At 56.1% G+C, this 114,875-nt stretch carries 102 protein-coding genes, 4 tRNA genes and 2 pseudogenes (1 of these 108 running past the window's edge); 52 read left to right on the top strand and 56 right to left on the bottom strand.

Going from position 1 to position 114,875, the window contains the following annotated elements; translation table 11 throughout:
- From ACFSAG_RS05625 to trxA, 7 genes are all read left to right on the top strand, one after another.
- A protein-coding gene (locus ACFSAG_RS05625) for a PAS domain-containing sensor histidine kinase (RefSeq protein WP_381512278.1) crosses the window boundary here: on the top strand, window positions 1-2,110 show its 3' portion. Its footprint begins 254 nt before the window's first position; only the last 2,110 of its 2,364 coding nucleotides appear in the window; its start codon lies beyond the left edge, outside the window; the stop codon is at window positions 2,108-2,110.
- Window positions 2,107-2,529, top strand: a complete 423-nt coding sequence (gene tsaE, locus ACFSAG_RS05620) for a tRNA (adenosine(37)-N6)-threonylcarbamoyltransferase complex ATPase subunit type 1 TsaE (RefSeq protein WP_374611246.1) — start codon at window positions 2,107-2,109, stop codon at window positions 2,527-2,529. Before ACFSAG_RS05625 ends, tsaE begins: the two co-directional genes overlap by 4 nt.
- Window positions 2,526-3,515, top strand: coding sequence for an aminoglycoside phosphotransferase family protein (locus tag ACFSAG_RS05615; protein ID WP_381512275.1), 990 nt, complete (start codon window positions 2,526-2,528; stop codon window positions 3,513-3,515). The genes tsaE and ACFSAG_RS05615 overlap by 4 nt, the downstream gene beginning before the upstream one ends.
- Window positions 3,512-4,237: a nucleotidyltransferase family protein gene (locus ACFSAG_RS05610; protein ID WP_381512272.1), complete on the top strand. Its 726-nt coding sequence runs from the start codon at window positions 3,512-3,514 to the stop codon at window positions 4,235-4,237. The genes ACFSAG_RS05615 and ACFSAG_RS05610 overlap by 4 nt, the downstream gene beginning before the upstream one ends.
- The gene (gene addB / locus ACFSAG_RS05605) at window positions 4,230-7,199 is read left to right on the top strand and encodes a double-strand break repair protein AddB (RefSeq protein WP_381512269.1); all 2,970 of its coding nucleotides are present in this window, start codon (window positions 4,230-4,232) and stop codon (window positions 7,197-7,199) included. Before ACFSAG_RS05610 ends, addB begins: the two co-directional genes overlap by 8 nt.
- A complete protein-coding gene (addA, locus tag ACFSAG_RS05600; protein WP_381512266.1) occupies window positions 7,189-10,605 on the top strand; it encodes a double-strand break repair helicase AddA in 3,417 nt (1,138 codons plus the stop codon). Before addB ends, addA begins: the two co-directional genes overlap by 11 nt.
- An 87-nt stretch (window positions 10,606-10,692) precedes the next feature.
- Window positions 10,693-11,013 (top strand): thioredoxin, encoded by a 321-nt coding sequence (gene trxA / locus ACFSAG_RS05595; protein ID WP_374611236.1) that lies wholly within the window; start codon window positions 10,693-10,695, stop codon window positions 11,011-11,013.
- Here trxA and argJ read toward each other — a convergent pair.
- The gene (gene argJ / locus ACFSAG_RS05590; RefSeq protein ID WP_374611234.1) at window positions 11,010-12,233 is read right to left on the bottom strand and encodes a bifunctional glutamate N-acetyltransferase/amino-acid acetyltransferase ArgJ; all 1,224 of its coding nucleotides are present in this window, start codon (window positions 12,231-12,233) and stop codon (window positions 11,010-11,012) included. The two genes, trxA and argJ, sit on opposite strands and share 4 nt — an antisense overlap.
- Window positions 12,234-12,329: 96 nt before the next feature.
- On the opposite strand from argJ, the gene ACFSAG_RS05585 reads away from it, so the two are divergent.
- The 3 genes from ACFSAG_RS05585 to ACFSAG_RS05575 all read left to right on the top strand — a co-directional run bounded on the left by ACFSAG_RS05585 (window position 12,330) and on the right by ACFSAG_RS05575 (window position 16,181).
- On the top strand, window positions 12,330-12,602 hold the full coding sequence (locus ACFSAG_RS05585; protein WP_381512261.1) for a hypothetical protein: 273 nt from the start codon (window positions 12,330-12,332) through the stop codon (window positions 12,600-12,602).
- 89 nt (window positions 12,603-12,691) lie between these two features.
- Window positions 12,692-15,427, top strand: coding sequence for a preprotein translocase subunit SecA (gene secA / locus ACFSAG_RS05580; protein WP_381512258.1), 2,736 nt, complete (start codon window positions 12,692-12,694; stop codon window positions 15,425-15,427).
- Between the two features lie 13 nt (window positions 15,428-15,440).
- Window positions 15,441-16,181: a sulfite exporter TauE/SafE family protein gene (locus ACFSAG_RS05575; protein ID WP_381512255.1), complete on the top strand. Its 741-nt coding sequence runs from the start codon at window positions 15,441-15,443 to the stop codon at window positions 16,179-16,181.
- Between the two features lie 15 nt (window positions 16,182-16,196).
- On the opposite strand, the gene ACFSAG_RS05570 is transcribed toward ACFSAG_RS05575, so the two are convergent.
- From ACFSAG_RS05570 to moaA, 3 genes are all read right to left on the bottom strand, one after another.
- Window positions 16,197-16,271 (bottom strand) — tRNA-Asn (locus tag ACFSAG_RS05570).
- 61 nt (window positions 16,272-16,332) lie between these two features.
- A complete protein-coding gene (locus ACFSAG_RS05565) occupies window positions 16,333-17,109 on the bottom strand; it encodes an NAD kinase (RefSeq protein ID WP_381512252.1) in 777 nt (258 codons plus the stop codon).
- On the bottom strand, window positions 17,106-18,092 hold the full coding sequence (gene moaA / locus ACFSAG_RS05560) for a GTP 3',8-cyclase MoaA (RefSeq protein WP_381512249.1): 987 nt from the start codon (window positions 18,090-18,092) through the stop codon (window positions 17,106-17,108). Before moaA ends, ACFSAG_RS05565 begins: the two co-directional genes overlap by 4 nt.
- 99 nt (window positions 18,093-18,191) lie before the next feature.
- On the opposite strand from moaA, the gene ACFSAG_RS05555 reads away from it, so the two are divergent.
- Window positions 18,192-19,445 carry a putative bifunctional diguanylate cyclase/phosphodiesterase gene (locus tag ACFSAG_RS05555; RefSeq protein ID WP_381512246.1) on the top strand — a complete coding sequence of 418 codons (1,254 nt, stop codon included), beginning with the start codon at window positions 18,192-18,194 and terminating at the stop codon, window positions 19,443-19,445.
- Here ACFSAG_RS05555 and mfd read toward each other — a convergent pair whose 3' ends face one another.
- Both mfd and ACFSAG_RS05545 read right to left on the bottom strand, forming a co-directional pair.
- Window positions 19,446-22,919, bottom strand: coding sequence for a transcription-repair coupling factor (mfd, locus tag ACFSAG_RS05550; RefSeq protein ID WP_381512242.1), 3,474 nt, complete (start codon window positions 22,917-22,919; stop codon window positions 19,446-19,448).
- A gap of 2 nt (window positions 22,920-22,921) precedes the next feature.
- Window positions 22,922-23,206, bottom strand: a complete 285-nt coding sequence (locus ACFSAG_RS05545; RefSeq protein WP_381512239.1) for an FAD assembly factor SdhE — start codon at window positions 23,204-23,206, stop codon at window positions 22,922-22,924.
- A gap of 56 nt (window positions 23,207-23,262) precedes the next feature.
- Here ACFSAG_RS05545 and recG point away from each other — a divergent pair, with 56 nt between their 5' ends.
- Complete coding sequence (gene recG, locus ACFSAG_RS05540; protein WP_381512236.1) at window positions 23,263-25,323, top strand: ATP-dependent DNA helicase RecG; 2,061 nt, start codon at window positions 23,263-23,265, stop codon at window positions 25,321-25,323.
- On the opposite strand, the gene ACFSAG_RS05535 is transcribed toward recG, so the two are convergent.
- Both ACFSAG_RS05535 and tyrS read right to left on the bottom strand, forming a co-directional pair.
- Window positions 25,320-25,643: a PilZ domain-containing protein gene (locus ACFSAG_RS05535; RefSeq protein WP_374611214.1), complete on the bottom strand. Its 324-nt coding sequence runs from the start codon at window positions 25,641-25,643 to the stop codon at window positions 25,320-25,322. The genes recG and ACFSAG_RS05535 overlap by 4 nt on opposite strands.
- A gap of 94 nt (window positions 25,644-25,737) precedes the next feature.
- Window positions 25,738-26,967, bottom strand: a complete 1,230-nt coding sequence (gene tyrS / locus ACFSAG_RS05530) for a tyrosine--tRNA ligase (RefSeq protein ID WP_374611212.1) — start codon at window positions 26,965-26,967, stop codon at window positions 25,738-25,740.
- 48 nt (window positions 26,968-27,015) lie between these two features.
- On the opposite strand from tyrS, the gene ACFSAG_RS05525 reads away from it, so the two are divergent.
- From ACFSAG_RS05525 to ACFSAG_RS05515, 3 genes are read left to right on the top strand one after another with little or no spacing between them, the layout of a single operon-like run.
- A complete protein-coding gene (locus tag ACFSAG_RS05525) occupies window positions 27,016-27,564 on the top strand; it encodes a DOMON-like domain-containing protein (RefSeq protein ID WP_381512231.1) in 549 nt (182 codons plus the stop codon).
- A complete protein-coding gene (locus ACFSAG_RS05520; protein ID WP_381512828.1) occupies window positions 27,564-28,772 on the top strand; it encodes an exo-beta-N-acetylmuramidase NamZ family protein in 1,209 nt (402 codons plus the stop codon). Before ACFSAG_RS05525 ends, ACFSAG_RS05520 begins: the two co-directional genes overlap by 1 nt.
- 14 nt (window positions 28,773-28,786) lie before the next feature.
- Complete coding sequence (locus ACFSAG_RS05515; protein WP_374611208.1) at window positions 28,787-30,076, top strand: spinster family MFS transporter; 1,290 nt, start codon at window positions 28,787-28,789, stop codon at window positions 30,074-30,076.
- 5 nt (window positions 30,077-30,081) lie between these two features.
- On the opposite strand, the gene ACFSAG_RS05510 is transcribed toward ACFSAG_RS05515, so the two are convergent.
- Window positions 30,082-31,263: a vWA domain-containing protein gene (locus ACFSAG_RS05510; RefSeq protein ID WP_374611206.1), complete on the bottom strand. Its 1,182-nt coding sequence runs from the start codon at window positions 31,261-31,263 to the stop codon at window positions 30,082-30,084.
- Window positions 31,264-31,422: 159 nt separating this feature from the next.
- On the opposite strand from ACFSAG_RS05510, the gene ACFSAG_RS05505 reads away from it, so the two are divergent.
- Window positions 31,423-32,820, top strand: a complete 1,398-nt coding sequence (locus ACFSAG_RS05505; RefSeq protein WP_381512227.1) for a methyl-accepting chemotaxis protein — start codon at window positions 31,423-31,425, stop codon at window positions 32,818-32,820.
- Between the two features lie 2 nt (window positions 32,821-32,822).
- On the opposite strand, the gene ACFSAG_RS05500 is transcribed toward ACFSAG_RS05505, so the two are convergent.
- The 5 genes from ACFSAG_RS05500 to ACFSAG_RS05480 form a co-directional block, all read right to left on the bottom strand.
- Window positions 32,823-33,668 carry an AAA family ATPase gene (locus ACFSAG_RS05500; RefSeq protein ID WP_374611202.1) on the bottom strand — a complete coding sequence of 282 codons (846 nt, stop codon included), beginning with the start codon at window positions 33,666-33,668 and terminating at the stop codon, window positions 32,823-32,825.
- 85 nt (window positions 33,669-33,753) lie between these two features.
- On the bottom strand, window positions 33,754-34,449 hold the full coding sequence (locus ACFSAG_RS05495; RefSeq protein WP_381512224.1) for a DUF6975 family protein: 696 nt from the start codon (window positions 34,447-34,449) through the stop codon (window positions 33,754-33,756).
- 112 nt (window positions 34,450-34,561) lie between these two features.
- On the bottom strand, window positions 34,562-36,571 hold the full coding sequence (gene rpoD, locus ACFSAG_RS05490) for an RNA polymerase sigma factor RpoD (protein WP_374611730.1): 2,010 nt from the start codon (window positions 36,569-36,571) through the stop codon (window positions 34,562-34,564).
- Window positions 36,572-36,610: 39 nt separating this feature from the next.
- Window positions 36,611-38,464: a DNA primase gene (gene dnaG, locus ACFSAG_RS05485; RefSeq protein WP_381512222.1), complete on the bottom strand. Its 1,854-nt coding sequence runs from the start codon at window positions 38,462-38,464 to the stop codon at window positions 36,611-36,613.
- A gap of 12 nt (window positions 38,465-38,476) precedes the next feature.
- Window positions 38,477-38,929: a GatB/YqeY domain-containing protein gene (locus ACFSAG_RS05480; protein WP_381512219.1), complete on the bottom strand. Its 453-nt coding sequence runs from the start codon at window positions 38,927-38,929 to the stop codon at window positions 38,477-38,479.
- A gap of 142 nt (window positions 38,930-39,071) precedes the next feature.
- Between ACFSAG_RS05480 and carA the strand changes: the two genes are divergently transcribed.
- From carA to ACFSAG_RS05460, 4 genes are all read left to right on the top strand, one after another.
- Window positions 39,072-40,229, top strand: coding sequence for a glutamine-hydrolyzing carbamoyl-phosphate synthase small subunit (gene carA, locus ACFSAG_RS05475; RefSeq protein WP_381512217.1), 1,158 nt, complete (start codon window positions 39,072-39,074; stop codon window positions 40,227-40,229).
- Window positions 40,230-40,232: 3 nt separating this feature from the next.
- Window positions 40,233-43,586, top strand: coding sequence for a carbamoyl-phosphate synthase large subunit (gene carB / locus ACFSAG_RS05470; RefSeq protein ID WP_381512214.1), 3,354 nt, complete (start codon window positions 40,233-40,235; stop codon window positions 43,584-43,586).
- A gap of 81 nt (window positions 43,587-43,667) precedes the next feature.
- Complete coding sequence (gene greA / locus ACFSAG_RS05465; protein WP_374611191.1) at window positions 43,668-44,144, top strand: transcription elongation factor GreA; 477 nt, start codon at window positions 43,668-43,670, stop codon at window positions 44,142-44,144.
- A gap of 26 nt (window positions 44,145-44,170) precedes the next feature.
- Window positions 44,171-44,812 (top strand): rhomboid family intramembrane serine protease, encoded by a 642-nt coding sequence (locus ACFSAG_RS05460; protein WP_381512210.1) that lies wholly within the window; start codon window positions 44,171-44,173, stop codon window positions 44,810-44,812.
- Window positions 44,813-44,828: 16 nt separating this feature from the next.
- Here the strand turns inward: ACFSAG_RS05460 and ACFSAG_RS05455 are convergent, their stop codons facing one another.
- The 5 genes from ACFSAG_RS05455 to ACFSAG_RS05435 all read right to left on the bottom strand — a co-directional run bounded on the left by ACFSAG_RS05455 (window position 44,829) and on the right by ACFSAG_RS05435 (window position 46,839).
- Window positions 44,829-45,047 (bottom strand): DUF4170 domain-containing protein, encoded by a 219-nt coding sequence (locus ACFSAG_RS05455; protein WP_298603778.1) that lies wholly within the window; start codon window positions 45,045-45,047, stop codon window positions 44,829-44,831.
- An 83-nt stretch (window positions 45,048-45,130) separates the two neighbouring features.
- Window positions 45,131-45,616 (bottom strand): hypothetical protein, encoded by a 486-nt coding sequence (locus ACFSAG_RS05450; RefSeq protein WP_381512207.1) that lies wholly within the window; start codon window positions 45,614-45,616, stop codon window positions 45,131-45,133.
- Window positions 45,613-45,924, bottom strand: a complete 312-nt coding sequence (locus tag ACFSAG_RS05445) for a hypothetical protein (RefSeq protein ID WP_381512204.1) — start codon at window positions 45,922-45,924, stop codon at window positions 45,613-45,615. Before ACFSAG_RS05445 ends, ACFSAG_RS05450 begins: the two co-directional genes overlap by 4 nt.
- On the bottom strand, window positions 45,914-46,282 hold the full coding sequence (locus tag ACFSAG_RS05440) for a phage holin family protein (protein WP_374611183.1): 369 nt from the start codon (window positions 46,280-46,282) through the stop codon (window positions 45,914-45,916). Before ACFSAG_RS05440 ends, ACFSAG_RS05445 begins: the two co-directional genes overlap by 11 nt.
- 50 nt (window positions 46,283-46,332) lie before the next feature.
- Window positions 46,333-46,839 (bottom strand): hypothetical protein, encoded by a 507-nt coding sequence (locus ACFSAG_RS05435; RefSeq protein ID WP_381512201.1) that lies wholly within the window; start codon window positions 46,837-46,839, stop codon window positions 46,333-46,335.
- Between the two features lie 186 nt (window positions 46,840-47,025).
- Here ACFSAG_RS05435 and eno point away from each other — a divergent pair, with 186 nt between their 5' ends.
- From eno to ACFSAG_RS05415, 4 genes are all read left to right on the top strand, one after another.
- Window positions 47,026-48,300, top strand: a complete 1,275-nt coding sequence (gene eno, locus ACFSAG_RS05430) for a phosphopyruvate hydratase (protein WP_381512198.1) — start codon at window positions 47,026-47,028, stop codon at window positions 48,298-48,300.
- Between the two features lie 35 nt (window positions 48,301-48,335).
- Entirely contained in the window at window positions 48,336-48,662 is a 327-nt protein-coding gene (locus ACFSAG_RS05425; RefSeq protein WP_381512195.1) for an FtsB family cell division protein, read from the top strand.
- Between the two features lie 105 nt (window positions 48,663-48,767).
- Entirely contained in the window at window positions 48,768-49,838 is a 1,071-nt protein-coding gene (gene pdhA, locus ACFSAG_RS05420) for a pyruvate dehydrogenase (acetyl-transferring) E1 component subunit alpha (protein ID WP_381512192.1), read from the top strand.
- On the top strand, window positions 49,838-51,211 hold the full coding sequence (locus ACFSAG_RS05415) for a pyruvate dehydrogenase complex E1 component subunit beta (protein ID WP_381512190.1): 1,374 nt from the start codon (window positions 49,838-49,840) through the stop codon (window positions 51,209-51,211). Before pdhA ends, ACFSAG_RS05415 begins: the two co-directional genes overlap by 1 nt.
- A 6-nt stretch (window positions 51,212-51,217) precedes the next feature.
- On the opposite strand, the gene ACFSAG_RS05410 is transcribed toward ACFSAG_RS05415, so the two are convergent.
- The 3 genes from ACFSAG_RS05410 to ACFSAG_RS05400 are packed head-to-tail and all read right to left on the bottom strand — an operon-like array spanning window position 51,218 to window position 54,504.
- Window positions 51,218-51,838: a TadE/TadG family type IV pilus assembly protein gene (locus ACFSAG_RS05410; RefSeq protein ID WP_381512187.1), complete on the bottom strand. Its 621-nt coding sequence runs from the start codon at window positions 51,836-51,838 to the stop codon at window positions 51,218-51,220.
- A 43-nt stretch (window positions 51,839-51,881) separates the two neighbouring features.
- A complete protein-coding gene (locus ACFSAG_RS05405) occupies window positions 51,882-52,496 on the bottom strand; it encodes a TadE/TadG family type IV pilus assembly protein (protein ID WP_381512184.1) in 615 nt (204 codons plus the stop codon).
- Window position 52,497: 1 nt separating this feature from the next.
- Window positions 52,498-54,504: a pilus assembly protein gene (locus ACFSAG_RS05400; RefSeq protein WP_381512181.1), complete on the bottom strand. Its 2,007-nt coding sequence runs from the start codon at window positions 54,502-54,504 to the stop codon at window positions 52,498-52,500.
- Window positions 54,505-54,727: 223 nt separating this feature from the next.
- On the opposite strand from ACFSAG_RS05400, the gene ACFSAG_RS05395 reads away from it, so the two are divergent.
- Window positions 54,728-55,336 (top strand): hypothetical protein, encoded by a 609-nt coding sequence (locus ACFSAG_RS05395; RefSeq protein ID WP_381512179.1) that lies wholly within the window; start codon window positions 54,728-54,730, stop codon window positions 55,334-55,336.
- A 50-nt stretch (window positions 55,337-55,386) separates the two neighbouring features.
- The gene (locus tag ACFSAG_RS05390; protein WP_381512177.1) at window positions 55,387-55,851 is read left to right on the top strand and encodes an EF-hand domain-containing protein; all 465 of its coding nucleotides are present in this window, start codon (window positions 55,387-55,389) and stop codon (window positions 55,849-55,851) included.
- On the opposite strand, the gene trmFO is transcribed toward ACFSAG_RS05390, so the two are convergent.
- On the bottom strand, window positions 55,835-57,175 hold the full coding sequence (gene trmFO / locus ACFSAG_RS05385; protein WP_381512175.1) for a methylenetetrahydrofolate--tRNA-(uracil(54)-C(5))-methyltransferase (FADH(2)-oxidizing) TrmFO: 1,341 nt from the start codon (window positions 57,173-57,175) through the stop codon (window positions 55,835-55,837). The genes ACFSAG_RS05390 and trmFO overlap by 17 nt on opposite strands.
- Window positions 57,176-57,236: 61 nt before the next feature.
- On the opposite strand from trmFO, the gene ACFSAG_RS05380 reads away from it, so the two are divergent.
- Both ACFSAG_RS05380 and ACFSAG_RS05375 read left to right on the top strand, forming a co-directional pair.
- Window positions 57,237-58,070: an NAD(P)H-hydrate dehydratase gene (locus ACFSAG_RS05380; RefSeq protein WP_381512172.1), complete on the top strand. Its 834-nt coding sequence runs from the start codon at window positions 57,237-57,239 to the stop codon at window positions 58,068-58,070.
- 3 nt (window positions 58,071-58,073) lie between these two features.
- Window positions 58,074-58,739 (top strand): lysoplasmalogenase family protein, encoded by a 666-nt coding sequence (locus ACFSAG_RS05375; protein WP_381512169.1) that lies wholly within the window; start codon window positions 58,074-58,076, stop codon window positions 58,737-58,739.
- 2 nt (window positions 58,740-58,741) lie between these two features.
- Here ACFSAG_RS05375 and ACFSAG_RS05370 read toward each other — a convergent pair whose 3' ends face one another.
- Window positions 58,742-59,209, bottom strand: a complete 468-nt coding sequence (locus ACFSAG_RS05370; protein WP_381512166.1) for a host attachment family protein — start codon at window positions 59,207-59,209, stop codon at window positions 58,742-58,744.
- Window positions 59,210-59,352: 143 nt separating this feature from the next.
- Here ACFSAG_RS05370 and ACFSAG_RS05365 point away from each other — a divergent pair, with 143 nt between their 5' ends.
- Complete coding sequence (locus tag ACFSAG_RS05365) at window positions 59,353-59,595, top strand: hypothetical protein (RefSeq protein WP_381512164.1); 243 nt, start codon at window positions 59,353-59,355, stop codon at window positions 59,593-59,595.
- A gap of 50 nt (window positions 59,596-59,645) precedes the next feature.
- Here the strand turns inward: ACFSAG_RS05365 and gyrA are convergent, their stop codons facing one another.
- Window positions 59,646-62,345 carry a DNA gyrase subunit A gene (gene gyrA / locus ACFSAG_RS05360; protein WP_381512161.1) on the bottom strand — a complete coding sequence of 900 codons (2,700 nt, stop codon included), beginning with the start codon at window positions 62,343-62,345 and terminating at the stop codon, window positions 59,646-59,648.
- Between the two features lie 270 nt (window positions 62,346-62,615).
- Between gyrA and ACFSAG_RS05355 the strand changes: the two genes are divergently transcribed.
- Window positions 62,616-63,908 (top strand): hypothetical protein, encoded by a 1,293-nt coding sequence (locus ACFSAG_RS05355; protein WP_381512158.1) that lies wholly within the window; start codon window positions 62,616-62,618, stop codon window positions 63,906-63,908.
- A gap of 50 nt (window positions 63,909-63,958) precedes the next feature.
- Here ACFSAG_RS05355 and ACFSAG_RS05350 read toward each other — a convergent pair whose 3' ends face one another.
- Window positions 63,959-64,432, bottom strand: coding sequence for an Lrp/AsnC family transcriptional regulator (locus ACFSAG_RS05350; protein WP_374611148.1), 474 nt, complete (start codon window positions 64,430-64,432; stop codon window positions 63,959-63,961).
- Between the two features lie 240 nt (window positions 64,433-64,672).
- Here ACFSAG_RS05350 and ACFSAG_RS05345 point away from each other — a divergent pair, with 240 nt between their 5' ends.
- The 4 genes from ACFSAG_RS05345 to ACFSAG_RS05330 all read left to right on the top strand — a co-directional run bounded on the left by ACFSAG_RS05345 (window position 64,673) and on the right by ACFSAG_RS05330 (window position 67,569).
- A complete protein-coding gene (locus ACFSAG_RS05345; protein WP_381512154.1) occupies window positions 64,673-66,310 on the top strand; it encodes a histidine kinase dimerization/phospho-acceptor domain-containing protein in 1,638 nt (545 codons plus the stop codon).
- A 29-nt stretch (window positions 66,311-66,339) separates the two neighbouring features.
- Entirely contained in the window at window positions 66,340-67,335 is a 996-nt protein-coding gene (locus tag ACFSAG_RS05340) for a polysaccharide deacetylase family protein (RefSeq protein ID WP_381512151.1), read from the top strand.
- Window positions 67,336-67,402: 67 nt separating this feature from the next.
- Window positions 67,403-67,479 (top strand) — tRNA-Ile (locus ACFSAG_RS05335).
- A 13-nt stretch (window positions 67,480-67,492) separates the two neighbouring features.
- Window positions 67,493-67,569: transfer RNA gene (locus ACFSAG_RS05330), tRNA-Pro, on the top strand.
- 40 nt (window positions 67,570-67,609) lie between these two features.
- Here the strand turns inward: ACFSAG_RS05330 and ACFSAG_RS05325 are convergent.
- The 5 genes from ACFSAG_RS05325 to ACFSAG_RS05305 are packed head-to-tail and all read right to left on the bottom strand — an operon-like array spanning window position 67,610 to window position 72,399.
- Window positions 67,610-67,999 (bottom strand): copper resistance protein CopC, encoded by a 390-nt coding sequence (locus tag ACFSAG_RS05325; RefSeq protein WP_381512149.1) that lies wholly within the window; start codon window positions 67,997-67,999, stop codon window positions 67,610-67,612.
- A gap of 21 nt (window positions 68,000-68,020) precedes the next feature.
- Complete coding sequence (locus ACFSAG_RS05320; protein ID WP_381512146.1) at window positions 68,021-68,968, bottom strand: copper resistance protein B; 948 nt, start codon at window positions 68,966-68,968, stop codon at window positions 68,021-68,023.
- Window positions 68,965-70,740: a copper resistance system multicopper oxidase gene (locus tag ACFSAG_RS05315; RefSeq protein WP_381512144.1), complete on the bottom strand. Its 1,776-nt coding sequence runs from the start codon at window positions 70,738-70,740 to the stop codon at window positions 68,965-68,967. Before ACFSAG_RS05315 ends, ACFSAG_RS05320 begins: the two co-directional genes overlap by 4 nt.
- Before the next feature lie 49 nt (window positions 70,741-70,789).
- Complete coding sequence (locus ACFSAG_RS05310; RefSeq protein WP_381512141.1) at window positions 70,790-71,026, bottom strand: hypothetical protein; 237 nt, start codon at window positions 71,024-71,026, stop codon at window positions 70,790-70,792.
- Window positions 71,023-72,399 carry a M28 family peptidase gene (locus ACFSAG_RS05305; protein ID WP_381512138.1) on the bottom strand — a complete coding sequence of 459 codons (1,377 nt, stop codon included), beginning with the start codon at window positions 72,397-72,399 and terminating at the stop codon, window positions 71,023-71,025. Before ACFSAG_RS05305 ends, ACFSAG_RS05310 begins: the two co-directional genes overlap by 4 nt.
- 117 nt (window positions 72,400-72,516) lie before the next feature.
- On the opposite strand from ACFSAG_RS05305, the gene ettA reads away from it, so the two are divergent.
- Window positions 72,517-74,196: an energy-dependent translational throttle protein EttA gene (gene ettA / locus ACFSAG_RS05300; protein ID WP_374611132.1), complete on the top strand. Its 1,680-nt coding sequence runs from the start codon at window positions 72,517-72,519 to the stop codon at window positions 74,194-74,196.
- Window positions 74,196-74,594 (top strand): metallopeptidase family protein, encoded by a 399-nt coding sequence (locus tag ACFSAG_RS05295; RefSeq protein ID WP_381512135.1) that lies wholly within the window; start codon window positions 74,196-74,198, stop codon window positions 74,592-74,594. The genes ettA and ACFSAG_RS05295 overlap by 1 nt, the downstream gene beginning before the upstream one ends.
- On the opposite strand, the gene putP is transcribed toward ACFSAG_RS05295, so the two are convergent.
- Window positions 74,591-76,012, bottom strand: a complete 1,422-nt coding sequence (gene putP, locus ACFSAG_RS05290; protein WP_381512134.1) for a sodium/proline symporter PutP — start codon at window positions 76,010-76,012, stop codon at window positions 74,591-74,593. The two genes, ACFSAG_RS05295 and putP, sit on opposite strands and share 4 nt — an antisense overlap.
- Before the next feature lie 114 nt (window positions 76,013-76,126).
- Here putP and ACFSAG_RS05285 point away from each other — a divergent pair, with 114 nt between their 5' ends.
- A complete protein-coding gene (locus ACFSAG_RS05285) occupies window positions 76,127-77,044 on the top strand; it encodes a hypothetical protein (RefSeq protein WP_381512132.1) in 918 nt (305 codons plus the stop codon).
- Here ACFSAG_RS05285 and ACFSAG_RS05280 read toward each other — a convergent pair.
- The 4 genes from ACFSAG_RS05280 to ACFSAG_RS05265 are packed head-to-tail and all read right to left on the bottom strand — an operon-like array spanning window position 77,003 to window position 79,631.
- On the bottom strand, window positions 77,003-77,623 hold the full coding sequence (locus ACFSAG_RS05280; RefSeq protein WP_381512130.1) for a pyridoxamine 5'-phosphate oxidase family protein: 621 nt from the start codon (window positions 77,621-77,623) through the stop codon (window positions 77,003-77,005). The two genes, ACFSAG_RS05285 and ACFSAG_RS05280, sit on opposite strands and share 42 nt — an antisense overlap.
- 29 nt (window positions 77,624-77,652) lie before the next feature.
- Window positions 77,653-78,276 carry a carbonic anhydrase gene (locus ACFSAG_RS05275; RefSeq protein WP_381512127.1) on the bottom strand — a complete coding sequence of 208 codons (624 nt, stop codon included), beginning with the start codon at window positions 78,274-78,276 and terminating at the stop codon, window positions 77,653-77,655.
- Window positions 78,276-78,587 carry a P-II family nitrogen regulator gene (locus tag ACFSAG_RS05270; RefSeq protein ID WP_381512125.1) on the bottom strand — a complete coding sequence of 104 codons (312 nt, stop codon included), beginning with the start codon at window positions 78,585-78,587 and terminating at the stop codon, window positions 78,276-78,278. The genes ACFSAG_RS05275 and ACFSAG_RS05270 overlap by 1 nt, the downstream gene beginning before the upstream one ends.
- Window positions 78,588-78,590: 3 nt before the next feature.
- On the bottom strand, window positions 78,591-79,631 hold the full coding sequence (locus ACFSAG_RS05265; RefSeq protein ID WP_381512122.1) for a sodium-dependent bicarbonate transport family permease: 1,041 nt from the start codon (window positions 79,629-79,631) through the stop codon (window positions 78,591-78,593).
- Between ACFSAG_RS05265 and lipA the strand changes: the two genes are divergently transcribed.
- Both lipA and ACFSAG_RS05255 read left to right on the top strand, forming a co-directional pair.
- The gene (gene lipA / locus ACFSAG_RS05260) at window positions 79,630-80,553 is read left to right on the top strand and encodes a lipoyl synthase (protein ID WP_381512120.1); all 924 of its coding nucleotides are present in this window, start codon (window positions 79,630-79,632) and stop codon (window positions 80,551-80,553) included. The genes ACFSAG_RS05265 and lipA overlap by 2 nt on opposite strands.
- Before the next feature lie 31 nt (window positions 80,554-80,584).
- Window positions 80,585-81,031, top strand: coding sequence for a type II toxin-antitoxin system RatA family toxin (locus ACFSAG_RS05255; protein ID WP_381512118.1), 447 nt, complete (start codon window positions 80,585-80,587; stop codon window positions 81,029-81,031).
- Here the strand turns inward: ACFSAG_RS05255 and ACFSAG_RS05250 are convergent.
- From ACFSAG_RS05250 to ACFSAG_RS05240, 3 genes are read right to left on the bottom strand one after another with little or no spacing between them, the layout of a single operon-like run.
- Window positions 81,004-81,507: a CinA family protein gene (locus ACFSAG_RS05250; RefSeq protein WP_374611726.1), complete on the bottom strand. Its 504-nt coding sequence runs from the start codon at window positions 81,505-81,507 to the stop codon at window positions 81,004-81,006. The genes ACFSAG_RS05255 and ACFSAG_RS05250 overlap by 28 nt on opposite strands.
- A gap of 5 nt (window positions 81,508-81,512) precedes the next feature.
- Window positions 81,513-82,091, bottom strand: coding sequence for a hypothetical protein (locus ACFSAG_RS05245; protein ID WP_381512116.1), 579 nt, complete (start codon window positions 82,089-82,091; stop codon window positions 81,513-81,515).
- 10 nt (window positions 82,092-82,101) lie between these two features.
- Window positions 82,102-83,268 (bottom strand): bifunctional 2-C-methyl-D-erythritol 4-phosphate cytidylyltransferase/2-C-methyl-D-erythritol 2,4-cyclodiphosphate synthase, encoded by a 1,167-nt coding sequence (locus tag ACFSAG_RS05240; protein WP_381512113.1) that lies wholly within the window; start codon window positions 83,266-83,268, stop codon window positions 82,102-82,104.
- A gap of 106 nt (window positions 83,269-83,374) precedes the next feature.
- Between ACFSAG_RS05240 and dusB the strand changes: the two genes are divergently transcribed.
- The 7 genes from dusB (at window position 83,375) to hflX (ending at window position 92,627) form a co-directional block, all read left to right on the top strand.
- A complete protein-coding gene (gene dusB / locus ACFSAG_RS05235; protein WP_381512110.1) occupies window positions 83,375-84,385 on the top strand; it encodes a tRNA dihydrouridine synthase DusB in 1,011 nt (336 codons plus the stop codon).
- Window positions 84,375-85,478 (top strand): two-component system sensor histidine kinase NtrB, encoded by a 1,104-nt coding sequence (locus ACFSAG_RS05230; RefSeq protein WP_381512825.1) that lies wholly within the window; start codon window positions 84,375-84,377, stop codon window positions 85,476-85,478. The genes dusB and ACFSAG_RS05230 overlap by 11 nt, the downstream gene beginning before the upstream one ends.
- A complete protein-coding gene (gene ntrC / locus ACFSAG_RS05225; RefSeq protein ID WP_381512107.1) occupies window positions 85,475-86,911 on the top strand; it encodes a nitrogen regulation protein NR(I) in 1,437 nt (478 codons plus the stop codon). The genes ACFSAG_RS05230 and ntrC overlap by 4 nt, the downstream gene beginning before the upstream one ends.
- Before the next feature lie 70 nt (window positions 86,912-86,981).
- The gene (locus tag ACFSAG_RS05220) at window positions 86,982-89,255 is read left to right on the top strand and encodes a sensor histidine kinase NtrY-like (protein ID WP_381512105.1); all 2,274 of its coding nucleotides are present in this window, start codon (window positions 86,982-86,984) and stop codon (window positions 89,253-89,255) included.
- Window positions 89,256-89,263: 8 nt separating this feature from the next.
- A complete protein-coding gene (ntrX, locus tag ACFSAG_RS05215) occupies window positions 89,264-90,661 on the top strand; it encodes a nitrogen assimilation response regulator NtrX (RefSeq protein ID WP_374611105.1) in 1,398 nt (465 codons plus the stop codon).
- A gap of 155 nt (window positions 90,662-90,816) precedes the next feature.
- Window positions 90,817-91,314: an RNA chaperone Hfq gene (gene hfq, locus ACFSAG_RS05210; RefSeq protein WP_374611103.1), complete on the top strand. Its 498-nt coding sequence runs from the start codon at window positions 90,817-90,819 to the stop codon at window positions 91,312-91,314.
- Window positions 91,311-92,627: a GTPase HflX gene (gene hflX, locus ACFSAG_RS05205; RefSeq protein ID WP_381512102.1), complete on the top strand. Its 1,317-nt coding sequence runs from the start codon at window positions 91,311-91,313 to the stop codon at window positions 92,625-92,627. The genes hfq and hflX overlap by 4 nt, the downstream gene beginning before the upstream one ends.
- Here hflX and mazG read toward each other — a convergent pair.
- The 9 genes from mazG to ACFSAG_RS05160 are packed head-to-tail and all read right to left on the bottom strand — an operon-like array spanning window position 92,624 to window position 101,176.
- Complete coding sequence (gene mazG, locus ACFSAG_RS05200; RefSeq protein ID WP_381512100.1) at window positions 92,624-93,403, bottom strand: nucleoside triphosphate pyrophosphohydrolase; 780 nt, start codon at window positions 93,401-93,403, stop codon at window positions 92,624-92,626. The genes hflX and mazG overlap by 4 nt on opposite strands.
- Before the next feature lie 60 nt (window positions 93,404-93,463).
- Window positions 93,464-94,057 carry a retropepsin-like aspartic protease family protein gene (locus ACFSAG_RS05195; RefSeq protein ID WP_381512097.1) on the bottom strand — a complete coding sequence of 198 codons (594 nt, stop codon included), beginning with the start codon at window positions 94,055-94,057 and terminating at the stop codon, window positions 93,464-93,466.
- A gap of 1 nt (window position 94,058) precedes the next feature.
- Entirely contained in the window at window positions 94,059-94,832 is a 774-nt protein-coding gene (locus ACFSAG_RS05190) for a TatD family hydrolase (protein ID WP_381512096.1), read from the bottom strand.
- A 3-nt stretch (window positions 94,833-94,835) separates the two neighbouring features.
- On the bottom strand, window positions 94,836-96,395 hold the full coding sequence (gene metG / locus ACFSAG_RS05185; RefSeq protein ID WP_381512093.1) for a methionine--tRNA ligase: 1,560 nt from the start codon (window positions 96,393-96,395) through the stop codon (window positions 94,836-94,838).
- 29 nt (window positions 96,396-96,424) lie between these two features.
- Window positions 96,425-97,381, bottom strand: coding sequence for a DNA polymerase III subunit delta' (locus ACFSAG_RS05180; RefSeq protein WP_381512091.1), 957 nt, complete (start codon window positions 97,379-97,381; stop codon window positions 96,425-96,427).
- Complete coding sequence (gene tmk, locus ACFSAG_RS05175; RefSeq protein WP_381512088.1) at window positions 97,378-98,007, bottom strand: dTMP kinase; 630 nt, start codon at window positions 98,005-98,007, stop codon at window positions 97,378-97,380. The genes ACFSAG_RS05180 and tmk overlap by 4 nt, the downstream gene beginning before the upstream one ends.
- Entirely contained in the window at window positions 98,004-99,146 is a 1,143-nt protein-coding gene (locus tag ACFSAG_RS05170) for a D-alanyl-D-alanine carboxypeptidase family protein (protein WP_381512085.1), read from the bottom strand. Before ACFSAG_RS05170 ends, tmk begins: the two co-directional genes overlap by 4 nt.
- Window positions 99,147-99,183: 37 nt before the next feature.
- Window positions 99,184-100,116 carry a septal ring lytic transglycosylase RlpA family protein gene (locus ACFSAG_RS05165; protein ID WP_381512082.1) on the bottom strand — a complete coding sequence of 311 codons (933 nt, stop codon included), beginning with the start codon at window positions 100,114-100,116 and terminating at the stop codon, window positions 99,184-99,186.
- Window positions 100,100-101,176, bottom strand: a complete 1,077-nt coding sequence (locus tag ACFSAG_RS05160) for a lytic murein transglycosylase (RefSeq protein WP_381512081.1) — start codon at window positions 101,174-101,176, stop codon at window positions 100,100-100,102. The genes ACFSAG_RS05165 and ACFSAG_RS05160 overlap by 17 nt, the downstream gene beginning before the upstream one ends.
- A gap of 175 nt (window positions 101,177-101,351) precedes the next feature.
- Between ACFSAG_RS05160 and ACFSAG_RS05155 the strand changes: the two genes are divergently transcribed.
- The 3 genes from ACFSAG_RS05155 (at window position 101,352) to ACFSAG_RS05145 (ending at window position 102,516) form a co-directional block, all read left to right on the top strand.
- A tRNA-Ser gene (locus tag ACFSAG_RS05155) sits at window positions 101,352-101,441 on the top strand.
- A 130-nt stretch (window positions 101,442-101,571) separates the two neighbouring features.
- Entirely contained in the window at window positions 101,572-102,027 is a 456-nt protein-coding gene (locus tag ACFSAG_RS05150; RefSeq protein ID WP_381512078.1) for a cupin domain-containing protein, read from the top strand.
- 318 nt (window positions 102,028-102,345) lie between these two features.
- A complete protein-coding gene (locus ACFSAG_RS05145; protein WP_381512076.1) occupies window positions 102,346-102,516 on the top strand; it encodes a hypothetical protein in 171 nt (56 codons plus the stop codon).
- Window positions 102,517-102,627: 111 nt separating this feature from the next.
- Here the strand turns inward: ACFSAG_RS05145 and ACFSAG_RS05140 are convergent, their stop codons facing one another.
- The 4 genes from ACFSAG_RS05140 to ACFSAG_RS05125 form a co-directional block, all read right to left on the bottom strand.
- Window positions 102,628-102,978, bottom strand: a complete 351-nt coding sequence (locus ACFSAG_RS05140; RefSeq protein ID WP_381512075.1) for a hypothetical protein — start codon at window positions 102,976-102,978, stop codon at window positions 102,628-102,630.
- Window positions 102,979-103,100: 122 nt separating this feature from the next.
- Window positions 103,101-104,411 carry a Xaa-Pro dipeptidase gene (locus ACFSAG_RS05135; protein ID WP_381512074.1) on the bottom strand — a complete coding sequence of 437 codons (1,311 nt, stop codon included), beginning with the start codon at window positions 104,409-104,411 and terminating at the stop codon, window positions 103,101-103,103.
- A gap of 97 nt (window positions 104,412-104,508) precedes the next feature.
- Window positions 104,509-105,903 (bottom strand): dihydrolipoyl dehydrogenase, encoded by a 1,395-nt coding sequence (gene lpdA / locus ACFSAG_RS05130; protein ID WP_381512072.1) that lies wholly within the window; start codon window positions 105,901-105,903, stop codon window positions 104,509-104,511.
- A 1-nt stretch (window position 105,904) separates the two neighbouring features.
- A complete protein-coding gene (locus tag ACFSAG_RS05125; protein WP_381512070.1) occupies window positions 105,905-107,173 on the bottom strand; it encodes a pyruvate dehydrogenase complex dihydrolipoamide acetyltransferase in 1,269 nt (422 codons plus the stop codon).
- Between the two features lie 143 nt (window positions 107,174-107,316).
- On the opposite strand from ACFSAG_RS05125, the gene ACFSAG_RS05120 reads away from it, so the two are divergent.
- Window positions 107,317-107,772 (top strand): universal stress protein, encoded by a 456-nt coding sequence (locus tag ACFSAG_RS05120; protein ID WP_374611076.1) that lies wholly within the window; start codon window positions 107,317-107,319, stop codon window positions 107,770-107,772.
- Here the strand turns inward: ACFSAG_RS05120 and ACFSAG_RS05115 are convergent.
- Genes ACFSAG_RS05115 through phaR form a run of 3 tightly spaced genes read right to left on the bottom strand, consistent with a single transcriptional unit; the run spans window position 107,769 to window position 112,193 of the window.
- On the bottom strand, window positions 107,769-110,090 hold the full coding sequence (locus tag ACFSAG_RS05115; protein WP_381512823.1) for a ribonuclease R family protein: 2,322 nt from the start codon (window positions 110,088-110,090) through the stop codon (window positions 107,769-107,771). The genes ACFSAG_RS05120 and ACFSAG_RS05115 overlap by 4 nt on opposite strands.
- Window positions 110,059-111,585, bottom strand: a complete 1,527-nt coding sequence (gene proS / locus ACFSAG_RS05110) for a proline--tRNA ligase (protein ID WP_381512068.1) — start codon at window positions 111,583-111,585, stop codon at window positions 110,059-110,061. Before proS ends, ACFSAG_RS05115 begins: the two co-directional genes overlap by 32 nt.
- Window positions 111,586-111,635: 50 nt before the next feature.
- Complete coding sequence (phaR, locus tag ACFSAG_RS05105; protein ID WP_374611070.1) at window positions 111,636-112,193, bottom strand: polyhydroxyalkanoate synthesis repressor PhaR; 558 nt, start codon at window positions 112,191-112,193, stop codon at window positions 111,636-111,638.
- 413 nt (window positions 112,194-112,606) lie between these two features.
- On the opposite strand from phaR, the gene ACFSAG_RS05100 reads away from it, so the two are divergent.
- Entirely contained in the window at window positions 112,607-113,107 is a 501-nt protein-coding gene (locus ACFSAG_RS05100) for a TonB-dependent receptor plug domain-containing protein (protein ID WP_381512064.1), read from the top strand.
- Here the strand turns inward: ACFSAG_RS05100 and ACFSAG_RS05095 are convergent.
- A pseudogene (locus tag ACFSAG_RS05095) lies at window positions 113,075-113,856 on the bottom strand (IS5 family transposase). The gene ACFSAG_RS05100 and the pseudogene ACFSAG_RS05095 sit on opposite strands and share 33 nt — an antisense overlap.
- A gap of 105 nt (window positions 113,857-113,961) precedes the next feature.
- Between ACFSAG_RS05095 and ACFSAG_RS05090 the strand changes: the two are divergent.
- A pseudogene (locus ACFSAG_RS05090) lies at window positions 113,962-114,875 on the top strand (TonB-dependent receptor); the annotation flags it as partial.

The following is a 114,875-nucleotide window of genomic DNA, read 5'->3' as shown; positions in this document are numbered from 1 at the left end:
CTCCGAACTGGTGGTCGAACTGGCGGTGGAGGAAGTCAAGGACGAGTGGCAGGAACTTGCCGAACGGGTGAGGGAGACCCAGCGCACCGGAAAGGCCCTGACGCAGCGACTGCGTGTTGCCGGTTCAGACAAGCGCTTCATGGCAAAGATTGCGTTGGCCGATTCCAAAATCTACCCCAATGGTGCATCAGTCGTCTGGCTGTTCGATCTCACTGAAACAGTTCGGGAACTGGAACGACTGGAGGGTGACGCGACCACGGCACGTAACGCATTCCATGCGCTGGCTGGATTGATCGAGGCATCGCCGTTGCCGATGTGGCACCGTGGACCCGATTTCCACCTCAGTTTCGTCAACACCGCCTATGTCGAGGCTGTCGACGGTGAAAGCGGCGAGGACGTTGTGTTCAAGGACATCGAACTCGTCGAACCAATCAACGGGGTGGATGCCAAAGCAGCGGCGGCCAAGGCGCAAGAAATTGGGAAGCCAGTTGAACGGCTTGTTTCAGCAACGATTGCGAACGAACGCCGCCAGATCAAGGTTTACGATATCCCGATGGGTGATGTCGGTGTTGGCGGAATTGCCATCGACATGCAGGAATTGATCAACGCCCGTGCCGATGCCCGCAGGCAGGCCGAGGCGCAACGCAACATGCTCGACAAGATGTCCGCTGCAGTTGCGCAATTCGCTGCCGACCGGACACTGACTTTCTGGAACCTGCCTTTCCAGCGCCAGTTTGGTATGCGTGAGGAGTGGCTTTCGGAATCGCCAGAGTTCGCCCGCGTGCTCGAACGAATGCGCGAAAGTGGCAAAATGCCCGATGTTCGCGATTTCCCCGAATGGAGGGCGGAGCGCGAAGGCTGGTTCCATTTTGCGGCCCCGGTCGAGGAAAACTGGTTGCTGCCCGATGGCACCCATTTGCGTCTGGTCGGTCAACCTACTGCGGACAACGGCCTATTGCTGATTTTCGAGGATCGCACCGAACAAGCCCAACTGGCCAGCGCGCGCGATACATTGCTTCGCGTGCGAACCGCGACATTCAACAATCTGTTCGAAGCGGTTTCGGTGTTTTCGGCCGATAGTAGGCTCAGCATCTGGAATAGTCGCTTTGAAGAGATCTGGGCGGTCGAAGAGGAAGTGCTGGCGCAGCATCCCCGTTTTGACGAACTGTTGCCACAGCTTGGGCCCCGCCTGCATAAACCCTCGCACGTATCGGTTTTGCGCGAACTTTTGCAGATGACAATCAGCACGCGTCAGCCACGCAAGAGCCGAATTGCCTTTGCCGATGGGCGCATATTCCAGCTGTCGACCGTTCCGTTGCCCGACGGCAATGCGATGCTGGCAATGCTGGACGTTACCGATAGCTTGCAGATCGAACAGGCGCTGCGTGATCGCAATGCGGCACTTTCTGAAGCGGATTCGATCAAGGGCAAGTTCCTGTCGAACATGAGCTATGAATTCCGCACGCCATTGACTTCGATCAGCGGTTTTGCCGATCTTTTGCAGCAGGGAATAGGCGGCGAACTGCCTCCTCAGGCCAAGGAATATGTCGAAGCGATTTCGAAATCGGCTGATAGACTGGGGCAGCAAATCAATGCTGTGCTCGATTTTACCCAAAGCGAGGCCGGGGCTTTGCCGGTTGCTCGCAAACCGCTCGAAATTGCCGACCTGATCAAATCGGTGGAGGCAACTGCCAGCGCTGCTGCGCTGAAGGCCGGGGCGTCGCTGGTCATCGACGTCAAGCCTAATGCCGGTTCAATCCAGGGGGATGTGGCAAGGCTGAAGCAGGCAATGGATGCGATTGTTGATAACGCATTGACCCATGGTGGTAGTGGTCTTCGTATCCTCATCCATGCATCGGGTGATCGTAATGGCGTAACGCTTGTGGTTTCCGACAATGGCCCGGGAATGGATGTTCAGGCCCAGACCATGGCGCTCGATCCGGTCCTGCGCAGCCAGAAAGCGGCGGGGCAGGGCGGCAATGGCGGGCTAGGCCTGCCGTTGGCGCGAAAGCTGGTGGAATTGCACGGCGGGCAGTTTGAGCTGGAGTCGCAACCGGGTGCTGGAACCACCGTTGCGCTCAGGCTTCCGCGTACGGCACCTACGGCATGATCCTGAAAGACGAAGCATCGATGCGTGCCTTTGGTGCGCAGCTTGCTGGGCAATTGCAGGCCGGTGAGCTGGTTACGCTTAACGGTCCTTTAGGGGCCGGCAAGACCGTGCTCGCAAAGGCGATTATCGCCAGCCTCGGCTTTGAAGGCGATGTTTCCAGCCCTACTTTTGCAATTATCCACGAATATGACGAGCCCGGCATGCGCTTGCCCGTTGTCCATGCCGACCTCTATCGGCTAAACGATCCAGAGGAATTGGAAGAACTTGGTTTGTTCGACCATGCCGACCGCGTGATGTTGGTCGAATGGCCGAGCAAGGGTGGCGCAGCTTTGCAAAAGCCAGACATTGCGATTGATATCAAACCGCAAGCTGACGGTTCCCGATGGGTTGAATATGTTGACAAGAGGAAGCGCAGTTGAGCGAGGTCCGGTTGCCCGAAGGGCTCAATGAATTTCTGGTAGCTGCCGGATGGCCGGATGCGCAGGTGGAACCGCTTGCGGGTGATGCTTCCTTTCGGCGTTATTTTCGAATTCGGAAAGCCGACGGTACGACGTCCATGCTGATGGATGCCCCGCCACCGCATGAAGACCCCCGTCCGTTCCTGCAGGTTGCGAAATATCTGGTGCGTCACGGTTTCAGGGCACCTGCAATTTATGGCGAAGATCTGGATCGTGGCTTGGTCTTGATTGAGGATTTCGGAGATGAACGCATGCGTGAGCATCTCGACGCCAAACCGGAGGACGAAGAGGCCATCTATCGCCACGCCATTAATACGCTGATCGCGCTTGAAAAGGCACCTGTTGCCGATGTGGCGCCTTATGACGAGGCTGCCTATCTGCGCGAAACGGCGCTACTCGCGGAATGGTACATGCCCGCCATGGACCTGCATTTCGATCGTGCAGAGTTCGATGCGATTTGGCACCGCGCGCTCGCGCCGCTTTTTGATGCCAAATGGCAGCAGGTGACCGTCTTGCGCGATTACCATGCCGAAAACATCATGTTGTTGCCCGACGGCGAGCAAGGTCTAATCGACTTTCAGGATGCTCTGGCAGGCCACCCCGCATATGATCTTGTCTCACTGTTGCAAGACGCGCGACGCGATGTATCTCCGCAACTGGAAGCGGCGATGCTTAGGCATTATAAAGAGCACGCCAAGCCTGATGCTGATTTCGACCTGCATTATGCATTGCTAGGTGCCCAACGGAACACCAAGATCATCGGCATTTTCACCCGGCTTTGGAAGCGCGACGGCAAAGAACGCTATCTGGGTTTCCTTCCGCGTATGTGGGGCCTATTGGAGCGCGATCTTGCTCATCCGGGATTGACCGAAGTTCGTGACTGGTTCGATCGCAACATTCCGGCTGCAACACGCGCACAATCGCCGCTGGATCGAGTTGCGCAATGAACGCAAAGATCGATACCGCCATGATCATGGCCGCCGGTTTGGGAACGCGCATGCGTCCCTTGACCGAGCACAAGCCCAAGCCGTTGGTCGAAGTGGCTGGCAAGACATTGATCGATCATGTCCTAGATAAAGCGCGAGCTGCTGGGATCAGCAACGTGGTCGTCAACGTACACTACCTTCCTGAGCAGGTAGAGGCGCATATGGAGCGTCATGCATCCGATCTTGCCGTCAAGATTTCGGATGAGCGAGAACTGCTGATGGAAACCGGTGGGGGATTGGTCCAGGCCCAGCATTTGATCGATGCCGAACCCTTTTACTGCCTGAACAGCGATGCCATCTGGACCGACGAAGGCGCACAGGATGGTCTTTCGCGCCTCGCCCATGCCTGGGACGGGGAACGGATGGATGGTTTGTTGCTGCTTGTTCCAAAGGAAAGGGCGTTCCAGCACCCAGGAAAGGGCGATTTTTTCCTCGACGATGAGCAACGCCTGGTGCGGCGGGGAGAGCGAGATAGCGCGCCCTATGTCTATACCGGTAACCAGTTGATCAGCCACCGCTTGCTGCGGGAAGCACCGCAAGAGCCATTTTCGACTAACAAATTGTGGGATCGCGCGATTTCCGAAGGCCGCCTATTCGGGCTGGTCCATATTGGCGATTGGTACGATATAGGATCGCCGCAAGCGATTGCGCCCACAGAAGCTGCATTGGCCGTGCATGGTTGAGGGCATTCGCGCCAATGTACAGACCGTACCCATCGGCGTGGATCTGTCAGGCGCGCTGTCAGAATGGTTGATAGGTATATATCGGGATGATCGTCTGGCGCTTGCCGATGTCACCCTCTTCCTGCCCAACAATCGTGCCGTAACCGCGATGACCGCGGCCTTTGTACGGTCTGCTGACCAAGGGTTGGTGTTACCACGAATGGTGGCGATCGGCGATTTGGCGCTTGATGAAAAGCTTGGTCCACTGCTCGATCCATTGTCGCAGGACGAGCATGGTCCGTTACCGGCGGCTCCCGATCTCGTCCGCCTGTTGCAGCTGGTCAGCCTGATACGCCAGCACCGCCGCGATGCGACAGCCGCCGAAGCGCTCCATCTCGCCAAGCAATTGGCAAAGACGCTGGACGAGTTGGAGATCGAGGAAAAATCGATCCGCGATATCGAACTCGATCATGATGATGCTGACCTCGCTTCGCATTGGTCTACGGCATATGACAGCCTGAAATTGTTGTGCGGCTCTTACGAGCAATGGCTTTCGGAACAACAATTGCAGGCGCCGGCGGCTCGCAGGAACGCCTTGCTGTATCGCCTGGCCGATCGCTTGAAAGCCTATCCGCCGACTGCCCCCGTTATTGCTGCCGGGATCACGACCGCTGCGCCGGCCATTGCGCGGTTGCTGAGCCGTATTGCGACTTTGCCAAATGGAATGGTGCTTTTGCCGCATGTCGACCTCGCCATGCCCGGCGCAGATTGGGAGGCATTGGGGCTTTCAGATGGAAACGGAACGGATGAAGCGCCAAAAGATGTTTCCCGCGCTCAGGAAACGCACCCGCAATATCATCTGAAGCTGTTGCTGCACCGCATGGGCATCGCTCGTGACGAGTTGCAATTATTTGTTGCAAATGACCGAGCATTGCGGCTTGGTCAGGCGGCGCAGGACATATTCTGCATTCCGGACAAAACCATGGAATGGCAGAGCCTTCCGCAAAAACGGCGCACGCTTGATCATGTTCGAGTGGTCGAAGCGGAGGACAGTGCCGAAGAAGCACGTGCCATATCCGTCCTGATACGCGGCGCGCTCGAAATTCCGGGCAAACGGATTGCCCTTGTTACGCCGGATCGCGAGATTGCACTCCGCGTGGCCGCGCAATTGCGCCGTTGGAACATTGAGGCCGATGACAGCGCCGGTTTGCCGCTCAGCGAGGAACCTGCTGGCGTACTTTTCCTGGCACTGTCGCGCATGTTGTCGAGCGAGCTTGCCCCAGTGCCTCTCCTTTCTGCGATGAAGCATCCGCTGGTTCATAGCGGTGAAGCACGCTTGGAGTGGCTTTCAAATGTCCGGGCGCTCGATTTGAAGCTGCGCGGGCCGCAAATGCGGATTGGGGCAGGCGCAATAGCACAAACGCTGGCAGACCCGGATAAAGTAGATCCCAAACTCCGCAATTGGTGGCAATCCATTGAAGCGGAAATCGAGCCGCATGCGAAAGCCGCGAAACGCAACCTGCGGGCACATATCGAGGCAGTGACCGCGCTGGCCGATATTTGGACAAAAGGCGCAATCTGGAAAGGTGCCGCCGGACGCAGATTGGCCGAATTCGTAGAGGAACTTTCGGGTAACAATCTCGGCACGCTTTCGGATACCGATCATGCAGCCTATCCGGATCTGCTATCATCGATGCTTGCTGATCTAAGCATCAGGCCTGCTTATGGTCGCCACCCGCGCGTGGCAATTTACGGCTTGCTTGAGGCTAGGCTGCAATCTGCTCATCTGGTGATCTGTGCCGGGCTCAACGAAGGGAGTTGGCCTCAACTGCCACAGCCAGATCCATGGCTTGCGCCGCACCTGAGGCGGCGGCTTCAAATGCCAGGGCTCGATCGCAATATCGGATTGTCTGCGCATGATCTTGCGAGTGCACTAGGGGCCGACGAGGTTGTCCTGACACGCGCCAAGCGCGATCGTTCCGGCCCCACCATTGCCTCGCGTTTCCTGCTGCGCCTGCAGGCACTTCTGGGTGACCGGTTGCAGGTTGACGATGGTGCCCGCCGTTTGGCGCTTACACTCGACAGCGCCGTAAAAACAGCAAATGTCTATCCACGCCCTGCGCCGGTGCCCGATATCGAGCAACGCAAAGTGGCGATTTCGATTACGCAGATGGATATGCTCAAGGCCGATCCTTATGCCTTTTACGCCCGCAATATCCTCAAACTGAACGCCTTGAAGTCGGTGGATGCCGAGCCCGACCCGGCATGGAAAGGTACATTGGTCCACGACATCATCGAAAAATGGACCGATGGTGGAGACCGTAATCCAGACAGCCTCGTCCGCTTCGCAGAGCATGCTTTTAACGACCAGTCGGTTACGCCAGCGCTTCGATTGCTATGGCAGCCACGCATCATGGCCGGGCTGCGCTGGATCGCATCAGAAATTGCGTCGAACGAAAGCCAGGGCCGATCGATCCTTGCCTATGAAGCCGAAGCCAAAGGAGAGATCGATGGCATTGTCATTCGCGGACGGATAGATCGCATAGACCGTAATGAAGATGGCAGTCTGGTGATCGTTGACTACAAGACCGGAGCACCTCCTTCCAAATCTAAGGTCAAAGCGGGCTATGCCTTGCAATTGGGGCTGGCGGGCTTGTTGGTCGAAACTGGCGGCGTGGCTGATGCCGAAGGAGAGGTTCGCGGGTTTGAATATTGGTCACTTGCCAAGAACAATGATCAGTTCGGTTATTGCGAGCCGCCTTTCGCCAAAAGTCCCAAGCCGGGCGAACTCGATGCATCGACCTTTGTCAGTTTTGCCGACGCAAAAGCTTCTGAGGCTATTGCAGAGTTGATCCTGGGCACCAAGCCATTCACCGCGAAATTGAAGCCCGATTATGCCATCTACAAGGATTACGACCAGCTGATGAGGTTGGATGAATGGATCGGTCGCGCCAGTTGGAATGGAGCAAGCGATGGCGCTTGATTCCGATCATATCGTCCACGATTTAACCGATGCGCAGCAGGGGGCGGTCGAGCCCGCCGCCAATGTTTGGCTAAGCGCGTCGGCAGGTTCGGGCAAGACGCAGGTATTGTCTGCACGCGTCATTCGGCTTTTGCTTGCAGGCGCAAAGCCGGAGGAAATCCTCTGCCTGACATTCACAAAAGCGGCGGCCGCAGAAATGGCGGAGCGCATCAACCGGAAACTGGCGTCTTGGGTGCAGATGAAAGAGCCACTACTCGCGGCTGAACTGCGCGCAATCGGTGCCGACTATTCACGCGATAATCTTCCTGCGGCGCGCAAATTATTCGCTGAAATCCTCGACGCTCCGGGTGGCGGTCTGCAGATCATGACAATTCATGCTTTCTGCCAATCCTTGCTTGGAAGCTTTCCGGAAGAAGCGGGCATCATGCCGGGTTTTGAACCCCTCGATGATCGCACCAAGGCAGAATTGCAGCGCGAAGTGCTTGCGCAGATTTCGCGCGAGGCCGATGAGACGGGTGATCGGGCTGTTGCCGAAAGCCTGCATCGTTTGGGGCTTGAGCGCGGCGAGGACGGGGCATGGGCGTTCCTCCAACGATGCGCCGCTACTGTCGAAACCATGCGGCAATTGCCCGAAGGGCAGGGGTTGCTGCAATTTGTACGCAACAATTTGGGCGTAAGTTATGAGGAACCTACCAGTGAGATACTCGCGTTTCTCGTCGCGAACGAACAAGTCGATGTTACCAGTATCAAAGCCATAATCGATCTAAACATTGAGTGGGCTACTAAAACTGGCAGCGCGCGAGCTGAAACGATAAACAACTGGTTGAGCTCTGATATCAGTGATCGAGTTAATCATATCGAGGTACTCCACAAATGCTGGACACTACAGAAGACTGGGAAACCTCATGAACTAGGTTCCAATCAAATACCTCGAGTAGAGACTTATGTCCGGATTGTGACTGAATTACACTTCTGGACTGAAGGCATAGTGCAAGCAAAAATTCTCCTAAATTACGCCGACAGGCTGGCCAGCGCATTGTTTGCGGGCAAGGCATTTGCGTTGCGATATGAGGCACTGAAACGTTCGCGCGGCCTGGTTGATTTTGATGACCTGATCGCCAAAGCCGCTGATTTGTTGACGACTAGCGGCATGAATGCCTGGGTCCGCTACAAGCTCGATCGCCGTATCGACCATGTGTTGGTTGATGAAGCGCAGGACACTAACGCCAAGCAGTGGAATATCATCAAGGCGCTTACCGAAGATTTCTTCGCAGGTGAGGGTGCGAAAGAAGGCAAATCGCGCACCATTTTCGCGGTCGGGGATTTCAAACAAGCCATTTACGGATTCCAGGGAACCGATCCTGCACGCTATCGTGAAGCGGGCGAATATTATGCCGCGCGTCTTGAGGAGCAGGAGGGTAATCTCCAGTTCCTGACCTTGTCGCAGTCCTTCCGTTCAACCCAGCCCATTCTGCAACTGGTCAACGCCGTGGTGGCGCAATTGGGGCATGAACGCTTTGGCCTTGCCGAGAGTATCGACGACCATGTTAGCCAAAAGCTTGATATCGGTTCGATTGAATTGCTGGAGCCGGTGACGGCGGAATCCGCAGTCGAAAATGGCGATAGTGAAGGCGATGAGGAAAAATGGCTCGGCCCTGAAAAACGCGAATTGGCCGCAGTGCTCGCACAGAAAATCAAGGATCTAATCGACGAGCAACCCGTGCTTGCCAGCACCAACAAACCGCTGACCCCGGGCGACATCATGGTGCTGTTTCGCAAACGCACCGAGGTCACCAGCTTGCTGGTCGCGCGGCTGCACGCCTTGGGTGTGCCGGTTGCCGGGATCGACCGGATGCAGATTGGCGAGCAGCTTGCCGTACAAGACCTTGCCTCCGCGATCCGCTTTGTTTTGCAACCGCAAGACGATCTTAGCCTTGCATGCTTGCTGGTTTCACCGCTGATCGGTTGGTCGCAGGAAGACTTGTTGCGCCACGGTTATCGATCAGAGCGGGTGTCCTTGTGGCATCATATCCGCAATAACAAAGACATCGCTGCAGATTTACAGCCGCTGCACGACATGCTGGCGGTCGCAGATTTCACCACACCTTATCGTTTTCTCGAAGAAATCTTGTCCGGCGCGACTGCGGGGCGAAAGAAATTTGCTATCCGGCTTGGCGCTGAAGTGCTCGTTCCTATTGAGGAGTTCCTGAACCTTGCGATTGAATTTGAACAATCGAGGGGAGGGACGTTACAGCAGTTTCTCGACTGGTTTGAACGCAACTCCAGCGAGATCAAACGTGAACGCCTGACCGGCAGCAACGAAGTGCAAATCATGACTGTGCATGGCGCAAAAGGGCTTCAGGCGCCGGTGGTGATCCTCGCGGATATGACGGTGGATCCAGGCCAATCGGGCAAAGACCCGAATTCCAGCCTGCCATTGGAAGATGGTGGTGCCCTACCGCTCCTTAGGATCGACAAGGAAAGCCGGGTTGGCTGCCTCGACGATCTGGAATCTGCGCGCGAGGCAAAGGAGCTCAACGAGCATTACCGCCTCCTCTATGTCGCGCTCACGCGCGCGGAGGAGCGCCTGATCATGGCAGGCAGCCTTGGAGCGAAGAAGGCTGCGAAACCGGAATGTTGGTATGCGGCGGTTGAACAGGCAATGGATGCGCTGGGCTGCACGACCGTAAACGATCCCAAAGGGCGGTTGGTGCGCATCGTTGAGGGGCAGGCCGGCACTTCGGTGGCAGGTGACCGGAAACCGCAAACTGCATCAACCGGAGCAGCGTTGCCGGTTCCTGAGTGGCTGTCACAGCCCGCCCGACCCGAAGCACGTCCGCCGCGCCCGCTCGCTCCCTCCCAGCTTGACGATAGCGATGTCGGGGATCGTCCTGCCGAACAAGTCATGCGCCACGCGGCTGAGCGCGGTAAATTGGTGCACGGCCTGATCGAGCGGATAGATGCCGACCGGATGGTGCATTTTGCCGAAGATGCCGCTCGCTGGTTGAAGGCGCGCGACAGAGAAGGCCGGCACGACCATTTGGCCATCATCAGCCAGGTCCAGTCCTTGGTACAAGACGTCCGTTGGCAGGATCTGTTCTCAAGCAAAGCCAAAGCCGAAATACCGATCGCAGCGGTAGTCGGAGAAACGGTCATCACCGGTCGCATCGACCGCCTGTTGGTGGATGAACATTATGTGCGGATTGTTGATTTCAAAACGTCACGCAGGGTTCCGAAGGATGTGGCGGGGGTGAACCTCTCCGAATTACGCCAGATGGCGCATTATGTTGCCGCGGTTGAACGCATATTCCCGGGGCGGAAGGTTTCGGCCGCCTTACTCTACACCCACGCGCCGCTGATGATGGAACTGCCACTGGAGGCGCTTGCGCCGCACAAGCCGGTTTGAGGTGCAGAAAGCAAATCTATCGGAGTCGCATGCTTGCAACTCTGCAAGGCCCACAATACATTCGGCAGCAAAGAAGGAGATTATCCAATGGCTACCAAAGCAGTTGGCGACAATGATTTCGCCACCGAAGTACTCGCCTCGTCAAAGCCCGTCCTGGTCGATTTCTGGGCTGAATGGTGCGGCCCATGCAAGATGATCGGCCCAAGCCTTGAGGAAATCAGCGAGGAACTGGGTGAGCAGGTTACGATTGCCAAGCTGAATATCGATGATCATCCCGATACGCCCGGCAAATATGGTGTGCGCGGTATCCCGACGATGATCCTGTTCAAGGATGGCCAGATTGTCGACACCAAAGTCGGTGCAGCACCCAAGGCTGCGATCAAGGGTTGGCTCGAAAGCGCCCTCTAACTCCGATAATCCGCATTGATGCTGATATAGCCATGGGTCAGGTCGCACGTCCAAACGGTCGCGCGGCCTGAACCCAGGCCTATATCGACGCCGATGGTGATTTCCTGCCCTTTCAGGTGCGCTGCAACCGGTGCTTCGTCATAGCCGTCAACGGGTAGTCCATTTTTGGCCACTTGCGTTGATCCAAAACTGATCGACAATCTGTCCCGGTCGGCAGGCTCGCCGGCCTTGCCCACAGCCATGACGACGCGCCCCCAATTGGCGTCCTCACCTGCAATGGCGGTTTTTACGAGTGGCGAATTGGCAACGGCCAGCCCGATACGCCGCGCGCTGTCGTCTGAAACTGCGCCTTCGATATTGATTTCGACAAATTTCTGCGCACCCTCACCGTCGCGAACCACCAGATGCGCCAGTTGTCGGCAAACATCGTGCAAGGCCGAGGCAAAGGCATCCGCGCCTGCATCATCGATTGATGCCAGCATTTGGTTTCCGGCTTTGCCGGTTGCGAATGCGAGCACTGTGTCACTTGTCGAGGTGTCACTATCGACCGTTATGCAGCTGAAGGTCGCGAGATTGGCGTTGCTCAACATTTGCTGCAGGAAAGCAGGCTCCACTGCTGCATCGGTGAAAATATAACCCAACATGGTCGCCATGTCGGGCGCGATCATGCCGCTGCCTTTGATCACGCCAACGATTTCGACGCGTCTATCGCCGATCATCGCGCTGGCTTTGGCGCCTTTTGCAAATGTGTCGGTAGTGCCGATCGTGTCGGCGATATCCTTCCAACTGCAGGTTGGCGCTTCGAAAGCGGCGCGCAAACCAGCCTCGGCTTTGTCTTTGGGGAGGGGCACCCCGATAACGCCAGTCGAAGAAACGAAAATCTCGCTCTCATTGCAGCCGAGATGTTGGGCGACCTGTTTGGTAATGGCTTCGACAGCTTCGCGACCGCGATAACCGGTAAAGGCATTGCTGTTGCCCGCGTTGACGACCAGTGCGCGCGCCTTGCCTCCTTTGAGATTTTCGCGGCAAAGCTCGACTTCGGATGAACAGCAGACATTGCGCGTTGTGACGCCGGCTACGGCAGTTCCTGCATCCAGTTCGACATAAGTCAGGTCGCACCGATCCCACTCTTTATAGCGCGCTTTCGCCACACGCTTCGTGACGCCCGCAATTTCAGGCATTTCAGGAAAGGGAACAAGCAGCGGCGAAGTTGACGACATATAAACAAATTTCCGGCTAAAGAACGCAGGCGCAATGGGGATGGACGCCGGTCCAAGTCAACCCTATATGCACCGCAGTCAACGAATTGGGCCCAAATGCGCTTTTTGCTCGCCATCATCGCACTGCTGACCGGCTTTACCGCCGCAGATGCTGCGCGACCCTTGGATGCAGCATCGCCAACCAGCGCCGCCGCGCAGATCGAACCTTCGGAAGCGTTTGCATCGGCGGTGGTCCTGTGCGCAGTGATCCAAAGCGATCGGAAGAGCGGCTCTACTGCCATCTCCCGCCACGTCCGACTCGATGCGATGCATGTGGTGGAAAAGATTGCCACCACGCCCGTGTCGCGCGCGGATTGCGCTCGCGAATAACGCACTTTGCGCATTTCTATGCGCCGCTGACCAGCATTTGACGCCTGTACGCCAGGTGAATTCTATCCATATATTTCAGAGGTTTGCCCATGCTCGGCACTATCGCCAAGTCTATCTTCGGTTCGTCCAACGACCGTTATGTCAAAAAGACGATGAAGATCGTCGCAAAGATCAATGCGCTCGAAGACCAGATGGTCGTGCTGTCTGACGAAGAACTCAAGAACCAGACCCAGCTGTTCCGCGAACGACTGGCTGCGGGCGAGACGCTTGACGACATCCTTCCAGAGGCGTTTGCAACGGTTCGTGAAGCATCCAAGCGCGTCACCGGAATGCGCCATTTCGACGTTCAAATGGTCGGCGGTATTGTGCTCCATCGTGGTGAAATTGCCGAGATGCGAACAGGTGAGGGTAAGACGCTGGTTGCAACGCTTGCGACCTATCTGAATGCGATTGATGGCAAGGGCGTGCACGTCGTTACCGTCAATGATTATCTTGCCAAGCGCGACGCTGAATGGATGGGCCAGATCTACGGCTTCCTGGGCCTGAGCACCGGCGTGATTGTGCCCAATCTCTCCGAAAATGAGCGTCGTGCCGCTTATAACTGCGACATCACTTATGCGACGAACAACGAATTGGGCTTCGATTATCTGCGCGATAACATGAAGCATGAGCGGTCGCAGATGGTGCAACGCCCGTTCAACTTCGCAATTGTCGACGAAGTCGACTCGATCCTGATCGACGAAGCGCGTACGCCGCTTATAATATCGGGCCCGACCGACGACAGGTCGGAACTGTACAAGGCTGTTCATCAGATCGTCCTGCAACTGGAAGAAGGCGATTACGAAAAGGACGAAAAGGCGCGCAGCGTTATCCTAACAGAGGAAGGCACCGAAAAGGCTGAGCGCCTGCTCGAAGCAGCAGGGCTTATCGTTGGAACCAACCTTTACGATTATGAGAATACGCAGGTCGTCCATCATCTTGATCAGGCATTGAAAGCCAATGTCATGTTCAAGCGGGACACCGATTATATCGTCAAGAATGACGAAGTGATCATTATCGACGAATTCACCGGGCGCATGATGGATGGCCGCCGCTGGTCCAATGGTCTGCACCAGGCAGTCGAGGCGAAGGAAGGTGTCCGTATCAAGCCGGAAAACCAGACGCTGGCGACAATTACCTTCCAGAACTATTTCCGCATGTATCCCAAGATTTCGGGGATGACCGGCACGGCCGCGACCGAAGCACAGGAATTTTTCGACATCTACAAATTGAACGTCGTGGAAATCCCCACCAACGTTCCCGTGCAGCGCATCGATGAGAATGATGAATTCTACAAGAACACCGCCGACAAGTTCGCTGCCATCGCCAAGGCGATCAAGGAAGCGCATGAGCGCGGCCAGCCGGTTCTCGTGGGCACCGTGTCGATCGAGAAGTCAGAGCTGCTATCCGAATATCTGAACAAGGAAGGCGTGCAGCACGCCGTCCTCAATGCCCGGTTCCACGAACAGGAAGCGCATATCGTGGCTCAGGCCGGTCGTCTGGGCGCGGTAACCATCGCCACCAACATGGCGGGTCGTGGTACCGACATCAAATTGGGCGGTAACCTTGAATTCCGAACTGAAGACGAATTGGGTGAAATGCCCGAAGGGCCCGAACGCGATGCAGCTATTGCGCGCATTGCTGCCGAGATTGAAGCCGAAAAGGCGAAAGTGCTGGAAGCAGGCGGTCTCTTCGTCCTTGCAACCGAGCGCCATGAAAGCCGTCGCATCGACAACCAGCTTCGCGGACGTTCCGGCCGCCAGGGTGACCCCGGCCTTTCGCGCTTTTACCTCTGCCTAGAGGACGACCTGCTGCGCATCTTTGGTTCGGAAACGCTGTTCGCACGCATGATGAACAGCAGCCTCGAAGATGGCGAAGCAATTGGCGGCAAATGGCTTTCCAAAGCAATCGAAACTGCCCAGCGCAAGGTTGAGGCGCGCAACTATGACGTGCGCAAGCAGCTCGTCGAATATGACAACGTTATGAATGACCAGCGCAAGGTCATCTATGAACAGCGCAGCGATATCATGGATGCCGAAGCGGTTGACGATGTTCTGGACGATATGTTGCACGAAACCGTCAACAACATCGTTGGTGAGAACTGCCCGCCGGAAACCTATCCCGAACAATGGGATGTCGAAACGCTGAAGCAGCAAGTTGGCGAGATTTTGGGCCTGCAGCCCGATATCGATAGCTGGTTGGCCGAGGAATCGATCGAGCCCGATATCGTCGAGGCGCGCATTATCGAAGCTGCCGAAGCCAAATTGGCTGAAAAGCGCGCATCGATTGATCCTGCGCTGTTCCGCCAGATCGAAAAGCAGATCCTGCTGCAGAACCTCGATCATCACTGGAAAGAGCATCTTTCGACACTCGATGCCCTGCGCCAGGTTATTTACCTCCGCGCTTACGCCCAGAAGAACCCGATCAACGAGTATAAGCAGGAGAGCTTTGGCCTGTTCGAACGCATGCTGTCAGCGATCCGCGAAGACATTGTGAAGACGGTTCTGACCAATGAATTCCGCGTGGAACCTCAGGCACCACAAGGTGAACTGCCGGAGTTGCCCGATTTCCTGACGACTCACTTCGATCCGCTGACCGGTGAAGATGACAGCGAAGATATTGATGCTGCGGATCTCGGCCTCATCAAGGCTTCGATTCCGGCACGTCAGGTTGCATCCAATCCGGGTGAGGGTGATCCCTATGCGGGCAATCCCAATTTGCGCCGTAACGACCCATGTCCGTGCGGGTCAGGGCAGAAATACAAGCACTGTCACGGCGCTTATTGAGGTGCCGTGAACGATGAGTGCGATGCTGGCCTTACTGTTCGGTTTAATCGCACTCATTTATGCCTCGGTCGGATTTGGCGGGGGCTCCTCATACACCGCTTTACTGACATTCACCGGAATTGAGCCAAGGCTGATTCCGGTGATTTCGTTGTGCTGCAACATCATTGTTGTAACAGGCGGAACGATCCGCTTTTGGCGCACGGGCCTCATCGACTGGCGCAAGGTTTTGCCATTGTTGGCAGTTTCCGCTCCTCTGGCTTTTGTTGGCGGCCTTATGCCGCTCAAGGAAACCACTTTCCTGTTCATTCTCGGCAGCATGCTGCTGTTGTCTGCCGTGACCTTGTTATTGCCTCAGGAGCGTTTGCCAAAGGTGGTTGTACCCAACGGCATTGTTCTTGGCATATCGGCCACGCTGGGGCTGCTGGCGGGATTGTCGGGGATTGGCGGAGGCATTTTCATGGCTCCGATACTTCACCTCATCCGATGGGACGACGGAAAGCGAATCGCAGCTTTCGCTTCGCTCTTCATCCTCGCCAACTCGATCACTGGACTCGCCGGCCAACTGCAAAAGGGTGGGTTGGATGGATTAATCGTGCCGGCAGCCGATTACTGGCCAATGTTGCTCGCTGTGCTGATCGGCGGGCAAATTGGCAGCCATATCGGGATTAAATTGTTTCAGCCCGCGATGTTGCGCAGGGTTACGGCGCTGCTGGTCGGCTATGCCGCCATCAGGCTGCTTTTGCAGATTGTTTGAGCTGTCAGAAAAATCTGGCTCCCCGGGACGGATTCGAACCGCCGACCAATCGGTTAACAGCCGATTGCTCTACCGCTGAGCTACCGGGGAGCAGCCCGATGACATCGGGCAGGCGCGCCTATGGCTTGGCCTGAAACAAAAAGCAAGTGGGTCAGGTAATAAATTGTTCCATTGCGATGCGATCATCGAGTGCATGCTCCGGATCGAAGAGCAAAGTCAGCGAACGATTGCGGTCAAGCGCGACCTCTACCGATGCAATATCGCGGATTTCGCGTTGGTCGGCGACCGCACTGACCGGGCGTTTGCCATTTTCCAATATCGTTAGCTTCACGACATAGCGATCGGGCAGGATGGCGCCTTTCCAGCGACGTGGGCGGAATGGGCTGATGGGGGTTAATGCCAGCAGCGAACTATCCAATGGCAGGATGGGGCCATTGGCAGAAAGGTTGTAAGCCGTGGAACCGACAGGGGTTGCCACCAAAATGCCGTCGCAGATCATCTCATCCAATACGGTGCGCCCGTTGACGTCGATTTTGAGTTTTGCGGCTTGCCGGGTCTCACGAAGCAACGAAACCTCATTAATCGCAGGCAAGGTGAACCGTTGGCCAGAGGTGGCCTCGATTGTGGCGATTAGCGGCGTCACGGTGATGCTCTTCGCTTTTTCGAGGCGGGTGAGCAGATCATTGGGATGCCAATTGTTCATCAGGAAACCGATGGTGCCAAGGTTCATCCCGTAAGTCGGCAGGTCGCGCCGCTGTTCGAGCAAGCGGTGCAGCAGCTGAAGCAAAAATCCATCGCCGCCCAAGGCTATCACGGCGTCGGCCTCATCAATGGGAACGAATTCGTGCATTTCGCGCAATTGCTTTTCAGCTTTGCGTGCCTGCTCCCCCGGTGAAGCCAGAAGCGCGAGTTTAGAAAAGCGGCTCATCCGCCTGTCGCATTCATATGACGGTGAAGTCGCAAATCCCGATCCTCCAACTGTCGTTCGAAATCATGACGTTCGGGTTTGAGGCGTAGTGCCTTCTGAAGCAGTCGGTCGACAGCGTCGAGCCCTCCTGCGCGGATGGCATCCTTGAAATCGACATGGAATTCGGACCCGAGGCACATATGCACCTTGCCATCGCTTCCCAAGCGCAGCCGGTTGCAATCGCCGCAAAAATTGTGGGTCATTGGTGTTATCAATCCGATGCGAAGCCCCATCGGCTCGACCTGAAAATAGCGTGCAGGGCCTGCTGTGCGGTGCGATATGGGAATGAAATCGTTCGATTGGCGCAAAGGCGCGATAAAGTCCTCTAGCGCGATGAATTGCTCGGTTCTTCCTGAAACTCCATCACCCAAGGGCATCGTTTCGATAAAGGCCAGGTCATGGCCATTTGCGGCGCAGTATTCGGCCATGGCTGGCACTTCGTGCGAATTAACATCTTTGAGCGCAACCATGTTGATGCGCACTTTCAGCCCTGCGCTGCGCGCATCCGCGATTCCCTGCAAAACCTGCTGAAGATCGCCGCCACGTGTGATTTCCGCAAAAGTGCTAGGATCCAAGCTGTCGAGGCTGACATTGATGCGTTCCACGCCATTACTGGCCAAGACCGTCGCATATTGCGATAAACGGGTACCGTTGGTCGTCAGCGTCAGTTCGTCGAGAGTGCCGGATTGAACATGCCTGCCAAGTTCACGGATCAGAACGTCGATATCGCGGCGGACCAAAGGCTCTCCGCCCGTCAGACGTATTTTGCGAATGCCATGTTTGATGAAACGCGATGCGATGAGCGCGATTTCGGTGTAATCGAGAATGTCCGTGCGGGGCAGGAACGTCTGATGCTCAGGCATGCAATAGGTGCAGCGAAAATTGCACCGGTCGGTGACCGATATTCGCAGATAATCGATTGTGCGTCCGAAATTGTCCTGCATCGTTAGATGGACCTATCGGTCTTGTCGGGTGCTGGCAACGGTTAGGAAAGGCTTTTCGGATATTCCGTATCAATGAATTCGGCTACGACATCGCCATCAATGAAGATTTCGCCCGCCCGTGACGCCCAATTATGGCTTTCTGCGTTCGAAGCGACGGCTTCTCGTGGTGCTGCTTTGTTTCTTGTCGGCATTCGTGACCTCAAACAGGTCAACGACCTGCACGGGCGCGATGTGGGCAATGCCGTGATTGCAGAAATCGGCCAGAAAATCGCGCAATATGCTTCGGCAACGCAAGGTGCAATCCTTGCGGCGAGACTTCCCGGAAGGGAGTTTCTTTTGATAACGGAGCGGATGAATGCGCCTGATGCCGAACAATTGGCGCGCAAACTGGTCGCAAGATTGGGCGAACCCGTGCTGCAGGGGAATGGCGATCTCCATATCAGTCCGCGTATCGGCATAGCCTTGGCAACTGCCCGTCAGACCGGTGCATCGCTGTTATCTGCTGCATCTGCTGCGTTGGCATCGGCCTATTCGCATAAAGGACGGAAATATCGCTTTGCCGAAAGCCATGAGGCCATCGACAAAGTGAAACACACCCGTCTCGACAAGGAATTGCGCAATGCGCTCGCCAACAGCGAGATTGGCATTTTTTTTCAGCCGCAGTTTGAGGTTGCGACAGGCAGGCTTGTGGGCGCTGAGGCGCTGGCGCGGTGGCATCACCCCGAACTGGGCGAAATAGGGGCGGATGAGCTGTTTTCTGCGGCTGATCGTTGCGATTTGCGTGAAGAACTCTCCTACGCCATCCAGCGCCAAGCGGTATCACATGCGCTGGACTGGCCGAACATGGTCCAGCCGCTGCGTCTTTCGATTAACCTGGGTGCAGAGGAACTGGCTGACGATCATGCGGAGCGTCTCCTCACCATTCTCAATGAATCCGGTTTCCCATGCGAGCGGTTGACGGTCGAACTGACTGAAGAGAGCATCGTCCGCGATTTCGATCTTGCCATGGCGCAGCTACAGATGTTGCGGTCGAAAAATGTAAGCGTCGCGATTGATGACTTTGGTACCGGCTATTCCAGCCTAGCATATTTAAAGAGCCTGCCTGTCGATTATCTCAAGATCGATAAGGGCATGATCGCTGAAATCAGCGGCAATCCGCGCGATTTGATCGTGTTGCGCGCCGTCATTGCACTTGGGAAGGCGCTTGATCTTAAGATTATCGCTGAAGGTGTTGAAAAAAATAGCGAATTGGAGATTCTGCGCGCCGAAGGCTGCGATTTTTTCCAAGGCTTCCTGCAGTCCAAGCCGCTGTCAGCATCCGAATTTGCCAAGTTCATCGCCAAACAGTCGTAGTTACGCTGCCTTGCGCGCAAGCCCCGCCAAACCTTTCGACAATTGCAGGCAGCCGTTGAGTTTGCTTGCCGGGTCAGGCCAATTGCGGGTGATCACCAACTTGCTGTCTGGACGCAGCTTTGCTGAAGCCCCCAAACGTTCGACATAATTGAGAAGGCCGGGAATATTGGGTGGCCGGTCTTCGTGGAAGCTGACCAGCGCGCCGCGTGCACCCACTTCGATCTTGGCAACCTGCGCAACCAAGGCGTTCTGCTTGATTTCTATAAGTCGAAGCAGATTCTGTGTGGGTTCGGGTATCGGGCCAAAACGGTCAGCAATTTCTGCCGCCAGGCCTTCGATTTCGAGTGCACTGTCGAGTTCGTTGAGGCGGCGATAGAGCGCCATGCGTACCGAAAGGTCGGGCACATAATCGTCCGGAATAAGGATCGGCGCGTCGATGGTGATTTGCGGGCTGAAGCTATCGCGTGGCTTGGCGAGACCCTGCGCCTGCGCGCGAACGGCAACAATCGCATCTTCGAGCATCGACTGGTAGAGTTCGAAGCCGACCTCCTTGATATGACCCGATTGCTCATCGCCGACCAGATTGCCTGCGCCTCGAATATCGAGATCGTGGCTGGCCAGTTGGAAGCCTGCACCAAGGCTATCTAAATCACTCAGCACCTTTAGGCGCTTTTCTGCTGTTTCGCTCAACACCCTGTCTGCTGGCTGGGTCAGATAGGCATAAGCGCGCAATTTCGAACGCCCCACACGGCCGCGGAGTTGGTAAAGCTGTGCCAGGCCAAATCGATCCGCCCGGTGGACGATCAAGGTGTTGGCGCTCGGAATATCGAGCCCGCTTTCGATGATCGTTGTCGACAACAGCACATCATAGCGTTTGTCGTAAAAGGCGGTCATCCGCTCTTCGATTTCGCCAGCCGCCATTTGACCGTGCGCGGTAACGAATTTCACTTCGGGAACCTGCTCGCGTAGATAATCTTCGATTTCGGTGAGGTCGGAAATGCGCGGAACAACGAAGAAGCTTTGCCCGCCGCGATAATGCTCACGCAACAGCGCTTCGCGCATCACCACTTCATCCCATGGCATCACATAGGTGCGCACGGCCAGTCGGTCGACGGGCGGGGTCTGGATGACCGAGAGTTCCCGAAGGCCCGACATCGCCATTTGCAACGTGCGCGGGATCGGCGTTGCAGTCAGCGTCAGCATATGGACGTCAGTCTTCAGCGCCTTCAACTGTTCCTTGTGGTTGACGCCAAAGCGTTGCTCCTCGTCCACAATCACAAGGCCCAGCTTCTTGAACTGGACGGTTTTCGCAAGCACCGCATGCGTGCCCACGACGATGTCGATCGACCCATCGGCCAGTCCGTCGCGGGTCTTGCTGGCCTCGGCAGTTGGCACCAGGCGTGAAAGGCGACCAATCGAAAGTGGGGTATCGGCAAACCGCTCGACGAAATTGGTGAAATGCTGGCGTGCAAGCAGGGTGGTTGGAGCGATTACAGCAACCTGATAGCCCGCCATGGCAGCGGCAAATGCCGCGCGCATTGCCACCTCTGTTTTGCCAAAGCCGACATCGCCGCATACCAATCGGTCCATCGGCTTGCCGCTCGCCAAGTCTTCGAGCACTTCTGCGATGACACGTTCCTGATCGTCGGTCTCGGCATAAGGAAAGCGATCGACAAAGGCGGCATAGGCCGCATCGTCAATTTCCATGGCCGCGCCGGGGCGCAAGGCTCGTTCGGCTGCTGTACGGATAAGCTCATGCGCGATCGCCGTGATGCGTTCCTTGAGCTTTGCCTTGCGTCGCTGCCAGGCTTCACCGCCAAGCTTGTCGAGTGCGACGGCCCCATCCGAATTGCCATAGCGGGTGAGGACGTCGATATTTTCAACCGGAACATAGAGGCGATCGCCGCCAGCATAGGTCAAAGCGACGCAATCATGCGGACTCTGCCCGACCGGTATCGAAGCTAGCCCTTCGTAACGGCCAATGCCATGCTCGACGTGGACGATCAGGTCGCCCGGCGTCAGCGCCGCCATTTCCGCTAGGAAAGCATCGGCACTCTTTCGGTTCTTGCGCCTGCGAACGAGGCGGTCGCCCAAAATATCCTGCTCGGATAGCAATGCGACGTCGGGCGATGCGAAGCCGTGATCGATCGGTAACACCACCATCGCGGCTGACTTGCCCGTCGCAGCGCCCAAAGCTGCTTGCCAGCTATCGGCTTCGACCAGTCGCGGGGCGCCATGATCGGAAAGCAAACCCCTCAATCGCTCCCGCGCGCCGGCAGAGTAACTGGCGATGATCGGTTTCTTGTCCGCCTTCAGGCACTCTTTCAGATAGGCTGAAACAGCGTCATAGACATTGTCTTTGCGTGCACGTTCCGGCGCAAAATCGCGCCCGGATGCCACGCCAAAGTCGATTGTGTCTGCGGTGTCCGGCGCTGCAAAAGGTGTGACCAAATGGCAGCCTTTGGCATTCAGCAATGTTTGAAGTTCGGCAGGCTCCAAATAGAGTTGGTTCGGAGCGAGCGGGCGATAACTGCCCGGGCTGGCAGATTGCGCCTTTTCGCGGTTGGCATGATAGTCGGTTATCGCGTCGAATCGCGCTTCACCCGCAGCGATGGAGGCTTGATCGCGCAGGATAAGCACATTGTCGCCTAAGTGATCGAGCAAATTGACGAGGCGCTCTTCGAACAAGGGGAGCCAATGATCCATCCCTGCAAGGCGCCGTCCTTCGGAAACGGCTTGGTAAAGCGGATCGCCTGTCGCTGTGACGCCGAACAAATCGCGATATTGGGTGCGGAAGCGGCGTACTGCATCTTCATCCATCAATGTTTCAACGGCGGGCAGCAGTTCGAACCGCTCGATGGTGCCAATGCTCCGCTGATCCTGCGGTGAAAAGGATCTGATTGTTTCGATTTCATCCCCGAAGAAATCCAGCCGCAAACCGGTTTCGCTGCCAGCGGGAATAAGGTCGACCAGGCTGCCGCGAAGGGCAAATTCCCCCGCTTCGGCAACGGTATCCACTCGAAAATAGCCATTTGCTTGCAACAGCGAAGCAAGTCGTTCGCGGCTAATCGATACGCCAGATGCCAGGATTGCACCTGTTTGACGGATACGAAATGGCGTAATGACCCGCTGGATCAACGCGCCAATCGTCGTCAGCAATATGCGTTTCGATCGCGCCGGTTGCTGCAATGCGGCCAGAGTCGCCATGCGTTGGCTGGTGATGACGGTAGATGGCGATGCCCGGTCATAAGGAAGGCAATCCCATGCGGGAAATTGCAGGATTTCCAGTTCGGGAGCGAAGAAAGGTATCGTATCCGCCAGTGATCGCATCGCTGCATCATCGGGCGCGATATACAAGGTCGTGCCTTTGGCACCGCGGGCAAGATCAGCCAGCAACAGCGGTGTGAACCCTGCAGGTACGGACGCAAGCGTCAGCGGTCGTTCGGCCCGCAATATGCGTTGCAGATCGACCATGTTTATTGGGCGTTACCCAATCCTGACGGAAGTTCGATATAATCTAGGCGCTTGAGCTGTTCCATCATTGGCCCATGCCATCGATCGGGAATCGCGATTGTTCCCATTGCCCACCCCATGATGTCGACATCCTGTTCTTCGAGCAGCGCTTCGAACCATGCGAAATCGGCATCGCTCCAATCACCATGATAGCAATCGAAAAAGCCACCAACGATGGCATCGGCTTCCCTTGTGCCGCGATGGTGGGCGCGGAAGTGCAATTTGCGAAGATAGGATGCCCTGTCCATAAAGCTCTCGAAGATAGTGGAATGATGGCCAACGGCCTATATAGAGGGCCCTAGACATGCGGCCCGATATTCTCAATCCGTTATTTGCCGAAGTGGAAACGCTTAAAGGCGTCGGTCCGGGTATTGCCCGGCCATTGGATCGGCTCGGGCTGAAGCGGGTGAAGGACCTGCTTTATCATTTCCCGACAGGCTGGACCTATCGCAAGGCTGTCAAAGTCGTCGATATGGCGGATGTCGGGCAGAACATCATCGTGACCTTGGCAATTGCGAGCCACCGTTCGGGTGGCAGTGCACGCAGCCCGTTGCGTATCCACGGCGTCGATAGTGAAGGCAATTACCTGACCCTGACCTTCTTTGGTCGCACCGGAAGCTGGGCGAAGAAGCAATTGCCCGTCGGCGAAACGCGCGTCGTTTCGGGCAAGCTCGAACGCTATGGCGATGAACTGCAAATCGTCCATCCCGATCATATTGCGCCGGTTGGCGATATGAAGCCGGTTGCTCTGGTTGAGCCGGTCTATCCGTTGTCGGAGGGGATCACCAGCAACCGGCTGCATGCTTTGGTGCTGCAAGGGCTAGAGCGGCTACCCAACCTTCCAGAGTGGATTGAATCTTCGCTGGTTGCGTCAAAGAACTGGGGGAGCTGGAACCAGTCGCTTTCGACCGTGCACCAACGTGACGACAAAACTGTGCGTGATCGCCTCGCTTACGACGAGTTGTTCGCCAACCAACTCGCCATGCGGCTTGTTCGCGCGGCATTGGACCGCCGCAAAGGCCCGCCGATTGAAGGTGATGGGCGTTTGGTATCGCAGCTGCGCCTGCCTTTTGCGCTCACTGGTGCACAGCGAAGGGTCATCGGTGAGATTGAGGGGGATTTGGCACAATCCCGGCCGATGTTGCGCTTGCTGCAAGGCGATGTCGGCTCAGGCAAAACAATGGTTGCACTCCACGCTCTGCTTCGGGCTGTCGAAAGCGGCAAGCAAGGAGCGATGCTCGCGCCAACCGAAATCCTTGCAAGGCAGCATTTCGCAAACTTGCAGGCTTCGCTAGCGGGTCTTCCGGTAAATGTTGCGATACTCACCGGTCGCGAGAAGGGACGAGTCAGGGAATCGGTGCTGATGGGCCTTGCGGATGGATCGATCGACATCCTCGTTGGCACCCACGCCATTTTTCAGGAGGCGGTCACCTATAAAGCGCTCGCCTTAGCGATAATTGACGAGCAGCATCGATTTGGCGTTAGCCAGCGTTTGATGTTGTCGCGCAAGGGGCAGGGCGTGCCGCACCTTTTGGTGATGACGGCAACCCCCATTCCCCGCAGTCTGGCGCTTGCTTGCTATGGCGAGATGGACGTTTCGCAAATTGACGAGATGCCTCCGGGGCGAACCCCGGTCGAAACACGAGTCATTTCCGAAGAGCGGTTGCCAGAATTGATCGATGGCGTTGCCCGTCACTTGGCAACGGGCAGGCAGGCTTTTTGGGTTTGTCCGCTGGTGGAAGAGAGCGAACGAAGCGAATTGGCAGCGGCTGAACAGCGCGCGGAGATGCTGCGGCTCCGCTTTGGCGATCAGGTCGCCTTGGTCCATGGGCGGATGAAAGGGCCGGAGAAGGACGCCGTCATGGAGGCCTTTGCTGCTGGCAAAACCCGGCTGCTGGTGGCGACAACCGTCATCGAAGTGGGTGTCGATGTTCCCAATGCCAGCTTGATGATTGTTGAGGCATCGGACCGTTTCGGACTAGCGCAATTACACCAGTTGCGCGGCAGGGTAGGGCGGGGAAGCGAGAAATCATCGTGCATTCTTGTGCGATCGAGCCAGATCAGCGAAACCGCGCGCGCGCGATTGGCGCTGATGCGCGAAACCAATGACGGCTTCCGGATCGCCGAAGAGGATTTGAAATTGCGCGGGGCTGGGGAGTTGCTGGGTACTCGGCAATCTGGGGAAAGTCCGTTTCGGGTGGCGACAGACGAGCAGGTACGCGAACTGATTACCGCTGCATCGGACGATGCCCGCCTGCTGATAGACAGGGATGGCGGACTAGACAGGCCGCGTGGTGCAGCGGCCCGTATTGCACTATATCTGTTTGAAAGAGACGCCGGCCTGGCGACGCTTCGCGGTGGTTAGCGCAGCTTGGGGCTGACCACGTCGATAAGCGCCATGAAATCGGGCAGGCGAACAACGCGTTCGAATTGGAATCCCGCACGGCCCTCGACCGACCAGATGAGATGGGCCTCGATACGTCCGATAACAGGCAGGCGAAGTTCGATCCGGTCGCCATGTTCGAAAACCGTGTTGTTATCGATCATGAAACCATGCGCCGAGATATTGGCGATATGTAGTTTCTGCTCGCCATGCTTCTTGCTGTCAGCAAGAACGTCATAGCTGGCACGGTGGCGTGCCGCGCGACGCAGATCGTAATTATCATCAATAGCCGGTTGTGCCATATCCACTTAATCCTGTTTCGACGGGGTCGCACGACCGGTTTGGCAGGATTTTACAAAGAAAAGGTAAAATCCGGGGCGGCAATCTTTACCACATTCAGCAAAATTCGATCAGGCCGTGCTTCTTCTTGCCCGCCGAAATCCTGACGGTCGTGCTTCCTTTTGAAATCAGAGCATTTTCGTCTGCGACCGCTTCGCCATCGATGCGCGCTCCGCCGCCTGCGATCATACGGCGTGCCTCTTTCTTGGACGCAACGAGGCCCAAATCGACCATCGCATCGACCAGAGCGATAGACGAATCGCTAACGGAAATGGAGGGCAGCGCATCGCCGCCCGAACCTTCTTCAAAGGTTTTGCGCGCCGTTTCTGCCGCTGCCAGCGCTGCATCCGCACCGTGCGCCATGGTGGTTGCGGCGTCGGCCAGGATTTTCTTGGCATCGTTGATTTCGGAACCCTGCAGCTGTTCCAGTCGCTCGATTTCGGTAAGGTCGATATCGGTGAAAAGCCTCAGGAACCTACCGACATCGGCATCCTGGGTGTTGCGCCAAAATTGCCAGTAGTCGTAAGCAGGCAGTTGATCGCCATTCAGCCAGACCGCGCCCTTGGCAGTCTTGCCCATCTTTCCGCCATCGGCGGTCGTCAGCAGCGGCGTGGTCAATCCATAGACTTCGAGGCCATCCATGCGGCGGGACAATTCTATACCGTTGACGATATTGCCCCACTGATCCGATCCGCCCATTTGCAAGCGGACGCCCATTTCCTGCGCCAGATGCCGGAAATCATATCCTTGCAGGATCATGTAGTTGAATTCGAGGAAGGTCATCGGCTGTTCGCGCTCAAGCCGCAGCCGAACCGAATCAAACGACAACATCCGGTTGATGGTGAAATGCGTGCCAACCTTTTGCAGCATTTCGATATAACCGAGCTTGCCCAACCAATCATGGTTGTTGACCATGACTGCATCTGTCGGGCCGTCGCCAAATTTCAGGAAACGATCAAATACTGTTCGTATCGATGCGATATTGGCCTCGATGGTCTCATCGCTCAGCATCTTGCGGCTCTCGTCACGACCAGTGGGATCGCCAATCCGCGTCGTACCGCCACCCATCAAGACAACGGGCTTGTGACCAGCCTGCTGCAAACGGCGCAGCATCATGATCTGAACGAGCGAGCCTACATGCAGCGACGGGGCGGTCGCATCAAATCCGATATAGGCCGGAACAATCTGCTTCGCAGCCAGGGCATCGAGCCCTTCGGCGTCGGTTAGCTGGTGGATATAGCCGCGACTATCGAGTAGGCGCAGGAGATCGGATTTAAACTGGCTCATGTCGGTCTCTGGATGAATTTGGGGGCCGCCTAGCATGGAGTTTCGCGCTTGGCCAAGCTTTCTATGAAATGTCACCCGGATACACCGGCAGAAGCGGTCCGGGATTTCACTGTCGAAGTTGAGCGCCGGCGCGACGATCAAGTCTGGATTCGCTACACTGTAGAAGTGCCGCTTGACGAATTGCAGCTGGACGAGACACTAAAGCCGGAACGCATGGATGGCCTCTGGAAAACAACATGCTTTGAAGCGTTCGTAAAACCCGAAGGAAGCGCAGGTTATTGCGAGTTCAATTTTGCACCTTCCGGCGCGTGGGCGGCTTATCGCTTTTCTGGATATCGCGAAGGCATGGATGACTTGCCGATGGCAAGCATTCCGGCGCTCACGAAAACCGTGAATGAAAGCCATTTTGTGCTCGAGGCCTTGTTCGCACTTGCTCCCGAACACTCCAGCACAGAAGTTCGCCTGGCTGTGACCGCCGTTATTGAAGAAGCGAATGGCACAAAGTCTTACTGGTCGCTCGCACACCCGCATGGTTCGCCCGATTTTCACCATCCCGATTGCTTTACGCTGTCACTTCCGGCACGAGCCGGGACATGATCAAATTCGGTATCGATCGGCTGCTCGCCGAAGCTGAACTACGCAAGGAACTGGCAGGAAAGCGCGTGGCATTGGTTGCCCATCCTGCTTCGGTGACCGCGGGACTTGAACATTCGCTCGACGCGTTGATTGCTAGTAGAGATATCAACATCACCGCCGCCTTCGGACCACAGCATGGGCTGAAGGGCGACAAGCAGGACAATATGGTGGAATCGCCCGATTTCACCGACCCAGTCTATAACATCCCGGTTTTCAGTCTTTACGGCGAAGTGCGCCGTCCAACCGGGCAGATGATGTCGACTTTCGATGTCGTGCTGGTCGATCTTCAGGATCTGGGATGCCGAATCTACACCTTCATTACGACCTTGCTGTACATCCTTGAGGAAGCAGCAGCGCACGGCAAGGCAGTGTGGGTGCTCGATCGCCCCAACCCAGCCGGACGCCCGGTAGAGGGTCTGACCTTGCAACAAGGCTGGGAGAGCTTTGTTGGCGCAGGTCCCATTCCGATGCGCCATGGGCTGACTTTGGGTGAGTTGGGCCATTGGTTCATCGACCACTTCAAACTCGACGTGGAATATCGCGTCATCGAAATGCAGGGCTATGACCCGGATGCAGCGCCCGGATTTGGCTGGCCGTTGGACCAGCGCATCTGGATCAATCCGAGCCCCAATGCCGCAAATCTCAACATGGCGCGCGCCTATGCAGGAACGGTCATGCTCGAAGGTGCTACATTGAGTGAGGGCAGGGGGACGACGCGCCCTCTCGAGATTTTCGGTGCGCCGGATATCGATGCGCGCGCGGTGATGGCTGAAATGGAGCGGCTTGCGCCCAAATGGCTGCGTGGCTGCGCGTTACGGGAAATCTGGTTTGAACCGACTTTTCACAAGCATGTCGAAAAGATGTGCCACGGCGTGCATATTCATGCTGAAGGTGGATTCTACAATCATCAGGATTTCAAACCGTGGCGTTTGCAGGCGCTGGCCTTCAAGGCAATACGACGCCTTTACCCCGATTATCCGATCTGGCGCGGCACCGATTTCAAGTATGAGTATACCAATGATGTACTCGCTATCGACGTGATTAATGGCGGGCCGGGGCTGCGCGAATGGGTGGAAGATGCCGCAGCGATGCCATCGGACCTTGACGCCTTGGCAAAGGCAGACGAAGAACGTTGGGAGGAGGAGAGGCGTCGCTATCTCCTCTATTGAGGAGAGCCAAATCAATGTCCGAGCCAGCAAAGGCCGAAACTTCAAAGTCGCCCAATTCGTTGAGACTCACGCTTTGGGTTTTGCTGATTGTTTACATTTTCAATTTTCTGGATCGCCAGATCGTCAACATTCTGGCGGAGCCCATCAGCCGGGATCTTGGTCTTAGCGATACACAGATTGGCCTGATGACAGGTATCGCCTTTGCGGCGTTCTATACCTTTCTCGGAATTCCGATCGCGCGTTATGCGGATCGACCCAAGACCAATCGCGTCGGACTGATTTCGATATCTTTGGTTGTCTGGTCGGGGATGACTGCGCTGTGCGGTATGGCGCAAAACTTTGTCCAGTTGTTGTTGGCGCGCATCGGGGTCGGCGTAGGTGAAGCAGGTTGTACCCCGGCTGCACACTCGTTGATCGCGGATCTTGCACCCCCCGAAAAACGGGCTTCGGCAATTTCCTTCTATTCGCTCGGTATTCCGATCGGCTCGCTGTTGGGGATGCTGATTGGCGGGCTCGTCGCCGATGCCTATGGCTGGCGTGCGGCGTTCCTCGTGGCAGGCTTGCCGGGTATTGCGCTCGCCTTGGTGGTGTTCCTAGTTCTTCGCGATCCACGTATTTCAGCGCAGATGCAAGCAGTGCAGCCCAAGCCTGCCATTTCGACGGCAGAGGCTTTCAAGGAAATTCTGGCATCGCGCGCCTTCATCATGCTTGCCATCGGCGGAGCAATGGCCGCGTTCCTCAGCTATGGCAAAGCAACCTGGACAACTATTTTCTTCCAACGGACACACGAGCTTTCGCCAGGTGAAGTTGGCTTCTGGTTCGGTATTGGCGGCGGCATAGCCGGCATAATCGGAACATGGGCCGGCGGTTGGTTTGCCGATAAATATGGCAAGGAAAATCGCCGCCATGTGTTGACCGCGCCTGCTGTTGGCATGCTGATCGCCATTCCCATCGCCATCAGCGCCTATTGGGTCGAAAACTGGTGGTATGCGCTCATCCTGATCATGACGCCTACATTCCTTAATTCGATGTATGTTGGCCCTGCATATAGCTGCGCCCAAGGCCTTGTGCCGCTACGGGCGCGTGCAATGGCCTCTGCGGTACTGCTATTCGCACAGAATCTGATTGGGCTTGGCCTTGGGCCTTTGTTCTTCGGGATGTTGTCTGACGGTATCAAGCCGATTGCCGGAGACGACAGCGTACGCTGGGTGCTGTACGGGGCAGCGCTGCTAGGCGTAATTCCGGCATTCTTCTTCTGGCGCGCGAGCCTGCACCTCAACCGGGAACTCGACCAGAAAGGCTGAGCGTATCAGCCGTTCTTGCGAACGAGTTCCCGCATTGCATCGTCAAGCCCTTCAAGGGTCAACGGATACATGCGATCCTTGACCAGTTCCTTGATGATCTTGGTCGATTGCGAATAGTTCCAATGCGCCTCAGGTGTCGGGTTCAACCACACCGTGGCTGGATAGGTGTTGACCATGCGTTGCATCCACACGGCCCCGGCTTCCTCATTGAAATGCTCGACTGAACCACCCGGATGGGTAATTTCATAGGGGCTCATCGCCGCATCGCCCACAAAGATCAGTTTGTAATCATGGGGGAACTTGTGCAGCACTTCCCACAGAGGCGTGCGTTCGGCGAAGCGGCGCCGGTTGTCTTTCCATACGCCCTCATAAACGCAGTTGTGGAAGTAGAAGAATTCGAGGTTCTTGAATTCCGCCGTTGCCGCACTGAACAACTCTTCGCACAGCTTGATGAACGGATCCATTGAGCCGCCAACGTCAAGGAACAACAACACCTTGATCGCGTTGCGCCGTTCGGGTCGCATCTGGATATCAAGCCAGCCCTGCCGTGCAGTACCGCGGATCGTGCCATCGAGATCCAGCTCGTCCGCCGCACCTTCGCGGGCAAAACGCCGCAGGCGCCGCATGGCGATCTTGATATTGCGCGTGCCCAGTTCACGGGTGTTGTCCAGGTTCTGGAACTCGCGCTTTTCCCAAACCTTGAGCGCGCGTTTATGCTTGGATTCGCCGCCGATGCGAACACCTTCGGGATTGTAACCATTATTGCCGAAAGGCGAGGTTCCGCCGGTGCCAATCCATTTGTTGCCGCCTTCATGGCGCTTCTGCTGCTCTTCAAGACGCTTCTTGAGCGTCTCCATGATCTCATCCCATGATCCGAGCGATTCGATTTTTGCCATTTCCTCTGGCGTCAGGAATTTTTCGGCGATCGCCTTTAGCCATTCTTCCGGGATTTCGGCGGTGTTGGTGCCATATTCCGAGAGGATGCCCTTGAAGACCTTGTTGAACACCTGGTCAAAGCGGTCGAGTTGGGCCTCGTCCTTCACCAATATGGCACGCGAAAGATAATAGAATTCTTCCGGATTTTGTTCGATTACATCGGCTTGCAACGCTTCGAGCAGCGCCAGATGCTCCTTGAGCGAGGCTGGAATGCCTGCGGCCCGAAGCTCGTCGAGGAAGTTGAAGAACATGTGACGCCTATACGGTTAATCAGCTGATTAACATTTTCATGGCCTGACCCGCCGCTTTCGTCAACCGAATAGGCCGGAGCGAACACCTTAACTTGTCGCTAATGTATCATGTTTACCTGTCGGGGCAGCACAAATTCAGATTGATAAACGGGTATAGGCGTGTTGCAGACCAACAAATGGATCGATGAAGCCGCCAAATTATGCGGCGATGTAGCTGTCGATTGCTCCGACACAGCGGGCACACTTGAGCTGGCAGCAAGGGCAGCCGACGATCTGCGGCGGGAGCATGGTGCGCTTGAAACAATCACAGACAAGCTGGCGAGCGAAATAGAGAGTGTCACGCAAGCGACCGAAGAAGCGCGCGAACTGTCCGATGCCGCAAGGGAAAAGCTTGAAGCGGGCAATTCCACTATAGAATCGTCGATTGCTGGCTTTGCCGAGATGGTGGAGCTGATTAATCGCCTCGGCAACCATATCGCCGGATTTGCAGCGGCTATGGATCAGGTGAAGCGAGCTTCACAATCCATCGACAACATTGCCCGCACCACCAACATGCTCGCGCTCAATGCCGCCATAGAAGCGCAAAAGGCGGGTCAGGCCGGGCAAACATTCGCGGTCGTTGCTGCCGAGGTCAAAAAACTTGCTCTAGATTCGCGGGCGGCAGCCGTTGAAATCACGGGAACGGTCAACTCGCTTGCAACCGAAGCTGAAAAGCTGGTGGTCGATATCGATGCAGGCATTAAGGGTAGTGATGTAGCCAAAGCACAGTTTGCGAACATGGAAGAGCTGCTCGGCGGTCTTAGCCAGATTGTCGGCCAAGTTGATGAGCGCACCAGCGAGATCGCGGAAAATACCGCGGCGATTAACAAGGGGTTGTCGGAATCCCGCAATGTCCGACTTGCCGTTTCGATGGCAAATGACGTGATGCACGAACGGCTGCAACTGGCCCACAGTGAACTGAATGAACTCGAAATGCGGGCAAACCGGATGTTCGACAAAATTGTGCACAGTGGGATGTCCAAAGCGGACAGCGAATTCGTCCAACTGGCACTGGAAAAAAGGGACGAGGTTGTCGCTTTGACGGAGCGGGCAATCGCTTCGGGTGCGTTGGGTATAGACCAGCTTTTCGATGAGAATCTTGAGTTGGTACCGGGAAGCAACCCGCCGCGCTTCACTTCCAGCCTGACAAGCTGGGCAGATGCAAACTGGCGGCCATTCTTCGATCAGACCAAAGCATTGCGTCCTGAAATATTGACGGTGGTGTGCACCAGTCGAACAGGATTCCTGCCGACACATTTGAGCGAGTTCTCGCTACAGCCGACGGGGGATCTTGCCCATGACACGCGCTTTTGCCGCAATGGCCGCGTGTTCAATGATGAGGGAATCGACAAGATCGCCAAGGCTAGCGAGCAGGATTACATGATGGCGGTGTACAGGCACACGGGTGCATCGTCCCAGGGCGGGAACCGGGATTCGGCGGTAGTTCGGAATGTGTATGTGCCGATGCATTTTCAAGGCCGCCGATGGGGCGACCTTGAAATAGCCTATATTCTTTAAAGTCAGTTGCCTTGGCGGCGCGCCATGAAGGCCAGTCGCTCAAACAGCATCACGTCTTGCTCATTCTTGAGAAGCGCGCCGTGAAGCGGCGGGATAGCCTTGGTCGGATCGCGGTTTTGCAAGACATCCAGCGGCATGTCTTCGTGGAGCAACAGTTTCAGCCAGTCGAGCAGTTCGCTTGTCGAGGGCTTTTTCTTGAGGCCCGGTACTTCGCGAATGTCGTAGAAAATATCCATGGCTTTCGACACCAGCATCTTCTGAATGCCGGGGAAATGGACGTCGATGATCGCCTGCATTGTATCCCGTTCAGGGAACTTGATGTAGTGAAAGAAGCAGCGGCGCAGGAATGCATCCGGCAGTTCTTTTTCGTTGTTCGAAGTGATTACTACAATCGGGCGCTCTTTCGCAGCCACGGTTTCGTGCGTTTCGTAAACGTAGAACTCCATGCGATCGAGTTCTTGCAACAGGTCGTTCGGAAACTCGATATCGGCCTTGTCGATTTCGTCGATCAGCAAAACCGGCAGCTTTTCCGATGTGAACGCTTCCCACAATTTGCCGCGTTTGATGTAGTTGCGAATGTCATGAACGCGCTCATCGCCAAGCTGGCTGTCGCGCAAACGTGCAACCGCATCATATTCATACAGGCCCTGATGCGCCTTGGTGGTGGATTTGATATTCCATTCGATCAGCGGTGCATCCATCGCTTTCGCGATTTCCTGCGCCAGCACGGTCTTGCCGGTTCCGGGTTCGCCTTTGACAAGTAATGGGCGGCGCAGCTTCACAGCCGCGTTCACAGCCACCTTCAAATCATCGGTGGCAACATAATTCTGTGTGCCGTCAAAACGCATATTTCTTCCCCGGTTTAATCATTCGATTAACCGTTAAGCAGCACGCTGCTCCATTGCAACAGGCTTTTGTGAAGATGGTGGCGGTTTATTCGTTCAGCAGGGCCGTGTGGCGGGCTGCAATGATCTGCCAAAGCCCGCGCTGCTGCGCCAGCATCTGGTCACGGCCGAAAACCATCGCGCGATGTATTGGTGGATTGACGGACATGTTCCGGGCTAGCGTTGCTGTCGCGCTGGGTCGGGGAAGGAAGCAGGGTGGCGCTTCGATTCCCACGATCATGGCCACCTTATCCAGCAAAGGCCTCGACTCAAGCCAATCGAGCGCAAATGCCATTGCAGCGCCGGCAGCGCATCCTTCGCGGTCTGACGTTGCAAGCATTTCCATGCTGCGGCTTTGGCCATCAATCAGCGCGTTGACGCGATTTTGGCCGATCTGTCGGTGGACGGGGCCTGCTGCGATGTGAAGGCGGTTAAGGAAAGTGCGTTCGAGAGCAAAGGCATCGATTGACTGTGCCAGCCATTCACGCGCCTCTTGGGCGACAATCTTTTGCCCCGCATGTTCGATGATTCCGGGGAAACGTCCGAAACAGACATTCATGAAATGTGCGATATCAGCGACCAACGCTGGGCGGCAAATCCTTACCTGTGATCGCAGATCCTGGGTTGTACCGCTTTTCTCGAGAAACTCTGCCAAAGGCGCGACAATCGGGCCGCAACCCTGCTGGGCAGCGGTTTCGATAAAATTTGTTCCGAAATCCAGTTCGTTACTGGCGAGTAGTCCCATCGCGCACTCCGGCTAGCCGCTGAACAGTTCAGACGGTGCTAGGTGCCGGAAATATCAATAAAACCTAAACGGGAAGTTTACGCCAGCCCGAGATTCAGGCTGGCGCAAATTCTTACTGATCGAGGAACGAGCGCATCTTGCGCGAACGCGAAGGATGCTTGAGCTTCCGCAAGGCCTTGGCTTCGATCTGACGGATACGCTCACGCGTGACCGAGAATTGCTGGCCAACTTCCTCAAGTGTGTGGTCGGTGTTCATCCCGATGCCGAAACGCATACGCAAAACGCGTTCTTCACGCGGCGTCAGGCTGGCAAGCACGCGGGTGACCGTTTCCTTGAGGTTGGCCTGGATCGCGGCATCTACTGGAATGATCGCATTCTTGTCTTCGATGAAGTCACCAAGATGCGAATCTTCTTCGTCACCGATCGGCGTTTCGAGAGAGATCGGTTCCTTGGCGATTTTCATCACCTTGCGAACCTTTTCGAGCGGCATCGAAAGGCGCTCGGCCATTTCTTCCGGCGTCGGCTCGCGACCTTGTTCGTGCAGGAACTGGCGACTGCAGCGGACCAGCTTGTTGATCGTTTCGATCATGTGCACCGGAATACGGATGGTGCGCGCCTGGTCAGCGATCGAGCGGGTAATCGCCTGCCGGATCCACCAAGTGGCATAGGTACTGAACTTATATCCACGGCGATATTCGAACTTATCGACCGCCTTCATCAGACCGATATTGCCTTCCTGGATGAGGTCGAGGAACTGCAGGCCGCGATTGGTGTATTTCTTTGCGATCGAAATCACGAGGCGCAGGTTGGCCTCAACCATTTCCTTCTTCGCTATACGTGCCTCGCGCTCGCCCTTTTGCACCATGTTCACGATGCGACGGAATTCATTGAGGCTCATGCCGGTGTTGGCGGCGATATCAGCGATCTCGCCACGGATACGCTCAACGGCATCGATTTCGTTTTCCGCGAACTTTGCCCATTTTTTGTCGAGACCGGCAACGCTTTCGAGCCATCCCTCGTCAAGCTCGTGGCCCATATAGCGGTCGAGGAAATCCTTGCGCGGAACTTTATGACGCTCGGCAAGGCGCAGCATCTGGCCGCCAAGCGCGGTCAGGCGACGGTTGAACGAATAGAGCTGGTCGACAAGATATTCGATCTTGTTGGCGTGGAACTGGACGCTTTCGACTTCCGCGGTCAGGTCTTCACGAAGCTTTTGATATTTGTTTTCCGAAGCCTTGGGGAATTCGCCGCTGGAAGACATTGCCACCATGCGCTCGTTCTGGATTTTCGAAAATTGCTTGAACAGGCTGGTGATGGTCGCAAAACGCTCCAAAGCAGCAGGCTTCAAGGCTTCTTCCATCTGCGCGAGGCTGAGGGTGTTGTCCTCCTCTTCCTCTTCGACAGGACGGGCGCGACGTTCGGTCAGATCGTCTTCGTCTTCATCAGCGCTGGCTTCTTCCTCAATATCCTCTTCTTCCTTGTAAGAGGGACCGGCGGTGGCTTCGCTGATTTCGCCATCATCATCGTCTTCGCCATCTTCAGAGAGGCTTTCGGGCGCTGGCTCTTTCGAAAGCATCGCGTCGAGATCGAGGATCTCGCGCAGCTGCATCTCGCCATTGTTCAGCGCATTCGACCATTCGATGATCGCGTGGAAAGTGATCGGGCTTTCGCACAGGCCAAGGATCATGGTGTCGCGGCCAGCTTCGATGCGCTTGGCAATCGCGATTTCACCTTCGCGGCTCAGCAGTTCGACGGCGCCCATTTCGCGCAGATACATGCGCACGGGATCGTCGGTGCGATCACCGGTTCCGGTTTTTTTGACTGTCGACGTCAGTGAACGGGGGTCGTTTTCGGAAATGTGATCGACGGTTTCGCCGTCATCATCATCGCGTTCTTCGCCGTCTTCTCCAGCTTCGTCGCTTTCGACGATCTGCACGCCCATGTCGTTGATTGCGGACATGATATCCTCAATCTGCTCGGACGACATCTGATCCTGTGGAAGGGCTTCGTTCAATTCATCATAGGTCAGGTAGCCGCGCCGCTTCGCCTTCGCGAGCAGCTTCTTCACCTGCGCATCGTTGAGATCGATCAGCGGTGCATCGCCGCCTGCGCCATCTTCCATTTCAGGTTGCGTAGCCAAGTTTCTGTTTCCCCGTCGCTCTTACAAAACGTCTTCGCGCTGCAACAGCGCAGCCAGACGCATGTCAAATTCCTGTTTTTCCTGTCGCAGCCGCTGTTGCTCGGCATAATTGGCTTCGTTGAGATCGCTACTCGCCAATTCGGTCGCCCTTTGCAGTGCTGCTTCTAACTCGGGCCGCTGCTTCATCAACCGGATTGCTTCATCCAGCTGCCTGAAGGCTTGTGCCCCAGCCAGTTCCTTGTCGCCTGATAAACGGTTGAAGCCGAATGCTGTTCCGTCGCCCTGCAACAAGGCTTGAGCCATATTATACAGATCATCCCCTAATATGGTAAGGAAGGCGCCACTATCAAGTGTTTCTTTGCCGCTGTTCAAAAGCGCCGAATCGAGCATGGCTGACAGCAGCCGTGCATGGCCCGGATCGCGAGGGACAAAGCCGGCCAGCGCCTCCTGATGACGGATGATTTGCGATGGGTCGCGCAGCAGCGCCGTGAGAACACCGCGGACCAATATGTCTGTCCCTTGACTGCCTATTGTTTTGGCTTCGTGTGTCGCAGGCGGCGGCGTGTTCGGCCGCCACGGCCCTTTTCGTTGCGGCGCGGGGCGATAAGGCTGGGCAGGTCGGCTGAACAGGGCGTCGAAACGCTCCCGAAATGCATCGGCATAGTGCCTTCGGATCTCGGCATCTGCGATATTGGCAACGTGGATACCCAGACGCTGTTTGAAACCCGCCCGATCTTCAGGAGTTGCGACCGGTCCGGTTGCAAGTTCGGTCTTCCAGAGCTTCTCGACCAATGGCTCAGATTTTTCGAGCAGTTCGGTAAATGCCCTGGGCCCCGCGCTGCGGACCAGATCGTCGGGGTCCTGACCTTCGGGCAAAGTCACGAATTCGAGGCTATGGCCCGGTTTCAACCCGCCAAGCGCGCACTGCGCCGCGCGGAAAGCTGCTTTTTGCCCAGCTGCGTCGCCGTCGAAGCATAACAACGGTTTAGGCACCATTCGCCAAAGCATCGAAATCTGCTGCTCGGTAAGGGCTGTTCCCAATGGAGCCACCGCTTCGCCAAAGCCTGCCTGGGCGAGGGCAATGGCATCCATATAGCCCTCGACTACAATCACCCTGTTCGACGCGCGTGAAGCCGCCGATGCCTTGTCGAGATTGTAAAGTGTGCGGCCTTTATCGAACAAAGGCGTGTCGGGGGAATTGAGATATTTGGGCTCACCCACCCCCAAGATACGACCACCAAAGGCAATGACCCGGCCGCGCGGATCGCGGATCGGGATCATCAGGCGCCCTCGGAACCGGTCATAGGGCTCCTTATCGTCGACAGCTATCAGCAGGCCCGCCTCGACCAGCTTGTCGATGCCGAAATCTTTGAGGGCTTCTTTGAGCTTGCCCCGGCTATCCGGCGCAAAGCCGATGCCAAATGCTTTGATCGTCTCAGGCTTCAAACCGCGCTGTTCGCAATAGGCACGCGCCTCGGCCCCTTCCAGCCCTTGGAACTGCGCGACAAACCATTGCTGAGCGGCTGCCATGACGTCGTACAAAGTATTGGCACGCTCGGCCTTGGCAGCCGCCCGTGGATCGGGGGCAGGGACCTGCATCCCCGCCGCATCGGCCAGTTCCTTGACCGCATCCATGAAAGACAGGCCACGCTGGTCAGTCATCCAGCGAATGGCGTCGCCATGCGCGCCACAGCCGAAGCAATGGTAAAAGCCCTTTTCATCGTTGATCGTGAAGCTGGGCGTCTTTTCATTATGGAAGGGGCAGCAGGCCTTGTACTCCCGCCCTGCCTTGGTCACCTTGATGCTGCGCCCGATCAACGCGGAAAGCGTTGTTCGCGCGCGCAGTTCATCCAACCATTGCGGTGTAAGGCTCATACAGCCCTTATGTCAGGAAAGCGCGGCCTTCACCAGCGCGCTTGCCTTGCTCATATCAAGCTGTGTGCCGTGACGTTCCTTAAGGATAGCCATCACGCGGCCCATATCCTTGACGCTGCTCGCGCCAACCTCTGCCTTGATAGCTTCGATAGCAGCGGCGGTCGCCGCCTCGTCCATCTGCGCAGGCAGGAAGGTTTCGATAACCGCAAGCTCGGCCTTTTCGACATCGGCCAATTCCTGTCGACCACCCTGTTCATAGAGAGCAATCGATTCGCGGCGCTGCTTGACCATCTTTTGCAGTACTTCGACCACGACTGCGTCATCATTGGGCACATTGGCCGAGGTGCGCAGTTCGATATCGCGGTCCTTCAATTTGGCGAGGATCAGGCGCACCGCTGCCAGCCTGTCTTTCTCGCCAGCCTTCATCGCCGCAACCTGCGCGGCCTTGATATTGTCTCGAATCATGTTCCGATTTCTTTGAAAATGAGGAAGCGGCCTCCTTAGCCACAACTTTCCGATTTTAATAGATTGACCTTCGGCTGCCTCGGCTCTAGGCGCGGTGCCTTAGCGACATCGCCAGAACCTCTATTGAAAAAGGACCGCCACTATGGCTGACCCTACCACTACGCGCGCGCGTACCGGAGCGACAGGCGTATTGGTTTTAGCCAGTGGCGAAGTGATTTGGGGCAGGGGATTTGGTGCCGAGGGCAGTGCCGTCGGTGAAGTCTGCTTCAACACTGCCATGACTGGCTATCAGGAAGTAATGACCGACCCGAGCTATGCCGGGCAGATCATAAACTTCACCTTTCCGCATATCGGCAATGTAGGCACAAACCCTGAGGATATTGAGGCGACCAACCCGCATGCCTTGGGTGCGATTGTCCGACAGGATGTGACCAACCCGTCAAATTTCCGCGCCACCCAGCATTTCCGTGATTGGATGGCGGCGAATGGGCGGATAGGGCTATCGGGCGTTGATACCCGCGCTCTGACCCGTCTCATTCGTTTGCAGGGAGCGCCCAACGCAGTGATTGCGCACAGCGCCAACGGCAAATTCGATATCCCCGCTCTGCTGGCGCAAGCAAAGGCTTGGCCAGGGCTGGAGGGCATGGACCTCGCCAAGGATGTTACAACGTTGCAGACCTATGGTTGGGAAGGCGGTCTTTGGAAGCTGGGGCAGGGCTATGGCACACCCGCAAAGGGCAGCAAGAAGGTTGTCGCAATCGATTATGGCATCAAGCGCAACATCCTGCGCAACCTTGTCGACGCGGGTTGCGATGTCACGGTTGTTCCGGCCTATGCGAGTTTTGAAGACATTATGGCGCACCAGCCCGATGGCCTGTTCCTGTCAAATGGCCCCGGCGATCCTGCAGCGACGGGCGAATATGCGGTGCCGGTGATCAAGGCGTGGCTCGAAACCAAAAAGCCGCTATTCGGCATCTGCCTTGGCCACCAGATGCTGGCATTGGCCGTCGGTGCGAAGACCGAGAAGATGCACCAGGGCCATCGCGGTGCGAACCATCCAGTGAAGCGGCTGTCCGACGGCGCGGTAGAGATTACCAGCATGAACCACGGCTTTGCGGTTGATGCCGATACGCTTCCCGCCAACGCTCGCGCAACACACACGAGCCTGTTCGACGGCAGCAATTGCGGTTTCGAACTCACCGATCAGCCCGCCTTTAGCGTGCAATATCACCCCGAGGCGAGCCCCGGCCCGCAGGACAGCCATTACCTGTTCGAAAAATTCGCGGGGATGATGAGTTAATTTATGCCCAAAAGAACAGACATCCAATCAATCCTCATCATTGGCGCAGGTCCGATCATTATCGGCCAGGCGTGCGAATTTGACTATTCGGGAACGCAGGCTTGCAAGGCGCTGCGTGAGGAGGGTTATCGCATCATCCTCGTCAACTCCAACCCGGCGACAATCATGACCGACCCGGAAATGGTCGGCGAAAATGGTTCCACCTATGTCGAGCCGATCACACCCGAAGTGGTCGCAAAGATCATCGAAACCGAACGCGCCAAATATCCGCACGAGAAAATGGCGGTGCTTCCCACCATGGGCGGGCAGACTGCACTGAACACGGCGCTTGCGCTGGAGGCCAATGGCACGCTGGCGAAATTTGATGTCGAAATGATCGGCGCGACTGCCGAAGCCATCGACAAGGCCGAGGATCGCATCAAATTCCGCAACGCGATGGACAAGATCGGCCTTGAATCCGCGCGGTCGGGCATCGCCCACACACTCGAAGAAGCGCTGACCGTGCTCGAACGCACCGGTTTGCCGGCAATCATCCGCCCCAGCTTTACGATGGGTGGCACCGGTGGCGGGATTGCCTATAATCGTGACGAGTTCATCCAGATCGTCAATGGCGGCCTTGATGCCAGCCCGACAACCGAGGTGCTGATCGAGGAATCGCTTCTTGGTTGGAAAGAATATGAGATGGAGGTTGTCCGTGATAAAAAGGACAATGCCATCATCATCTGCTCGATCGAAAATGTCGATCCGATGGGTGTGCATACCGGCGACTCGATAACCGTCGCGCCAGCGTTGACACTGACCGACAAAGAATATCAGATCATGCGCAATGCGAGCATCGCGACGCTGCGTGAAATCGGTGTTGAAACAGGTGGTTCGAACGTACAGTTCGCAGTCAATCCGAAGGATGGCCGCCTGATCGTGATCGAAATGAACCCACGTGTGTCGCGTAGTTCGGCGCTGGCCTCCAAGGCCACCGGCTTCCCGATCGCCAAGGTAGCGGCCAAGCTGGCGGTGGGTTACACCCTCGATGAAATCGACAATGACATCACCGGTGCGACACCCGCTTCATTCGAGCCGACGATTGACTATGTCGTCACTAAAATCCCGCGTTTTGCCTTTGAAAAATTCAAAGGATCGGAACCGCTGCTCTCGACGGCGATGAAATCGGTCGGCGAAGTGATGGCGATCGGTCGCAACATCCATGAATCGATGCAAAAGGCGCTGCGCGGGCTCGAAACCGGGCTGTCGGGCTTCAACTATGTCGACGAACTGCGCGGCGCGCCGAAGGACGAGTTGGCCGCCGCGTTGACGCGGGCGACGCCCGACAGGCTGCTGGTCGCGGCCCAAGCATTGCGTGAAGGCATGTCGGTTGCCGAGGTGCACCAATATTCCAAATTCGATCCCTGGTTCCTTGAGCGCATGGCGGAAATCGTCGCGGCTGAGGAAGAGGTCAAAACCAATGGTATTCCGCAAGATGCCGAGGGGATGCGCCGCCTGAAAGCCATGGGCTTCAGTGACAAGCGGCTTGCCTTCCTCGCGCTCGAATCCGCGCATGTCCGCCCGGGAATGGAGAGCGCCATCCGTCGCGGTTCCGGCCTGATCCGCGATGCGATTGTCGCGATGACGGGCGGAATTACCGAGGCCGAAGTGCGCAAGGCACGTCACAAACTCGGTGTGCGCCCGGTGTTTAAGCGCATCGATACTTGCGCGGCGGAGTTTGAGGCGAAAACGCCTTACATGTATTCAACCTATGAAGCTCCCACTTTTGGCGAGCCCGAATGCGAGGCACAGCCCAGCGACCGTGAAAAGGTTGTCATCCTCGGTGGTGGTCCGAACCGCATCGGGCAGGGGATCGAGTTTGACTATTGCTGCGTCCATGCCTGCTTTGCGCTCGAGGAAGCCGGCTATGAGACGATCATGGTCAACTGCAATCCGGAAACGGTTTCGACCGACTATGATACCAGCGACCGCCTCTATTTCGAACCGCTGACCGCCGAAGATGTTCTCGAAATCCTGCATGTCGAGCAGCAAAAAGGCAAGTTGAAGGGCGTTATCGTGCAGTTTGGCGGGCAGACTCCGCTTAACTTGGCAAAGGCGTTGGAGGATGCAGGCATCCCGATCCTCGGCACATCGCCAGATGCAATCGACCTTGCTGAGGATCGCGAGCGCTTCGCTGCGTTGATCAACAAGCTGAAGCTGAAGCAGCCCGAAAACGGCATTGCACGCAGCCGCGAAGAAGCAATCAAGGTTGCCGAAACCATCGGTTATCCGGTGCTGATGCGGCCTAGCTATGTCCTCGGTGGCCGGGCGATGGAGATTGTCGACACGCAGGCGCAGCTCGAAAACTATATCGAAACCGCTGTGCGCGTTTCGGGCGACAGCCCGGTGCTGATCGACCGCTATCTGCGCGATGCGGTCGAGGTGGATGTCGATTGTGTGGCTGATGGTGATGACGTCGTAGTGGCCGGAATCCTGCAGCATATCGAAGAAGCCGGTGTCCATTCCGGCGATAGCGCCTGCACTCTGCCGCCGTACAGCCTGCCTGCGGAAATAGTTGCCGAAATCCGCCGTCAGGCCGAATTGCTTGCGCGCAATCTGAAGGTCACAGGCCTGATGAATGCCCAGTTTGCAGTAAAGGACGGACAGGTTTACCTGATCGAGGTGAACCCGCGCGCTTCGCGCACCGTGCCCTTTGTTGCCAAGGCTATCGGCGCGCCGATTGCGAAGATCGCTGCCCGCGTGATGGCGGGGGAGAAGCTGAAAGACCTTCCCGAAATCAACCTCGACATCGATTATATCGCGGTCAAGGAAGCAGTCTTCCCGTTCAACCGTTTCCCCGGCGTCGATCCGGTGCTCAGCCCCGAAATGAAATCGACCGGCGAAGTCATGGGTATCGCCAAGGATTTCGCCACGGCATTCGCCAAGGCACAGCTCGGAGCGGGAATGAGCCTGCCACAATCGGGCAAATTGTTCGTTTCGGTGAAAGACAGCGACAAGCCGCACATCGTGCCTGCCGTGCAAAAGGTTATCGAACTCGGATTTTCTGTCTGTGCGACGGGTGGAACCGCCGATTATTTGCAAGAGCAGGGGATCGAAGTCGAACGCGTCAACAAGGTTGCCCAAGGGCGGCCGCATATCGTCGACAAGATCATCGATGGCGAAATCGCGCTGGTATTCAATACAACCGAAGGTTGGCAATCGTTGAAGGATAGCGAAGATATCCGCCGTTCGGCGCTTGTGAACAAGGTGAGTTACTTCACCACGGCAAGTGCATCATTGGCTTCGGCGCAGGCCATCGAGGCCCTAAAAGCGAAAAAACTTGAAGTTTGCACGCTTCAGGACTATCATAAGAGGTAACAGCACTCCCCATATTGCTGAAAAATTGTGGGCTGGCCTTCCAGCCCCGAGAGAGTTTTTGACCGAAGGAAGACGAATAGCATGGCGACGATGGACAAGATGCCGATGTTGGCTGAGGGCTTTGAAAAGCTGACTGCTGACCTCAAACGGCTGCGCGAAGAGCGCCCCACCATCATCGATGCTATCGAAGAAGCGCGCGCGCATGGCGACCTTTCGGAAAATGCCGAATATCACGCTGCAAAGGAACGCCAGGGCCAGGTTGAGGCAGCCATTGCAGACATCGAAGACAAGATCAGCCGTGCTCAGATTATCGATCCGACGACGCTCTCGGGCGACAAGATCGTGTTTGGCGCGACCGTCACCTTGCTCGACGAAGACGATAAGCCGGTGAAGTACCAGGTCGTTGGCGAAGCCGAGGCTGACGCCAAGAAAGGCCGTATCAGCTATAACTCACCGCTTGGCCGGGCTCTTATCGGACGTCAGGTCGATGACGAGGTGGAAGTGACTGTTCCTTCTGGCGACAAATATTACCTCGTCGAGAAGATCGAGTTCATTTGATACCCGATTTCTGGCAGGGATAGGCGATGCAGATAGCCGCCGGGCCCGTTACCAAGACAATTGCCGCGATCAACATCGTGGTTGCGGTCATCATGCTTATCCCTGGACTTTACGAACCGCTGACGATCGCGGGTGCGTTGATACCGGCACGTTTTTCGATGGGAGATGCCGTCTTTGGTGACGTTGGCTACATGTTGCCTGCATGGCTAACACCAATCAGCTCAGCCTTTCTGCACGGCGGAATACTGCATGTTGCGCTCAACATGCTGATGTTGTTGATGGTCGGTGCCAATCTGGAACGCGTATTGGGCAGCAAAGGTATTGCGATTATCTACGCAGCCGGAATTTTTGCAGCGGCCTTGACCCAATTTGCTAGCGATCCCCAATCAGCGGTTCCGGTTGTCGGAGCCAGCGGAGCGATTTCGGCGTTGTTCGCATCGCATATGCAGCTGTTCCCGCGCAACCGGCCCAAGGCCTGGGGTGCTGTTTCGGGTAAACTCATCCATTCACTGCAGCTTTTGGCAGCGTGGATTGCCTTCAACCTGATGATGGGTTTTGTGGGGCCCGGTATTGGTGTGAATATCGCGATATGGGCGCATATCGGCGGTTTCATTGCCGGATTACTGTTGACCTGGCCCCTGTTAAACTGGCGTTATCGCAACGCCTGACGCAGGATTTTTCGCTTTATTGTTCCGGCTCGAGCAATTTGTGCAGGTGAACGACTACATATTTCATTTCGGCATCGTCAACTGTACGCTGGGCCGCGCCGCGCCAAGCTTCTTCGGCCTCGGCATAATCGGCAAAAATTCCGACAATATCGAGCTTGTCGAGTTCACAGAAATCGAGCGTTTGCGGATCTTTCACGCGTCCGCCAAAAACGAGATGCAATTTGGCCTGGGCCATTGTTGCTTTCCTTGTCTGAGAGAGGGTGCCGTTACGGCTTGGCGGCGCCCTTAGCGTTTCAGACAGCGAAATGCTAGCGCGAATTAATCGCGCTTTTGCGCTTCCTTTGCAGCAGCTTGGCCTGCAGCTTTCACCGCTTCGCTCGCCTTGCTGACGAGATCACGGAATTGATCGCGTATTGCATCGGAACCAAGGCCGACTTCGGCTACCTTGGCTTTACCGGCATCTTTCGCAGCGTTTGCAGCACGGACCGCGGTGTCATTAATGACCTTGCCGGCCTTTCCGAGAACCTTCTTTTCGCGCTCGGTCTTGGGCAACAGCATGCCGATAATGGCACCGATTGCGATGCCACCTGCGACGATTGCGAGCGGATTTTTCTCAATGCCTTCGTTCGAAACTTTACCAGCTTTCTTGGCGAGTTCTTTTGAACTCTCAACGCTGCGTGTGGCGGCGAGCTTGCCTTTTTCTGCAGCGACAGCGACCTTGCGTTTTGCGGTTGTACCCGCGTGAGCGATGGTTTCACGGGCACTGCCAGTCGCAGTCTTCAGATTATCGGCCAGCTTGCTCATTCTTCATCACTTTCGTCATTCGGCGCGCCCGTTTGCAGGCGCTGTATCCAGTCCGAAATGGGTCGCCGTGCGGCAAATAGCAATACAGCAAGTCCGGCAATCCCGACGAGCGGTGCATTTTTTGTAATGTTTTGCTTTGCTGCTTCTCCGGTCTTTACAAAGCGTGCCTTTTGCTTTGCAGTCCAGCGGGCACCAATGGTGCGCGGATGAAGGTCGATCTTGGCCTGTTCGATATCCGCCATCAACGATTGCCGCATCGCTTTACGGGTACGGTCGCGTTGCAATATCTCTTCGCGTTCAGGCAGCATTGTCTTCTTCGCTATCGAACTTCAGGTTGTTCGCTGTCCGGCGCGCGGCAAGCGCGGCACCCCAGGCAGCAAGAGCAAAACCGATCACCACCAATAAAGTTGCAATCCAAGGCCCAACATATTGCGACAGGATAAGCAGCAAGCCGAGGATCAGTGCCACGATGGCGCCAGAGAGGAAGAAAATCGCAAGAAATGCCCAGATACCCGCCTTGCGTAATATGCCGCCGCTATAGCTGAGGCGTGCTTTGGCATAGTCGATTTCGGCCGCGGCCAGCGCACGGACATCGTCTACCAAAGTCCGCACCTGTTCGGTCGGAGAAGGATGCTCGATTTCAACGGGAGAGGTGTCTTTATCCATCACTCCCCCGTCTTACCCGGGTAACAGCATTTGTTGAAGCCGTTTCGGCCTCAGTCCCGGCCAGAACGCACCAATCGTGCAAGCACGAAGCCAATCGCGGCCGCAGCACCGATTGCGGCACCGGGGCTTTTGCGAATGAATTGACGGGTGTCTTCTAGGATGTCGTCGACCTGCTTTGCGTCGATCTTGGTCGCAAAATCATCGACAGCGTCGGCAGCCTTGCGGGCATAATCGCCATATTGCGTGCCAACCTTTTCGTCGATCTGCTCTGCACTTTCGCGCAGGATCTTGCCGACACCCTCAAGGGCTTCGCTGGCCTTGTCCTTGCCGCTTGTCGCTGCTTCACGCGCACGATCAGCCGCCTTGTCTTTGATGTTTGCAAATTCGGTTTTCATTTTGGTTTTGACCTCTGTCTCGACCTTGCCCGGATTGGGCTTTGCCTTGGCGACAGCTGTCTTCGCGGGCGCTGCCTTCGGTTTTGCTGCCGACTTGGCAGCACGTTTCGGCTTTGACGCAGTCGTCTTTGCGGATGCGGCGGGTTGTTTGGGAGTGGCCATGTAAATCCTCCTTTCGGAACTGTTACCAAGCATATTGGTATTACAGGTGCTTTAGTCAACTATAACAGCACAAATTTGCAAGTCTGTCTGTGCATTCATATTCCGCTGGCCTTACTTCCTGCACCGATTGCCAGCGGGGGATTTAGCCATTAAGGGCGCGGCGAACCTTTCTCCCGGGAGCCAGCTATGACCGCTATCATCAATATCCATGCTCGTGAAATCCTCGACAGCCGCGGTAACCCCACAGTTGAAGTCGATGTCTTGCTGGAAGATGGCAGCTTTGGCCGCGCGGCTGTCCCGTCAGGCGCGTCGACCGGTGCGCATGAAGCGGTCGAAAAGCGTGATGGCGACAAATCGCGCTATATGGGCAAGGGCGTGCAACACGCCGTTGAAGCAGTGATCAACGAGATTGAACCGCTGCTCACCGATTACGAAGCCGAGGACCAGGAAGATATCGACGCGGCGATGATTGCGCTCGATGGAACGGAGAACAAGTCGCGCCTTGGTGCAAATGCCATTTTGGGCGTCAGCCTGGCGGTTGCCAAGGCTGCTGCCGATGCCCGTGGATTGCCGCTTTATCGCTATGTTGGCGGCGTTAACGCAAAGGTCCTGCCGGTGCCGATGATGAACATCATCAACGGTGGTGAACATGCCGATAACCCGATCGACTTTCAGGAATTCATGATCATGCCGGTCGGTGCCGATAGCCTTGCAGAGGCTGTGCGCTGGGGTTCGGAGATTTTCCATACCTTGAAAAAGGGCCTGCACGAGAAGGGCCTTGCGACAGCAGTCGGAGATGAAGGCGGCTTTGCACCCAATCTTTCGTCGACGCGTGCCGCGCTCGACTTCATCATGGCCTCGATCGAGAAAGCGGGTTTCAAGGCTGGCGAAGATGTCGTGCTGGCGCTCGACTGCGCTGCCACCGAATTCTTCCGCGACGGCAAATATGAAATCAGCGGCGAGGGGCTCTCGCTCGATCCGCACACCATGGCGCAATATCTGGCCGATCTATGCGCTGACTATCCGATCAAGTCGATCGAAGACGGCATGGCAGAAGATGACTTTGAAGGCTGGAAAGCGGTCACCGACTTGATTGGCAACAAGGTGCAACTGGTAGGCGACGACCTTTTCGTCACCAATCCAAAGCGCCTTGCGATGGGCATTGAAAAGGGCCTGGCCAACTCGCTGTTGGTGAAGGTCAACCAGATCGGTACGCTTTCGGAAACACTCGCAGCCGTTTCGATGGCGCATCGCGCGCGCTACACCGCCGTGATGTCGCATCGTTCGGGCGAAACTGAGGATGCAACGATTGCCGACCTCGCGGTTGCCACCAATTGCGGACAGATCAAAACCGGCAGCCTCGCCCGTTCGGATCGTTTGGCGAAGTACAACCAGCTCATCCGCATCGAGGAAGAACTGGGTTCAAGCGCCATTTACGCAGGCCGTTCTATCTTCCAGTGATTGCGCCGCCTGACGCCATGATGGTATAGACCCTTATGGCCAAGGCGAAACGCAAGACGAATCCTGAAGAGTTCCGCGCGAAACTCGTCACCGCCGCTGCATTGGTGGCGTTGTTGCTGATTGCATCCTACGCCCTGCTTGGTCCTACCGGCATTCTCGCCTGGGCCGAGTATAAGAGCGCCATTAACGAGCGCAGTAAGGAACTCGCCAAACTTGAAGAAGAGCGTGATGCGTTGCGCAATCGGCAGCGGCTTCTGGATCGCGACAATGTCGATCCGGACTTGGCCGGAGAGTTGATGCGCAAAGAGCTTAACGTTGTGGCACCAGACGAAATTGTTATCCCGCTGAAGGATAATGAATAGCTATGTCGTGAGGCTTCCCGACATAAAAGCTCTTCCATCCGGGCGCGCGAATCTTTAGGCGCTTTCCCTAACGTCAAACCAAAAGCCCCGTGAGAGGACGACGCATTGGCCAAATCCCCAGCAAGCAAGCCGAGCAAGGCAAAAGCCGCCTCGGTTTCAACCGACGCGATTGCAAATCGCGAACGTCCGGCAACCCCGGTGCCGTACAAGGCGACCAAAGAAGAGTTGCTGAAATTCTATCGCGACATGCTGCTTATCCGCCGTTTCGAAGAAAAAGCAGGGCAACTTTACGGTTTGGGCCTCATTGGTGGTTTTTGCCATCTGTACATCGGCCAAGAAGCTGTTGCGATTGGACTGCAATCGGCGCTGACGCCGGGCAAGGACAGCGTGATCACCGGCTATCGCGACCATGGCCACATGCTTGCCTATGGCATCGATCCCAACATCATCATGGCCGAACTGACGGGCCGTGCCGCCGGCATCTCAAAGGGCAAGGGCGGCTCGATGCACATGTTTTCGACCGAGCATAAATTCTATGGCGGGCATGGCATTGTAGGCGCGCAGGTTTCACTCGGTGCCGGCCTCGCATTTGCGCATAAGTACAACAATGACGGCGGCGTATGCCTTGCCTATTTCGGCGACGGCGCTGCCAATCAGGGTCAGGTTTATGAGAGCTTCAACATGGCGGAGCTATGGAAGCTGCCGATCATCTTCGTGATCGAGAATAACCAATATGCCATGGGCACCAGCGTCAACCGCGCCTCGGCAGAGGACCAGCTTTATCGCCGCGGGGAGAGCTTCCGTATTCCGGGCCTCCAGGTCGACGGCATGGATGTACTTGCGGTGCGCGGTGCGGCCGAAGTTGCGCTCGATTGGGTACGTAGCGGGAAGGGGCCCATCCTGCTCGAAATGAAAACTTATCGCTATCGCGGCCACTCAATGTCTGACCCGGCTAAGTACCGCAGCCGCGAAGAGGTGCAGGCTGTTCGTGAAAAGTCGGATCCTATCGATGGTTGCAAGGAAGACCTGCTCAAAATGGGCGTTACCGAAGACGAGCTGAAAGTAATCGAGAAGGAAATCCGCAATATCGTGAACGCGTCAGCCGAGTTTGCCGAGCAGGCCCCCGAGCCTGAACTTTCTGAACTGTATACCGACGTGTTGGTGGAGAATTACTGATGGCAATCGAGCTCAAAATGCCCGCTTTGTCGCCCACCATGGAGGAAGGCACGCTGGCCAAATGGCTGGTCAAGGAAGGCGATACCGTTTCGTCCGGCGACATTCTCGCAGAGATTGAAACCGATAAGGCGACGATGGAATTTGAGGCCGTCGACGAAGGAACAGTATCGCAGATACTCGTTCCCGAAGGCACAGACGGTGTCAAAGTAGGAACCGTGATTGCAGTGATCGCAGGTGAGGACGACGCAGCAGTTCCTGCCAAAGCACAGACCCCGCCGCCGCCAGCAACGCCGCCAGAAATGCAGACCGAACCGGTCTCTGCTGTGGCGCCGCCCCCGCCTCCAGTCGCCAAGGCGATTGCGGCCGATCCAGCAATTCCTGCCGACACGGCAATGACTACGGTCACTGTTCGTGAAGCGTTGCGCGATGCGATGGCAGAGGAAATGCGCGCCGATGACCGTATCTTCGTCATGGGTGAGGAAGTCGCCGAATATCAAGGTGCCTACAAGGTAACCCAAGGCCTGCTCGATGAATTTGGCCCGCGCCGCGTTATCGATACGCCGATTACCGAATATGGTTTCGCCGGAATTGGCACCGGAGCCGCGATGGGCGGTCTGCGTCCGATCGTTGAATTCATGACATTCAACTTTGCGATGCAAGCGATCGACCACATCATCAACTCCGCCGCCAAAACAAACTATATGTCTGGCGGCCAGATGCGTTGCCCGATCGTGTTCCGCGGGCCCAATGGTGCCGCCGCACGCGTAGGTGCACAGCATAGCCAAAACTATGCGCCTTGGTATGCCAGCGTGCCAGGATTGATCGTTATTGCGCCCTATGATGCAGCCGATGCGAAAGGACTGCTGAAAGCGGCCATTCGTTGTGAGGATCCGGTGGTCTTCCTCGAAAATGAGCTGATGTATGGCCGCAGTTTTGAGGTGCCCGCCGTGGACGATTATGTCCTGCCGATTGGCAAGGCTCGCATCGTTCGCGAAGGCCGAGACGTCACCATCGTTTCTTATTCGATTGGCGTCGGCTTCGCATTGGATGCAGCTGAAAAGCTGGCGGGTGAGAGGATCGATGCGGAAGTCATCGACCTGCGCACTATCCGTCCGCTCGACAAAGCGACAGTTCTTGCAAGCCTTGCCAAGACCAACCGATTGGTGATTGCAGAAGAAGGCTGGGCCACCTGCTCCATAGGCAGTGAAATCGCCGCTATTTGCATGGAAGAAGGTTTCGACGATCTCGATGCGCCGGTTGTACGCATTGCGAACGAAGATGTGCCGATGCCCTATGCCGCGAACCTGGAACGTGCGACGCTCATCAACGCGGACAAGATCGTTGCTGGTGTGCGAAAGCTGTTAGGCAGGTAAGCCTGATCAAGCGCAAGTGGCGACGGGATCTTCGCCGGTCTTGTCATAAAGACCGGTGAGATCGCGTGCATCGCGCACCACGAACACGCCTTTTGCTTTCAATTCCCTGGAAACGTAGGGCGAAATGCCAAAGAGCGCTTGAAAGTCGTAAGATACTTCTGCGACGATCAATGCGCTTCCCGGGACAGGTTTGACCCTTGCGGCACCCGTATTGATTCCGTCTTCCAGCGTGTGATCGCCCAATCCAGTACCTTCTGGGCCGAATTCGGAATCAACATCTTTTTCGCCCATGCACCGCTGCCAATGGATGTAGATGTTATCATCGGCATCATATTCGACACTGGAAATGATGATCCGTGCGTTGTCGAAAAAGTTAGGGTCGCCAAACTGTTTGGGCGCGCCAAGAAAGATGTCGTTGATATCAGATTCATAGACACGGCGTGTCTGGAGCACGCCTGCCTCGCCAACGCGTGAGGCATTATCTGCCGCTGCAAGGGCGATCTGGCTGATTTGCTGCTGGGTCTGCACATAATAGGCCGTTTCCGCACCTGTCACGCCGAGGACCATCAATATTGGCAAGGAATAGGCGAGCTCGATTACCGCTACACCCGACCTATCCTGCCTCATCCTATTGACAAAATTAGACAGCATTTTTCGTGCAAATGCCATTTCACTCATCCTCAGTCGTACAGTGGCCGGCGGTAACGACGGCTTCATTTTCTTCGGCATAAGGCTGGTTCCGCAGGACAGTTGAGGCAACCAGCGTCGTGAACGGCGAACCGCCGGTGATCCGGTAGATCGGGAAAATCCGTTTGTATCGGAAAGTTGCCGAGTACAGGACAGTAGCGCGCGCGCCGCCTTGGCCGGCAACGCCTTTTTCGTCCCAGATATTGTTACCGTTGGTATCCTCGAATGGCTCGTTACGGTCGCAAACATTGTCGTCGTCGGAGTCGATAAACTCTTCCATATCGCCGACATCTGCAAAACTTGTATAGCTGCGGCGGACATAGACGATCGAATTTTCACCGTCAGCATCCATCACTTGCGATACGGCCTGCGTTACCAGTGCGTCCATTTCGGCGGCGTTTTCCGCGTTAACCCGCAGGCCGGAATCGCGTGCTGCCTTTTGAATGGCGCCTTGCAGAACTCCACGTGCATAAAGCGAATAGCCAATGTCAAATGCGCCCAGCAGGAGCGTTAGGAGCACTGGTGTAATCAGCGCAAATTCAACAACGGTCACGCCATCGTTGTTGCGCTTCAGACGCGTGAAACTATGCCAAGCCATATCAGCTTTCCAACCTTAGCGCGGCAATATCACCTGCGATTCGGCGGAAATTGTCGATCAAATCATCGGCACTTTCCGATTCATAAACATGGCTTGATGCATCACGCGTTTCCCCTGCGCATTCGTACATCGCATCAGACAACTCCGTACCAAGGCCGACAATCCAGATCGTGACGTTCATGTTGCGCACGGCTTGGCAGATTGCGAGGAAACGGTCTTCATGGCGATTAAACTGCACGCCGGTACCGGCCGCCCCCGTGACACGGCGATCAAGATACTCAACGCCGTACAGCCCATAAAGCGAAGTGCTGGGGGCGAGTTCACCATCGGTCATGAATACCAGATGGCGTGAAATTGTGTCGCCGCTCGCGGTATAGGCATTTTCGCTAGCGAAAAGACCGATTGGCGAAAGCAGGCGTCCACCCCAGATCATTCCCATATCGTGATAGGTTGAACCCACAGCTACCAGGGAATCGACATAATCCTCGACCTCATCACGATCATATTCTCCGAGCTTCATTGCTTCGTGCGGGCAATAATGATTGGCTCGCGAGTAGGTAGATCGGGTTTGGTTGCTGGTCGTAACATTCTGTGAGTTCTGGTTTTGACGCAGATAGGTGATGTTCGACCATGCCGGCGTCCATTTTGTGGCATCATCGCTTGTCGGAACCATGTTCAGACCAAGGTCATAGGCGTCGGCAGATGGCGGCGAGAACGAGTTTTCGGATACGGTCTGCCGTTCCTCGATGCATCCGTTCCAGGTCGAAGTCACATTGCCGCCGCTATTGCCGGTTTGCGTTGTAACTGCTGCACCGCCATTGATCGTGGCGATATAGGCACTGACGTCATATGTTGTCGGCCCATATACCCAATAAGCGTTATTCGAAGGGACCATCGTCCATGCGGTTGGTTGGCTGACTTCGGTTACATCTGTTTCGATGACATAAGTATATTCACGCCGCTGTAACCAACACCTGTTGCTCGACCAGCGGTAACGATACTGATACTGTCGATAGGATTGTGTTTCAGTATAAGTAACTGTTCTTACACCGGTTCCATCGTCGACGCTGCTGTTATAATTGGTGACTTGGGGCGAACCTACCGCTTGAACTGCACTGTCAGCCGGTGAGGCCAGTGCATTGCAGGCATTGCGGCTGTTAACTGCAGAATTGATCGATTGGTCGGTCCAATTCCCGGTCCGTTGGTTTTGCGGATTGGAGCTGTCGCGGTCCGTTACAGGCGTTCCCCAAGCGGACGCGACTTGCGTGAATCCATTGGTCCAGACACGGCTTTGGTAAGTTGCAGTGGTGCGCAGCCAGTTTGGATTGGCTTGGTGCAGGATGCGCCCGACATTTACCGACGACGAATATGGCACAAAGCCATAACGCAGTTGCGAATCTTCAGAGACGGTAGGTGCAAGCGCATCATAAAACGCCATTACCGCCTCTCGTAGCGCGGCAATTCGAGACCCGGCTCCGCTGTTGCATTCGTCCGTCCCATCCACACACCAGTCCATCGAGCCGGTGGAATCGAGAACAAACATGATATCGGTGTTGCTAAGATCGAGCGCTGCGTCGCAGCTGACCGTCAATTGTTTCTCGTCCTCGGTGAACATTTGCATGATCACCAAAGGCAGAGTTGCCGTGGCCTGGCCGTTTACGGTGCCTTCATTTTCGGTATATTCGATTTCGACATCGTAGGAGCCATATGTTCCGTCGGTGAAATTGGCATGGAAATAACTCTCAGCCTGCGCCTTGGCGCTATCCGTGCCCGTTGTTGTCCAGACACCCGAGCCCATGACCTTTCGCCCTGCGAGTGAACCGGCATCGCATGCCTGCTGCAAACGAGTCTTGGTCATATAGATGCGCGCAACATCTACCCCACCGCCGATCATTGCAGTCAACGGCACCAATGCGGCAGCGACCAGCGCTATCGTATTGCCGGAAACGTCACGCCGAATGCGCGACAGGAAACTCTGCTGATTTCGCGCGAAACCGCCCTGTTTCATTTTTGGTCCCCACACACATCACACTGACACACCCAGCGTATAGATCTTCAACTACAACCAAAGTTGTAATGAATAGCGTTAGGAATAGGTTACGAAGTGTTGGGATTCCGTTAACTGGGATTTTTCAAAGGCTTCTCGGACTCATTGCTTTCACTCGCAGCGTTGCTATTGCCGCTTGGTTCAATGCCGACAGCCGACAAAAAACAGGAAATGTCGAAACCAGATGCCAGAGTTAAAGCCTTATGAGCGCCTAGCCATCGCTTATGCCGATAAGGACATTGCAGGCATGCTGGCATTATTGCTGATGCTGGACAGCAAACTGCTTGAAGTACTGCGTAAAGGGCAGGAGCCTTTGCTCGCGCAAATGCGGATTGTCTGGTGGCGGGAACAATTTGGTAAATCCGTCAGCGACAGAGCACGCGGCGAGCCTTTGTTGCAGCAATTGTCGGAAGCTGAGGCAAATAAGCCTGAACTGCGGATTGGTCATCATGCGACGCAATTGGCAGAGGGATGGGAAATATTGGCTGCAGCCGGCGATGATGCCGAACAGCAAGATTGGGAAACCCACTCGAGACTTCGCGCATCGGCCATATTCGGTGCCTATGCTGAGTGGCAGGATGCATCTGAACAGAACAAGCAAAAGGCAATCGAAAGCGGCTATGATTGGGCGACTTCCATATCGGGGCGGCGATACTCTCGTAAATTCGCACCGAGTGGAATGAAACCGTTGGACTTGCTGGCACTCGGCGCGCGACTGGACAACGAAACGTCAACATTGAAGCGAATAAGTGGGGCTAGTCGGCTTGCGCTTCTTGCCTTGACGGGCCTCTGAATTTTCGCACTATAGCTTTCACACAACAGGGTGGTGCCGGAGTGTAAGCCATGCGCAAGCTTTTGGCTGGGGCAGGTATTTCCCTTGTCGCTTCATCCTTGGGCTATTGGATGTGGCAAGTTTGGGCGACGCCCGATCCAATCATTCCGCTGCCACCACCCCAGGAACCAGCAGCGCTCGAACTGCCAGTCGCCGGGGCAGGTGCGCCCGCTTTTGGCGCACCACCGCCAGAGCCGCCTGCGGCCGCGAAGTTGAGCCGCGAAGAGGTTCGTTTCAATCGATATGATCGCAATAGGGACGAACTGGTTTCGCGCATTGAGATGATGTCGAGCCGGACCAAGGACTTCAAGAAGCTCGACAGGGACGGCAACAACTTGCTCTCATTCGAAGAATGGGCTGCTGCAACCGGCGAACGATTTGCCAGAGCCGATTCCAATCGGGACAGCTTGCTAACGCGAAAGGAATTCCTTTCGACGCGCCCCAAGCGCGTGGCGAAACCTAATTGTCGGTGCTGAGACCGTAGCTATCCATCCATGTCGCCAGGTCTTCGCGCGCGCGGTTGGTTAGAAAGGCCTTGCGTTCTTTCTTGTGCACCTTGCCTTCGGGCGGCGGGAAAAGGCCGAAATTTACGTTCATAGGTTGGTAGCTATCGGCTTCTGCCTCGCCGGTAATATGGTCGAGTAACGCGCCAAAAGCAGTCGACTGTGGCGGCGGCGCGATAGGCCGTCCTGCCAATTCATGCGCAGCCATGATCCCTGCCATCAAACCGACGGCGGAGCTTTCGACATAACCCTCGCATCCCGTAATCTGCCCCGCAAAGCGGATGTGCGGCGCTTTCTTCAACCGCAACTGTTGATCGAGCAGAATTGGCGAGCGGATGAAGGTGTTACGATGCAGCCCTCCCAACCGCGCGAATTCGGCCTTTTCGAGCCCGGGTATGGTTCGAAACAGTTCGACCTGCGCGGCATGCTTCATTTTGGTCTGGAACCCGACCATATTCCAAAGCGTGCCTTGCTTGTTGTCCTGTCGCAATTGGACGACGGCATAGGGCCAACGCCCGGTTCTCGGATTATCGAGCCCGACCGGCTTCATCGGGCCAAATCGCAGCGTTTCTACGCCGCGCTCAGCCATGACTTCGATCGGCATGCAGCCTTCGAAATAGGGCGTGTCCTTCTCCCATTCACGGAACTCTGCCTTGGGGGCATCAAGCAGACCTTGGTGAAAGGCCTGATACTGCTCTTTGTCCATCGGGCAGTTGATATAATCCTTGCCATCGCCTTTGTCCCAGCGGCTTGCATACCAGGCGACATCCATATCGATGCTGTCATGATAGACGATCGGCGCGATGGCATCAAAAAAGGCGAGGCTGTCTTGCCCCGTCGCGGCCAGGATTTTTTCCGCCAATGCCATTGCAGTGAGCGGCCCCGTCGAGACGATTGTCAGACCGTCAGAAGGAAGGGTGTCGATCCGTTCGCGGACAATTTCCAGATTGGGTAGTGCGGACAGCTGCCGGGTTACTTCGGCTGAAAACACATCGCGATCGACCGCAAGCGCCGATCCGGCGGGCACTTTGGCGACTTCAGCCGCACGCATGACGAGCGAGTCGAGCTTTCGCATTTCCTGGTGGAGCAGGCCGACTGCATTGTTATCGGCATCGTCGGAACGAAAGCTGTTCGAACAGACAAGTTCGGCGAGTCCATCGGTCTGGTGCGCAGGTGTCATGTCCCCGCTGCCGCGCATTTCCGACAGGCGCACCTTGAAGCCGCGCTTTGCCAATTGCCATGCCGCTTCGCTTCCGGCGAGACCGCCACCGATGATATGAACCTGATGCTTAGACATTGGCCGCGCCGCTAGCAAAAAAGCATGGCTTAGGACAGGCAAAAGCGGCATGTTCTTTGCCATGAGCTTTCGATGCAAGATTTCCGACAAACGCGTGATCGAACGTCCGGTATTGCTGGCCCCGCCCGCAAGCACACACAAATATGCGCGCGGCAGCGCCATTGTCTTCTCCGGGCCGCCGCTTCGCACAGGTGCATCGCGGCTTTCGGCACAGGCAGCGCTTACTGTTGGCGCCGGTCTTGTGACGATCGTTGGTGAGTATGAAGCGTTGAAGGAGCATGCCGCACAGGTAACCGCGATCATGCTGCGGGAAGTCGATCCCGATCTGGCCATAATTGATGATCGCGTCCGTTCGGCGCTTTTGGGGCCGGGCGCGGGTATTTCAACCCGAACAAAGGAAGCTGTATTGCGCCTTTTGCAGAAGGGCGTTCCGCTGGTGCTCGATGCCGATGCCTTGACCAGTTTTGAATTGCAGCCGTCTGAACTCTTCGGCGCATTGCATGATCAAGTGGTGTTGACGCCGCATGAAGGTGAATTTGCCCGACTGTTTCCGGTCATTGATCTTGCCGACCGATTTACCGCTGCCCGATTGGCTGCGGAACTGAGCGGGGCAGTTGTACTGCTCAAGGGCGCGGAAACAATTGTTGCTGCACCGGATGGACGGTTGGCGGTAAACACCTATGCGTCGCCCTGGCTGGCAACCGCAGGATCAGGAGATGTCCTCGCCGGATTGGTTTGCGGGCTGCTAGCGCAAGGCAGTTCCGCGTTTGAAGCAGCTTGTATTGCCGCATGGCTCCATGGCGACATAGGAATCAGGGGAGGGCCAGGATTGACGGCCGATGCAATGCCCGGTCTTATTCCGCTTGTATTGGCTGCCTGTCTCGACAAAGGGTAGGGGATGGCTCAAGACCTTGCACATAAACGCCCTTGGCTATTTGCCAGTCTGCTTTTCGGGCTGACCTATCCGATCAGTTGGCAGCTGGACATGCCGGAAATGCTTTCCATTGCATGGAAGATGGGCGGCGTCGGATTGCTGGTTGGTTATGCATTACGCCGCCACCATAGCGGCGAATTCCTGTTGCTTGCGGCGGTGATGGTATTTTGGGCGTTGGGTGACGGCCTGCTTGAGCTGGACATGATCTGGGGCGCAATTGCATTTGCGATCGGGCATGTCATTGCGATTACCCTGTTCTTGCGCCATCGCCGTGTCAATCCGGCGTTGAGCCAACTATTGCTGGCCATCGCGGTTTTCGTGCTGGCGCCCGATATCGCTTATTTTCTTCCAGCTGACAGGGCGTTCGGAATACAGGCTGCCATCTACACATTGTTCGTCGCCGGCATGGCGGGCAGCGCGTGGAACAGCAATTTCCCGCGATACCGCGTCGGATTGGGGGCGATGGCGTTTGTCGCCTCCGACCTTCTGATTTTCGCGCGGACGGGTGTTTTGGCGGAGGCGGGTTGGGTGTCTTACGCCATCTGGATCCTATATTATGGTGGCGTGTTGATGATTGCCACCGGTGTGGTCACGACTTTGGTCAAGCGCGGGCACTTCGCGGACGGATAGACCTATTCCCCGCCACCTGCCGGTGGAGCACTTGCACCGCGCAGCAGGGCTTCGATTTCCGGCAGTGGCCGGTCGGTCATTTCCTTTGTGATCTCGGATACTATTCGCTGTTCGACTTCCTTATGCCAATGACTGCGCAATTCGCCCATGGTCTTGGGGGGAGCAATAACCACGAGTTGTTCGAATTCATGGGCCAAGGCTCGCATGTTGATGATGTTGGTAGTCTCGGCCGCCCAGCGTTCTTCATCAAGCTGATGATAGTCAGGCTCCTCCATCGCCGGCCTGCCAAATCCCGCGCTCTGCCCCGTTAAGCCGGGTGCGTCGGTCTTTATTTCCCTGTCCTTGCGATCTTCGCGCATTTCGTGCCGTTCAGTCTGAAGTTCGATTCGATCACCGCTCCCCTTATTGCGAAGCATCAACATCTTGCGCCCGTCGGTTACGAGTATCAGGCAATTGTGCGGAAGGATCATGATCAACTCCTCTGTGTTCGGATCTGAGGAAACGCCCCTGCAATTTGGCAGTTCCAGCCGGAAATGCGCCGGAATTGCTGCCGCGTGAAACTTCCTGCGATTTGGTGCGTTTATGCAGCAGTTTTTGTTGCAGGAGCGCCCAAATGGCAGACGAAGAACATACTACTATCATCACCGAACCAAGCGATCGCGGAGGCGACGGATGGTTCATTGGCTTGGTTCTGCTGATCGGAATTATCCTGGCCGTGATCTTCTTTACCGGATCAATGGGAACCGAGCGTGCCAAAGATACGGCGATCACAGACGCCGCGCAAGATGTAGGCGCTGCCGCAGAAAAGGTTGGCAATGCGGCTGAAAAGGCCGTCGATAAGGTCGACGGCAAATAAGTATATACTCATCCCCGCTCAGCGGCGGGGATGAGGGATACCATCAAATATCAGTTTTCCGTTCCAGCTTCGACTGGTGCATCGACTGGCTCTTCGCCGTCGTCGCTCTCTTCGATCTTCGCGGCACTGACGACATGTTCGTTATCATCGACATTGAAGAGACGCACGCCGGCTGAGCCGCGACCGATGACACGCAAGCTATCAAGCGGCATCCGGATCAGCTTTGCCTGATCGGTAACAAGCATCAGCTGATCGCCTTTGGTCGCCGGGAAGCTGGCAACGACAGGGCCATTACGGCCGATATTGTCGATGTTGGTGATGCCTTGTCCGCCGCGACCCGTGCGGCGATATTCATACGCAGAGGACAGCTTACCATAGCCATTGGCACAAACGGTGAGGATGAATTGCTCTTTATCCTCCAGTTCCGCCATACGCTCGGCTGAGAGCGAGGGTTCGCCCTCCTTCTCCGGTTTCCAAGGAGCGAAGCGCAAATAGGCTTCGCGTTCCTCGGCTGTGGTTCCGACCCGGCGCAGGATGGACAGCGAAATGACCTGGTCGTCGCCAAGCAGCTTCATCGCGCGCACACCGGTTGATGAGCGGCTCTGGAATTCGCGAATGTCATCGGCGGCAAAGCGGATTGCCTTGCCGTTGCGGCTTGCGAGCAGGACATCGTCTTCAGGCGTGAGCAATTCGACCCCGATCAAGCGGTCGTCAGCATCCTCTCCTTCAAACTTCATCGCAATCTTGCCGTTCGATGGGATGTTGGCAAAGGCATCCATGCTGTTGCGGCGGGCATATCCTTTCGCGGTGGCAAAGACGACACTGAGCCCACCCCATTCGGCTTCATCCTCCGGAAGGGTAAGGACGTTCGAAATGGTCTCCCCTTCCGCCAGCGGAAGCAGGTTGACCATGGGCCGACCTCGCGTAGACGGTCCACCTTCGGGCAGGCGCCACACCTTGAGGCGATAGACCTTGCCGATATTCGAGAAGAACAGCACCGGAGTATGCGTGCTCGTCACGAACAATTCGGTAACGGCATCTTCTTCCTTCGTCGCCATTCCAGCGCGGCCCTTGCCGCCGCGATTCTGCGCGCGGAAGGTGGCGAGCGCGGTACGCTTGATATATCCGCCATGGGTGACGGTAACGACCATTTCCTCACGTTCCATGAGGTCTTCATCGTCAATGCCATCCCAGCTAGGTGCGATTTCACAAAGACGCGGTGTGGAAAATTCGCGATCGATCGCTTCTAACTCTTCGCGCATCACACCGTAGAGCTTTACCCGGTCACCGAGGATAGCGAGATATTCCTCGATCTGGATCGAGAGTTGTTTGAGTTCGTCACCAATTTCATCCCGACCAAGCGCCGTCAGGCGATGCAGACGAAGATCGAGTATGGCGCGAACCTGGATATCCGACAGGCGATACGTATCACCTTCGATCTCGGTTTCGATGGCTTCGACCAAGCGGATATAAGGTGCGATTTCGGCGACCGGCCACTCACGCGAACTCAGTGCTGCGCGCGCCTCGATAGGAGAAGCCGAACCCCGGATGATCTTTACCACCTCGTCAAGATTGGTCACCGCAACCACGAGGCCAAGCAAGATGTGCGCGCGATCGCGCGCCTTGTTCAGTTCGAACTTGGTGCGGCGGGTGATCACTTCCTCGCGGAATTTGACGAAGCTCTCAATGATGTCGCGCAGGTTGAGCACTTCCGGACGCCCGCCGCGAATGGCGAGCATGTTGGCCGGGAAGTTGGATTGCGCCGGAGTGTGTCGCCATAATTGGTTTAGGACGACTTCAGGCGTCGCATCGCGTTTCAGTTCAATGACGACGCGAACGCCCTTGCGGCTGGATTCGTCTCGAATGTCCGAAACGCCTTCGATCCGCTTATCCTTGGCGGCTTCGGCAATTTTCTCGACCAAGCCAGATTTACCGACCTGATAGGGAATTGAGGTGAGCACGATTGAACGCCGGTCACCGCGCCCCTCTTCAATCTCATGCCTGGCGCGCATCACGATTGAACCGCGGCCTTCACGATAAGCCGATTTTGCCCCTGACTGTCCAAGAATGAGCGGTGCGGTTGGGAAATCGGGCGCAGGGATGATCTCAATAAGTTCATCGACGGTTATGGCCGGATTTTCGATATAGGCCAGGCAGGCCCTAATCACCTCACCGAGGTTGTGCGGCGGGATGTTGGTGGCCATGCCGACGGCAATCCCGCCTGCACCGTTAACAAGCAGATTGGGGAAGCGGGCAGGGAGGACCTGTGGTTCATCCCGGCTGCCGTCATAATTGGGCTGGAAATCGACCGTGTCCTTGTCGAGATCGTCGAGCAGCGAATTGGCGACCTTGGCAAGACGCGCTTCGGTATATCGCATCGAAGCCGGCGGATCGGGATCCATCGAACCGAAGTTACCTTGGCCGTCGATCAGCGGAACGCGCAGCGACCAATCTTGGGTCATACGAGCAAGTGCATCGTATATCGCGCTGTCGCCGTGCGGGTGATAGTTACCCATCACGTCACCAACGATCTTGGCTGATTTACGATAGGGGCGCCCGGCGACGAAACCGCCTTCCTGACTCGCGAACAGGATACGGCGATGTACCGGCTTCAAACCGTCGCGCACATCGGGAAGTGCACGCGCGACAATCACCGACATGGCATAGTCGAGATAGCTCGACTTCATCTCATCGACAATGTCTACCGGGGTAATATCGGTGGGTTCGATCGGTTCGATCTCTTCGCTCACGTCCGCAAAAATCCTTGTATTTTTCTGTAATTGGGCACCCTAGACGAGCGCCATCAAAATAGCCACCCAAGCACCCTTCAAAGTCGCCTTTTTCACCAGTTTATCCACAGATTCAAAGGCTGCCCAACGCTGTTTGACGCCATTCAACCACAATTCATCTGCACGCCGCTATCCCGATTGCGAAATGGCGGTTAGGCGCGTAAGGGTGGCGGCAAATTCAGGGCCGCCTTTTGTGCGATTGGCTGGTCTGTTTGTTAAGTGGAGAGTCGAATGAATCGCATTACTAAGTTCGCCGCAGCACTTGCTCTTGGCTCATTTGTGGCCGTTCCTGCGGCCTATGCTGCCAAAGACGATAAGAAAAAGGCCGAAGCGGAAAAGCCCGTTAAGCGCAATTTTTCCAAGGAATTCCAAAAAGCCTATGGCCCTGCCGTAGCCGCTTTTATTCAGAAGAAGGATCCGGTTGCTGCAGCGGCATTGTTCCCAACGGTTGAAGCCGCAATCCTCAACCCTGATGATCGCTATGAGGCGGGTGTGTTTGCTTTCAATCTGGGATCGCAAATGAAAGACGTTGCACTGCAGCGCAAGGGTGTGAATCTGATCGTTGATAGCGGCGTTGCCCCGGCAAATTTGAAGCCGGCTTATACATTCCAGCAGGCGCTCTATATCTATAACGACAAAGATTATGCGACTGCCGCCACCAAGATGCTCGAGGCCTATAATCTTGGCTTCCGCGGCAGCAATATCGAGGTGCAGATTTCCAACGCCTACCGTCTTCAGAACAATTATCCGGAAGCGATCAATTGGTTGGGCAAGGCTGTAGAGGCTACCAAGGCTGCCGGTGGTAAGCCCGAAACGCAGTGGTTCGCCCAGGCGCTGAATTACGCAACTCGTTCGAAGAATAACGAGCAGATCCTGCACTGGGGCAAGGAAATGATCAAACATGATCCGCGCCCTGAAACCTATCACGACGCCCTGTTCCAGTTTCAGCGGATTGCCGATCTGGACAATCTGGAATCGCTCTCGGTGCTGCGTCTTGCACGCCTGAACAAGGCGCTGATGTTTGAACATGAATTCAAACAATATGTCGAATATGCCGATGCCCGTCGCTATCCGGCAGAAGTTGCAGCGGTTCTCGACGAAGGTTTCGCCAAAGGAACCATTTCCAAGAACAACCTGACCTTCTCGGAAATCTATAGCAGCGCGCAAAAGCTGATCCCAGAACTATCGGGAACATGGGCCCAGGACGAAAAGGCGGCCCTTGCTGCGCCGAAAGGCTTCACAGCAATGCTTACCGGCGATGCCCTGCTGTCTTTTGGCCAATATGCCCGCGCCAAGGCAATGTATGAAGCCGCGCTTGCAAAGGGCGGCATTATCGATCGTGAAGGCGTAGACCAGACCGACCGTGCCTTGACCAACCTCGGTATTGCACAAACCCACCTTAAGGATTGGGCCGGTGCCAAGGCCACCTTTGCCAAGATTTCGGGCGCAAAGCGCAAGGCCATTGCAGAATATTGGTTGATCTACATCGACCAGCAAATGGCTGCACCTGCTCCCGCAGCATAAGCTGACGACATAGGAAAAATCGAAAGGCCTGCGCTGATGCGCGGGCCTTTTTAGTTTTCGATCGGCACGCCGGGCTGGTCTTTGGCGGTACGGATCGTCAGCGAAGTCTTGACGCTTGAAACATTGGGCGCAGCCGTCAGTTGCGATGTCAGGAATTCCTGGAAAGACTGCAGGTCATGCGCGACGATTTTCAGGATGAAGTCGATTTCACCGTTAAGCATATGGCATTCGCGCACATTGGGCAGCGAACGGACATGATCCTCAAAGGCGCGCAAATCAGCCTCGGCCTGGCTTTTCAGACTGACCATGGCAAAGACCATGATCGAATAGCCCAAGGCCGCCGGATCGATTTCGGCATGGTAGCCCTTAATGGCTCCTGATTGTTCCAAAGTCCGCATCCGGCGCAAACAGGGCGGCGCTGTCAGCCCTACCTTGCTTGCCAGTTCGACATTTGTGATCCGTCCATTTTCCTGAAGTTCGGCGAGAAGCTTCAGATCAATCGCATCGAAACTGATTGCTGCCATATTATGTTATTTCCCTAATCCGATTGCAGCTAACCATAAAATATTATTATCCGCAATTGCAATTGTTCCAAAGCCGGACAGCAGAAATTGTCAACGCTGTGGATAACCGGTGTCCCATAGTGTGACGCCCAGAAATTGCGGCTTTTGCGAGGGTGAAGTGGCGGCTAACGATAGCTTTTCACCAAACCGGTTTCTTAGAGAAGACGATAGTTGCGCGTAGACGACCGCCTTGCCACTGCTTTGCAGAACCTGGATTTGTCGCAAGGCGGTGCGCAGGTCGGACAATGGCGGCAATTAATTGATTTGCTCGCACAAAACCCTCGGGATTTCGATGGTGAACTGGTGGCGCGCGGCTTGGTGAACGCGCACATGCTTTCGCAAAAGATTTTGCCAGAAGAGCGTCTTGCAGGCGTCAAGGCACTGGCCGGAAGGATCCGTTCAGCGCCATTGATTCAGTTGCTTGCCGGCGATGCTCCGGAAATTGCGGCCGCTGCAATCTATGGCGCTGATCTTTCAGATACCGAATGGAGCGAACTTGTTCCCGAGTTGCCGGTTCGTGCGCGCGGGTTCCTGCGTAATCGCTCCGATCTCGGCTTCAAGACAAAACGGGCGTTGGAAACCTGGGCTGGTGCCGACTTCCGTATTCACGGAACGGTGGAGCCCGCGGTTGCAGCACCGCAGGTAAAGGCGCCTTCAGGGGAAATAGGCGCAATCGTCCGCAGGATCGAACAGTGGCGCAAAGATCGCGAGTCTGGAGACTCCCCGCGTCTGCCTCTGGGCGATGAGTTCGCAGACCATGAGGTCGACAAGCCAAACGAAATCAATTTCGAAACCGACGACAATGGAACGATTGTCTGGGTTCAGGGCGTCCCTCGGGGCGCAATTGTCGGCGTCGATATCGCACAAGCGGCTTACGATGATGGGCCTGGACCAGATGCATATGGCGCGGCTGCTTTCCGCCAGCGCATGCCGCTCGAGAATGCCCGTATGCGCCTTCGCGGCAGCCCGGCCGTGGATGGCCATTGGCGTGTCAACGCAGCACCATTTTTTGACCAGCTGACGGGTCGTTTCCGGGGCTATCGCGGCATATTGCGGCGCCCGACGATTAGCGAAATGCCCGAGGCAGGCGCTGCCCATGATGAGCAACGCCGCCTGCAGGGTGAAAGCATGCAGCAGGTAGTGCACGAGTTGCGCACGCCTTTGGGGGCCATCGCTGGGTTTGCGGAAATCATCGAGCAGCAATTATTTGGCCCGGTCTCCGACGAATACCGACAATTGGCGAGCGCCATCCTCGCAGACGCGCATCGACTGCTAGCCGGATTTGAGGATTTGAGCGTTGCGGCACGGTTGGATGCCGGCAACTTCGAAGTCGAAGAGGGCGTTACCGAGTGCCGCTGGCTAGCCAATCGATTGGCTGAACGTCTTCATGCAATCAGCGAAGACAATCATATCAACTTGAACCTGGCAATTGCTGATCCGGTTCGTCCCTACGCTATCGACCGGTCGCTTGCAGAACGCATTTTTTCGCGTCTGCTGTCTGCGGTCATCATGGGTTGTTCCGAAGGCGAAAGTTTGAACGGACGTTTCCGAACCGAACCCGGCGTATCAGCGACAAACCTGTTCCAGCTCGAGTTGCCGACGCGTTTGAAGAAATGCAGCGACGCGCAATTGTTCGGAACTGATCCTTCAGAATCGGAACTAGAAACCAATCCCGATATTGCATCGCCTTTGCTCGGACTTGGTTTTTCGCTAAGGCTTGTCCGAAACTTGGCGCGCAAGGCCGGGGGCGATTTACGCTTTCAAAAGGAAAGCTTGATACTGAAAATTCCTGCCGTCCAGGACGGTGACATGGATTACAGCGATACCGGGGGCGACTAGTTATGGGACAGAAGGGGGCTTCGGCACAGATGGTCGCGCCCCTGAGCTTTCCCGCCAACGGTCCCATTGCCAGGCTGCAGGATTGGAATTGCCCGCGCTTCATCGTCACGGTCGATACGGAAGAAGAATTTGATTGGAGCGGCCCGTTTACGCGCGACCGACATGGTCTCAGCCATTTGCGCGCGATCGATCCATTCCAGAAATTGTGTGAAAACAACGGGGTGAAGCCCATCTATCTGGTGGATTACCCGGTTGCCGCAGATAATTATGGCGCTGAACTATTCAAAGGCCTTGTCGATGCCGGCAGGGCTGATGTTGGCCTGCAGCTCCATCCCTGGGTGACACCGCCATTTTCCGAAACGGTAAATGCGCACAACAGCTATGCCTGCAACCTGCCTCCAACGCTGGAAAAGGCCAAGTTGCAGCAACTGTATGACGTGATTGCCGAGCGAATTGGAGTGGAGGCCCAGATTTACAGGGCTGGGCGATACGGGGCAGGTCGGGCAACGCCTGATTTCCTTCGTGAACTGGGAGTCAGGATCGACAGTTCAGTGCGTTCTCATTTTGATTATCGCGTGCAAGGCGGGCCGAATTTCGCCCGCTGCCCGTTGGAGCCCTATTGGGTTAAAGCGGGAGAACTGTTGGAACTTCCTGTCACATCCATATTCGCAGGTGCTTTCCGGTCGGTAGGTCCGATCCTGTTTGACCGGGTATTCGGATCGGAAACCATGCGCTCGATGCTCGCGCGAGGGGGGATGCTTGAACGCATCGCGCTTACGCCCGAAGGAATACCGGCTGAAAAAGCCATGTTGGCCATCGATGTAGCGATCAAGGCAGGTCTGCCTTTGCTCAATTTCTCCTTCCACTCGCCATCGCTTGCAGTCGGCCATACGCCCTATGTGCGCAATCAAAAGCAGCTTGAACAATTCTATGCGTGGTGGGATGCAATCTTCGCGCATCTGAAAGCGCGCGAGGTTATGCCCGCGTCGGTTGGCGATATCATCAAGGCCGCTTTTGACGGTTAAGCAGTGGCGGCAGTGAATTGCCACTTGCCATGCTGGCCAAGCTTCCGCTATCGGCGCGTCTCCCAGGGGGCCTGTAGCTCAGTTGGTTAGAGCTGGCCGCTCATAACGGCTAGGTCGGGGGTTCGAGTCCCTCCGGGCCCACCATAATGCTCCATGTCGGGGAGTAGCGCAGCCTGGTAGCGCATCTGCTTTGGGAGCAGAGGGTCGCAGGTTCGAATCCTGTCTCCCCGACCATTTTCTTAAATTTTGACGCCGAACAATAGTTTGGGCTTGTCTACTTCACGTTGAAGCTGACTTTGCCAGACATTTTGTGGCCATCAGCATCTTTTGATTGCCAGCGGACATCATATGTACCTGCAACCAGCGGTTTACGCAGATTCAGTGTGAGCTTGCGGTTCGCTTCGGACCAGCTTTGCGTATAATTCCGAATGATCATTTCGCCATGGTCCTTCATGCCTGGCATCGCCGTCATCACGATCGATACCGAAGTTGAACCTGGCGCCATGGCATCGCTGAAGTTGAGCGATACGGTGCGGGGCGCCTTTGTTGTTGAACCTGCTGTCGGCGTGGAGCTAACCACGCTGATATGCGCGAGAGCAGGTGCGGAAATAGCAGCCAATGATGCTGCAAGCGCGAAAGCGCGGGGCATGAAACGGTATTTCATCGAATAAAGCTCCAGATAAAATCAAAACCAGAAACGGATGCCAACGACGTAATTGGTCGTGCTGGGGTCTTTGCCTTTGGCACGACGGAAATCAGCGCCATTGCCGACATGCCAAGTCTGTTCGACGCCGACATAAGGTGCGAATTCGCGGATGATTTCATAACGCAACCGCACCCCCAATTCGACCTTGTCGATGCCGCTACCGATATCGAGCTGCGGCAAATCCTGCGCAGAAAGTACCAATTCCGCGCGTGGTTGCACGATCAGCCTTTGGGTTATGCGCTGTTCAAGTTCGCCTTCGATGCGCGCCGTCACATCGCCGCGATGTGATAGAAACAGCGCGGCATCGACTTCGAACATATAGGGCGCAAGGCCTTGGAGGCCGACTACCGCATGGGTGGTTGATGGCCCCGCCACGTCCTGCCGGACGCCAAGTTGCAGATCCCAAAACGGATCGACAGCTTTCGACCAAAGCGCCTGGATTTCGGCATCCTCAACGCCTTCGCCGAATTCACCTTCACCCTCACTTTTCAACCAGAGCTTGCTGGTGGGATTGCCGTAATAGCCTTGAAGGTCCCACAAAAAGCCATCGTTTCCCTGCCGCAATTGCGCCTCGAAACGATCTGCCTGCACCCATAGAACCGGGAAATTGCCATGCTTGCCATGCTCCTTATGGCGCGCATGTGCCATCACGTCCGTACCCCATATTTTGTCGGCGGCGCGGGGCGGGCCGCTGCCAGCCTCCGGTGGTGCCGAGGTCTCGGAAAGAGGCCCTGGGGATACATCCTCGTCCATTGCCGAATGATCCATGCTGCCATGGCCGGTATGCGGATCATCTGCATTTACAGGAGCGGGTGACGCTGTTTCGGTCGACTGGCCATGGCCCTCATGCCCGGCATGTTGAGCGAAAGCAGCGGATGGCAAGATTAAGGCCGTCAGTGCAACAGCGATGAATAAGCTCGATTTCATGAGCCTTCTCCCGGGCCGACAACGGTTACGACCTGCATCATGCCGCCATGCATGTGATACAGAAGATGGCAGTGAAACGCCCAGTCGCCGGGCTCATTCGCGGTCAGATCAAACGAAGCGCTCGCGCCGGGCTGAACCACCAAGACATTTTTGCGTGGCTGGTGCGCCGGCGTTTGCCCGTTCACCACTTCAAAGAACATGCCGTGGAGGTGGATGGGATGCGCCATCATTGTGTTGTTGACCAGCTTCACCCGCACGCGCTCATTCCAGGCAAAGCGCAGCGGCTCATCATCGAGCGACGTGAACATGCGGCCATCGAACGACCACATATAGCGCTCCATATTGCCGGTGAGGTGAAGCTCAAGCAGGCGTGATGGTTCCCGAACGTCCTTGTTGGGTTCGAGTGCAGACAACATGCGATAGTTAAGCACACGGTGCGGCACATCGCGCAGTCCAAGGCCTGGATCGCCGGTTTTATCTACGGGAGCCATCGACACCATGTCCAATCCGGGGCCGATTTCCACATCGGGGGGCAGCAAGCTCGTATCGCGCATGCTCATCCCAGACATGTCGTGGCTTGATGCTTTTGGAGTTGTGCCATGGTCCATAGAGCTATGATCACCATGACCTGATTCCTCGTCATGGTTCATTCCCATGTCTGCCATGGTCAGCAGCGGGGGATCGCGAAGGGCAGGCACTTGTGCCCGTGCACCGGGGCGTGATGCCAACATGGCGAGCGCCATGCCCGACCGGTCCATTGACTCGCAGACAATGGCATAAGCTTCGGCATTACCCGGCTCGATGATGACATCATAGGTTTCTGCGGTGGCGATCTGTAGCTCATCCACCGCGACCGGCCGGACATTTTGTCCGTCGGCGGCGATAACCGTCATCGGCAGCCCGGGTATGCGCACATTGAAGAATGTCATCGCACCACCGTTGATCAGGCGCAGGCGAATGCGCTCACCGGCACGGAATAGATATTCCATACCCTCCTTGGGTCCACGACCATTGGCCAGATAGGTGTAGGTAGGGGCGCTGACGTCGGCGATGTCAGTCGGCATCATGCGCATTTCCGCCCACATCCGGCGTTCGGCTGCGTTCATCGGATATTTGTCCGTCCAACTCGACAATTGCCGGTTGAAATAGCCTTCGCCTGTGCGCAGGCGGCTCATGATGAAATAGGGATTGAGCGGCGTGAATTCGCTGAGCAGAAGAATATAGTCCCGATCTACCTTGACCGGCTCGCCATCTTTCGGCTCGATAATCAGCGGGGCATAATGGCCTTGCTGTTCCTGCAAACCCGAATGGCTGTGATACCAATAGGTTCCGGATTGGCGGATCGGGAATTCGTAAGTGAAGGTCTCACCAGGCGCTATTCCGGGAAAGCTGATCCCCGGCACGCCATCGAACTGGAAAGGAAGCAACAGCCCATGCCAATGGATGGATGTGTCTACCTTCAGCTTATTGGTTACGTTCAACCGGACATTCTGCCCCTCGCGCAAACGGACTAGCGGACCGGGAACGGTGCCGTTGACCGCAACACCCATACCGCGGCGTCCTTCGACGATGCGACGTCCACTGCCAACCGAGAGATCGATCAAATCTCCGCGCAATTCGTCGAAACCTACGCGTATCGATTGGTCCGACGCGATGTTCCCCCCACGTGCCCAGGATGGGGCAGAGGCCAATGCAGCGCCCACACCCATTCCGCCAAGTAAGGATCGCCTTGAAAATCTGGGCGTTTTCAACAAGTCCGAATATCCGTTCATCGTTTAGACTGCGACATATGTAACTATATGAAAACTGGCTGCCGCAATCTCAAGGCTGCTTGGAATTTTCTTCCTTTATTTGTTCGATTTCTTCGCGCGTTTCTTCTTCCACCAATTTGGCGGCTGCGTCTGCAGCTTCTTCGATGCTTTTTTGTTCAGCTTTCAACGCCTCGGCATCGTCCTCGGCAGCTATTTGCGCGGCGGCTTGTTCGCCTTCTTTAGGGCTGCTTTCTTCGACACATGCGCCCAACGTGGCCAGCAACAAAAGTGGAAAGGTCGACTTCATGGTTTAGTCCCCAACGCCAATTCACCTTCGTAATTTGCCACCTCCGCCAGCACGGCAGTCCATGCTGCGACATTCTGGCGCAACTGCACCTTGTCGATCATGCTGAGCGTGTCGTCGGGCGTGTGGTGCAGGTCGAAATAGCGGCTGCCATCCTGTTGCAGGTCGATGATGGCCAGATTTTGGGCAGCGATTATTGCACCAACATCCGCGCCGCCGCTTGCCTGGTCTCGTCCACGCGAGATTCCAAGCGGTGCCAATCGGGCAGCAATGCGATCCGAAAGCGCCTTTGCTGTTTCAGGCAGCTTGAAATCGACGCGCCATACACGATCGGCACCGAAATCAGATTCCATTGCAAGGGCATGGGGAACAGCTTTGTTGGCCTCCGCATAGGCCTTACCACCCCAGATGCCCACTTCTTCGGCACCGGCCCAAAGCAGGCGTATGGTGCGCTGCCTTTTCATGCCTTTGATCGCACTGGCAGCCGCAGTGATGATGCCACAACCTGCGGCATCGTCGATCGCCCCGGTGCCCAAGTCCCAGCTGTCGAGGTGGCAGGCGATCACAATCGGGGGCAGGGCAGGGTTGCTGCCCGGTAGTTCGGCCACGACATTGCCTGATTTCTGTATGCCGATATTCTGCGGGGTCAGCAGCAGGCGCAGCTTCACCGGTTTGCCGCGCTCTACCATGCGGACAAGATTGTCGGCATCGGGAATGGACAGCGCGCCCGCGGGAATAGGTGTTACCCCCGCCTCGAAATTGGTATTGCCAGTATGCGGATTGCGGTGCGCGCGGTCGGTACCGATTGAGCGGATCACGATTGCTGCGGCGCCCTTTTTCGCAGCAATATTCGGGCCTGAAAAACGGGCAGGGCCAAAGGCGCCATAGCTTGATCCGTCCTGTGTCGGCCGCATTGAATGGCTGACAAATGCTATCTTGCCGGCCAAGCTGCCATCGGGGGCGGTGCGCAAATCATCGATAGTCGGGAAATAGACGACTTCGGCTTCAAGGCCGTTCGGACCAGTGCTGCCACTGTTACCCAGTGCAGCGATGGCGAATTTTTGCGGGAAGGGGCTCACCACCCATGCGCGCTCTTCTCCACGCACCCAAGTGGGCATGTCGAATGGTTCTTCGCGGACATTGGCAAAGCCAGCCTTGCGCAAATAATTGAGTGCCCACGCACGGCCCCGTGCTTCGGCTTCAGTGCCGGCCTGCCTAGCGCCAACTTCAGTTGTCAGCCCTTCGGTGATTTCCCAAGCGACAGGATCATTTTCAAGCGCCCACATCGCCGGATCAGAACCTGCGGGGGGATTGGCGATTGCGGTGGATGCAGCGATTGTCGATGCAGCGGCGGCGAGAAGGAGTCTTTTCATCATGGCGCAGGCTTAGCCACAGCATTGCCGATTGCCAATCCTGCCTTGCTAGGAAAGCGCAGCTTGGCTAACAGGCGCGTCAAATTCCATATTCTTGCTTTTTTGAGAAAGTGACCATCGATGGCCGCCCAATACGCCTTTGTCATGAAGGGGATGACCAAGACCTTCCCCGGCGCGCAAAAGCCTGTGCTCAACAACATTCACCTGCAATTTTATCAGGATGCCAAGATCGGCATCGTCGGCCCGAACGGTACGGGTAAATCGACGCTGATGAAGATCATGGCGGGCATAGACACCGATTTCACCGGTGAAGCATGGCCCGGTGAGAATATCACCGTCGGTTATCTCGCGCAGGAGCCGCAGCTCGATCCGACCAAGACGGTCAAGGAAAACGTCATGGACGGTGTCCGCGAAGTCGCAGACATGGTTGAGCGTTTCAATGAAATCAGCATGATCATGGCGGATCCGCCGGAAGACGTGGATTTCGATGCCCTGATGGAAGAAATGGGCACGCTTCAGGAAAAGATCGACGCGGTTGACGCATGGACGCTCGACAACCAGCTTGAAATCGCGATGGATGCACTGCGCTGCCCGCCGGGCGACTGGTCGGTGGAAAACCTGTCGGGCGGTGAAAAGCGCCGCGTCGCGCTCACGCGCTTGTTGCTCGAAAAGCCCGACATCCTGCTGCTCGACGAACCGACCAACCACCTCGACGCGGAATCGGTCGCTTGGCTCGAAAAGCATCTGGTCGATTATAAGGGCAACGTCATCCTCGTAACCCACGACCGTTATTTCCTCGACAATGTCGTAAACTGGATCCTCGAACTCGATCGCGGCCGTTACTTCCCTTATGAGGGCAATTATTCGACCTACCTCGAGAAGAAGGCCAAGCGCCTCGAACAGGAAGCGCGCGAAGACGCTGGTCGTCAAAAGGCGATCAAGGACGAGCTCGAGTGGATCAGGCAGTCTCCCAAGGCCCGCCAGACAAAATCCAAGGCGCGTATCAAAAGCTTTGAACAGCTCGTCGAGGCTGCCGAAAACCGCACCATTGGCAAGGCGCAGATCGTCATCCAGAATCCCGAGCGCCTTGGCAGCAAGGTTATCGAGGTCAAGAATGTCACCAAGGCTTATGGAGACAAGCTGCTGTTCGAAAATCTCTCTTTCAGCATCCCGCCGGGCGGCATTGTCGGGGTAATCGGCCCGAACGGTGCAGGTAAATCAACGCTGTTCCGTCTCATAACCGGGCAGGAACAGCCGGATAGCGGCGAAATCGTGATCGGTGAAACCGTCCATCTCGGCTATGTTGACCAAAGCCGCGATGCTCTCGATCCCAACAAGAATGTCTGGGAAGAAATTTCAGGCGGAGCCGATTATATGAAGGTCGGCAAGCATGAAACCCCGACCCGAGCCTATGTCGGCGCGTTCAACTTCAAGGGCACCGACCAGCAGAAAAAGGTTGGCCAGCTTTCGGGTGGTGAACGCAACCGCGTGCACATGGCCAAAATGTTGAAGCAAGGTGGCAACGTCCTCCTGCTCGACGAGCCGACCAACGATTTGGATACCGAAACGCTCGCCGCGCTCGAAGAAGCGTTGGAAGCATTTGCCGGTTGCGCTGTGGTCATCTCGCACGACCGCTTCTTCCTAGACCGTTTGGCGACGCACATCCTTGCCTTTGAAGGCGACAGCCATGTCGAATGGTTCGAAGGAAACTTCGAAGCCTATGAAGAAGACAAGGTTCGCCGCTTGGGTGAAGACGCACTGAAGCCGCATCGGACCAGCTACAAGAAGCTGACCCGCTGATGCCAACGGGCGATTTTGCGCCCGGACTTGACGAGATCGAACGGCTCGCCCGTGAGGCGCTTGCGCGCATTCCGGAGCCGTTCGCAAGCCACTTGCCGGACATAATCCTCCAGGTGGAGGATTGGCCGTCGCGCGAACTGCTCGACGACATGGGGATAGCTGATCCCTACGAGCTGATCGGTCTGTATGAAGGCCGTCCCGTGGGCGAAAAGTCGGTGGAGGATTTCGCCGTGCTCCCCGATCGCATATTGTTGTTCCGCCGACCTCTGCTCGACGAATGGGCGGAAACAGGCGTGGGACTCGCTGAACTCATCAACCATGTGGTCGTCCACGAGGTTGGCCATCACTTCGGACTTAGCGATGAGCAGATGGAAGCTATCGAGCAGGCAATGGACTAAGCCCGCCGCGTCGCTAAGCTGACCCCGATAATGGCCGCCATTGCCAGCACAAAGCCCGGCACGATCTCATACATCGCGTTGCTCCAGCCCATCGCTATCCATCCGATGACCACCAATGCGCCGGTTACCATTCCGGCAAATGCCCCGGCGAGCGTCATTCGCTTCCACGTCAGTGACAATATGATCACCGGGCCAAATGCCGCGCCAAATCCGGCCCAAGCATTGCTGACGAGGTTAAGGACGCTGCTTTCGGGATTTTGCGCCAAGATCATGGCAATGGCAGCCACCGCGACGACCGACAGGCGACCCACCGCGACAATTTCCTTTTCGCTCGCGTTACGGCGCACGAACAGGCGGTACACATCTTCGGTAAGCGAGGAGCCCGTCACCAACAATTGCGCCGAAATCGTACTCATGATCGCTGCAAGGATCGCGGCGAGCAGAAAGCCCACCAAGGCCGGCGCAAACAGCTCACCCGCCAGCAGGATAAAGATCGTCTCCGGATCGGCAACGGTCAGCCCCTTGCTTTCGGCATAAACCCGACCGATCAAACCGACGAGTAGCGCCCCACCGAGCGTGATGGCCATCCACGCCATGCAGATGTTGCGCGCGATCGGCATTTCCTTCACCGATCGGATCGCCATGAAACGCACAATGATATGCGGTTGGCCAAAATAGCCCAGGCCCCAAGCTGCGGTCGAAATGATACCCAGCAATGTTGTGCCCGCAAACAGGCTGGTTATGTGAGGGTCGATTGCATTCAAGGTTGCACCAACTGTCACGCCATCTGGCAATCCCTGCCACGCCATATAAGGCACAAGAATGAGTGCGATCGCCATGATCGTGCCCTGAACAAAGTCGGTTAGACTGACCGCAAGGAAGCCACCCAAAACGACATAAGCAACCACGACAAGGGCCGTGATCCAGAGCCCGGTTTGGTACTCCGCACCAAAAGCGCTTTGGAACAGCTTGCCCCCCGCGACGAGACCGGAAGCCGAATAAAGCGCGAAGAAAACGATGATAACAATGCTTGCAGTAAGGCGGAGCAGGTGCCGTTCATCGTTGAACCGATTACCCAGAAATTCTGGAATGGTGAGCGCGTTGCCATAGCTTTCCGTTTGCTCGCGCAGACGCGGCGCAACAATGATCCAATTGAGCAGCGCCCCAATGAAAAGCCCGATTGCGATCCATGCCTCGGCAAGGCCGGAGGCATATAATGCCCCCGGAAGGCCCAGCATCAGCCAGCCCGACATATCGGACGCGCCAGCGGCCAGTGCCGTGACAGCAGGCCCCAACTGTCGGCCACTCAACAGATATTCGCTGCTGTTCGCCGTCGACTTGCGCCAGGCGTAAATACCGATACCCAGCATCAGCGCAAAATAGACCGAAAGGCTGGCAATCACGCCCGGTTGCATCATATTTGGTCCCCTCGTGCGTACGGCCCGTCTATTGGGGCTGTCCTCCCTGTTGCATTGCTATAAGCAGTCCGCATGCGCTTTGCACCCAGTCTCTTCGCTTTCGCCTCTATGTTTTTGGCGGCTGCGTCCGCGATAGCCGCCGATTGGCGCGCAGTTGATCCTGCCCAACTGCAGGCGCTGCAGGATGATGATATCGAACGGCACCGATCGAAAGAAGGTTCATTTGATGGCCTTGAGATAAGCGAAACGCGCTTTTCCGAAAATGGTTTCGACTGGCATTTGCTGCGCTTTGCAAATGCGGCGAAGAGCGATGGGCCATTTTGGGTGGTACCGCATGATGACGAAAATGCTGCATTCGACGCCATGTTGGCCGGGCTGCGGAAATATGGCGGTATCGCTATTGTCGTCAACACCGGCCCTAGCAGCAGTCGAAGGCAGGCTGGTGCAGGTGTGTGCGGCGTGCGGACAGCGGCGAGCTCAGGGTGCGATCCAAACCGCAATTTTGATGCGCGAACGCCGCTGTTCACCAATGCCATTCTCGGCGAATGGAAAGCGGGAAGGCCGATTATCGCCCTGCACACCAATGGCGATGGTTTCAGCGGCGATGGCGCCGGTGGGCGAGGGGATATCACGATGCTCGATGCGCGGGCTTTTTTGAGCGGAGAAAGGCGGGCGCGCCAAGATGGATATTTTGCAATCAATCCGGTTCCACCGTTAGACGACCCGGATGTTTATGCCATCATTCCGTACCATTCCGCCAAAGGCATATCGAGGGGCGAAGCCGCTTGCCGGGCCGCTCTGAACCGCAAAGGCATAAATGTCTGGCATGAACGTGTTGGAAAGAGCGATGGTTCGCTCTCCAACTATGTCGCGCTCAACCGGCCAGAGATCGCCTATATCAATTTTGAGGCGCAGCGTGACGCCGATGTGTCGGTTGGGGCTGAGGTGCAGCAGATTATGTTCGACGCTTATCTGGTCGAATGCTCGGCGTTATGGAACCAGCCAGTTGCCAATCCAACCATGGTCCGCTGAATTCCAGTTCCACCGTGCGCGGCGATGGCCTTTGTTCGCGAGATACAACCATTCGATCTGGTTGAATTCAAACAACAGGATTGCAAAATTTTCCCGCGCTGGAGCTACTTCCTCATCGCTGGGAGCGCGCCCCTCAACCCATAAAGGCAATCCCGATTGCGGATTATCCGACAAGGTACCGGGTGCGGTTTCAGCGAGGTAACAACGCCGAGCAAATAATGTCGCCTCATTCCATGCAGCGTCGACTGCAGATCCTGTTGTTTGCACTGCGGCCTTGCCCGAAAGACGCAATTGGACCTTGCTTTCGGGTTCATAGATCAAAACAGAGGCTGCGCCATTGCTGGCCAGTTCTTCAACCTTTTCGGTTCGCCAATCGGTATGGAAACGGATGAGGCGACGTTCCCAATCGAGTGCGCGCAAGATCATCACGCGCTGGCGCGGTAGGCCATCTTTACCGATGGTCGCGACAACCGGATGGTGCGACGAATGCCGGCGATCTTTTGCTCCACCATCGATCAGCTTGCGTGCCTCGGCAAGGCTGAGATCGAGGTCGTTATAAAATGGCTCAGCTTGCGGCATTCTATGAACTGTGCGGGTTTACAAGATAATCAAGCCGGAGCGAACTGGCCGGTTTGCGGATTGAGGACGTGCAACACGCCATGTGCGATCCCGAAATATGCGCCGTGCAGTTTCAATTCGCCAGCCTGTTCGCGTTCCGCAATGAAGGGGAAGGTTCGCAGGTTATCGAGGCTGACCTTGATAGCATCCAGCTCCAATGTGGTCTGGGGATCGGCTGGTGCCTGTTCGACTACGCGGTCGCGTGCTTCACCGATGATGTCGACCCAATCGTCGACAAAACTGCGCCCCGGCATCCCAAGGTCACCACCTTCAAGCGCAGCCTTTATACCGCCGCATTGGGCGTGACCAAGTACGACAATATGTTTGACCTTAAGGCCGAGCACGCCAAATTCGATCGCGGCAGAAACACCATGCCGGCCACCACCCGTTTCAAACGGCGGCACGAGGTTCGCCACATTGCGCAGCGCAAAGACCTGGCCAGGCACGGTATCGAAAATTGTCGCTGGATCAACGCGGCTGTCGCAGCAGGAAATGACCATGATTGGCGGCGCCTGGCCTTCGTTGGCCAGTTGGTCAAAACGCTCCTTTTGCTGGACATAGGCTCCGCTTTTGAACCGGCGGTATCCCTCAACGAGCGCGGCAAATTCAGGCATCAGAAACGTTCTCCACGGACGACCTGCACATCGCCAACTGTCAGTAAAAGCCGGTAACTATCGAGCAATGGGGCAATCGCATCGACCAACGCAGCCGCCTTTGCCTCCGAAGCGATCATCAGGATTATGGTTTTTGCGGCGGCACCGGTTACGTCGTCATGCTGCCATTCTCCATCCCGTCCGCCACCTGCGTCTACATGGATAAGGCTCCACCCCGAAATATCGACGTCGCGTGCATGTTTGATCAACCGCGGAACCAGCGGTGTATCGACTAATATTTCGATGCGTTTGCGCGAGACTGTTTCGATCATGGCTTATCCGATCATCAGGGCCAACTGCGAAAACAGCGTGATGCCCAATATGATGTTGAAGGGGAAAGTTATGCCCAATGACATTGACAGGTAAATACCGGGATCCGCCTCTGGCAGTGCCATTCGCATCGCAGCTGGAACAGCGATGTAGGACGCACTTGCCGCCAAAATACCAAGTGCGGCCGCCGACGCGACGTCAAGTCCGATGAAGGTACCAATCGCCACGCCGATAGTGCCGTTTATCAACGGCAAGGCGATGGCAAGCGACACAAGACGGGCGTTCAGTTTCTTCGACTGTACCAAACGACGAGCGGCGATCAGCCCCATGTCGAGCAGGAACAGGCAGAGCACGCCGCGGAAACCGGTATCGAACAGCGGCTTTACTGGCTCGAAGCCATCCTTGCCTGCAATCAGGCCGATTGCAAAACTTCCGACAAGCAAAACAACCGAGCCATTGGCGAACACCTCATGCAACAAACCGCTGCTTTCGGCGTTTGCCCTTTGCGGTTGTCCGCGGCGTGCGAGCAAAAGCCCGCTGATAATCGCCGGCGTTTCCATCAGCGCGAGTACGGCCACCATATATCCAGCAGGTGAGAGGCCTTGGCCGGTGAGAATTTCCTTTGCGGTCACGAACGTCACCACGCTGACAGAGCCATAATGCGCTGCCACGGCACCGGCATCGATCTGCCCTAACTTTCCAATCCGGGTCAGCAGGGTAAAGGCCAGCAAGGGTAATAGAAAACTGAGCCCAAGGCCTGCGACTGCTGCTGCGGCAAGATCCGGCGTGAAACCGGATTCGGCGACTTCGATACCGCCCTTCAGACCGATGGCGGCCATTAGGTAGATCGACATCGCCTTTGCAAAGGCTTCGGGGATGGCAAGATCGGATTTAATCAAAGCGGCGAAAACGCCAAGTACGAAGAAGAGGATTACCGGGGATGTCAGCGTTTCGACGATCATGTCCTGCCTCTCGAATTTCGGAGCGCAATATGGGGAGGCGAAATGGTTGGCAAGGGGCGATTGCATCGCTATCTGGGCGGCCATGAACAATCCCGCACCCGTTCGCACCGCTCCTCGTGAGCGCAAACCCGATTGGATCAGGGTAAAGGCCCCGACCAGCGCAGGTTTTAATGAGACGCGCAAACTGATGCGCGACCTCAATCTTGCAACGGTGTGTGAAGAAGCGGCGTGCCCGAATATCGGCGAGTGCTGGACCAAGAAGCATGCGACGGTAATGATCCTGGGTGATGTTTGCACCCGCGCCTGCGCATTTTGCAACGTCAAGACGGGCATGCCCCGCGCCGTCGATCCGCTTGAGCCCGAACATGTTGCGATAGCGGCTGCAAAAATGGGTTTGGAGCATATCGTGATTACTTCGGTTGATCGCGATGACTTGCCCGATGGCGGCGCGAGCCAGTTTGTGAAGGTCATCCAGGCGCTGCGTCGAAACACCCCTTCGACCACGATCGAAATCCTGACGCCCGATTTTCGCAACAAGGTCGAAAGCGCGGTGGAGGCGATCATCGAAGCTCGTCCCGACGTTTATAACCACAATCTTGAAACCGTGCCCAGGCTCTATCCGACAATCCGCCCCGGCGCGCGCTATTATGCCTCGCTGCGCTTGCTGGAATCGGTAAAGCGGCACGATCCGTCGATCTTTACCAAATCCGGAGTGATGCTGGGGCTGGGTGAAGAACGCATGGAGGTTCATCAAGTCATGGACGACATGCGCTCTGCCGACATCGATTTCCTGACCATGGGCCAATATCTGCAGCCGACGCCCAAGCACGCCAAGGTCGCTGAATTTGTCACCCCGCAGGCATTTGATGCCTATGCGGCCATTGCCCGTGCCAAGGGTTTCCTGCTTGTTGCTGCCACTCCCTTGACCCGATCCAGCTATCATGCCGGTGATGATTTCGCCAAGATGAAGGCTGCGCGCGATGCCAAGCTGGCAAAGGCCGGCTGAGCAAAAGCGCTGGCGGGGACAGGGCAGGGGCATGCCGCACCATCATGAGCGCAGAGCACTGCCCTATAGTGCAGGGCAGATGTACGACCTGGTGGTCGACGTACGCCGTTATCGCGAATTCCTGCCCTGGGTAGCGGCGGTGCGCATCCGTTCCGAAACTGAAGATGAAACGCTTGCCGACTTGGTGGTCGGCTTCAAGAATTTGCGTGAAACCTTCAGTTCGCGGGTGCTGAAGACACCGAAATTAAAGGTAGAGGTCGACTATCTAGACGGTCCGATGCGCCATTTGCATAACCAGTGGCTCTTCGAGGAAACCTCCGATGGCTGCATCGTCGACTTCACCGTTGATTTCTCGTTTCACAATCGCATCTTCGAGGCGCTAGCAGGGCAGTTTTTCGATCATGCGCTTCGCAAAATGACTGATGCATTTATTGATCGTGCGAACGCGCTTTACGGGGCAGGCGGAAGCAGCAACTGAAGCGCGTGGAGCGTTGCCGCAAGGCGGATTTCCGCGCGGCTCTTGTCCTCACCAAACTGGATTTTGTCCGCAACCACATCTTCGGGATCCTTGCCCCGCTCGGCCACCGCGAACACCACAGTGCCAACCGGTTTTTGCGCTGTTCCGCCGTCTGGCCCGGCCACGCCGCTGATGGCCACCGCGATATCAGCGCTGCTGCGCTTTAACGCGCCTTGCGCCATGGCCCATGCCACAGCGATCGATACTGCACCAAATGTGTCAATCAATTCCTCGCTGACCTTGAGCGTCTTGATCTTGGATTCGTTTGAATAGGTGACGAAGCCGCCCTGCATTACGGCACTGCTACCGGCAATTTCCGTGATGGCCCCGGCGACAAGCCCGCCTGTGCAGCTCTCGGCAGTTACAATCATGCGTCCTGCAGCTTTGTTGCGTGCTACAACTTCTGCGGCGAGTTGGAAAACCTCATCAGGCAGCATGCTGTTCACGAGCCGCTCGCCTCCGCTGTGGCGACATAGGGACAGACCGCAAAATTATCGAGCGCTCGCGCTCCACCGGCCTTCGCCGCATCGCCCTTATTCTTGTCCTTCGAAGTCGCAAGCAGGATCGCGCCAAGGGTTGAGGCGATGTTTTCGGGTGGCAATGGTGCGAGGGCTGTCCAGATATTGTTCGCTGTCTCGCACACTTCTGCATCAATGCCTTGCGCGAGCATCGCGGGCACCATGCCCTCGATGAATGGCAGTATCGCGGAACCCGCCATCGGCACAGGCAATTCGTCTGCAAGCAAGCGTGCAAGGATATCACCCGCCGCCGTCCGCTCGCGCGCGGCAGAAGCGGAGTAGCGCTGGGTCAACTCGGTCGACTGGACGAGCAATCCTGCATTGGCTGGCAAATAGGCTTTGCAGCTTGCAACTGCTTGGTTGTGAAGCACGGGTAAGAGGGTGACAGCAACACTTCTAAATTCGCTGTCCTTCAAGCATGGCTTATTGGATTGCGCCGCGAGCGCTCCTTGATGGCTGGTAAGAGCTACAACCGCTGCAATACCGGCAATAAAATTCTTCATATGCAGCCTTTCATTTGACCAGGGTGGCGGTAGCCATGGCAGCGATACCCTCTCCGCGTCCGGTAAATCCCAGTTTCTCTGTCGTGGTTGCCTTTATCGAAACGCGGTCAGCTTCGATAGCGGCAATCTCTGCAACACGTGCACGCATGGCTTGCTTGTGCGGACCTATTTTGGGTGCTTCGCAGATGATGGTGACATCCAGATGCGTTACCCGGAAGCCAGCGCCGCTTGCCAGTTTGATTGCATGGGCAAGGAAACGGTCTGAACTTGCGCCCTTCCATTGCATGTCGCTTGGCGGGAAATGATCTCCGATATCGCCCAAGGCTGCGGCGCCAAGCACGGCATCGGTCAAGGCGTGGAGGGCAACGTCGGCATCGCTATGGCCAGCGAGGCCATATTCGTGATCGATCTTCACCCCGCAAAGCCATAGTTCCTCGCCTTTTGAGAGGCGATGTACGTCAAACCCTGTGCCGGTGCGGACGTCGTGCATTTTGGCCGCTTGGCCCATCTCGCGACCAAAGTCATCGGCAAAGGTGAACTTCGCCAGATTTTCATCGCCTTCCACAAACACCACCTTGTAGCCCGCAGCCATGGCCATTCGCGCATCGTCAGTCGGTACTTTTTCTGAATTCCAAGTGGCATGCGCCTTGGAAATGACCTGATGGTGGAATGCCTGGGGCGTTTGGATCCTGAATAGTCCGGCGCGTTCTACGGCTTCGGACAGTATCGAATTAGTGTTCGCGCGCGAAAGGCTGTCGACCACAGGAAGGGCAGGAACCGCGCCATCGGAAGAAGCCAATGCATCCAACAACCGATCTAGCACAGCGCTAGAAAGAAAAGGTCTTGCAGCATCATGAATGAATGTCATTCCATTAAATGATAAATTATCAAGATACTGGATAGCATTATTCACACTATCTTTGCGCTCTGCGCCGCCTTGTACAAAGGTGATGCCTTCAACACCCTCCAAAAGCTGAGCGGTAAGTTCAGCGTGAGCAGGTGCCACGACAACAATGATGGGGCCAAATGCAGGATGCTGGAGAAACTCTTCGACGCTATGGCGCAACATCGGTTTTCCACGGACGGTGCGAAATTGCTTTGGAACATCCCCGCCTGTGCGGCTGCCGCTTCCAGCAGCTACTATGATCGCGGCGGCCTTTGATTGTGCGGCATTCATCGTTCGCGCCCTAATCGTTGCAGGCTTGCGCGCCAAGACGAATATCGCTAGGGCGCTGCCTAAAATTTAGGCAGTAACACTGCGTCAAATCCAATTCGAGTTTAAGATGAAATTGAAACCCATCCAGATCGGTCCGCTGGAAATTGAATGTCCTGTTGTTCTCGCCCCGATGACGGGCGTAACCGACATGCCATTCCGAACGCTTGTCCGTCGTTTCGGCTCTGGCCTTAACGTGACCGAGATGATTGCCAGCCAGGCCATGATCCGCGAGACGCGCCAGTCGCTGCAAAAAGCTGCATGGCACATGTCCGAAGAGCCAGTTTCGATGCAATTGGCCGGATGCGGACCCAAGGAAATGGCCGAAGCGGCGAAACTCAACGAAGATCGCGGCGCTGCGATAATCGACATCAACATGGGCTGCCCAGTGAAAAAGGTGGTCAACGGCGACGCTGGTTCAGCATTGATGCGCGACCTTCCTTTGGCTGCCAGCCTGATTGAAGCGACGGTGAAGGCTGTTTCGGTGCCGGTAACCGTGAAGATGCGCATGGGTTGGGATCATTCGAGCCTCAACGCCCCCGAACTCGCACATATTGCCGAAGATCTGGGTGCAAAGCTGGTGACGGTTCATGGGCGTACACGAAACCAGATGTACAAAGGCAGCGCCGACTGGGCCTTTGTCCGCAAGGTCAAGGACGCGGTCAAAATTCCGGTGATCGTCAATGGCGATATTTGCACCATCGAAGATGCTGACAAGGCGCTCGAGCAGAGCGGTGCAGATGGTGTGATGATTGGTCGCGGTGCCTATGGCAAACCATGGCTGTTGGGGCAAGTGATGCACTGGTTCAATACGGGCACGCGCTTGCCTGACCCAACACTCGATGTGCAATATGATCTGATCGTCGAACATTACCGTGCGATGATGGAGCATTATGGCGAGCAGGTAGGTGTGCCCTGCGCGCGCAAGCATATTGGCTGGTACACCAAAGGCCTGGTTGGCTCTGCCGAGTTCCGCAACAAGGTGAACCGCATCGACGATGCCAATGAAGTGCTCGGTGAACTTGCGCGCTTTTACGAACCATTGATGAGTCGCTCCGACGTATTGCGTGATGCCGCCTGACGCGCCGACATTGACTGCCAACCGTCCACCCGACGGTTTGCTGTTGTCTACAATATCGTTGCCACTACTATTGTCAGGCGCCGATAACCATATCCTTTATGCCAACGAAGCAGCAGAAGCCTATTTCGGGCGGAGTAGCCGGCGCATCATTGGGGAGACGGCGCAGTCGCTGCTGCGCTTTGCCAGTGAACGGCTGAACAGCGCCATCGAAGCACGCGAGAGCGATATCAGCGCGCAAAATATGCGTTTCCAGACGATGGGTGCGCAATCCAACTATGTCGACCTGAACATTTCCACGCCGCTGGGATATCCCGAGTGCCGCTTGTACATCCTAGTTCCGCGGCAGGCAGATCGCGACCAGATTGGCGAGCAGACCGATGGCGGCAAGCAGCAAGCAATGGGCGCGCCTGCTATTCTGGGCCATGAAATCAAGAACCCGCTTGCGGGTATCAAGGGCGCGGCGCAATTGCTGGCGCGCAAAGTCGATCCGAAACAGGCGCCGCTTACCGATCTCATAGTCCACGAAGTCGATCGCATTGCCCGACTGCTCGATCAGATGCAGAATTTGGGTCGCGTTATGCCCGGCCAGATGCAGGCTGAGAACATCCACGAACTGATCGAGCGTGCGATCCGTTCGGTCCGGGCAGCCAATAAAGCCATGCCTGCAATCGACATCAACTATGACCCGTCATTGCCCGATGTGCAGATAGAGGCTGACGCCATGGTGCAGGTATTGATCAACCTGATCCAGAACGCCATCGATGCGCTGGCGCATACCAGTGAACCGCAAATCGGCATTTCAACTCGTTTCGTGATGGGGGCTGCCTTGCGGAGCGAGGGCGATCGCGGGATCCGCCTGCCGGTTGAAGTGGCGATCAGCGACAACGGCCCCGGAATAGCCGAGCATATCGAGAATGAATTATTCTCACCCTTTGTTACCACGAAGCGCGAAGGGCAGGGGCTCGGCCTTGCTATTGTGCGCAAATATCTATCGCAGATGAACGGGCGCATCGCAGTCGAACGTGATACCGAGAGCGAGCGCACAATTTTCCGTATCTTCCTGCCCGTTGCCGAAAGAAAGATTAGCGCATGAGTGCCGACAAGGTTTTGATTGTCGAGGATGACAGCTCGATCGGTATGGTGGTGCGTTCAGCGCTGGAGGCAGAAGGTATCGAAGTCGACGTCTGCGAAAGCGCCAGCGCGCGCGATGCCGCCTTGGCGGGCAATCGCTATGACCTGATGCTCACCGACGTCGTGCTTAAGGATCGTGACGGCATTTCGAGCCTTGAGGATGTCATCGCGCAATGGCCTGATATGCCCATCATCATTATGTCGGCGCAAAACACGCTCGATACGGCGGTTCGCGCCAGTGAAATCAATGCGTTCGAATATTTCCCCAAGCCGTTCGACCTCGATGAACTGGTTCTTGCGGTTAAGCAGGGGATCGAGAAGCGCAAGGCGGATAGCCAGAGCGAGAGCAGCACGCTTCTCGAAGCCACTATGCCGATGGTCGGTCGCAGCCCTGCCATGCAGGATGTGTATCGCATGGTTGCGCGGCTGCTACGAAACGACCTGACCGCACTGATCCTTGGGGAATCGGGTACCGGAAAGGAGTTGGTTGCAGAGGCCATCCACAATCTCGGCCACCGGAAAACCGGCCCCTTTGTGGCCGTCAACATGGCCGCGATTCCATCAGAACTCATCGAGGCCGAGCTTTTCGGTCACGAAAAAGGCGCGTTCACCGGCGCGGTCGGGCAGGGAATTGGTCGCTTCGAACAAGCGCAAGGCGGAACGCTGTTCCTCGATGAAATTGGCGACATGCCTTACCATGCGCAGACGCGCTTGCTGCGAACGCTGCAAAGCGGCACCATCAGCCGTATAGGCGGCAAGGCGAGCATTCGCCTCGATGTGCGCATCATCGCGGCGACCAATCAGGATCTCGAAGCACTCATTGCGGAGGGTAAGTTCCGCGAAGATCTTTACTATCGTTTGAACGTCGTGCCGGTGCACCTGCCGCCGCTACGTGCGCGGCCAGAAGATATCGGCTTGCTTACGCGCCACTTCCTGGGTCTTGCGGCGAGCGAGGGTCTGCCCACGAAGCAGATCGACGAGGATGCAATTTCCCGCCTTACGCAAATGCCGTGGCGTGGAAATGTTCGTGAGCTCAAAAACTTCGTTTACCGGCTTACCCTCACCGCACGAGAAGATTGCATTTCCGAAGCCACGGTTTTGCAGATTTCCGGCCCGGGAGAGGCAGAGCCGGCAATCAGCGGGGCGGCTTGCAGTTTTGAGGCGGCCGTCGGGCAATTCATGATCGAGCAGCGCCAGCGTGGCCATGGTCGCGAACGTATTTATGCAAGGGCGCTGGCTGCATTTGAAAAGCCGTTGCTGCAATCGATCATGCAGCAGGCGCGCGGCAACCAGTTACAGGCCGCAGCCATGCTTGGCATCAACCGCAACACGTTACGGAAAAAACTGAACGATTATGGTTTGGTCGGAAACAAGTTAGGCGAAACGCGACGGTGATGCGATAAGTCGCACATCACGGTTGTGATTGTGCTTTTCTTGCAACGCTTCTCGTGCAACAAGTTGCTTAATGGCAACAGTTCATGCTGACATTGGCCCAAAATCGCCGAGCCGGTTTCGTAACTGGCTGTCGGCGGTCGCTGCATGGGCTGGGCAGGCACAACGGATACGCTATCTTGAAATAGGCAGTGTATTGTTGCTGGTCTTCATGGCCGGTTTCACCGCCTATATTCTGGTCGGGCAGGGGCCGAGAACCGAACCACTCTCGCCACCTGTTGCTGCGGCATTGTTGATCGCAAACCTCCTGCCGGCGACCAGCCTCTTGATGCTGGCGGGGCGTCGGTTGGCCATTCAGCGCGCAAAGCAGGATGGGGAAGGGGAGGGCTCGCTCCACGTCCGGTTGGTTATAATATTCTCGATGCTCGCAGCTGTGCCCGCATTGCTACTCGCTATCTTTGCATCGGTACTTTTCCAGAGCGGCGTGCAGTTCTGGTTTTCCAATTCAGCGCAGGGCATGCTCGAAAATGCAGGCGCATTGGCCAAGGGCTATTATGAGGAAAAGCTGCGCGATGTAGGCGATGAAACGGTGGTGATGGCGGGCGACATACGCTTCGCACTTGATCAGGCCAGCCCCACCGACCCGCAGTTCCTGAGCTTCTATTATGATCAGGTCCTTCGCCGAAAACTCAGCGAATCTGCGATTGTCACAATAGGAAAGGACAATGGTGAGCGGACATTGGTAGTTGCCGCGCCCGAAGAACGCAAGGAGAACTGGATTACCCCAACCGACCTCAAGCGCCTTCGCAGTGGCGAGGATATGGTGGTCACAGCCCAACCTGATCGCATCGTTGCGGTAAGCAGGCTGTTCGACAATCCTGAAACCTATTTATACGCGAGCCGAACCGTGTCGGTGCCATCGTTCATGCTTGGCGAGAAGGCACAGAGCGTCCTCAAAGATTACAAGGCGATGGAGGCGCGGTCGCGCAACCTGCAACTGCAGTTCAATGCCTTGCTATATGTCGTTTCGCTCCTGATCATAGGCGCGGCCACCTGGGTCGCGTTGCTGGTTGCAGACCGATTGGTGCGCCCCGTAAACGATCTAGTCGATGCCGCCCAACGCATTGCTGATGGCGATCTGTCGATACGGGTGGAAGAGGAAGACCAGCGCAAGGATGAGGTTGGCTTCCTTTCGCGATCCTTTAACCGCATGACCGAAAGGTTGCAGAACCAGACCCAAACCTTGCTGTCCGCAAACCGGCAGTTGGAAGATCGCCGCGCCTTTATAGAAACGGTTTTGGAATCGGTATCGGCTGCCATTGTCAATGTCGATCGCGATGGCGTTATCAGGCTTGCCAACGGAACTGCGGAAACGCTGCTTTCGAAAAATGATGAGACGATAGTAGGCCAGACATTGGTAGACGCAGCGCCGTTCCTGAAAGAAGTGATCACGGAGGGACGATCGAACGCAATATTGCAGGTTGGCGATGGCACCGAACCGCAAACATTGGCTATCCGTATTTCGAGTGGCGACGGCGGGCAGGTGGTGACGTTTGAAGATATCACCCAACAGCTTTCCGACCAACGCCGCGCGGCCTGGTCAGACGTTGCACGCCGTATCGCACACGAAATCAAGAACCCGCTGACCCCGATCCAATTGGCGGCAGAGCGCTTGCGCCGCCGTTTCGGAAAGCAGATCGAGGACGGTGCGGATATATTCGAACAATTGACTGGTACCATCATCCGGCAGGTCGGCGACCTTCGTAATATCGCTGACGAGTTTTCCTCCTTTGCGCGCATGCCCAAACCCGTGTTTCGTGAGGAAAATCTGGCGGACATTGTGGGGCACGCAGTTTTCCTTTTCGAGGTAGCCAACACCGACATCGAGTTTCGGTTTGAGCCGCAAGTCACCGGCATAATTCCTATGTTTGCCGATCGTCGGCAGCTCGGCCAGGCGGTTACCAATATCCTGAAAAACGGCGTTGAATCAATTGAGCAGCGCAAAGCAAATTCAGGCGATGACAGTCCGAAAGGACAGATCAGGGCATTGATCAAAAGCGAGGCCGGCAAATTGGCGATACATATCGCGGATAATGGAACCGGCCTGCCAAGCGACCGTGAACGCATTGCCGAGCCTTATGTGACGACACGCGCGACGGGATCCGGGCTGGGGCTGGCCATTGTGAAGAAGATTGTCGAAGAGCATCAAGGAACGCTTGGTTTCGACGATAATCCGGATGGTGGCGCAATCGTAACCATGAGCTTTGACTTGGCGCGGCTTGATGCAATCGCAACGGGCAGCATCAACAGCGAAACCCACGACAATCGAAATTCAAAAGCAGAGTAGGGTAGGAAATGGCGCTCGACATCCTCATTGTCGATGATGAACAGGATATTCGTGAATTGGTGGCCGGGGTCTTGTCAGACGATGGTTACGAGACACGAACTGCAGCCTCCGCAGAAGCCGCTCTGGAAGCCTTTGACGAACGATTGCCTTCGCTCGTCCTGCTCGATGTGTGGTTGCGTGGTTCGAGCATGGACGGGCTTGAACTGCTAAAGCTGTTCAAGGAACGCGATGCAAATGTGCCAGTGATCGTATTTTCAGGGCACGGCAATATCGATACGGCAGTCGCTGCCATTTCCTCAGGTGCCGTCGACTTCATCGAAAAGCCGTTTGAAGCGGAAAAGCTGCTCCATCTGGTCGCGCGCGCTACCGAAACACAGCGGCTGCGCCAGGAAAATGAAACACTCCGCGCCTTGGTGGGGCAGGCAGAGGAATTGACCGGCGCATCGGCCGCAATCAATGCCGTTCGCGCTACCCTCAAGAAAGTCGCCGGAACGGGCAGCCGACTGTTGATTACCGGGCCTGCCGGTGTCGGCAAGGAAGTCGCGGCACGCTTGCTGCACAGTTGGAGCCCGCGTGCCGAAGCTCCTTTCATCACCATAAGCGCTGCACGGTTGAGCCCGGATCGGTTCGAAGAAGAATTGTTTGGCATCGAGGAAAACGGCCAGCTGATCCAGGCCGGCATGCTTGAGCGAGCCCATGGCGGAACCCTGTTCCTCGACGAAGTGGCCGACATGCCCTGGACAACACAGGGTAAGATTTTGCGGGTGCTAACCGAGCAAAGCTTTATCCGAGTGGGTGGCAATCGCCCGGTCCGGGTAGATGTACGTTTTGTTTCAGCGACCGCACGCGATCTTCAGGGCGAGATCGCGAATGGCCGTTTCCGCGAGGACCTGTTTTACCGGTTGAACGTGGTTCCGGTAGCCATCCCGCCCTTGTCCGAACGGCGCGAGGACATACCTGCGCTGGCAAGCCATTATGCTGCTCGTTTCGCCGTTGAGCACCGCGTTCCAGCGCCTTCGATATCGGACGATGCAATCGCGGCGCTGCAGGCCTGCGATTGGCCAGGCAATGTCCGCCAGTTGCGCAATATCATAGAACGGACCATCATACTTGCCCCGGCAGACCGGCTTGAACGGATTGACGCCGATATGCTGCCCAGTGAAATCAACGGCATTCATCCCGCTTATGGCGGCCAAATGAATTCCATCATGGGTTCGCCCCTGCGCGAAGCTCGTGAGGCATTCGAGCGCGAATATCTTCAAGTCCAGATACGCCGCTTCTCAGGAAATATTTCCAAGACGGCATCCTTCGTGGGAATGGAACGTTCAGCGCTGCACAGGAAACTCAAGCTCTTGGGTATTGTCGTGCGCAAAGGCAGTGAGGAAGGGGAGGACGAAGAATATTGATCGCGCCCTTCGCGAAAGTTTCAATCTGATCGCAGACAATTCGCGCAATTTTCATATTCGCGCAGTTACATTTTGATGTTATGTATACGATAAGCGGCCATAATTGGCGGGCACAGGTAAGTTCTCCCGACCCAAAAGCATAACAGGAAAGCATAATGACTGAAAAGAATAACGGCCTCCAGGACCTGTTCCTGAACTCTCTCCGCAAATCCAAAACACCTGTCACGATGTTCCTTGTCAAAGGCGTCAAACTGCAAGGCGTAGTGACGTGGTTCGACAATTTCTCGGTCTTGCTGCGCCGCGATGGTCAGTCGCAACTGGTTTACAAACACAGCATTTCGACAATCATGCCTTCACAGTCGCCCGATCGAGCTCCATTCGATGCCATGATGGCGAATGTGCAGCACCGCCCTGGAATGCTTCAGGACGTTTTCCTGTTTGCAATGCTCGACAAGCAGGAACCTGTGACGACTTTCCTTGTTAATGGCGTGATGCTTCAAGGTTCGATCGCCGCTTATGACCTGTTCTCGTTGTTGCTCGAACGCGACGGCACCATGCAGCTGGTCTACAAGCATGCGGTTTCGACCATCCAGCCTTTGCGGACGGTTAACCTTGCCGAATACAACAAGGATGCCGACGGAGGGGATGATTGAGCGTCTTCAACCGTAACGAAGACGACGGTTTTTCCCGCGGCACCGCCACAATTATCGCTTACCCTGAATTGCCCGGCACCGCGTCGGGCAATGCAGAATATCGTTTGGAAGAGTCTATAGGTCTGGCCGCCGCAATTGGCTTGGAAGTGATAGACGCGCGACATTACCGGGTTCGTTCCCCCCGCGCAGCGACCTTGCTGGGGGGAGGGCAAGTTGAAGAGCTAACACAGCTGGTTGAAGACAAGGGCGCGGAGCTACTGATAATCGATGGCGCGCTGACGCCGATCCAGCAGCGCAACCTTGAAGATCGGGTGAAAGCCAAGGTCATCGACAGGACGGGCTTAATCCTCGAAATATTTGGGGAACGCGCAGCGACAGCGGAAGGCCGGTTGCAGGTCGAACTGGCGCACTTGGATTATCAGGCGGGCCGCTTGGTACGCAGCTGGACCCACCTTGAGCGGCAGCGAGGTGGCTTTGGTTTCCTCGGCGGGCCTGGTGAAACACAGATTGAGGCTGACAGACGGATGATCCGTGATCGCATGGCGCGTCTGCGCCGCGAGTTATCGCAGGTTCAGCGGACGCGCGGCATTCATAGGGCACGCAGGAAAAAGGCCCCTTGGCCGACTATAGCGCTTGTCGGCTATACCAACGCAGGCAAATCCACCCTGTTCAATCGCCTGACCAAAGCGTCAGTGCTTGCTGAGGATTTGCTGTTCGCGACTCTCGATCCGACAATGCGGCAGGTAAAACTTCCCGGCGTGGAAAAGGCAATTTTGTCCGACACGGTTGGTTTCGTCTCCGATCTTCCGACACAGTTGGTCGCCGCCTTCCGGGCGACGCTCGAGGAGGTCACCAGCGCTGACTATATCGTCCACGTCCGCGACATCGCCCATCCATCGACGGAAGCGCAACGGGCGGACGTGTTGTCGATCCTGCATGAATTGGGGATTGAGGAAAATGGGGAAGGGGACAGCCCCCCTATTATCGAGCTTTGGAACAAGAGCGATAAATTGCCACCGGATGCAAAGGAGCATCTGGAGGAACTGGCGCGGCGTACTCCAAACTGTTTCCTCATTTCAGCACAAACGGGTGAAGGCGTGTCCGCCTTTGTTGAAGATATTGCTGCGCGTATTTCGGCCGAAGGTGTTCAGCGAAATCTGGTGATCGATGCCTCGAAAGGTGATGTGCTTGCTTGGTTGCACGCCAAAGGTCAGGTCAATGCGGTCGAGGAAAAGGCAGGGGAGTTGCATATTATCGCGACGCTTACCCCGCGCGCTTGGGGTCAATATGACAAGCTCTATATGGCGGTTTAGGCCTTCTCTTCCTTTTTGACCCGCTTCCAAAGCTCCTCTTTAGCTTCCAGATCAAGTGCGACGAACTGGTCACCTGCAATCTCTTCCATTGCCCGGAAACGGCGTTCGAACTTACCGTTTGCCGCTTTCAATGCGCTTTCAGCATTAACACCAGACAAACGGCACACATTCACAGCAGCAAAAAGCAGATCGCCAGCTTCTTCTGCGGTGTGCGCGGGATTTCTGGCATCTCGCAGTTCGACGATTTCTTCTTCCAGTTTGGCAATCGCGTCGTCGACAGTATCCCAATCGAAACCTGTCCGCGATGCACGTTTCTGAAGTTTCTGCGCGCGAAGCAAAGCCGGCAAAGCATTGGCGATATCGGCGAGCGCAGATGTATCGCTTGATTTATGCTGGCGCTCGGTGGCTTTGATAGCTTCCCAGTTGGTGACGACGGCATCGGCGGTATCGGCCGATACATCAGCAAAGACATGCGGGTGGCGCCGGATCATCTTCGCACTGATGCCATCGATCACATCCTGCAAATCAAACAATCCAGCTTCCTGAGCCATTCGACTGTGAAACACGACCTGGAGCAGCAAATCGCCAAGTTCATCCTTCAGCGCCGCCATATCGTTTCGCTCGATCGCGTCGGCCACCTCATAGGCTTCCTCGATGGTGTACGGGACGATAGTCGAAAAATCCTGCTCAAGATCCCAGGGACAACCCGTCACGGGCGTGCGCAGTTTGGCCATGATTTCAGCCAGTTTTTCAACCGAGGGGGGTGTCATCGACATTCCATCTTTAAGTACGATAATATATATTATGTTAAGTAATATGTTTTTGCGGATGAAGCTTCAGGGCTGAAGTTCCATCACGTCCCCTTTCACCGTCCAGCTTGAAAAGCTGTCGAGAAAGTTCATTCCAACAACATTGGTGTCGCCAAAATTCTCTGCGATGACGACCTGGTGGTCATCGATCTGCAAATCACCAATTCGAAATTCACGTACATCACCTAGTTTGGCACTGATGATACCGTTGGCGGTTTCCAATTCGGTGGTACGTCCATCGAGCTTAACTTTAGCTGCGGCGGCCAAATCAGCGTTAATGGCCGTTGTCGATGCACCGCTATCGACCATGAAATCCGCAGACTGGCCGTTTACCGATGCACGAAGCCAGAAATGGCCGTCATCCTGTCGAACCAGTCGCAATTTTTCACCTGCCATGCTTTGGCGCGGTGCACCGGTCAGTTCGCCTTTTACCCGGTTCCACATCATGGAAAGCTCGGGCCGAAAGCTAAACCCAATGAAAACCACGACGAAGATGGCTGCCCAAGCGCCAATCATTTTTGCATATTGGCGCAGTGGCAAACGCCGCGCGATCAAACCACTCGCAATCAGCACTAGAATAATAAGAGCATAAACGGCTTCGGGTGTTGCCAAGCGGTCCATGCTAAGCAGCCTTGCTGAACAATCTGAAGAAATTGTTCGTGGTCTGTGCCGCAAGGCTTTCTATTTCAATATTTTTCAGTTCTGCAAGGAAGCGCGCCGTATCGCTCACAAAGGCTGGCTCACAGGTCCGTCCGCGGTGTGGAACAGGTGCAAGGAAGGGAGAGTCGGTCTCGATCAAGAGCCGATCGTCAGGAATTGTTTGAGCGATTTCCTGCAAATCCTTGGCATTTTTGAACGTCACAATGCCTGACAGCGAAATGTAAAGCCCCAGATCAAGCGCGATACGAGCGAAATCGGCGCTGGCGGTGAAACAATGGATGACGCCGGAATAGGCACCCTGCTCCATCTCTTCACGCATGATACGCGCCGTATCTTCCTCTGCATCGCGGGTATGGACGATGATCGGCAATCCGCTTTCGCGGGCTGCAACGATATGCTGCCTGAAACAGGCTTGCTGCTGTTCGCGATCGCTATAGTCATAATAATAGTCGAGCCCGGTTTCGCCGATACCGATTACGTCGGGATGCCGCGCTTTTTCGACCAGTTTTGCGGAAGTCATGTCACCATGCTGGTCGGCTTCGTGCGGGTGAATGCCTACCGAAGCCCAAACAGCTGGTTCACGTTCCGCAAGCCCGATCACCGCATCCCATTCGCTTTCGCGCGTGGATATGTTGAGCATGCCCTGTACGCCATTCGCCCGCGCGCGCGCCAGCACCTCCCTCTCCTGCTCGACCAAGCCCTTGTAATTCAGGTGGCAGTGGGAATCGATAAACATGCATCAATCCTCTGCGGTCAATTCCAGGCGCGGGAAAATCGGGGTTGGTGGCGCTATGGTGACGCCAGAACTTGCCAGACGGGCGTAATAGTCCTGATCGTTCAATGCTGCATAATCCCGGCCATGCGCCTCGATGCCCAGTTGGTCGAGCAATTTGGACGCCGAGGTCGGGATCACCGGCTGCACCGCAATGGCCAATGAACGCATGGCCCGCAGCAATGTTTCGAGCACCGCCTCCATGCGCGCGGGATCAGTTTTGCGCAGTGCCCAAGGCGCTTGCGCATCGATATACTGATTGCATGCAAATACGGCACGCATCCAGCTGTCCAACCCTTGCGAAAAGGCAAAGGCAGCGAATTCACGCGTTACATCATTACGACATGCATCGTCGACCAGAGCAAGCAGTTCTTCATCCTCTGCCGCCTTGACGTCACTTTGCGGCAACCGCCCTTCCAAATTCTTGGAAATGAATGATAAAGTGCGCTGCGCAAGATTGCCGAAGCTGTTCGCTAGGTCTGCATTTACACGGGAAACGATGGCCTCGGCGCTATATGTCCCATCCTGTCCGAAGCTCACTTCGCGCATCAGGAAGTAACGCAAGGCATCGACCCCAAAGCGTTCGGCCAACTCCATCGGATCGACAACATTGCCCAATGATTTGGACATTTTCTCTCCGCGATTGAGCAGGAAGCCATGGCCAAACACTTGTTGTGGCAAAGGCAGATCGGCCGACATCAGGAACGCTGGCCAATAGACGGCGTGGAAACGGACAATATCCTTACCGATGATATGAACATTGGCCGGCCAGAAACGCGCAAAATCACTGTTTTGATCGGGAAAACCCAATCCAGACAGATAGGTCGTCAGCGCATCGACCCACACATACATGACATGCCCTGGCGAACCCGGCACCGGCACGCCCCAATCGAAACTGGTGCGAGATACGCTGAGATCCTTGAGGCCACCTTCGACGAAGCGCAGAACCTCATTCTTGCGGCTTTCAGGGCGTATGAAGTCCGGATTTTCGCTGTACAACTTCAGCAGCGCGTCTTGATATTTGGACAGGCGGAAAAACCAGCTTTCCTCAACCGTCCACTCGACAGGAGTGCCTTGCGGGGAGAGCTTTACACCCCCTTCCCCTTCGGTAAGTTCCTCTTCGCCGTAGAAAGCCTCATCACGAACCGAATACCAGCCTTCATACCGGTCGAGATAAAGATCGCCCTTGGCTTCCATAGCCTTCCACAAGGCGATGCTAGCCTCATGGTGCTTCGCATCGCTGGTACGCATAAAGACGTCATTGGAAATATCAAGTCCGGCGCACATTTGCCTGAAATAAGACGACATTTCATCTGCAAATTCGAGCGTTTCGCGCCCTGCGGCACGAGCGGTTTGCGCCATTTTCAGACCATGCTCGTCTGTACCGGTAACCATGCGCACATCGCGGCCCATCAAGCGCTGGAAACGGGCAATGGCGTCGGTGGCGATGGCTTCATACGCATGGCCGATGTGGGGACGGCCATTGGGATAGGCTATCGCAGTCGTGATGTAGAAAGGTTCCGACATTTTCTTTTCTGTACAATCTTCAGGAAATCTCAGCCGCGTTTGTGCAGGCTGGCTAGCAGGTTGCCCATTTGGAGGAGAACCGCCTGTTTATCAAGTGTCAGGCCAATGGCGCGTGACGCAAGCCTGTCGGCTTCATGAAAGGCATCGACCGCTGTTATCACCGTATCTGAAGCCATTTCTCGGCCGACCGACGCAATTTTGACGGGAACGAAGCGGAGGAAAGCCTCATAACTTGGCTGCGCAGATTTCACCGACAGGGATTCGGCGAGCTCATGGCGCAACTTGTTGGTGGGATCGCCAGTCCGCAAAATGTCGTCAGCGATGCCTTCGATCGTTCTGAAATCCATGCCTGCCAGCGACAAAGCCTGTCCAGGTAGACCCCGCCCTGATTGCACCAAAACGTCTACTTCGCTTTGCGACGCGTCTGGAAGAGCCCGCATCAATGCTTTGCGCATATCGTCGTCGGAAAGCGCTTCGAAGCGCAGAAGCTGACAACGCGACCGGATGGTCGGCAAAAGCCGGTCACTCGCATGACTTATGAGGATGAAATAGGTCCCGACCGGAGGCTCCTCAAGCGATTTGAGCAGGGCATTTGCCCCTCCCCGCTCCAGATCGTCAGCTGCATCGATAATGACAGCCCGCCGAGGGCCCATGGATGGCCGGGTCGTCAGGCTGTGCTGAACCTCGCGGATCTGATCGATGGTAATGCTGCGCTTCAGCTCCGCATCCGGGTCAGCTACCTCACCATCCTTGGGGGCTTCCTTGGGCAAACGCTGAACCCAGATAATGTCCGGATGGGTTTGGTGATCGACCATCGAGGAGTAGCGGTTATCCAGATCGACGAGCATCCGTGCCGCTTCCTTGGCAAAGCTCGCCTTTCCGACGCCGCGTGGTCCGGCCAAAATCCAGCCATGGTGCAGGCGCCCACTGGCGAGGCCCTTGGCAATCGCCTGAAAATGCGCATCATGTCCAAAAACCTGGCTCATGGCAGCAAGTCTGCAATCTTTTCGAATATCAAAGCCGCCACTTCTTCGGGGGTTCCGCTGGCATCAACGAGCCGCACACGCTGCGGCTCTGCTTTCGCAATCTGGTGGAATGCGTCGCGAACCCGCTGGTGGAAATCGTCATTTCGGCCGCCAATTCGGTCCGAATTTTCGCCATCACGCGCGCGCGTCCGCTGCCGTGAAGCTTCGAGTGGAAGGTCGAGAATAATTGTCCTGTCTGGCAAATATCCAGCACTACCGATTTGGTGCAATGCCAAGATGGTTTCGTCGCTGACGCCCAGGCTCGCCCCCTGATAAGCGCGGCTACTGTCAAGAAAGCGGTCGGAAATGACCCAAACACCCTTTGCGCATGCAGGCTTTATCCGTTTTTCGACATGGTCGCTGCGTGCAGCGGCAAACAGCAATGCTTCTGCAGCCGGCCCCCATCGATCATCACCGCCACCAAGCAGCAGATTCCGGATCGCTTCTGCACCCTCGGTACCGCCCGGTTCGCGGGTAAGATCAACATCCAAGCCAAGCGTTTTCAATCGCTCCGCCAACAAGGCAATCTGGGTCGACTTGCCCGCCCCTTCACCACCTTCGATCGATATGAACCGCCCCAATGTCACGCAATCTTGCTCCATAACCCACGCAAACCATTCCATGCCCTCTCGACAAAGCCGGCTGCCGGAATTTCCTTTGCTGCAACAAGCGGAAAAGTGCGGGTTAGTCCATCGGGATAATGTATCGACAATGCACCGACGCGATCGCCTTTCTTGAAAGGGGCTTTGATCGGACCATGGTAGCGAACGATCAACTTGGCATTCGCGATTTTCCCCCGAAGCCCCAGCAAGGAAACCTGATGGGGAATAATCGCAGCAACATCGTCTTCCGTACCGAGTTGCACCGGAATCCGCGCCACTTCCTGCCCGGCGGCAAATACGGGGCGTTCCTGCCAGTTTTCGAAGCCCCAGTGCATCAATCCGCGTGCTTCCTGAACCCGGGCCTCCATCGACGGCAAACCGGCTATCACCATGATCAGGCGCCGCTCGCCGCGCTTGGCCGTGCCTACAAGGCTATATCCCGCCGCGCTGCTGTGTCCGGTCTTCATTCCATCCGCACCTTCGACAGCGCCCAACAGCGGATTGCGGTTGATTTGGGTGATACCATTCCAGCGGAACGAACGTCGATTGAAGTAGCGCGCGAACATATCCGGATGATCGTCCAATATGTGCCGTGCCAATATCGATAGGTCTTCCGCCGTCGAATAGGTACGGTTTCGGTCTGGCCAACCATTCACAGTCGCGAAATGGCTGTTCACCATGCCAAGGCGCTTGGCGGTTTTGTTCATTTCGTCGATGAAGGCAGCCTCGCTCCCCGATACTCCTTCTGCCAAAACAACAGAGGCGTCGTTGCCCGATAGCGTTAAAACGCCGTGCAACAGGTCGCTTATGGTGGCTTTCTGCCCGGCTTTCAGAAACATGCTGGACCCACGGTTGTTCCACTTGGCCCATGTTGAAGGCTTTACCGTTACTGCTGTTTCAAGTTCAACCTGACCGGATTTGACAGCTTCGAAAGCAACATAGGCGGTCATCAACTTTGCCATTGAAGCGGTCGGTATGCGCTTGTCGGCAGCGCGTTCGAGCAGGACTACGCCGCTATCCTTGTCGGCAAGATAAGCAATCGGCGCTTGTGCCTGATAGCTCGATGTTGCCGCTCGCGCTTGCGCGGCACCAATCAATAGCATCAGGATGAAAAAGACACGCATCCCCGGTTAGTTAACCCGCGAATGCATGCTTCGCCAGTCAAAGCTGGTCGCGGAGCAACCTTGCTTGTGGATAGCCACGCTTGTGCGCTTCACTCAGCGCCGATTGGGCTTCCTTCTCATCGCCATAAGGGCCGAAACGGACACGAAACAATTTGCCATCGGCGGCAGGCGCAACATGGGCACTCAGTTTCTTTGCCAGCGCGTCTGCATTGCCGCGCGATGCAAAAGCGGCGACCTGAACCACATAACCGGCTTTGCTCACCGGCTGCACCGTGGCTTTTTTGTCGGCTGCTTTGGCCGCTACTGGGGTTGCCGCCTTCACCGTTTTTGTCTTCGCTGACGCAGCTTTGGATGCTGGAACACTAGCTAGCACCGGCGGCGTCTGTTTCGCCAGTTTTTCGCGCAAAATCTTCAGCAGTGATTCCGGGGTATCCATACGTCCGCTCGCGGCCATTCCGGATCGCAACGCTGATCGTTCATTTTCGGGCGGGTTGACGCGCCTGACGCGCACCGGGCTGGCATTCCCATCGGCAATACCCAATTGCCGAGCGGCACCTTCGGATAGGTCAATAAGCCGCTCGTTGGTCATAGGACCACGGTCATTGATCCGCACGAGAATGGTGCGCCCCGTATCCAGAGCGGTCACCTCGACATAGCTGGGCAAGGACAACGTCTTGTGCGCCCCGGTTATGGCAGACGGAGAAAACTCCTCTCCGTTTGCCGTTTTGGTGTTGCCGCCATTGCCCGGATACCAGCCTGCCAACCCGACTTCATCGTAGAGGGCCGTATCTGCTGGCGTATATTTGACCGAACCGATCGTGAATGGATCACCGATGGTTAGCGGATAATCCATTACCCTTTCGGACGAAGCCGAACTCACCGATGTGACGGACGTCTGATCGGGCGTGCTGCACGAAGCCAGCGTCAATAACGCAATCATCGATGCCGATAGTCTAGTTTCGAACCTCATTGGCGAGCAAACCTACTGAAAGAGCGTAAAAATTGGAGCAATTATAGTCCAATATCGCGCGATAGTTGCTGCCCAGTAAATATGCGGTGCGCCCTGCGCCGTCTGGCTCAATCAGCACGGCCTGCATATTGTCATCGGGCCAAACGCCATTCTCAGGCACGATCCCGCGCTGTTTCCATTCGGAAATACGCATCCAGCGACTATGGCGCGAAAACACCCTGGCGCAGCGCGTGGGAGCCAGTGAACTGCGCACGGAATTGCGATCAAAGGTGGCTGGTACATTGACGGCAAAGCCCCAAGGTTCATTCCTGCGCCATCCGGCATTCAACAGATAGTTTGCGATCGATGTCATCGCATCGACTTCACTTTTCCAGATATCTGCATATCCATCGCCATCGCCATCACGGGCCAGGCGAAGATAAACGGACGGGAGGAATTGCGGCCTGCCAAGCGCCCCTGCCCAGCTCCCCGTAATTGCATAGGACGGCACACCGCGATCGATCATCTTCAGGACTGCAACAAGTTCCGCTTCGAACAATTCCCGGCGGCGACCTTCAAAGGCCAATGAAGCGAGCGCGTCGGGCGCATGGAAATTCCCCATAACCGCGCCATAGTTGGTCTCATGACCATATATCGCGATCATCACTTCTTCCGGGACGCCGGTTTCGTTTTCGATCCTCTGTAAAAGCGGACGCAATTCTCGATATTTGGCACGGCCGCGATTGATCCGCGCTGCATCCACATGTTTCAGGCGATAGGGTTCAAAATCCGGGATTGCGGCATTACCCGGCGTTTCGGGTTGCCCGCGATCCAACTGCACCACCCTTGGCAGATATGTCAGCGTCGGCATCACCCTGTCGAGCGTTGCCTTGCTGACACCTTCCTGTTCAGCACGTTCGCGTACCGATTGCAAATATTGCCCAAAGGCATGCGAATGGCTTTGCTGGGGCAAAGTCGGAGCCGATTGTTGTGCCGACAGGGCAGCGGGGGGGCTTGCAATGGCAAGCAACAAGGCCGCAGCGATACCATCCACCGGCCATTTCCCTATATGCAACGCCACTTGTTCCTCCAATTGCCCGACTGCCAAGTGATAACATGGAAAAATTTCAGCGGACAGGAAAACTGCGCAACCTGGCGTAAAATGCGCACTCATTGGCGAGCCTTGGCTATTGAGAGCCGGAGCGGTCACAATACTTGCCAGCGCCCAGATTCCTGTCTAGGGCCGCTCCCGAAGAGGACAGGTGGCCGAGTGGTTTAAGGCAGCGGTCTTGAAAACCGCCGTGGGTGCAAGCTCACCGTGGGTTCGAATCCCACCCTGTCCGCCACTTTCCAGACATTTCGAGCATCCGCAATTTACACGCGCATAATTGTTTAGGTGATCGTGACCGAGCGTTCTAGGCTGCTTGTCCAAGGCCTGCGGTTTTTGCCCTCGCCGGTCCTGAAAGGAACACCGAGATGGAAACGACGCTGGAAATAGCAATCGCCGCATTTGCCTTAACAAGCATGGGAACAGCGTCTGCAGCCGAGCCCGCCGCGCCTTTTGCGACCGATGTTTCCGGATCATCGGTTGTATGGGGCGGCTGCCCGCCGATCTTTACCGGCGCCTGCCAAATGACAGTGCTACAGGGCGATCCTTCAAAGCCAAATTCGGACGTCGTATTGAAAGTCGGTCCAGGCAACACCCTGCCCTTGCACAAGCACAGTTCAGCAGAGCGAATGATCCTTTTGACTGGCGAATTGCAGGTTAAATATGATGGCTCTGAGGCAGTAATCCTGAAGCCTTCGCATTACGCATATGGTCCCGCAGGCCTGCCGCATGTCGCCGCCTGCGTTAGCGATGTTGCCTGCACATTGTTTATCGCGTTTGAGGGTGCTGTGGATGCGGAATTGGTGTCCCACCCCGGACATTGAGTTTCGAAAACAGCGAAATGGCTGAGTCGATTTTCCGGATTGCCTCCTCATAAGAGTATGATCGAATTCCCATGATAATTACAACCACATTGGTTGTAATATCTCGAGCCGACAAAAGTATCGTTACAGGTAGTACAGTTAACCTGAACATTTATATTTATTGTATTTCAATTGCATAAGATACTCGCTGCGGAGCTATCGACTAGATTTCGGCGTTTCACGCCTTCAGCTTTCAGAGCATAATCTTGATCTAAATCAAATCAATTATGAAACAAATCGCACAGTATCACTCATGCAATGTGTTGGGGAGTGGGTGGCATGGAATACACCGAACAAAACTTCATTCCATTTTTAATGGTGGGACTAATCCTGATTGTGAATCTTGGTACATGGATGATGGACAATCCATGCAATCCAGCGTTGAGCTCGGCTATAATGTCCGGTGGCGCACTTTGGTTCATTTACCTCGCGATGCGAAAAGGTAGCTGATACCGCTTATTCAGGCTCGCTCCGCAGCTATCGGATGCGGTTTGCTGATCCAGCGCGTGACGTCTCGAATTCGGCTTGCAGGGTGGGTCATTGCCCACCCATTTCGAAAGACTATTTCTCTTCCGCCAATTGCCCGCCGTTGGAAGCGTTTTCGCCGAATGCGCTGGTGGTACCATCGATCATCATCTGGATCTCTTCATTGGCATATTTTTCGGCATCGGCTTGTTTCGAACCGAAGCTTTTCTCCGATTTTACCAGCATTTCAAAATAGGTCTGCCGTTCGGCCGGACAGGCCTTCTGGATCGCATCGTTGAATTCAGCACCCGATTTCTTGACCTTTACCGCTTCATTATGCTCGCGGATCAGGCAGTTGTTGAAGCCTTTGCGCGCGTCATCGAGCGGATCGCCCTTCATGGCTGCCATGTTGAGCGCCATGGCCAGCGCCAAGCTTGTCATCATCATAAGCTGTTGCTCCCCAGTTTGTGCGAACGTTGATTAACGTCTTCCCCGCACCGTGGTTATCACAACGGTGCGGGATGCTGCAATGTTCCATATTGCAACTGAATCGTCGCTGAACCCTTTGGTTAGCGGATGCGTTTGCCACCTTTTACAACTGCGTCGACTGACTCGAGTTCGCGGACATTGGCGAGCGGATCGCCATCGACCGCAATGATATCGGCAAAGCGGCCGACCTCAATCGCGCCAACATCCTTTTCACGGCCCAGCGCCTGCCCCGCGTTGCGCGTCGCAGCCTGAATCGCTTCGAGCGGGCTCATTCCATATTCGACCATCACGCGGAACTGCTTGCCGATTTCGCCATGCGGCATAACGCCAGCGTCGGAGCCAAAGACCATCTTCACGCCTGCCTTGTGCGCCTTGCGGAAATTGTCGCGCTGGATCTGCGCGACTTCGCGATCCTTGCGCAAATTATCCTCCAGTACGCCATTTTTCGCGCCTTCGGCCTGCGTATATTCGGTGTTGTAGATATCCATAGAGAACCAAACCGGGCGGGCGCGTGCAGCCGCCAGCTTGATGCCTTCATCGTCGACAAGGCTGGCATGTTCGATGGTGTCGATACCGGCCTTGATCGCGGCTTTGATGCCATCCGCGCCATGGGCATGCGCCGCAACGCGGACGCCCCATTGATGCGCCTCTTCGGCGATTACCCGAAGATGATCCTCGGAAAGCTGCTGCTGACCAGGTTCGGTGTTGCGCGAGAACACCCCGCCGGTCGCACATACCTTGATGACCTCGGCGCCATATTTGCGTTGGCGGCGAACCTGATAACGCAATTCATCCGGGCTATCGCCAATGCCCTCTTCCTTCTCAGGCTTTTCAAGGCTGGGGGGCAGGAAGGTGGAATCGCAATGGCCACCGGTTGCGCCGAGCGCATAGCTCGCGGGCACGATCCGCGGCCCAACCGCATAGCCATTTTCAATTGCTTGTTTGAGGCCGATATCGTTGCGGTTGTCCGAACCCACATTACGGACGGTGGTGAAACCGGCATCGAGCATGGCCTTGGCACTGCCAACCGCGGTCATGCCCCAGAAGCTATCGGTAAATTCGAGGCCGCGATAGCCACCGATGTCGGCAGGACCATCGAGGTGGACGTGCATGTCGATCAGGCCGGGAAGCAGCGTTTTGTCACCCAGATCGATATGGGTAACGTCGGCGCCCCACTTGACTGTGCGGGCATCGGCAATGCTTGCAATGCGGCCATTATCGTCCACGAAGATGGCGGGATGCTCGACCATCTTGCCAGTCATTACGTCGAGCATACGCGCGCCGGTGATGACGGTGTTGGCGAGCGCGGAAGTGGATTGAACCGCCAATATCGCAGCTGCACCCGTTGCCAAAAGTCGCGCTTTGCCGCGCAGGTTATCAGTCAATTTCATGAGTTTTGCCTCCCGAATCTGTTGCCTGAACTTAGGCAGATCGGGAGGCGAAATGACAATGATTTTTACATCGATGATGTATTAGCGATGACTCGCATCAAATGTGCAGCGCCTTCCCATAGGCCCCAAGCACGCTCTCATGCATCATTTCGGAAAGCGTCGGATGCGGGAAGACGGTGTGCATGAAATCGGCCTCGACCAGTTCGGCGGTCTTGCCAATGGTATAGCCCTGGATCAGCTCGGTGACCTCGGCGCCCACCATATGCGCGCCGAGCAGCTCGCCGGTCTTGGCGTCGAATACGGTCTTGATGAAGCCTTCGGCCTCACCCAGCGCAATGGCCTTGCCGTTGCCGATGAAGGGGAAATTGCCGACCTTCACCTCATAGCCCGCTTCCTTGGCCTTCGCCTCGGTCAAGCCAACGCTGGCTACCTGCGGGTGGCAATAAGTGCAGCCAGGGATGTTCTTCGGGTCCATTGCGTGCGGATGGCCGCCTGCAATAGCTTCGGCCGCAATCACGCCCTCATGGCTCGCCTTGTGTGCGAGCCAGGGTGGCGCCGTGACGTCACCGATGGCCCACAGGCCGGGTACATTGGTGCGGCACATCGGATCGGTCTTGATATGTCCGCGTTCGGTTTCGACGCCGATCGCCTCCAACCCTATATTCTCGGTATTGGGAACGATGCCGATGGCGACGATGCAGTGGGTGAATTCGCTCTTGGCGACCTTGCCATCCTTGTCCTTGATTTCGGCGGCGACGCCGCTGGCGCTGGCCTTCAGTGACTGTACCCCTGCCCCAGTCAGGATGGTCATGCCCTGTTTCTTCAGTGCCTTTTCGAGGAAGGTCGATACGTCGGCGTCCTCGACGGGAACAATGCGGTCCATCGTTTCGACGACGGTCACTTCGGCGCCCATATCGTTGTAGAAGCTGGCAAATTCGATACCGATCGCGCCGCTGCCGATTACCAGCAGTTTCTTCGGCATTTCGGGCGGGGTCATCGCGTGGCGGTAGGTCCAGATGCGTTTGCCATCGGCAGGTGCAAAAGGCAGGTCGCGCGCGCGGGCACCGGTCGCGATGATGATGTTCTTCGCGGTCAGCGTTTCTTCGCCCTTGTCGCTTTTGACGACCAGCGTGTTGGCAGCGGTCAGCCTGCCCTCACCCATATGGACGGTGATCTTGTTCTTCTTCATCAGATGCGTGACGCCCTGATTGAGCTGCTTGGCAACGCCGCGCGAACGCTTGACCACCGCATCGATATCCGCGCTGATATTGGCCGCAGTCAGCCCATAGGCCCCTGCATGCTGCATATAATGATAGATTTCCGCCGAGCGCAGCAACGCCTTGGTCGGAATGCAGCCCCAATTGAGGCAGATACCGCCAAGATTTTCGCGCTCTACAATTGCGGTTTTAAGGCCGAGTTGGGCTGCACGGATTGCGGCAACATAGCCACCGGGGCCGGAACCGAGGACGATAAGGTCGTAGTTTTCAGCCATTTTACGCCACCAACCCCAGCGGTTTCTCCACCAGTTCCTTGAACACCTTCATCAGTTCGGCCCCATCGGCACCATCAATTGCGCGGTGGTCAAAGCTGCCGGTGGCACTCATTACCGTTGCGATCGAGAGTGCATCATCGACCACATATGGACGCTTTTCGCCCGCTCCGATCGCCATGATCATCGCCTGCGGCGGATTGATGACGGCTGTGAAATGCTTGATACCCATCATGCCCATATTGCTGATCGAGGCGGTTCCGCCCTGATATTCATGCGGTTGCAGCTTGCCATCCTTTGCCTTGGCGGCGAGTGCGGACATTTCGGTCGAGATGGTCGAGAGAGATTTGTTCGCCGCATCGACGATGATCGGAGTGATCAAACCGGTGGGGATTGAGACCGCGACGCTGATATCGGCGCGGCTATATTGCAGCATATTGTCGCCAGCGAAGGAGACGTTGCATTTGGGCACCTGAATCAGTGCCAGCGCAAGCGCCTTGATCAACATATCGTTGACCGACAGCTTGACCCCGCGGCTTTCGAGACTGGCGTTGAGTTCACCTCGAAGTTTGAGCAACGCATCGAGCCGGATATCGACCGTGAGGTAGATATGGGGGGCCTCTTGCATCGATTGGGTCAGGCGGCGTGCGATCGTCTTGCGCATGTTGCTAAGCTTGACGATTTCGTGCGGGATACCGAAATCAGGTACTGCGGCCGGTGCTGCCATTGTCGCGGGCGCTGCAGCAGATGCGGCGGGGGCCGGCATGGCAGCACCAGGCTGCGCACCTTCGACATCGGCCTTGACTATGCGGCCATTGGGGCCGGTGCCAGTTAGTCCTGCCAGCTCGACGCCCTTGTCTGCGGCGATGCGCCTTGCGAGTGGGCTCGCCTTGATGCGATCGCCTGCAACTTTGGCAGGGGCTGCTGGTGCCGGAGCTGCGACAGGTGGTGGTGGAGGCACTACGACCGGCGCTTCCGTATTGGCTGTCGTTGGTGGTGTCGGTGCAGCTTTGGAAGGTGCCGCGCCCTCATCCTCGCCCTGAATCATCGCGATCACGGTGCCGACCTTGACCCCGTCGGTGCCTTCGGCGACCAAAATCTGCGAAATGACGCCTTCGTCGACTGCCTCAAACTCCATCGTCGCCTTGTCGGTTTCAATCTCGGCGAGCAAATCACCCGATGATACGCTGTCGCCTTCCTTCACCAGCCAGCGGGCAAGCGTGCCCTCCTCCATGGTCGGGGACAAGGCGGGCATTTTGAGCTCGATAGGCATCGGGGCATCCTGTTTATGGTCTGGATTAATCGCAGCGGCATAAGGGCTTGGTTTCCCCAGCGTCAAGCGGCTATCGCTTGCACTGGGTTCAGTTTTGACGCAGGTTCATACGAATACATGAATGCCGCGGCGGGGAAACGGCGATGCGCACCTATCTGGTTGTGATTGATGAAACCGAAGAAGCGCGCCTCGCGTTGCGCTTCGCCGCGCGCCGCGCAGCAAAAACGGGCGGCAGTTTGCACATATTGGCGCTTATCGAGCGCGCGGATTTCGTCGCATGGGGCGGTGTGCAAGCGACAATGGAAGCCGAAAACCGCGAAAAAGCCGAGGAGCTGGTCTCCACCGCTGCAGGTACAATTTTCGACGAACTCGGCATCCAGCCCAGTATCACAATAAGGGATGGTGAGGGCGTTGAGGTTGTTCGCGAAATGCTCGACGAACATCCGGAAATCGCGGCCTTGGTGCTAGGCGCAGCGGCGCAGGGCAATCCCGGGCCGATGGTCGCGCACTTTACTGGCAACAATGCCGGCACGCTTCGTTGTCCGGTGATGGTGATTCCCGGGTCGCTTACCGACGAAGCGCTGGATGAATTGAGTTAGCGCTTGCGGCGCCCTTGGTACCGGATATTGGACGGCCTGCCCCGCTTACCAGCCATGTGCTTGCCCTTATGCTTCATGCCGGAGGGGCGTTCCATCCGCGCTGGGGCATAGCTTCCGCCATCTGGCAATTCAAAGCGCAGCGCGCCCGAAACCGGGTTGGCTTCTGCAAGCCGTAATTTGAGGCGCATGCCGGGGCGATATTCATCCCCGCTATCTTCACCGGTCAGCGTTTGGCTTGCTTCGTCGTAGAAGAAACGTTCGGCGCCTAAAGTTGAGACTGGCACCAAACCATCGCCGCCAATCGACTCCACTGTCGCGAAAAAGCCGAAATTCTGCACGCCGGTGATGCGAGCCTCGATGATTTCACCAATTTGTGTGGCAAGGAATGCAGCGACATAGCGGTCGGTCGTCTCGCGCTCCGCTTCCATAGCCCGGCGTTCGGCGCGGCTGATCATCTCTGATGTGACGTCAAGCCGTTCGAAATCGCGTGCCGACAGCCCTGTTACCGGCTTTATCGTCCCATCCTTTGGCGCGGGCATTTCCAGATCATAGGCGCTCACCAGCGCACGGTGCACGATCAGGTCGGCATAGCGACGGATCGGCGAGGTAAAATGCGCATAGCTGCCTAACGCCAGCCCAAAATGCCCTGCATTTTGCGGGGTGTAATAGGCCTGCGTCTGGCTGCGCAGCACCGCTTCCATGATCTGCGGCAAGATTTCGTCATGCTCCTGCACCTTGTCGATGATCGCATTAAAAGTGGACGGGCGGACCACCTGCCCCAGCGCGAATTCGATATCGAAGGTTTTGAGATAGTCCTTGAGTGCGACCAGCTTCTCACGTGCCGGTGGCTCATGGACACGATAAATCAGCGGCGATTTCTTTTCCTCAAGCGCCTTGGCCGCCGCGACATTCGCCGCAATCATGAAATCCTCGATCACTTGGTGCGCATCCAGATGCTCACGCACGGCAACGCCAACCACCCTGCCCTCGTCGTCAAGCGTGATGCGGCGTTCGGGCAGGACAAGTTCAAGCGGATTGCGGCGGTCGCGCGCATTTTTCAGCAGTTTCCAGCACGCCCAAAGCGGTTTTAGCGCACTTTCAAGCATCGGATGGTCAAGCTTTCCATCAATCGCATCCTGTGCATCCTGATAAGGAATGTTGGCAGAAATCCGTGCGATTGCGCGGCTGAAACGCCATGACGTCACATGCCCGCCAGCATCGATCTGTATATGGCAAGCAAGCACCGCGCGATCCTCGCCCGCGCGAAGCGAGCATTTGTCTGAAGACAGCGCGTGCGGCAACATCGGGACAACGCGATCGGGGAAATAGACGCTGTTCCCGCGCTTTGCAGCCTCGCGGTCGAGGGCACTGCCCGGACGCACATAATAGCTGACATCCGCTATCGCGACTATAGCTTTGAATCCATTAGCGTTTTTTGGATCATCATCTGGAGTAGCCCATACCGCATCGTCAAAATCGCGCGCATCGCGTGGATCGATGGCAATTATAGGCAAATGCCGCAGGTCTTCGCGTTTATCGGCTGTGACGGGCAGTTTGCTGACGTGCAGCGCCTCAGCCTCGACTTCTTCAGGGATTTCAAACGGGATGCCGAATTTGTGGATGGCAATCAGGCTGAAACTGCGCGGCGCGAATGGATCGCCCAATACATCGGTTACCCGCGCCTTTTTCTGGCCTGCCCGCCCGCCAAGCTCTGCCAGAACCAGATCGCCGGGCTGCGCCTCTCCGACCTCAAACAATGGAATATCAAAACGCGCCTTCTTGTCAGTGGACTTCAGCCAGAAACGGCCATTATCACTTTCCTCAACCACGCCCAGTATCTGTTCGCTGGCCTTGGCGAGTTTCTTCATCGGATGGGCAAGCCACCCCTTCCCCGCTTCCTCCGTCCGCGCCAAAATGCGATCACCGATGCCCAACGCGCCTTTTCGACCCCGCTCGACGACACGCAACTTCGGCAATGGTATCCCATCCGCTTCCCAACGTTCCGGAACGGCTATCAACTGGTTGCCATCGACATCGACAATTTTCAGCACGGTGACGCGCGGAACCCCGCCCATCTTGTGGAATGCGCGGCCCGGGGCTGCATCGATCAGCCCTTCGTCAGTCATATCCTTGAGCAGCGCTTTCAGAGCGATCTTGTCGCTTCCGAAAAGCCCGAAAGCGCGCGCAATTTCGCGCTTGCCTGCTGGTTCTTTCGACGTCTCGATAAATTCGAGGATCTGCTCGCGACTGGGTAATCCCGGCTGATGGCGGGGTTTTCGCGCCAAATCAGTATGTCCGTCCGATAAGGATGCGCTCAACTGCAGGCTCACCCGTGAAGAAGCAGGCTCCGTCTGCGGGCGCTGCATCCAGAGGTGCATTGCGCATCGTCAGCTTCAGCGCCTTCAACTGCTCAACAATCTTGTCGAGCGCTGCGCCGCTGGGGCGGGCCCACTGCACCTCTACCCAACCCGCAAACTTGGCTTCATCTCCTTTGAAATGCGCGGCCAGATCAGAGACGTCGCGCGCAATATTGGCATCGAGACGGGCCTTGGCCTCCGCATAAAGCGATGCCTGGATATCCTGCAGCAACTTCGCAGCAGAAGCTACGAAATCGCCTTTCGGGGTGAATGCAGTGTTGAGCTTGCCGTCATCCTTATAAAGACGGTCGCGGCGTAGAACGGCAGCCTTGCCCTCTGCGACATCGCGAGGGCCGACTTCGACGATGATGGGTGCACCTTTCTTCACCCAGCTCCAACGCTTGACCTGCGCTTTTGTTGCCTTGGTATCAAGCAGCACGCGAACCGGTTCGCCAAAAGCTTCAAGCGCGCCCAGCTCCCTTGACAGCGCGCGGCAATATTCGAGCACAGCCTCATCCTCGTCGCTATCGCGCAGCATCGGGACGATCACGATCTGCCACGGCGCTATTCGCGGCGGGCAACGCAGGCCATCATCGTCACCATGCGTCATGATGACACCGCCTATCATGCGCGTGGACATCCCCCAGCTGGTGGTGTGGGCAAACTGCTGGCCACCCTCTTTATCTTGGTATTTGATGCCGGCAGCCTCGGCAAATCCCGTGCCCAGATAATGCGAAGTGCCAGCTTGCAGGGCCTTGCCATCCTGCATCATAGCCTCGATCGAATAGGTCGCAACGGCACCGGGGAAACGTTCATTTTCGGGCTTTTCGCCGGTAATCACCGGCATTGCACAATCGTCTTCAGCCATTTGCCGATACATTTCGAGCGCGCGCAACGTCTCGCGCATGGCATCTTCACGATCGACATGCGCGGTATGGCCTTCCTGCCACAGGAATTCCGAGGTGCGCAGGAACATGCGGGTGCGCATTTCCCAGCGAACGACGTTCGCCCATTGATTGACCATCAACGGCAAATCGCGCCAGCTCTGCACCCAGCGCGCCATTGCGGCACCGATCACGGTTTCAGAGGTCGGCCGCACGATCAGCGGTTCTTCCAGCTTGGAATCGGGATCGGGGATCAACTTGCCCTTGCCGTCGCCTACCAAGCGATGGTGCGTTACGACTGCCATTTCCTTGGCAAAGCCCTCAACATGGTCGGCTTCCTTTTCGAAATAGGAAAGCGGGATGAAGAGCGGAAAATAGCAATTGTCGACGCCGGCAGCCTTGATGCGCGCGTCGAGCAATTTCTGGATACGCTCCCAAATGCCATAGCCCCATGGGCGGATGACCATGCAGCCACGCACGCCCGATTCCTCTGCAAGATCGGCTTCGGAAATGACCTCTTGGTACCAGGCGGCAAAATTCTGTTGGCGGGTTACGGAAAGTGCATGTTTCATGGGCAGCAGCCCCTAGCGGCTTGGCCGCCCAACCGCAACCGTGCCGACGGCTATTCCTTGGAAAGCTTGTCGATCTTCGCCTGCAACTCCGCCATTTGGCGCTTCAAGTCTTCAAGGCTTTCGCCGGACTTGTCTTTCTTTGCACCTAGATTGCCGAGATTAGGCACAAATGCATCGCGCGCTGCGCGCATCATTTCGATATTCTGCTTGGCTATGTGCCCAAAAGGCCCCGAGGTGAGCGCATTTTCAATGACATCCTGAACCTGTTTCTGGTTCTTGCGGAAATTATCCATCGAATTTTCGAGGAATTGGGGCACTAGCCCCTGCATTGAATCACCATACAGCGCTATTATCTGGCGCAGGAAATTGACCGGCAACATCCCCTGCCCGCCGGTTTCCTCTTCCATGATGATCTGTGTCAGCACGCTGTGAGTGATATCCTCGTTCGTCTTTGCATCGACGACCTTGAACTCGACATCCTTGCGCGTCAGCTCTGCGAGATAATCCAGCGTGATATATTTCGATGATTGGGTGTTGTAGAGACGCCGGTTCGCATATTTTTTAATGATGATCGGACCGTCGGAACCTGCAGTTGCCTTGCGCGCCATGAGAATTACCCACTGGTTATCGGAAGCATCGCACTAGACCAGTATTTGATGCACCGCAACATGCATTGGAACTGCGGAACGCCTGATCGATTCGGGCTGATTAGGACGGTTTAATATAATCAGATCCTACGATAGCAGGCAAAATTTACGCTTTCGAGACGAATTGATCCAAATTTGTTACAATGTAATTTTGAGCACTCATTTGCGTTTTCTGGCGTAATATAGTTACAATGCGAACTATATTGCCCTCATTTATGATTACGGGCTTTACCATGAAGTCTGGTAACTCTCTGTGTCCCTCACGACACATTCGGCGAAAATCTTGCAACGGCCTTTTGACTGTATTGCATCGAGCCAAAAGCTATGGTTATCGCTGCGGCTTGCAAATCAGAAAACAGCTGGGGAGCTTTTCAATGAAACTACGTCGTTATATGTTTGCTGCGTCCGCGGTCGGCTTGGCGGTCGGCGCTTTGTCGCCTGCTTATGCCCAAAACCAAACCAAGCAAGAGCCGGTCGCTGCGGAAGAGGAGCAGGAAGAAAGCTCAACGGTAGAAAATACTAGTGAAGCGGCTGCAGCGGAAGAAGGGACTATTCTTGTAACCGGTTCGCGTATTCGTCGTGACACGTTCAGTTCGATCGAACCTATTACTCTAATAACATCTGAGGAGATCACTCAGTCAGGATTCAACAGCGCGACTGATGCGTTACAGAGTCTTGAAGTGACTGCAGGTGCCGGTCAGATTAATAACTTCTTCGCTGGCTTTGTTACTGCCGGCGGTACCGGCGCAAACACTCTGGGGCTACGTAACCTAGGTCCTGCACGTACACTTGTACTCCTGAACGGCCGTCGAGTTGCTCCTGCTGGAACTCGTGGATCGGTACTAGGCCGTGTTGACAAAAGACTTCAGCCATAGGCGCGTGGCGGCGAGATTGAGGAAGCTTTCGAAGGAGAGCACGGTCTTGTCGTAGCGGGTTGCGATACGGCGCTGCTGCTTGAGCTTGCCGAACATGCGCTCGACGCGGTTGCGGTCCCGATAGCGGCGATAGTCGGGGTGTTCGGGCGACTTGCGGTTCGAGCGGGGCGGGATGATCGGCAGAATGCCTCGGATCAGCAGGCTTTCGCGGAAGCGATCGCCATCATAGCCCTTGTCCGCCAGCAGTGCCTTGGGCGTCGCGACGGGGATCGCCATCAGCGGCTCGGCGGCGGTGTAATCAGAGGCCTCGCCCCCGGTCAGGATAAAGCCGACAGGCAGTCCTTGATTGTCGCATCGGGCGTGGATTTTGCTCGTAAAGCCGCCGCGTGATCGACCAAGAGCATTCGCACGAGCCCCCCTTTTCCGCCCGCTGCCGAGACGTGGCCGCGAACGCTGGTGCTATCGATCATGTGCTGCCAGTCGTCGGTAAGTCCCAGATCGGCCAATGTTTGCAGGAGGGCATCCCAGACACCCTGCTCTGCCCAGCGCCGGAACCGGACATAGACCGAGTTCCACTTGCCGTACCGCTCATGCATGTCGCGCCAGGGGCAGCCGACCCGCAAGACGTGGAGCATGCCATTGAGAAAGCGCCGATTATCGCCCGCTGGTCGCGCATGGCGACCACGCTCAGGCGGCAACAGCGGCCCGATCAGCTCCCACTCCGCATCCGACAAATCCCCGCGACCCATGACTGCTCCTCAAAAAGCAGTCTTGAATCAGAGCATGCGCCTTTTGGGAATCCCTTTTGTCAACACAGCCTAGCTGCGGACCTTAACGTTTTACCGACCGCTATCGTGGACAGTGTTGAAATTTTGAAAGCCGGTGCATCTTCAGTGTACGGTTCCGATGCGGTTGCAGGCGTTGTAAATATCATAACCGACAAGAAGCTTCGCGGCCTGACAATTGATGCTCAGGTCAACGTGCCCGAAATTGGCGTGGGGGTCGATCGCCGTGTTTCCGCGAGTTTTGGTTTCGGAAATGATCGCCTCGACCTTATCGGTTCACTGGAATATCGCAAGCGTACTGCTATTCGTCTTCGCGATGTTGATTTCGCCGACTGTCCTGTTGGCGGTTTCCTGACCGGTGAAGGCACTGAATTCGGCTCGGGAGATAGGGTAGGTTTTGACGGCACACCCTGCTTCACTTTGGACAACGGTGGTGTAACTATCAATACTGTTGGCCTTCCTACTCGTTCTGGTATTAGCCGTGTCACCGGTTTGCCAGGCCTTTTTAATCGCTTCGTTCCATCTCCAACTACGGGTGGGAATACGCCGGGTTTTTTGGGGGTAGATTTTTATTCGCGTGACACTTTCGACCCTGCAAGTCAGGAAGAAGAAGTAATCACGCCAGTAGAGATCTACACTGGGTTTCTTGCAGGCTCTTATGACCTCGATCTGCTTGGTAATGCCGAACTCTACGGAGAAGTGCTTGCAACTCGTCGCAAGTCGTCATCGATTCTTTACAGGCAGCTGACGCTAGACTATCTTCGCGGCAGCCCGCTCATTCCGACCCTGTATCGCAACGGTGCATTTGCAGCTCCAACCAATATTTCTAGCGGACAGGTTGTCGCTGCACGCTCATTTATTGGCTTCGGGAACACCGATTCCAAACAGGAAGTTGATTATGTTCGTGCGGGTGTAGTTAGCGTCCGCGCTCGTGGTGTAATTTCCGGTGTAGGCGATGGTGTATTCCGGGGTGGGGCATGCCC

Origin of the sequence: Sphingorhabdus buctiana, from assembly GCF_042680825.1 — a bacterium.
In the GTDB taxonomy this organism is placed as follows: domain Bacteria; phylum Pseudomonadota; class Alphaproteobacteria; order Sphingomonadales; family Sphingomonadaceae; genus Sphingorhabdus_B; species Sphingorhabdus_B buctiana.
The sequence above is the reverse complement of the archived record's forward strand: the minus strand, read 5'-3'. Positions and strand labels throughout refer to the sequence as shown.

Coding starts and splice junctions, on each gene's coding strand:
- argJ (WP_374611234.1), bottom strand. CDS start 12,233: ATGTCGTCAACTTCGCCGCTGCTTGTTCCCTTTCCTGAAATGCCTGAA.
- ACFSAG_RS05305 (WP_381512138.1), bottom strand. CDS start 72,399: ATGATGAAAAGACTCCTTCTCGCCGCCGCTGCATCGACAATCGCTGCA.
- ACFSAG_RS05165 (WP_381512082.1), bottom strand. CDS start 100,116: ATGAGGTTCGAAACTAGACTATCGGCATCGATGATTGCGTTATTGACG.
- rpoD (WP_374611730.1), bottom strand. CDS start 36,571: ATGGAAGATGGCGCAGGCGGCGATGCACCGCTGATCGATCTCAACGAT.
- greA (WP_374611191.1), top strand. CDS start 43,668: ATGGCGACGATGGACAAGATGCCGATGTTGGCTGAGGGCTTTGAAAAG.
- ntrX (WP_374611105.1), top strand. CDS start 89,264: ATGGCGCTCGACATCCTCATTGTCGATGATGAACAGGATATTCGTGAA.
- ACFSAG_RS05325 (WP_381512149.1), bottom strand. CDS start 67,999: ATGAAATACCGTTTCATGCCCCGCGCTTTCGCGCTTGCAGCATCATTG.
- metG (WP_381512093.1), bottom strand. CDS start 96,395: ATGTCGGAACCTTTCTACATCACGACTGCGATAGCCTATCCCAATGGC.
- ACFSAG_RS05495 (WP_381512224.1), bottom strand. CDS start 34,449: ATGGGACTACTCGCCAGTAACGAACTGGATTTCGGAACAAATTTTATC.
- ACFSAG_RS05310 (WP_381512141.1), bottom strand. CDS start 71,026: ATGAAGTCGACCTTTCCACTTTTGTTGCTGGCCACGTTGGGCGCATGT.
- putP (WP_381512134.1), bottom strand. CDS start 76,012: ATGATGCAACCGGGCGTGATTGCCAGCCTTTCGGTCTATTTTGCGCTG.
- ACFSAG_RS05365 (WP_381512164.1), top strand. CDS start 59,353: ATGGCAGACGAAGAACATACTACTATCATCACCGAACCAAGCGATCGC.
- ACFSAG_RS05250 (WP_374611726.1), bottom strand. CDS start 81,507: ATGCTGCCTGATGAGGTTTTCCAACTCGCCGCAGAAGTTGTAGCACGC.
- tyrS (WP_374611212.1), bottom strand. CDS start 26,967: ATGAGCCAGTTTAAATCCGATCTCCTGCGCCTACTCGATAGTCGCGGC.
- ACFSAG_RS05375 (WP_381512169.1), top strand. CDS start 58,074: ATGGCTCAAGACCTTGCACATAAACGCCCTTGGCTATTTGCCAGTCTG.
- hfq (WP_374611103.1), top strand. CDS start 90,817: ATGACTGAAAAGAATAACGGCCTCCAGGACCTGTTCCTGAACTCTCTC.
- eno (WP_381512198.1), top strand. CDS start 47,026: ATGACCGCTATCATCAATATCCATGCTCGTGAAATCCTCGACAGCCGC.
- ACFSAG_RS05245 (WP_381512116.1), bottom strand. CDS start 82,091: ATGAAGAATTTTATTGCCGGTATTGCAGCGGTTGTAGCTCTTACCAGC.
- carA (WP_381512217.1), top strand. CDS start 39,072: ATGGCTGACCCTACCACTACGCGCGCGCGTACCGGAGCGACAGGCGTA.
- ettA (WP_374611132.1), top strand. CDS start 72,517: ATGGCCGCCCAATACGCCTTTGTCATGAAGGGGATGACCAAGACCTTC.
- trxA (WP_374611236.1), top strand. CDS start 10,693: ATGGCTACCAAAGCAGTTGGCGACAATGATTTCGCCACCGAAGTACTC.
- recG (WP_381512236.1), top strand. CDS start 23,263: ATGCGGCCCGATATTCTCAATCCGTTATTTGCCGAAGTGGAAACGCTT.
- secA (WP_381512258.1), top strand. CDS start 12,692: ATGCTCGGCACTATCGCCAAGTCTATCTTCGGTTCGTCCAACGACCGT.
- ACFSAG_RS05480 (WP_381512219.1), bottom strand. CDS start 38,929: ATGATTCGAGACAATATCAAGGCCGCGCAGGTTGCGGCGATGAAGGCT.
- ACFSAG_RS05435 (WP_381512201.1), bottom strand. CDS start 46,839: ATGGCCACTCCCAAACAACCCGCCGCATCCGCAAAGACGACTGCGTCA.
- ACFSAG_RS05135 (WP_381512074.1), bottom strand. CDS start 104,411: ATGAAATTGACTGATAACCTGCGCGGCAAAGCGCGACTTTTGGCAACG.
- ACFSAG_RS05510 (WP_374611206.1), bottom strand. CDS start 31,263: ATGTTCTTCAACTTCCTCGACGAGCTTCGGGCCGCAGGCATTCCAGCC.
- moaA (WP_381512249.1), bottom strand. CDS start 18,092: ATGCAGGACAATTTCGGACGCACAATCGATTATCTGCGAATATCGGTC.
- ACFSAG_RS05180 (WP_381512091.1), bottom strand. CDS start 97,381: ATGAGCCAGGTTTTTGGACATGATGCGCATTTTCAGGCGATTGCCAAG.
- ACFSAG_RS05295 (WP_381512135.1), top strand. CDS start 74,196: ATGCCAACGGGCGATTTTGCGCCCGGACTTGACGAGATCGAACGGCTC.
- ACFSAG_RS05415 (WP_381512190.1), top strand. CDS start 49,838: ATGGCAATCGAGCTCAAAATGCCCGCTTTGTCGCCCACCATGGAGGAA.
- ACFSAG_RS05315 (WP_381512144.1), bottom strand. CDS start 70,740: ATGAACGGATATTCGGACTTGTTGAAAACGCCCAGATTTTCAAGGCGA.
- ACFSAG_RS05425 (WP_381512195.1), top strand. CDS start 48,336: ATGGCCAAGGCGAAACGCAAGACGAATCCTGAAGAGTTCCGCGCGAAA.
- phaR (WP_374611070.1), bottom strand. CDS start 112,193: ATGGCGCGCAAGGCAACTGCAGGTTCCGACGGTCCGATCATCATTAAA.
- ACFSAG_RS05390 (WP_381512177.1), top strand. CDS start 55,387: ATGCGCAAGCTTTTGGCTGGGGCAGGTATTTCCCTTGTCGCTTCATCC.
- addA (WP_381512266.1), top strand. CDS start 7,189: ATGGCGCTTGATTCCGATCATATCGTCCACGATTTAACCGATGCGCAG.
- ACFSAG_RS05585 (WP_381512261.1), top strand. CDS start 12,330: ATGCGCTTTTTGCTCGCCATCATCGCACTGCTGACCGGCTTTACCGCC.
- ACFSAG_RS05230 (WP_381512825.1), top strand. CDS start 84,375: ATGCCGCCTGACGCGCCGACATTGACTGCCAACCGTCCACCCGACGGT.
- ACFSAG_RS05555 (WP_381512246.1), top strand. CDS start 18,192: ATGAAGATTTCGCCCGCCCGTGACGCCCAATTATGGCTTTCTGCGTTC.
- ACFSAG_RS05270 (WP_381512125.1), bottom strand. CDS start 78,587: ATGATCGAAACAGTCTCGCGCAAACGCATCGAAATATTAGTCGATACA.
- ACFSAG_RS05265 (WP_381512122.1), bottom strand. CDS start 79,631: ATGGCCGCCCAGATAGCGATGCAATCGCCCCTTGCCAACCATTTCGCC.
- ACFSAG_RS05220 (WP_381512105.1), top strand. CDS start 86,982: ATGGCAACAGTTCATGCTGACATTGGCCCAAAATCGCCGAGCCGGTTT.
- ACFSAG_RS05340 (WP_381512151.1), top strand. CDS start 66,340: ATGGTCGCGCCCCTGAGCTTTCCCGCCAACGGTCCCATTGCCAGGCTG.
- ACFSAG_RS05275 (WP_381512127.1), bottom strand. CDS start 78,276: ATGCCTGAATTTGCCGCGCTCGTTGAGGGATACCGCCGGTTCAAAAGC.
- ACFSAG_RS05120 (WP_374611076.1), top strand. CDS start 107,317: ATGCGCACCTATCTGGTTGTGATTGATGAAACCGAAGAAGCGCGCCTC.
- ACFSAG_RS05255 (WP_381512118.1), top strand. CDS start 80,585: ATGCCGCACCATCATGAGCGCAGAGCACTGCCCTATAGTGCAGGGCAG.
- carB (WP_381512214.1), top strand. CDS start 40,233: ATGCCCAAAAGAACAGACATCCAATCAATCCTCATCATTGGCGCAGGT.
- ACFSAG_RS05195 (WP_381512097.1), bottom strand. CDS start 94,057: ATGGACCGCTTGGCAACACCCGAAGCCGTTTATGCTCTTATTATTCTA.
- ACFSAG_RS05450 (WP_381512207.1), bottom strand. CDS start 45,616: ATGAGCAAGCTGGCCGATAATCTGAAGACTGCGACTGGCAGTGCCCGT.
- ACFSAG_RS05610 (WP_381512272.1), top strand. CDS start 3,512: ATGAACGCAAAGATCGATACCGCCATGATCATGGCCGCCGGTTTGGGA.
- ACFSAG_RS05455 (WP_298603778.1), bottom strand. CDS start 45,047: ATGGCCCAGGCCAAATTGCATCTCGTTTTTGGCGGACGCGTGAAAGAT.
- ACFSAG_RS05405 (WP_381512184.1), bottom strand. CDS start 52,496: ATGGCTTGGCATAGTTTCACGCGTCTGAAGCGCAACAACGATGGCGTG.
- ACFSAG_RS05190 (WP_381512096.1), bottom strand. CDS start 94,832: ATGTTTATCGATTCCCACTGCCACCTGAATTACAAGGGCTTGGTCGAG.
- ACFSAG_RS05145 (WP_381512076.1), top strand. CDS start 102,346: ATGGAATACACCGAACAAAACTTCATTCCATTTTTAATGGTGGGACTA.
- ACFSAG_RS05140 (WP_381512075.1), bottom strand. CDS start 102,978: ATGATGATGACAAGCTTGGCGCTGGCCATGGCGCTCAACATGGCAGCC.
- mazG (WP_381512100.1), bottom strand. CDS start 93,403: ATGTCGATGACACCCCCCTCGGTTGAAAAACTGGCTGAAATCATGGCC.
- ACFSAG_RS05240 (WP_381512113.1), bottom strand. CDS start 83,268: ATGAATGCCGCACAATCAAAGGCCGCCGCGATCATAGTAGCTGCTGGA.
- addB (WP_381512269.1), top strand. CDS start 4,230: ATGGTTGAGGGCATTCGCGCCAATGTACAGACCGTACCCATCGGCGTG.
- ntrC (WP_381512107.1), top strand. CDS start 85,475: ATGAGTGCCGACAAGGTTTTGATTGTCGAGGATGACAGCTCGATCGGT.
- ACFSAG_RS05320 (WP_381512146.1), bottom strand. CDS start 68,968: ATGAAATCGAGCTTATTCATCGCTGTTGCACTGACGGCCTTAATCTTG.
- ACFSAG_RS05400 (WP_381512181.1), bottom strand. CDS start 54,504: ATGAAACAGGGCGGTTTCGCGCGAAATCAGCAGAGTTTCCTGTCGCGC.
- ACFSAG_RS05575 (WP_381512255.1), top strand. CDS start 15,441: ATGAGTGCGATGCTGGCCTTACTGTTCGGTTTAATCGCACTCATTTAT.
- ACFSAG_RS05380 (WP_381512172.1), top strand. CDS start 57,237: ATGAGCTTTCGATGCAAGATTTCCGACAAACGCGTGATCGAACGTCCG.
- lipA (WP_381512120.1), top strand. CDS start 79,630: ATGAACAATCCCGCACCCGTTCGCACCGCTCCTCGTGAGCGCAAACCC.
- ACFSAG_RS05150 (WP_381512078.1), top strand. CDS start 101,572: ATGGAAACGACGCTGGAAATAGCAATCGCCGCATTTGCCTTAACAAGC.
- ACFSAG_RS05565 (WP_381512252.1), bottom strand. CDS start 17,109: ATGAGCCGCTTTTCTAAACTCGCGCTTCTGGCTTCACCGGGGGAGCAG.
- ACFSAG_RS05535 (WP_374611214.1), bottom strand. CDS start 25,643: ATGGCACAACCGGCTATTGATGATAATTACGATCTGCGTCGCGCGGCA.
- ACFSAG_RS05100 (WP_381512064.1), top strand. CDS start 112,607: ATGAAACTACGTCGTTATATGTTTGCTGCGTCCGCGGTCGGCTTGGCG.
- ACFSAG_RS05460 (WP_381512210.1), top strand. CDS start 44,171: ATGCAGATAGCCGCCGGGCCCGTTACCAAGACAATTGCCGCGATCAAC.
- ACFSAG_RS05395 (WP_381512179.1), top strand. CDS start 54,728: ATGCCAGAGTTAAAGCCTTATGAGCGCCTAGCCATCGCTTATGCCGAT.
- ACFSAG_RS05370 (WP_381512166.1), bottom strand. CDS start 59,209: ATGATCCTTCCGCACAATTGCCTGATACTCGTAACCGACGGGCGCAAG.
- dnaG (WP_381512222.1), bottom strand. CDS start 38,464: ATGAGCCTTACACCGCAATGGTTGGATGAACTGCGCGCGCGAACAACG.
- ACFSAG_RS05350 (WP_374611148.1), bottom strand. CDS start 64,432: ATGGCAGCAATCAGTTTCGATGCGATTGATCTGAAGCTTCTCGCCGAA.
- ACFSAG_RS05355 (WP_381512158.1), top strand. CDS start 62,616: ATGAATCGCATTACTAAGTTCGCCGCAGCACTTGCTCTTGGCTCATTT.
- ACFSAG_RS05500 (WP_374611202.1), bottom strand. CDS start 33,668: ATGCGTTTTGACGGCACACAGAATTATGTTGCCACCGATGATTTGAAG.
- ACFSAG_RS05125 (WP_381512070.1), bottom strand. CDS start 107,173: ATGCCTATCGAGCTCAAAATGCCCGCCTTGTCCCCGACCATGGAGGAG.
- proS (WP_381512068.1), bottom strand. CDS start 111,585: ATGAAACATGCACTTTCCGTAACCCGCCAACAGAATTTTGCCGCCTGG.
- ACFSAG_RS05170 (WP_381512085.1), bottom strand. CDS start 99,146: ATGCGTGTCTTTTTCATCCTGATGCTATTGATTGGTGCCGCGCAAGCG.
- trmFO (WP_381512175.1), bottom strand. CDS start 57,175: ATGTCTAAGCATCAGGTTCATATCATCGGTGGCGGTCTCGCCGGAAGC.
- dusB (WP_381512110.1), top strand. CDS start 83,375: ATGAAATTGAAACCCATCCAGATCGGTCCGCTGGAAATTGAATGTCCT.
- ACFSAG_RS05545 (WP_381512239.1), bottom strand. CDS start 23,206: ATGGACAGGGCATCCTATCTTCGCAAATTGCACTTCCGCGCCCACCAT.
- ACFSAG_RS05410 (WP_381512187.1), bottom strand. CDS start 51,838: ATGAGGCAGGATAGGTCGGGTGTAGCGGTAATCGAGCTCGCCTATTCC.
- lpdA (WP_381512072.1), bottom strand. CDS start 105,903: ATGGCTGAAAACTACGACCTTATCGTCCTCGGTTCCGGCCCCGGTGGC.
- ACFSAG_RS05280 (WP_381512130.1), bottom strand. CDS start 77,623: ATGCCGCAAGCTGAGCCATTTTATAACGACCTCGATCTCAGCCTTGCC.
- tsaE (WP_374611246.1), top strand. CDS start 2,107: ATGATCCTGAAAGACGAAGCATCGATGCGTGCCTTTGGTGCGCAGCTT.
- ACFSAG_RS05515 (WP_374611208.1), top strand. CDS start 28,787: ATGTCCGAGCCAGCAAAGGCCGAAACTTCAAAGTCGCCCAATTCGTTG.
- ACFSAG_RS05440 (WP_374611183.1), bottom strand. CDS start 46,282: ATGGATAAAGACACCTCTCCCGTTGAAATCGAGCATCCTTCTCCGACC.
- ACFSAG_RS05445 (WP_381512204.1), bottom strand. CDS start 45,924: ATGCTGCCTGAACGCGAAGAGATATTGCAACGCGACCGTACCCGTAAA.
- mfd (WP_381512242.1), bottom strand. CDS start 22,919: ATGGTCGATCTGCAACGCATATTGCGGGCCGAACGACCGCTGACGCTT.